The 115,343-nt window shown below is 68.0% G+C and carries 99 protein-coding genes, 1 tRNA gene and 2 pseudogenes (1 of these 102 running past the window's edge); 48 read left to right on the forward strand and 54 right to left on the reverse strand.

Translation table 11 applies throughout. The features are described 5' to 3' along the window. Window positions 1-308 precede the first annotated feature (308 nt). Entirely contained in the window at window positions 309-809 is a 501-nt protein-coding gene (locus tag C8258_RS23975) for a hypothetical protein (RefSeq protein WP_051025239.1), read from the forward strand. 205 nt (window positions 810-1,014) lie between these two features. Beyond that, window positions 1,015-2,058, forward strand: coding sequence for a fused (3R)-hydroxyacyl-ACP dehydratase subunits HadA/HadB (locus tag C8258_RS23980; protein WP_106957115.1), 1,044 nt, complete (start codon window positions 1,015-1,017; stop codon window positions 2,056-2,058). A 16-nt stretch (window positions 2,059-2,074) separates the two neighbouring features. On the opposite strand, the gene C8258_RS23985 is transcribed toward C8258_RS23980, so the two are convergent. The 3 genes from C8258_RS23985 to fbaA all read right to left on the reverse strand — a co-directional run bounded on the left by C8258_RS23985 (window position 2,075) and on the right by fbaA (window position 6,057). Continuing rightward, on the reverse strand, window positions 2,075-3,562 hold the full coding sequence (locus tag C8258_RS23985; protein WP_106957116.1) for a DUF4185 domain-containing protein: 1,488 nt from the start codon (window positions 3,560-3,562) through the stop codon (window positions 2,075-2,077). Window positions 3,563-3,694: 132 nt separating this feature from the next. Beyond that, window positions 3,695-4,852, reverse strand: a complete 1,158-nt coding sequence (locus tag C8258_RS23990) for a BTAD domain-containing putative transcriptional regulator (RefSeq protein WP_233225298.1) — start codon at window positions 4,850-4,852, stop codon at window positions 3,695-3,697. A gap of 167 nt (window positions 4,853-5,019) precedes the next feature. Beyond that, on the reverse strand, window positions 5,020-6,057 hold the full coding sequence (gene fbaA / locus C8258_RS23995) for a class II fructose-bisphosphate aldolase (protein ID WP_106957118.1): 1,038 nt from the start codon (window positions 6,055-6,057) through the stop codon (window positions 5,020-5,022). Window positions 6,058-6,366: 309 nt separating this feature from the next. Here fbaA and C8258_RS24000 point away from each other — a divergent pair, with 309 nt between their 5' ends. After that, the gene (locus C8258_RS24000) at window positions 6,367-7,020 is read left to right on the forward strand and encodes a DedA family protein (RefSeq protein WP_051025246.1); all 654 of its coding nucleotides are present in this window, start codon (window positions 6,367-6,369) and stop codon (window positions 7,018-7,020) included. Beyond that, window positions 7,017-7,688: pseudogene (locus C8258_RS24005) on the forward strand (DedA family protein); the annotation flags it as partial. The gene C8258_RS24000 and the pseudogene C8258_RS24005, both read left to right, overlap by 4 nt. Before the next feature lie 210 nt (window positions 7,689-7,898). Here C8258_RS24005 and C8258_RS24010 read toward each other — a convergent pair. Then, window positions 7,899-9,095, reverse strand: coding sequence for a glycoside hydrolase family 76 protein (locus C8258_RS24010; RefSeq protein ID WP_106957119.1), 1,197 nt, complete (start codon window positions 9,093-9,095; stop codon window positions 7,899-7,901). A gap of 100 nt (window positions 9,096-9,195) precedes the next feature. Continuing rightward, window positions 9,196-10,239 carry a YafY family protein gene (locus tag C8258_RS24015; RefSeq protein ID WP_233225299.1) on the reverse strand — a complete coding sequence of 348 codons (1,044 nt, stop codon included), beginning with the start codon at window positions 10,237-10,239 and terminating at the stop codon, window positions 9,196-9,198. A 60-nt stretch (window positions 10,240-10,299) separates the two neighbouring features. Between C8258_RS24015 and C8258_RS24020 the strand changes: the two genes are divergently transcribed. Then, entirely contained in the window at window positions 10,300-12,528 is a 2,229-nt protein-coding gene (locus tag C8258_RS24020; protein ID WP_106957120.1) for an excinuclease ABC subunit UvrA, read from the forward strand. On the opposite strand, the gene C8258_RS24025 is transcribed toward C8258_RS24020, so the two are convergent. Further along, complete coding sequence (locus tag C8258_RS24025; RefSeq protein ID WP_106957121.1) at window positions 12,529-13,233, reverse strand: TrmH family RNA methyltransferase; 705 nt, start codon at window positions 13,231-13,233, stop codon at window positions 12,529-12,531. Between the two features lie 107 nt (window positions 13,234-13,340). Between C8258_RS24025 and C8258_RS24030 the strand changes: the two genes are divergently transcribed. From C8258_RS24030 to C8258_RS24045, 4 genes are all read left to right on the forward strand, one after another. Further along, window positions 13,341-14,744, forward strand: coding sequence for a sensor histidine kinase (locus C8258_RS24030; RefSeq protein ID WP_233225301.1), 1,404 nt, complete (start codon window positions 13,341-13,343; stop codon window positions 14,742-14,744). After that, window positions 14,741-15,424, forward strand: a complete 684-nt coding sequence (locus tag C8258_RS24035) for a response regulator transcription factor (protein ID WP_233225302.1) — start codon at window positions 14,741-14,743, stop codon at window positions 15,422-15,424. Before C8258_RS24030 ends, C8258_RS24035 begins: the two co-directional genes overlap by 4 nt. Before the next feature lie 140 nt (window positions 15,425-15,564). Beyond that, window positions 15,565-16,101, forward strand: a complete 537-nt coding sequence (locus tag C8258_RS24040) for a Uma2 family endonuclease (protein WP_199195835.1) — start codon at window positions 15,565-15,567, stop codon at window positions 16,099-16,101. A 166-nt stretch (window positions 16,102-16,267) separates the two neighbouring features. Then, complete coding sequence (locus C8258_RS24045; protein WP_036506520.1) at window positions 16,268-16,714, forward strand: hypothetical protein; 447 nt, start codon at window positions 16,268-16,270, stop codon at window positions 16,712-16,714. 36 nt (window positions 16,715-16,750) lie between these two features. Here the strand turns inward: C8258_RS24045 and C8258_RS24050 are convergent, their stop codons facing one another. The 7 genes from C8258_RS24050 to clpB all read right to left on the reverse strand — a co-directional run bounded on the left by C8258_RS24050 (window position 16,751) and on the right by clpB (window position 25,192). Further along, window positions 16,751-17,455, reverse strand: coding sequence for a lysoplasmalogenase (locus C8258_RS24050; protein WP_106957123.1), 705 nt, complete (start codon window positions 17,453-17,455; stop codon window positions 16,751-16,753). A gap of 59 nt (window positions 17,456-17,514) precedes the next feature. Continuing rightward, a complete protein-coding gene (locus tag C8258_RS24055) occupies window positions 17,515-18,573 on the reverse strand; it encodes a beta-ketoacyl-ACP synthase III (protein ID WP_106957124.1) in 1,059 nt (352 codons plus the stop codon). A gap of 69 nt (window positions 18,574-18,642) precedes the next feature. Further along, window positions 18,643-19,188 (reverse strand): orotate phosphoribosyltransferase, encoded by a 546-nt coding sequence (gene pyrE / locus C8258_RS24060; RefSeq protein WP_036506528.1) that lies wholly within the window; start codon window positions 19,186-19,188, stop codon window positions 18,643-18,645. A 6-nt stretch (window positions 19,189-19,194) separates the two neighbouring features. Next, window positions 19,195-20,016: an SDR family oxidoreductase gene (locus tag C8258_RS24065; RefSeq protein ID WP_106957125.1), complete on the reverse strand. Its 822-nt coding sequence runs from the start codon at window positions 20,014-20,016 to the stop codon at window positions 19,195-19,197. 69 nt (window positions 20,017-20,085) lie between these two features. Further along, a complete protein-coding gene (locus C8258_RS33335) occupies window positions 20,086-21,426 on the reverse strand; it encodes a hypothetical protein (protein WP_233225303.1) in 1,341 nt (446 codons plus the stop codon). Between the two features lie 147 nt (window positions 21,427-21,573). Further along, window positions 21,574-22,458, reverse strand: coding sequence for a DUF5666 domain-containing protein (locus tag C8258_RS24075; protein ID WP_106957126.1), 885 nt, complete (start codon window positions 22,456-22,458; stop codon window positions 21,574-21,576). Between the two features lie 166 nt (window positions 22,459-22,624). Beyond that, window positions 22,625-25,192 (reverse strand): ATP-dependent chaperone ClpB, encoded by a 2,568-nt coding sequence (gene clpB / locus C8258_RS24080; protein WP_106957194.1) that lies wholly within the window; start codon window positions 25,190-25,192, stop codon window positions 22,625-22,627. Between the two features lie 278 nt (window positions 25,193-25,470). Between clpB and C8258_RS24085 the strand changes: the two genes are divergently transcribed. Together C8258_RS24085 and C8258_RS24090 are read left to right on the forward strand one after the other, a co-directional pair. After that, complete coding sequence (locus C8258_RS24085; RefSeq protein ID WP_106957127.1) at window positions 25,471-26,628, forward strand: FAD-binding oxidoreductase; 1,158 nt, start codon at window positions 25,471-25,473, stop codon at window positions 26,626-26,628. Between the two features lie 125 nt (window positions 26,629-26,753). After that, window positions 26,754-27,539 (forward strand): FAD-binding oxidoreductase, encoded by a 786-nt coding sequence (locus C8258_RS24090; protein ID WP_083871327.1) that lies wholly within the window; start codon window positions 26,754-26,756, stop codon window positions 27,537-27,539. Between the two features lie 28 nt (window positions 27,540-27,567). Here C8258_RS24090 and C8258_RS24095 read toward each other — a convergent pair whose 3' ends face one another. The 8 genes from C8258_RS24095 to C8258_RS24130 form a co-directional block, all read right to left on the reverse strand. After that, on the reverse strand, window positions 27,568-28,737 hold the full coding sequence (locus C8258_RS24095; RefSeq protein WP_106957128.1) for a globin domain-containing protein: 1,170 nt from the start codon (window positions 28,735-28,737) through the stop codon (window positions 27,568-27,570). 382 nt (window positions 28,738-29,119) lie between these two features. Further along, window positions 29,120-29,515 carry a heat shock protein transcriptional repressor HspR gene (locus C8258_RS24100; RefSeq protein WP_039781458.1) on the reverse strand — a complete coding sequence of 132 codons (396 nt, stop codon included), beginning with the start codon at window positions 29,513-29,515 and terminating at the stop codon, window positions 29,120-29,122. After that, window positions 29,515-30,687: a molecular chaperone DnaJ gene (dnaJ, locus tag C8258_RS24105; protein ID WP_106957129.1), complete on the reverse strand. Its 1,173-nt coding sequence runs from the start codon at window positions 30,685-30,687 to the stop codon at window positions 29,515-29,517. The genes C8258_RS24100 and dnaJ overlap by 1 nt, the downstream gene beginning before the upstream one ends. A 39-nt stretch (window positions 30,688-30,726) precedes the next feature. Further along, window positions 30,727-31,359 (reverse strand): nucleotide exchange factor GrpE, encoded by a 633-nt coding sequence (gene grpE, locus C8258_RS24110; protein ID WP_063013989.1) that lies wholly within the window; start codon window positions 31,357-31,359, stop codon window positions 30,727-30,729. Next, entirely contained in the window at window positions 31,356-33,197 is a 1,842-nt protein-coding gene (gene dnaK, locus C8258_RS24115) for a molecular chaperone DnaK (protein ID WP_036506545.1), read from the reverse strand. Before dnaK ends, grpE begins: the two co-directional genes overlap by 4 nt. Window positions 33,198-33,547: 350 nt before the next feature. Next, the gene (locus tag C8258_RS24120; RefSeq protein ID WP_106957130.1) at window positions 33,548-34,198 is read right to left on the reverse strand and encodes an endonuclease; all 651 of its coding nucleotides are present in this window, start codon (window positions 34,196-34,198) and stop codon (window positions 33,548-33,550) included. Window positions 34,199-34,320: 122 nt separating this feature from the next. After that, window positions 34,321-35,142, reverse strand: a complete 822-nt coding sequence (locus C8258_RS24125) for a DUF1707 domain-containing protein (protein ID WP_146161319.1) — start codon at window positions 35,140-35,142, stop codon at window positions 34,321-34,323. Window positions 35,143-35,151: 9 nt separating this feature from the next. Further along, on the reverse strand, window positions 35,152-36,225 hold the full coding sequence (locus tag C8258_RS24130; protein ID WP_158271305.1) for a DUF1707 domain-containing protein: 1,074 nt from the start codon (window positions 36,223-36,225) through the stop codon (window positions 35,152-35,154). Between the two features lie 136 nt (window positions 36,226-36,361). Here C8258_RS24130 and C8258_RS24135 point away from each other — a divergent pair, with 136 nt between their 5' ends. Continuing rightward, window positions 36,362-37,522, forward strand: a complete 1,161-nt coding sequence (locus C8258_RS24135; RefSeq protein WP_106957195.1) for a zinc-binding dehydrogenase — start codon at window positions 36,362-36,364, stop codon at window positions 37,520-37,522. Window positions 37,523-37,526: 4 nt separating this feature from the next. On the opposite strand, the gene C8258_RS24140 is transcribed toward C8258_RS24135, so the two are convergent. From C8258_RS24140 to C8258_RS24160, 5 genes are all read right to left on the reverse strand, one after another. Continuing rightward, window positions 37,527-38,384 (reverse strand): RNA polymerase sigma factor, encoded by an 858-nt coding sequence (locus tag C8258_RS24140; protein ID WP_106957133.1) that lies wholly within the window; start codon window positions 38,382-38,384, stop codon window positions 37,527-37,529. Window positions 38,385-38,428: 44 nt separating this feature from the next. Then, window positions 38,429-39,316 carry a haloalkane dehalogenase gene (locus C8258_RS24145; protein ID WP_106957134.1) on the reverse strand — a complete coding sequence of 296 codons (888 nt, stop codon included), beginning with the start codon at window positions 39,314-39,316 and terminating at the stop codon, window positions 38,429-38,431. Between the two features lie 121 nt (window positions 39,317-39,437). After that, a complete protein-coding gene (locus C8258_RS24150; protein ID WP_233225304.1) occupies window positions 39,438-41,033 on the reverse strand; it encodes a dynamin family protein in 1,596 nt (531 codons plus the stop codon). A 44-nt stretch (window positions 41,034-41,077) separates the two neighbouring features. Then, on the reverse strand, window positions 41,078-42,946 hold the full coding sequence (locus tag C8258_RS24155; protein ID WP_106957135.1) for a dynamin family protein: 1,869 nt from the start codon (window positions 42,944-42,946) through the stop codon (window positions 41,078-41,080). Between the two features lie 54 nt (window positions 42,947-43,000). Further along, the gene (locus C8258_RS24160; RefSeq protein WP_106957136.1) at window positions 43,001-46,441 is read right to left on the reverse strand and encodes an IniB N-terminal domain-containing protein; all 3,441 of its coding nucleotides are present in this window, start codon (window positions 46,439-46,441) and stop codon (window positions 43,001-43,003) included. Window positions 46,442-46,874: 433 nt separating this feature from the next. On the opposite strand from C8258_RS24160, the gene C8258_RS24165 reads away from it, so the two are divergent. From C8258_RS24165 to C8258_RS24190, 6 genes are all read left to right on the forward strand, one after another. Beyond that, window positions 46,875-48,494, forward strand: coding sequence for an Hsp70 family protein (locus tag C8258_RS24165; RefSeq protein ID WP_158271306.1), 1,620 nt, complete (start codon window positions 46,875-46,877; stop codon window positions 48,492-48,494). A 6-nt stretch (window positions 48,495-48,500) separates the two neighbouring features. Next, window positions 48,501-51,017, forward strand: a complete 2,517-nt coding sequence (locus C8258_RS24170) for a LuxR C-terminal-related transcriptional regulator (protein WP_233225305.1) — start codon at window positions 48,501-48,503, stop codon at window positions 51,015-51,017. 36 nt (window positions 51,018-51,053) lie between these two features. Then, complete coding sequence (locus tag C8258_RS24175) at window positions 51,054-52,172, forward strand: hypothetical protein (protein WP_233225306.1); 1,119 nt, start codon at window positions 51,054-51,056, stop codon at window positions 52,170-52,172. Window positions 52,173-52,355: 183 nt separating this feature from the next. Further along, window positions 52,356-53,747 (forward strand): S1 family peptidase, encoded by a 1,392-nt coding sequence (locus tag C8258_RS24180; protein WP_106957140.1) that lies wholly within the window; start codon window positions 52,356-52,358, stop codon window positions 53,745-53,747. A gap of 165 nt (window positions 53,748-53,912) precedes the next feature. Further along, a complete protein-coding gene (locus C8258_RS24185) occupies window positions 53,913-55,259 on the forward strand; it encodes a S1 family peptidase (RefSeq protein ID WP_106957141.1) in 1,347 nt (448 codons plus the stop codon). 85 nt (window positions 55,260-55,344) lie between these two features. After that, window positions 55,345-56,289 (forward strand): NRDE family protein, encoded by a 945-nt coding sequence (locus C8258_RS24190; protein ID WP_369974809.1) that lies wholly within the window; start codon window positions 55,345-55,347, stop codon window positions 56,287-56,289. Between the two features lie 100 nt (window positions 56,290-56,389). Here the strand turns inward: C8258_RS24190 and C8258_RS24195 are convergent, their stop codons facing one another. Continuing rightward, a complete protein-coding gene (locus C8258_RS24195) occupies window positions 56,390-57,244 on the reverse strand; it encodes a hypothetical protein (RefSeq protein ID WP_233225307.1) in 855 nt (284 codons plus the stop codon). Between the two features lie 463 nt (window positions 57,245-57,707). On the opposite strand from C8258_RS24195, the gene C8258_RS24200 reads away from it, so the two are divergent. Continuing rightward, window positions 57,708-60,995 (forward strand): (Fe-S)-binding protein, encoded by a 3,288-nt coding sequence (locus C8258_RS24200; RefSeq protein ID WP_106957197.1) that lies wholly within the window; start codon window positions 57,708-57,710, stop codon window positions 60,993-60,995. Window positions 60,996-61,176: 181 nt separating this feature from the next. Here the strand turns inward: C8258_RS24200 and C8258_RS24205 are convergent, their stop codons facing one another. From C8258_RS24205 to C8258_RS24215, 3 genes are all read right to left on the reverse strand, one after another. Then, the gene (locus tag C8258_RS24205; protein WP_233225308.1) at window positions 61,177-61,608 is read right to left on the reverse strand and encodes a hypothetical protein; all 432 of its coding nucleotides are present in this window, start codon (window positions 61,606-61,608) and stop codon (window positions 61,177-61,179) included. A gap of 274 nt (window positions 61,609-61,882) precedes the next feature. After that, the gene (locus tag C8258_RS24210) at window positions 61,883-62,551 is read right to left on the reverse strand and encodes a hypothetical protein (RefSeq protein ID WP_106957144.1); all 669 of its coding nucleotides are present in this window, start codon (window positions 62,549-62,551) and stop codon (window positions 61,883-61,885) included. Window positions 62,552-62,707: 156 nt separating this feature from the next. Further along, window positions 62,708-63,157, reverse strand: a complete 450-nt coding sequence (locus C8258_RS24215) for a hypothetical protein (protein WP_039781483.1) — start codon at window positions 63,155-63,157, stop codon at window positions 62,708-62,710. 266 nt (window positions 63,158-63,423) lie between these two features. Here C8258_RS24215 and C8258_RS24220 point away from each other — a divergent pair, with 266 nt between their 5' ends. From C8258_RS24220 to C8258_RS24230, 3 genes and pseudogenes are all read left to right on the forward strand, one after another. Next, complete coding sequence (locus C8258_RS24220; protein WP_083871332.1) at window positions 63,424-64,761, forward strand: hypothetical protein; 1,338 nt, start codon at window positions 63,424-63,426, stop codon at window positions 64,759-64,761. 92 nt (window positions 64,762-64,853) lie between these two features. Beyond that, window positions 64,854-66,113 (forward strand): pyridoxal phosphate-dependent aminotransferase, encoded by a 1,260-nt coding sequence (locus tag C8258_RS24225; RefSeq protein WP_369974811.1) that lies wholly within the window; start codon window positions 64,854-64,856, stop codon window positions 66,111-66,113. A 447-nt stretch (window positions 66,114-66,560) separates the two neighbouring features. Continuing rightward, window positions 66,561-67,784: pseudogene (locus tag C8258_RS24230) on the forward strand (YibE/F family protein); the annotation flags it as partial. Between the two features lie 596 nt (window positions 67,785-68,380). Here C8258_RS24230 and C8258_RS24235 read toward each other — a convergent pair. Beyond that, a complete protein-coding gene (locus tag C8258_RS24235) occupies window positions 68,381-69,577 on the reverse strand; it encodes an MFS transporter (protein ID WP_233225309.1) in 1,197 nt (398 codons plus the stop codon). A gap of 102 nt (window positions 69,578-69,679) precedes the next feature. Next, window positions 69,680-70,270, reverse strand: coding sequence for a TetR/AcrR family transcriptional regulator (locus tag C8258_RS24240; protein ID WP_106957145.1), 591 nt, complete (start codon window positions 70,268-70,270; stop codon window positions 69,680-69,682). A gap of 65 nt (window positions 70,271-70,335) precedes the next feature. Here C8258_RS24240 and C8258_RS24245 point away from each other — a divergent pair, with 65 nt between their 5' ends. Both C8258_RS24245 and C8258_RS24250 read left to right on the forward strand, forming a co-directional pair. Beyond that, on the forward strand, window positions 70,336-71,178 hold the full coding sequence (locus C8258_RS24245) for an SDR family NAD(P)-dependent oxidoreductase (RefSeq protein ID WP_233225310.1): 843 nt from the start codon (window positions 70,336-70,338) through the stop codon (window positions 71,176-71,178). A 124-nt stretch (window positions 71,179-71,302) separates the two neighbouring features. Next, entirely contained in the window at window positions 71,303-71,731 is a 429-nt protein-coding gene (locus C8258_RS24250; RefSeq protein WP_146161320.1) for a hypothetical protein, read from the forward strand. A gap of 12 nt (window positions 71,732-71,743) precedes the next feature. On the opposite strand, the gene C8258_RS24255 is transcribed toward C8258_RS24250, so the two are convergent. The 3 genes from C8258_RS24255 to C8258_RS24270 all read right to left on the reverse strand — a co-directional run bounded on the left by C8258_RS24255 (window position 71,744) and on the right by C8258_RS24270 (window position 73,011). Beyond that, window positions 71,744-72,049, reverse strand: coding sequence for a hypothetical protein (locus C8258_RS24255; RefSeq protein WP_106957147.1), 306 nt, complete (start codon window positions 72,047-72,049; stop codon window positions 71,744-71,746). Further along, a complete protein-coding gene (locus tag C8258_RS24260; RefSeq protein WP_106957148.1) occupies window positions 72,049-72,300 on the reverse strand; it encodes a hypothetical protein in 252 nt (83 codons plus the stop codon). Before C8258_RS24260 ends, C8258_RS24255 begins: the two co-directional genes overlap by 1 nt. A gap of 219 nt (window positions 72,301-72,519) precedes the next feature. Continuing rightward, window positions 72,520-73,011, reverse strand: a complete 492-nt coding sequence (locus C8258_RS24270) for a hypothetical protein (protein ID WP_146161321.1) — start codon at window positions 73,009-73,011, stop codon at window positions 72,520-72,522. Between the two features lie 293 nt (window positions 73,012-73,304). Here C8258_RS24270 and C8258_RS24275 point away from each other — a divergent pair, with 293 nt between their 5' ends. Together C8258_RS24275 and C8258_RS24280 are read left to right on the forward strand one after the other, a co-directional pair. Beyond that, window positions 73,305-74,207, forward strand: a complete 903-nt coding sequence (locus C8258_RS24275) for a helix-turn-helix transcriptional regulator (protein WP_106957151.1) — start codon at window positions 73,305-73,307, stop codon at window positions 74,205-74,207. Next, window positions 74,197-74,403, forward strand: coding sequence for a DUF397 domain-containing protein (locus C8258_RS24280; protein ID WP_063001311.1), 207 nt, complete (start codon window positions 74,197-74,199; stop codon window positions 74,401-74,403). The genes C8258_RS24275 and C8258_RS24280 overlap by 11 nt, the downstream gene beginning before the upstream one ends. A gap of 21 nt (window positions 74,404-74,424) precedes the next feature. Here C8258_RS24280 and C8258_RS24285 read toward each other — a convergent pair whose 3' ends face one another. Further along, complete coding sequence (locus C8258_RS24285) at window positions 74,425-75,447, reverse strand: NADP-dependent oxidoreductase (RefSeq protein WP_199195837.1); 1,023 nt, start codon at window positions 75,445-75,447, stop codon at window positions 74,425-74,427. Between the two features lie 250 nt (window positions 75,448-75,697). Here C8258_RS24285 and C8258_RS24290 point away from each other — a divergent pair, with 250 nt between their 5' ends. Next, window positions 75,698-76,108: a hypothetical protein gene (locus C8258_RS24290; protein WP_106957153.1), complete on the forward strand. Its 411-nt coding sequence runs from the start codon at window positions 75,698-75,700 to the stop codon at window positions 76,106-76,108. Between the two features lie 18 nt (window positions 76,109-76,126). Here the strand turns inward: C8258_RS24290 and C8258_RS24295 are convergent, their stop codons facing one another. After that, window positions 76,127-76,819 (reverse strand): metalloregulator ArsR/SmtB family transcription factor, encoded by a 693-nt coding sequence (locus C8258_RS24295; RefSeq protein WP_106957154.1) that lies wholly within the window; start codon window positions 76,817-76,819, stop codon window positions 76,127-76,129. Between the two features lie 134 nt (window positions 76,820-76,953). On the opposite strand from C8258_RS24295, the gene C8258_RS24300 reads away from it, so the two are divergent. Genes C8258_RS24300 through folE form a run of 3 tightly spaced genes read left to right on the forward strand, consistent with a single transcriptional unit; the run spans window position 76,954 to window position 78,562 of the window. After that, window positions 76,954-77,478, forward strand: coding sequence for a DUF2231 domain-containing protein (locus C8258_RS24300; protein ID WP_199195838.1), 525 nt, complete (start codon window positions 76,954-76,956; stop codon window positions 77,476-77,478). A gap of 27 nt (window positions 77,479-77,505) precedes the next feature. Next, window positions 77,506-77,967, forward strand: coding sequence for a hypothetical protein (locus tag C8258_RS24305; protein ID WP_106957155.1), 462 nt, complete (start codon window positions 77,506-77,508; stop codon window positions 77,965-77,967). Between the two features lies 1 nt (window position 77,968). Beyond that, window positions 77,969-78,562 (forward strand): GTP cyclohydrolase I FolE, encoded by a 594-nt coding sequence (folE, locus tag C8258_RS24310; RefSeq protein ID WP_106957156.1) that lies wholly within the window; start codon window positions 77,969-77,971, stop codon window positions 78,560-78,562. Between the two features lie 8 nt (window positions 78,563-78,570). On the opposite strand, the gene C8258_RS24315 is transcribed toward folE, so the two are convergent. From C8258_RS24315 to C8258_RS24325, 3 genes are all read right to left on the reverse strand, one after another. Beyond that, window positions 78,571-79,059 carry a TIGR00725 family protein gene (locus tag C8258_RS24315; protein WP_106957157.1) on the reverse strand — a complete coding sequence of 163 codons (489 nt, stop codon included), beginning with the start codon at window positions 79,057-79,059 and terminating at the stop codon, window positions 78,571-78,573. A gap of 91 nt (window positions 79,060-79,150) precedes the next feature. Beyond that, entirely contained in the window at window positions 79,151-80,530 is a 1,380-nt protein-coding gene (locus C8258_RS24320; protein ID WP_106957158.1) for an Hsp70 family protein, read from the reverse strand. 154 nt (window positions 80,531-80,684) lie between these two features. Continuing rightward, the gene (locus tag C8258_RS24325; RefSeq protein ID WP_036506686.1) at window positions 80,685-82,007 is read right to left on the reverse strand and encodes a UDP-glucose/GDP-mannose dehydrogenase family protein; all 1,323 of its coding nucleotides are present in this window, start codon (window positions 82,005-82,007) and stop codon (window positions 80,685-80,687) included. A gap of 124 nt (window positions 82,008-82,131) precedes the next feature. Between C8258_RS24325 and C8258_RS24330 the strand changes: the two genes are divergently transcribed. Beyond that, the gene (locus C8258_RS24330) at window positions 82,132-82,668 is read left to right on the forward strand and encodes a YdcF family protein (RefSeq protein WP_233225311.1); all 537 of its coding nucleotides are present in this window, start codon (window positions 82,132-82,134) and stop codon (window positions 82,666-82,668) included. A 67-nt stretch (window positions 82,669-82,735) separates the two neighbouring features. On the opposite strand, the gene C8258_RS24335 is transcribed toward C8258_RS24330, so the two are convergent. Continuing rightward, entirely contained in the window at window positions 82,736-83,788 is a 1,053-nt protein-coding gene (locus tag C8258_RS24335) for a hypothetical protein (protein WP_106957160.1), read from the reverse strand. Window positions 83,789-83,926: 138 nt separating this feature from the next. On the opposite strand from C8258_RS24335, the gene C8258_RS24340 reads away from it, so the two are divergent. Beyond that, window positions 83,927-85,570 carry a cytosine permease gene (locus C8258_RS24340; RefSeq protein WP_233225312.1) on the forward strand — a complete coding sequence of 548 codons (1,644 nt, stop codon included), beginning with the start codon at window positions 83,927-83,929 and terminating at the stop codon, window positions 85,568-85,570. 127 nt (window positions 85,571-85,697) lie between these two features. On the opposite strand, the gene dcd is transcribed toward C8258_RS24340, so the two are convergent. The 8 genes from dcd to C8258_RS32370 form a co-directional block, all read right to left on the reverse strand. Then, the gene (dcd, locus tag C8258_RS24345) at window positions 85,698-86,297 is read right to left on the reverse strand and encodes a dCTP deaminase (protein WP_030514292.1); all 600 of its coding nucleotides are present in this window, start codon (window positions 86,295-86,297) and stop codon (window positions 85,698-85,700) included. Window positions 86,298-86,431: 134 nt separating this feature from the next. Further along, window positions 86,432-90,187, reverse strand: coding sequence for an ABC transporter ATP-binding protein (locus tag C8258_RS24350; RefSeq protein WP_106957162.1), 3,756 nt, complete (start codon window positions 90,185-90,187; stop codon window positions 86,432-86,434). After that, window positions 90,184-91,527, reverse strand: a complete 1,344-nt coding sequence (locus tag C8258_RS24355; RefSeq protein ID WP_106957163.1) for an LLM class flavin-dependent oxidoreductase — start codon at window positions 91,525-91,527, stop codon at window positions 90,184-90,186. Before C8258_RS24355 ends, C8258_RS24350 begins: the two co-directional genes overlap by 4 nt. A 39-nt stretch (window positions 91,528-91,566) precedes the next feature. After that, on the reverse strand, window positions 91,567-92,307 hold the full coding sequence (locus C8258_RS24360; protein ID WP_233225313.1) for an ABC transporter ATP-binding protein: 741 nt from the start codon (window positions 92,305-92,307) through the stop codon (window positions 91,567-91,569). After that, window positions 92,283-93,137 carry an ABC transporter permease gene (locus C8258_RS24365; protein ID WP_106957165.1) on the reverse strand — a complete coding sequence of 285 codons (855 nt, stop codon included), beginning with the start codon at window positions 93,135-93,137 and terminating at the stop codon, window positions 92,283-92,285. Before C8258_RS24365 ends, C8258_RS24360 begins: the two co-directional genes overlap by 25 nt. Before the next feature lie 4 nt (window positions 93,138-93,141). Next, window positions 93,142-94,227: an ABC transporter substrate-binding protein gene (locus C8258_RS24370; protein WP_233225314.1), complete on the reverse strand. Its 1,086-nt coding sequence runs from the start codon at window positions 94,225-94,227 to the stop codon at window positions 93,142-93,144. A gap of 53 nt (window positions 94,228-94,280) precedes the next feature. Then, window positions 94,281-95,492 (reverse strand): ROK family transcriptional regulator, encoded by a 1,212-nt coding sequence (locus C8258_RS24375; RefSeq protein ID WP_106957167.1) that lies wholly within the window; start codon window positions 95,490-95,492, stop codon window positions 94,281-94,283. A 77-nt stretch (window positions 95,493-95,569) separates the two neighbouring features. Beyond that, window positions 95,570-95,755 (reverse strand): hypothetical protein, encoded by a 186-nt coding sequence (locus C8258_RS32370; protein WP_146161322.1) that lies wholly within the window; start codon window positions 95,753-95,755, stop codon window positions 95,570-95,572. 74 nt (window positions 95,756-95,829) lie between these two features. Here C8258_RS32370 and C8258_RS24380 point away from each other — a divergent pair, with 74 nt between their 5' ends. From C8258_RS24380 to C8258_RS24390, 3 genes are all read left to right on the forward strand, one after another. Then, window positions 95,830-96,816 (forward strand): TauD/TfdA family dioxygenase, encoded by a 987-nt coding sequence (locus C8258_RS24380; protein WP_106957202.1) that lies wholly within the window; start codon window positions 95,830-95,832, stop codon window positions 96,814-96,816. 144 nt (window positions 96,817-96,960) lie between these two features. Beyond that, entirely contained in the window at window positions 96,961-98,421 is a 1,461-nt protein-coding gene (locus C8258_RS24385) for an NAD-dependent succinate-semialdehyde dehydrogenase (RefSeq protein WP_106957168.1), read from the forward strand. Window positions 98,422-98,443: 22 nt separating this feature from the next. Continuing rightward, window positions 98,444-99,388 (forward strand): zinc-binding dehydrogenase, encoded by a 945-nt coding sequence (locus C8258_RS24390; RefSeq protein WP_106957203.1) that lies wholly within the window; start codon window positions 98,444-98,446, stop codon window positions 99,386-99,388. 45 nt (window positions 99,389-99,433) lie between these two features. On the opposite strand, the gene C8258_RS24395 is transcribed toward C8258_RS24390, so the two are convergent. Together C8258_RS24395 and C8258_RS24400 are read right to left on the reverse strand one after the other, a co-directional pair. Next, window positions 99,434-100,312, reverse strand: a complete 879-nt coding sequence (locus C8258_RS24395; RefSeq protein WP_106957204.1) for a TIGR03854 family LLM class F420-dependent oxidoreductase — start codon at window positions 100,310-100,312, stop codon at window positions 99,434-99,436. A gap of 259 nt (window positions 100,313-100,571) precedes the next feature. Further along, window positions 100,572-101,024, reverse strand: a complete 453-nt coding sequence (locus tag C8258_RS24400; protein WP_030514283.1) for a DUF6325 family protein — start codon at window positions 101,022-101,024, stop codon at window positions 100,572-100,574. Between the two features lie 334 nt (window positions 101,025-101,358). Between C8258_RS24400 and C8258_RS24405 the strand changes: the two genes are divergently transcribed. From C8258_RS24405 to C8258_RS24445, 9 genes are all read left to right on the forward strand, one after another. Next, a complete protein-coding gene (locus tag C8258_RS24405; protein WP_106957205.1) occupies window positions 101,359-101,883 on the forward strand; it encodes a cysteine dioxygenase family protein in 525 nt (174 codons plus the stop codon). A 45-nt stretch (window positions 101,884-101,928) separates the two neighbouring features. Then, window positions 101,929-102,321, forward strand: a complete 393-nt coding sequence (locus tag C8258_RS24410; RefSeq protein ID WP_106957169.1) for a rhodanese-like domain-containing protein — start codon at window positions 101,929-101,931, stop codon at window positions 102,319-102,321. Window positions 102,322-102,481: 160 nt separating this feature from the next. Continuing rightward, on the forward strand, window positions 102,482-103,546 hold the full coding sequence (locus C8258_RS24415; RefSeq protein WP_106957170.1) for a hypothetical protein: 1,065 nt from the start codon (window positions 102,482-102,484) through the stop codon (window positions 103,544-103,546). A 618-nt stretch (window positions 103,547-104,164) separates the two neighbouring features. Next, a complete protein-coding gene (locus C8258_RS24420) occupies window positions 104,165-105,661 on the forward strand; it encodes an NAD(P)/FAD-dependent oxidoreductase (RefSeq protein WP_106957171.1) in 1,497 nt (498 codons plus the stop codon). Window positions 105,662-105,710: 49 nt separating this feature from the next. Next, window positions 105,711-106,331, forward strand: coding sequence for a hypothetical protein (locus C8258_RS24425; RefSeq protein ID WP_106957172.1), 621 nt, complete (start codon window positions 105,711-105,713; stop codon window positions 106,329-106,331). Continuing rightward, the gene (locus C8258_RS24430) at window positions 106,332-107,609 is read left to right on the forward strand and encodes a cation:proton antiporter (protein ID WP_106957173.1); all 1,278 of its coding nucleotides are present in this window, start codon (window positions 106,332-106,334) and stop codon (window positions 107,607-107,609) included. Window positions 107,610-107,874: 265 nt separating this feature from the next. Further along, on the forward strand, window positions 107,875-109,158 hold the full coding sequence (locus C8258_RS24435) for a cytochrome P450 (RefSeq protein WP_106957174.1): 1,284 nt from the start codon (window positions 107,875-107,877) through the stop codon (window positions 109,156-109,158). Between the two features lie 147 nt (window positions 109,159-109,305). Beyond that, a tRNA-Gly gene (locus C8258_RS24440) sits at window positions 109,306-109,376 on the forward strand. A gap of 388 nt (window positions 109,377-109,764) precedes the next feature. Continuing rightward, on the forward strand, window positions 109,765-110,064 hold the full coding sequence (locus C8258_RS24445) for a hypothetical protein (RefSeq protein WP_036506738.1): 300 nt from the start codon (window positions 109,765-109,767) through the stop codon (window positions 110,062-110,064). A 58-nt stretch (window positions 110,065-110,122) separates the two neighbouring features. Here C8258_RS24445 and C8258_RS24450 read toward each other — a convergent pair whose 3' ends face one another. Both C8258_RS24450 and C8258_RS24455 read right to left on the reverse strand, forming a co-directional pair. Continuing rightward, window positions 110,123-110,902, reverse strand: coding sequence for an enoyl-CoA hydratase-related protein (locus C8258_RS24450; protein ID WP_106957175.1), 780 nt, complete (start codon window positions 110,900-110,902; stop codon window positions 110,123-110,125). Between the two features lie 73 nt (window positions 110,903-110,975). Beyond that, window positions 110,976-111,308, reverse strand: coding sequence for a hypothetical protein (locus C8258_RS24455; RefSeq protein ID WP_106957176.1), 333 nt, complete (start codon window positions 111,306-111,308; stop codon window positions 110,976-110,978). 248 nt (window positions 111,309-111,556) lie between these two features. Here C8258_RS24455 and C8258_RS24460 point away from each other — a divergent pair, with 248 nt between their 5' ends. The 4 genes from C8258_RS24460 (at window position 111,557) to C8258_RS24475 (ending at window position 115,156) form a co-directional block, all read left to right on the forward strand. Next, the gene (locus C8258_RS24460; protein ID WP_106957177.1) at window positions 111,557-112,342 is read left to right on the forward strand and encodes an alpha/beta fold hydrolase; all 786 of its coding nucleotides are present in this window, start codon (window positions 111,557-111,559) and stop codon (window positions 112,340-112,342) included. Window positions 112,343-112,378: 36 nt separating this feature from the next. Next, window positions 112,379-113,122, forward strand: coding sequence for a crotonase/enoyl-CoA hydratase family protein (locus C8258_RS24465; RefSeq protein WP_036506751.1), 744 nt, complete (start codon window positions 112,379-112,381; stop codon window positions 113,120-113,122). Between the two features lie 150 nt (window positions 113,123-113,272). Then, a complete protein-coding gene (locus C8258_RS24470) occupies window positions 113,273-114,379 on the forward strand; it encodes a DUF4185 domain-containing protein (protein WP_106957178.1) in 1,107 nt (368 codons plus the stop codon). 75 nt (window positions 114,380-114,454) lie between these two features. Further along, window positions 114,455-115,156: a class I SAM-dependent methyltransferase gene (locus C8258_RS24475; protein ID WP_106957179.1), complete on the forward strand. Its 702-nt coding sequence runs from the start codon at window positions 114,455-114,457 to the stop codon at window positions 115,154-115,156. Window positions 115,157-115,173: 17 nt separating this feature from the next. On the opposite strand, the gene C8258_RS24480 is transcribed toward C8258_RS24475, so the two are convergent. Further along, window positions 115,174-115,343: the 3' end of a hypothetical protein gene (locus tag C8258_RS24480; protein ID WP_106957180.1), read on the reverse strand. 277 nt of this gene lie beyond the right edge of the window; 170 of the gene's 447 nt are visible here — the last part of the coding sequence; the start codon falls outside the window, past its right edge — the gene reads right to left on this strand; it ends in the stop codon at window positions 115,174-115,176.

The raw sequence follows: 115,343 nt of genomic DNA on the forward strand, positions 1-115,343 counted from the left end.
CGCCGGGGCCTCAGGGGCCGGGTGGGCACGGTCCAGGGGCACCCGGACAGCGTCCGGGTGGGCCGGGGATGTCCGGAGCAGCCGCAGCGCTCGGCGCGCAGGGCCTGAAAGGTCCTGCGGCGCAAGGTGGTCAAACCCCGCGCCCAGGCGGCGCACCGTCACCCGCCGATACCAAGATGACTGCGCCGGCACTGTCCGCACAGCCGAACGGGCCGGGCGCACCGGCTGGGCCGAACCAGCCGGGCGGACCGGGACAATCGGGTACGCCGCACCAGCCGGGCGGACCGCAGTCGGTCACCCCGCGCCCGATGGCACAACCGCAGCGGGTGCCGGCGGCGGAACCGGATGCGGCGCCGGGGCAGGCTGCGCGCAGTAAGCGCTGGTTGTTACTCGCCGGCGGTGCGGTCGTGGTGGTGATCGTCGCGATCGTGGCGGTGGTCGCCCTGGCCACCGGCGGTTCCGACAATTCACCGGAGGCAAAGGTCAAGGGCGCGGTCAACAGCTACACGAACGCATTGGCGTCCGGGAACCTGAGCCAGCTGCAGTCCGCGACGTGCGGCAAACTGCACGACTTCTACCAGAACATCGCACCCGATCAGTACGCCGGCGTGCACAAGCTGGCGGTGGATCAGAAGAAGATCCCGAAGGTCGCGGGCGTGGACGGCGTCCAGATCACCGGGGACAAGGCCGTCGCTCAGGTCGACGTCTACACCGATGCCGATCCGAGCCGCTCGACCGTCCGTACCTTCGATCTGCAGCAGACCGACGGTGGCTGGAAGGTGTGCGATCCCGCCGGCGCCGCGCAGTAGCCGCGCCGGAGTCGATGATGTGCGTCACCTCGGTGTCACATCGCGCCGGTTGCCGGCGATGCACATCACAGACACCTGGTCAGCGGTCCGGTACGCCGATAGCATGGCTCGGATTGTCACGCCGCCGACCCTCCACTGATCCGTTCCGGGGTGGTCGACCGGTGCTGTCGTTTACGCAGTAAGAATCGAGCAGGGAGCAAGGGACATGCCGGAGCTGGCACCCGACGCGCCGGCATCCACGGCACTGGCCGGTCGGCACTACCGGATTCGGGACCGCTACGAGGTGGGCAGGGAGAAGGTCCGCGAATTCGCGCGGGCCGTGCAGAATCATCACCCCGCCCACCACTTCGAGGCCGACGCCGCCAAGCTCGGCTGGGATGCCGTCGTGGCGCCGCCGACCTTCGCCTCGGTGCTCGGCATGGCGACCACGCAGGCCCTGCTCGACAGCGTGCTCAGCGAATACGACCTGTCGCAGATCCTGCAGACCGATCAGGTGTTCCACATCCACCGCCCGATCCTGGCCGGCGACGTCCTGCGCAGCGAGGCGGAGATCGAATCGATCCGCCATTTGCGCGGAAACGATTTCATCACCGTGAAGGCCACCATCCTCGATGCCGAGGACACCGTCGTCCAGGTGGGTATCACCACCATCGTGGCGCGCTTGGGCGCGGAGGTCGACGCCGATATCGTGCGACTGGTCGACGGTGTGGTCATGCATCGCCGGGAGGTCGGCGCTGCCACCCCCGAGGTGCTGATCCCGATCGGCGCCGAGGAGGCCACCCCCGAACCCGCGCGCGCCGACTCGCGCAGGGACGTGACCGTCGACACCCAGCCGAATTTCGACGATCTCGCGGTCGGCGACCGGTTACCCGCGGCGACGATGCGCCTCACCCGCGGCGATCTGGTCAACTACGCCGGTGTGGCGGGTGACCCCAACCCGATCCACTTCAGCGATCGCGCCGCCGAACTGGCCGGCCTGCCCACCGTGGTCGCGCACGGCATGCTCACCATGGGTCTGGGTGCGCACTATCTGACCTCGTGGCTCGGGGATCCGGGAGCGATCGAAAGCTACAGCGTGCGCTTCTCCGGATACGTTCCGGTGGAACGTTTTTCGCCGGCGGCGATCGAATTCTCCGCCAGGATCAAGTCTCTGGATCCGGAGCGGCGGGTCGCGACGATTCTGCTGAGCGCCACCTCCGCGGGCAAGAAGCTGTTCGGCCGCGCGCTGGCCGAGGTCCAGTTGTCCTGACCAGTGATCCCGCCCGTCAGTCCAGCCGGGCGTGCATCAGGTAGACGTTGTAGTCGCTCCACGTGCTGATGGTGAAGTAGAGATCCGACGACGTCGACCACGGATGGATGAATCCGCCGTAGAGTTCGGGATATTCGGCCGAGACGGGCACCAGCGGCGAACTCGGCGACCACACCCCCTGCGGTGCATTCGATTCCCGCACCACGATCGCGGCCTTCGCGGTGTCGAGATAGCTCATCTGCCAGACACCGCGAGCGCTGTCGTAGCGCACCGACAACTCACCGACCGGCCCGTCGACGATCGGCGTGGCGGACGCGGCGCCACCGACCGGGGTCCAGTTTCCGTCGCGCCAGTACTGATAGGCCGAGGTGTCGAGCACCTCATCCTTGGGCACCCGGGCGAGGCCGACCGCGCCGAGCCGCGTATTCGGTGTGCCGAACAGGTAGACGTAGTCGCCCTGCGGCACCATCGCCGACACCTGGAAATTCGCGAGCCCGAAGATGTTGTCCCAGTGCGCGTGCGGATCCTTGGTCCAGGTCTGCCCGTGGTCGTCGGAGTACGCGATGCCGCCGTAGTTGGTGTAGAAGGTGCCCGGCAGGCTGTTCCAGGTCCGAATCGACATGTAGCTCATGAACTGCCGGGTGCCGTCGGCCGAATCCCGGTGCGGCAGCGCGAAACCCGAGGTCGGGATCGTGGTGATCTCGATATTGTCCTGCTTGCGACTGGCGAGCACCTCGGCGGCGTGACAGCGGTCGTCGGCGACCATGCGGTCGATGATCATGCCCTTGTCCAGGTCGCGATTCGTACTGAACGCGAGCAGATTGCTGCGCCAATCCTCACCCATCCCGCCCGGCGGATGGAAGTCGTGACCGACGGTGTCGCCGAAGGCCGTCGCGATCTCCCCGGGCCCGCTCTCCCACATGATGCCCAGGTCGGTCCCGGCGACCTGCCAGCGCTTGTCGGTGCGGTTCACCGAATTCGCGCCGGTCTCCTTGGCCACCTCGCGGACCCGGCTCACCTTCGGCGCCGGCCGCGCGGCCACCACCGGACCCGGTTCGGTCGGCGGCGCGGCTCGCGGCGGCGCGGGCGGCTCGGGTTCGGGCGAGGGCCCCGGCGGCAGCGCGAAATAGAACGGCTTCGGCTTCAATAGCACCTCCGGCACGCCGAGCCGGTTCAGGAAGCCGGGCGGGGGCGGCGGACCGTCGGTGAGGTCCGGGCACGGGCTGACGCACGGATCGGCCGGCAGATCCACGTTCGTGCGCTTCGGAATCGCGGGCGGCGGTGCTTGATCGACGGTCACCACCGGATACGGAACCGGCACCTCGAGCTTCTTCGGCACCACCGGCTCGTGCACGGGGACGGGATCGGTGGCACACGGCCCGGCGCCGGGAACCGTTGCCGCCGAACCGGTCCCGGGCTCGGCGACGGCAGACCCGGGCAGCCCGACCAGCAGTCCGGCGCCCAGCAGCACCACTGCGACCGAAGCCGGTACGCGCACACGCATCCGCAACCCCTCACCGACCGATGATTTCCCCTACCCGCGACCTCGTTCCGCGGACAGCACCCGCGCCGACCCTACCCGGGCGATGCCGCGCCACGGCGGTTATCGCACACCCGCAGGTGTGTCCGGCGCGGCCTATTCGGTCTCGGCCTCGAAACTCAGCACCGTCGAACCGATCCGGATGAGTTCCCCGCCGAACAGCATGGTGCCGCTGTCGACGACCTCGTCGTCGACGTAGATGCCGTTGGCCGAGGCCAGATCCTTGATCAGCATCCCGGCCCGGCTGGGCAGCACATGCGCGTGATAGCGACTGACCTTCGGATCGTCGAGGATCAGATCGTTGTCGGTCATGCGGCCGATCTTCAAGCCGCCCTTGGCGATCGGCACCACCCGGCCGTCCGCCAGCCGCAGCCGTCCGGCGCGGGCGCTGCGCGGGGTTTCGGTGACGGTTTCGGTCATCGCCTTGGCCATCCGCTCGACCTGGGCGATGGCCATCGTGTTGAGCGGTTCCTGGCGCAGGACGCGCTTCTCCAGTTCGGCCAGCGCCGGCCCCGGATCGATGCCGAGTTCGTCGGCGAGTACCGCGCGCACCCGGCGGCAGGCCTCCAGCGCGTCGGCCTGGCGGCCGGACAGGTACAGCGCGGTGATGAGCTGGACCCACAGCGGTTCCCGCATCGGATGCTCGTTCGTCATCGCCACCAGTTCGCCGACCACCGACGAGGCTCGGCCACAAGCGATTTCGGCATCGATGCGGGCGGATGCGACCAGCAGGCGTTCCTCGTCCATCGCGGTGGCGAAGGTGTCGGCGAAGCGGGTGCCGGACAGATCGTCGAGGGCCTTGCCGCTCCACTGTTCCAGTGCCGCACCGTACAACCGCGACGCGCCCTCGTGGTCGCCCGCCGCGGCGGCCTCGATCGCGGCCTTGTGGGTGGCCTCGAATCGGCCCAGATCGCACTCGTCGTCGCTGATTTCGAGTCGATAGCCGGAGGATTCGGTGCGCAGCACCGCGGCCGAGTCGACTCCCGAATTACGCAGCGCCTTACGAATATTGGAGACGAACACCTGCAGGCTCGCCTGATAGGAGTCCGGCGGTTCCTCGTTCCAGACGATATCGGCCAACGCCTGCGACGAGACCGCACGCCGCCGGTTGACCGCCAGGGCGGCCAGCAGCGCCCGCGGTTTGGGTCCGCCCACCGCAACGGCGGTGCCACCGACCGAGAGTTGTACGGGACCGAGTACGCGGACGTCGAGACCGGTGGGCGAAACAGGTTGGGGGCCGGTCGGATCGCTCACCGGTCTCGTTCCTCGCGTCGACCGGATATCCGGCACAGTGCCCATCTGCTCACGGAGATGATCATCCCGTGCCGCTCCGAATGGGACAACCCGTCACCACGGCGGCCGCGAATGCCGAGGGTGCGCCGCCCACCGGGCGACGCACCCTCGTTCCGCTTCCGGAACTACTACTTCGCGCTGACCGACTTACCGGCCGAACGCAGGTCGTTGCAGGCCTCGATGACCCGCTCGGCCATCGAGGTCTCGGCCTTCTTCAGGTAGCTGCGCGGGTCGTAGGTCTTCTTGTTGCCGACCTCACCGTCGATCTTCAGCACACCGTCGTAGTTGCTGAACATGTGCGCCGCGATCGGACGGGTGAAGGCGTACTGGGTGTCGGTGTCGACGTTCATCTTCACCACGCCGTACTGCAGCGAGTCGTCGATCTCCGACTTCAGCGAACCCGAGCCGCCGTGGAAGACGAAGTCGAACGGCTTGGCGCCGTCGCCCAGCCCGAGCTTGGCCGCGGCCACGCGCTGCCCCTCGGCCAGCACCTCGGGCTTGAGCACCACGTTGCCCGGCTTGTAGACGCCGTGCACATTGCCGAAGGTGGCGGCGAGCAGGTACTTGCCGTTCTCACCGGCGCCCAGGGCGTCGATGGTCTTGGCGAAGTCCTCGGACGAGGTGTAGAGCTTCTCGTTGATCTCGGCCTCGACACCATCCTCTTCACCACCGACCACACCGATCTCGACCTCGAGAATGATGTTCGCCGCAGCGGCCTGCTTCAGCAGTTCCTTGGCGATTTCGAGGTTCTCGTCGATCGGGATGGCCGAGCCGTCCCACATGTGGGACTGGAACAGCGGGTTCTGCCCGGCCTTCACCCGCTCCTGCGAGATGGCCAGCAGCGGACGCACGAAACCGTCCAGCTTGTCCTTGGGGCAGTGGTCGGTGTGCAGCGCGATCGTCACGTCGTACTTGGCTGCCACCACATGAGCGAACTCCGCCAGCGCGACCGCACCGGTGACCATGTCCTTCACACCCTGGCCGGAACCGAATTCGGCCCCGCCGGTGGAGAACTGGATGATGCCGTCACTGCCGGCCTCGGCGAACCCGCGGATGGCCGCGTTGATGGTCTCCGAGGAGGTGCAGTTGATCGCGGGGAAGGCGAAGGAGTTCTCTTTGGCCCGACCGAGCATCTCGGCGTAGACCTCCGGAGTCGCGATGGGCACTGAGTGACCTCCGTATGTGTGCTGCGAACAACAATTCTGTCAGCCCATACCCTAAGTTCATGGCCCGTTGTCGCGAAAGGCGGGATGGGGTCGGGCGCGCTTGCGGCGGACTTGCCGGGCCGGGCGCGCACCCGCGTCGACCGCCGGGAGCGGTCCGAAACTCGGTTGACCGAAATTCGCCAACGCCTGAGAGGTTCCCGTGAGGTTCGGTGAGATCGCACGGTGACCGGTACTGTGGGGCCCGTGACCACGCTGGCCATCACGAATACCCTCGCCGACGGATTCTCCGTCCACAAGCTGCTCGACCCCATGTATCTGCTGACCGATACCTGGATGTCGAATGCGGTGCTGCCGGCCATTCTGGTCATCGTCTTCATCGAGACAGGGCTGCTGTTCCCGATCCTGCCGGGCGATTCGCTGCTGTTCACCGGCGGTCTGCTCGCGGCGGTCGAACATCCGCCGGTATCGATCTGGGTGCTCGTCCCGGCCGTGGCGGTGACCGCGATCGCCGGCGACCAGTGCGCCTATTGGATCGGCCGTGCCATCGGGCCCGCGCTGTTCCACAAGGAGGACGGGCGTTTCTTCAAACAGCGCTACATCACCGAGACACACGCGTTCTTCGAGAAGTACGGCCCGAAGACCATCATCCTGGCCCGGTTCGTGCCGATCGTGCGCACCTTCATGCCGGTGCTCGCGGGCGTGTCGAAAATGGATTACCGCAAATTCCTCACGTTCGACATCATCGGTGGCATTCTGTGGGCCGGCGGCATCACGGTCCTCGGGTACTTCCTGGGGAACGTCGGGTTCATTCGCGATCACGTCGAGGCCATCTTCCTGCTGATCGTGTTCGTCTCGATCCTGCCCGCCATCATCTCCGTGGCGAAGAAGCTGCGTAACCACGAGCCGGTGCTCGAGATCGAGGAGCCCACGATGTCCGTACCGACGAACGAACCCACGCACTGACACCATTGCCTGCTACGCCGTTACCCCTTGCACTGGGCGGATTCGATCCGCTGCAGTCCGCCGGGCCGGCACTCGTCTGGACCGTTGTCCTGGTCTTCGTCTTCCTCGAGTGCGCGGTGATCATCGGCCTGTTCCTGCCCGGCGATTCGATGCTGCTGACCGCCGGCATCATCTTCGCCTCCCACGAGACGGGGCATACGCAGGTATGGGCATTGGTGGTGGCGACCATGCTGGCGGCCATCGCCGGTAACCAGGTGGGGTATGTGATCGGCACCCGCACCGGCCATCGCCTGATAGCCCGCAAGAACGGCAAATACGTCAACGCCGATAATCTGGCCCGGGTATCGGATCTGCTGCATCGGCACGGGTTCGCGGCCGTGCTCATCGCGCGCTGGATTCCGTGGGTGCGCACGCTGTGCCCGCTGGTCGCCGGTGCGGCCGGAATGGACCATCGCCGCTACACCGTGGCCAGTTCGATCGGCGCGGTGATCTGGGCGCCGATTCTGCTGCTGCTCGGCTACTACACCGGCGGCTACCTGAACAAGGTGTCCTGGCTGATGCCGACCGTGAGCGGCTCGCTGATCGTGGTGCTGATCATCGGCACGGCGATCGGGCTGCGGCAGTACCGGGCGGAGATGTCGCGGCCGGCCGAGGACTTCGATGTGGATCTCGAGGCTCACGACGGCCAGGCCTTCGACGCCCAGAGCTTCGACGCTTTCGATTCGGATGCCCTGGACACGCTGCCGCTCGAGATCCGGGCCGCCGACTACCCGGACACCGTGCCGCTGCGCACTGTCCGCCCCGAGCGCACGGCCGCCGCAGGGCCCGCGCGCATCGTATGGACCGATCCCCGGCACTGACCGGCCGGTCGGACGACGTCAGAGTCCGGCGGCCGTCACCACCTGCGCGGCCTCCATCAACATCCAGCCCGACAGCTGCACCGACAGATCTCGTTCCGGTGTCCGCGACGAGATGGCCGAACCTCCCGAGGTCGACCGTCCGGCGCCGGCGATGCCGCCCGGCAGCCGTGCCGGTTCGTTCCAGTCGTGGCCGAACAGCGGATCGCCCTCGACCTCGAGCCGGCGGTCCCAGGCCGCGCGGGCCGACGCCTTCACGATCGCGGCCGCCGAGCGACGGACCGATCGTTGCGGCATCTCGTCCCCGGGCAGCATGATCGCCACCAGCGCGAGATACCGGGCGAGAATTCCGTTGAACAGACCGCCGTCGCCCCCACCCCCTCCGGTGACGACATTCCGTTCGGTCATGTGGTCCTCGACCGCGCGGAGCAGTAGCTGGACCCGCTCCAGGTGACGAGCGTCTCCGGTCCGGACGGCCAGTTCGGTTTCCAGTCCGAGGACCACGCCCTGGCAGTAGCTGAACGTCGGCCGTTCGATCCGGCCCGAGGGCAGGTGGATTCCGTCGAGGATCAATCCCGTTTCCGGATCGCGCAGCGTGGCATCGATCCAATCGGCGATCTGCGCGGCACGCTCGTAATGCCCCAGACGCGCGAGGGCGATGGCGGCCGGGCCGTTGGCGGGCGCGTTGAAATAGTCGGCGCCCTTACGCCACGGCACCGCACCGATCTCCGGCTGCCACCCCGCCATGAGCTGCTGCTCCAGCGCGATCAGCCCGCCGCGCACCTCGGTGAGGCCCCGCGTGCGTTCGGCCCGCTCCAAAGCAATTGCGAGCCAAGCCATATCGTCGTAATAGTTGTTGGTCCAGCCGGTGATGTTCCGCAGCCGGAGCGCATGCGCGACGGCGGCGATGCGTCCGGTGCGGGCCGGGGTGGGCTCCCGGTTGGCGGCATCGACCGCACAGTCGATCAGATGGGCCTGCCACCAGTAGTTCCAGCTGAGAAACAGCCGCTCCCCCCGGGTGGCGGGCCAGCCGACCACGCCCAGCTCGGCCCCCGGCAGCAGCCACAGCCGCCGCAGATGTCTCGACACGATCGCCGATTCGGCCGCATCGGCTCGCTGTGCCCAGATCTCGGCGCCCGGCTCGGCAGCGGAATCGACTCGTGCGCGCCCCCGCCGCAGATGCGGACGCGGTTGCACGTCGTCGCTCCGCGAGTTCATGGGTACATCGTGCCAGTCCGAGCCCCGATTTCGCGCCCGATTTGTTACCCGATCGACTCGTGTCCGCGACGTCTCGAGCCGGCCCGGCAGCCGCGGCGCGTCAGCCCGGTTCCGCGGCATCGGCCGCGCGATCCAAACGTGCTGCGAGAGCGCGGGATCGGTCGCGGAACGCGGGCGGCTCCTCGATCACGAAATCGGCGTCGAGGAAGGCGAGATTGAGCACCAGCCATTCGAACGAATCCACCCACGTGGTGACCCGGCAGCGCTGCGGTCCGCGCGACTCGATATCGCAGTCCTGGAATTTCAGGATGTCGGCGACCGCCGCGGCGGGAGCGGCGACGGTCACGACCGCGCGATGCCGGCCGGCGGTGAGCTCGCGCCGCAGATAACCCGCGGCCGTCTCGGCCGGTAGTGGTCGCGGCTCGAAAGTCGTTCCGGTGGCGGCGATATCGGCCATGCGATCCAGGCGGAAGGTGCGCCAATCCCCGCGCTCGCGGTCCCAGGCCAGCAGATACCAGCGCAGATGCTGATACACCTGGCGATACGGTTCGACCCGGCGGCGGGCAACGGCGCCGGTGCGGGTGCGGTAGTCGAAGACGAGCTGTTCGTGGTCGGCCGCGGTCTTGGCCACGAGTGCCAGCACCGCCGCATCGATAGCGGGCGCGGCAACAGCCGCCGTCTCCACCGTCGCCCGCACCGCGTTCGCCCGGCCCCGCAACCGCTTCGGCAGCAATTGGTCGATCTTGCCGAAGGCACGCAGGGCGGCGGCGCCGATATCGGATGGGCGCTGTGGTTCCGGCGGGCGCTGTGGTTCCGGCGGGCTCTGCGCTTCCGACCGGCGGCGCGGTTCCGGCTGAGGCTGTGGTTCCGACGTCGCCGCGAGCATGCCGAGGGCGACTACCGTGGCGATCGCCTCGTCGTCGTCGAAGACCAGCGGCGGGAGAATGCGGCCGGCGGTGAGCTGATAGAAACCGCCCGGGCCGGGCTGGGTGGTGACCGGATAGCCGTATTCGCGCAGCCGCTCGACATCGCGGCGGACCGTGCGCGGACTGGTCTCCAGGCGGGCGGCCAGTTCGGCGCCGGTGTAGCGGCGGCCGGTCTGCAGATAGGCGAGCAGATCGAGCAGGCGGCGAGTGGCGCTCATGACTACATCCTCCGCGAATTGCGGTCACAAGTTGTCCACATCTGTCTTTAGCGTCGAGATATGACTTCGATCCGCATTCGCGCAGCGCGCACCAACAACCTGAAACGCGTGGATATCGACGTGCCGAGGGGCCGGCTGGTGGTGTTCGCCGGGGTGTCCGGCTCGGGCAAATCGTCGCTGGTTTTCGACACCATCGCGGCCGAGGCGGGGTATCAGGTGAACGAGACCTATCCGCCCTTCGTGCGCAATCGGCTGCCACGCTGGACGCGCCCCGAGGTGGACCTGATCGCCGGGCTCTCGCCCGTGGTGGTGATCGATCAGAAGCGGCTCGGCGGCAACGCCCGTTCGACGGTCGGCACCATCACCGACGCGTACACCTATCTGCGCCTGTTGTTTTCGCGTATCGGGCAGCCGTACGTCGGGGAATCCAATCACTTCTCGTTCAACGATCCGGCCGGGATGTGCCCGGCCTGCTCCGGTCTCGGCGAAACCCTCGTTCCCGATATGGAGCAGGTGCTCGACCCGGATCTCTCGCTGGAACAGGGTGCGATCCGATTGCCCGGCTTCGCCGCCGGTCAGTACTGGTACCGCCGCTACGCCGAACTCGGGGCCTTCGATCCGACGGCGCCGCTGCGCGACTGGACGGCCGCCGAACGCGAAGCACTGCTGCACGGCGGGCCGGCCGCCGCTGCCCTGCGACCACGCCCGCCGAAGGACTACGAAGGGGTGATCGAACTGTTCGAGCGGGTGTATCTGCACACCTCCGACAACCTGTCCGAACGCAAACAGGCTGTGCTGCAACGGTTCACCCGCTCCGGCCCGTGTCCGGAATGCGACGGGCAACGGTTGAATCCGGCGGCCCGCTCAGCACGGGTACTCGACCACACCATCGTCGAGATGAGCCGGATGGAGATCGGTGAACTCGCCGACCTGATCACCGAGGTGCGCGCCCCCGAGATGGTGTCGGTGGTATCCGCGCTGCACGAACGGCTCCGGGCCCTCGCGCACATCGGGCTCGGCTATCTGTCGCTGTCACGTCCGACGACGACGCTGTCCGGCGGAGAATCACAGCGCATCAAGACCGTTCGCCATCTCGGCAGCAGCCTCACCGAAATGCTCTACGTCTTCGACGAACCCACGGTCGGATTGCATCCGCACGATGTGCGGCCGATGACCGAACTGCTGAAATCGTTGCGGGACAAGGGCAACAGCGTGCTTGTGGTGGAACACGATCCGGATGTGATGCGAGTGGCCGACCATATCGTCGAGGTCGGTCCCGGAGCCGGAGCGGACGGCGGCCGGATCGTGTTCACCGGCACCTTCGACCGGTTGGCGACCGCGGACACGCCCACCGGGCAGGCGTTGCGGGTCCGGCGCACCGGCCGCACGCCGCGGGTGCCGACCGGAAAGCTGCGCATAGACAACGCGACTCGCAATAATCTGCGCGACCTCTCGGTCGACATCGCGACCGGTGTGCTGACCGTCCTCACCGGCGTCGCGGGTTCGGGTAAGTCGAGTCTGGCCGCGGAACTGGTACAGCGGCATCCGGCGACCGTGGTCGACCAGCGTCCGGTGGGCACCAATCGGAGGTCCACGCCGCTCACCTATGCCGGCATCGCCGGCGCGGTGCGCACCCTGTTCGCGAAGCGCAACGGGGTGAGCGCCGCGCTGTTCAGCGCGAACTCCGAGGGCGGCTGCCCGGTGTGCGAGGGCGCCGGCCTGATCTACACCGATCTGGCGTTCATGGACGGTCAGGAAACGGTGTGCTCGGCGTGCGACGGTCGCCGGTTCACCGATCGGGTGCTCGGTTACACCGTCGACGGCCTGACCATCGCCGATATCGACGATCTGACCGTCGCGCAGGCCATCCGGCGACTGCCCGCGGTCGCGCGCGGCCTGCGGCATCTCGACGAGGTCGGACTCGGCTATCTGCGGCTCGGGCAGTCGCTGACCACGCTGTCCGGCGGGGAATGCCAGCGGCTGAAAATCGCCAAGGAACTCGCGCGCGGTGACCGGCACACCCTCTACGTGCTCGACGAGCCGACGACCGGACTGCATCTGCGCGATATCGATACGCTGATCCAGCTGTTCGACCATCTGATCGACCGGGGCAACACCGTGGTCGTCATCGAACACAACCTCGACGTCGTCCGCGCGGCCGATCGGGTGATCGACCTCGGACCGGGGCCCGGCCGGCACGGCGGCCGGATCGTCTTCCAGGGAACCCCGGACGATCTGCTGCGCTGCCGCGAATCCGCGACGGCCGCGGCACTGCGTGATTCGCGATGATCACCAAGAGCGTTCGAGGTCGGCGTGCTGGGTTATCCACGCGTGCATGGCGATTCCGGCGGCGACACCCGCGTTGATACTGCGGGTCGAGCCGAACTGCGCGATCGATACCGTCATGACCGCGGCCCGTTTGGCGGCCTCGGTCACGCCCGGACCCTCCTGACCGAACAGGAGCAGGCAATCACGCGGCAGCGCAGCCGTTTCCAGCGGCACCGATCCGGGCACATTGTCGACGGCCACCACGGTGAGATGCTCGCGCTCGGCGAACTCCAGCAGTTCGGCGATATCGCTGTGATGCACGATGTGCTGGTATCGATCGGTCACCATCGCGCCGCGGCGATTCCAGCGGCGGCGCCCGACGATGTGGACCGCCGCGGCGGCGAAGGCGTTCGCGGTGCGTACCACCGTGCCGATATTGGCGTCGTGCCCGAAATTCTCGATCGCGATGTGGAACGGATGGCGACGGGTATCGATATCGGCGACGATCGCCTCCCGCGACCAGTACCGGTAGGCGTCGACGACGTTGCGGCGGTCGCCGTGCGCGAGCAGTTCCGGATCGAGGCGCGGATCGCCGGGCGGCTCGGTGCCGAATTCGTCGCGCCACGGGCCGACGCCGTGCGGATGTTCACCCCACTCGGTCGGGCCCGGCACATCGCCGTCCGATGGATCGGGCAGCGGCTGGAGCGGGTGATTCACGCCGGTCATCGTAGCCGCGCCCGGTACCGTCGGATCCGATGGTGGTGCTGTCCACACCGTCGATCCGCCGGTCTGCTCCCTCGTCCCGCGGATCGTTGCCGACCAGCATGGAAGCTATGACCGAGACACTCGCCGAACCGACGCTCGTCCTCGACCGTCCGGACTCGCGCCCGACCGCCGGGTCGGTGCTGCGTGCGATCCTGCGCGCTCCGTTCGAGGCGCGAACCTGGAAAGAGCTGGCCTACCTGGTCGTCGCCGCGATCCTGGGCTGCCTGGTGCTGGCCTATCTGTTCGCCGGCTACGGCGTGGGGCTCTACAGTTCGATCCTGATCATCGGCGTTCCGCTGCTGGCCGGGGTGCTGCTGGGTGGCCGGATCTGGGGGCGGATCTACCGCGCGGTGGGCGCGGCGCTGCTGAGCACCGATCTGCCGGCGCCGCCGGACTTCACCGCCCGGCCCGGACTGGTGGGCTGGTTCCGCAGCGTCTTCACCGATCGCACCGCGTGGCGGGCGCTGGTCTTCCTGGTCGCCGAGGCGATTCTCGGCGTGTTCGTCGGATATGTGGTGCTGACCGTGATCGCGGTGACGGTCTTCACCGCGATCTCCCCCATCCCCTGGGCCGTTTTTCACCCGGTCAATGTGGATCCGCAAGGGCGCGAACATCATTCGCTCGCGCAATTCGGCGACTACTACGTCGACACCTGGCCGCGGGTGCTCGGTCTGGCGGCACTGGGGATCATCGGCTGCTTCCTGCTGCCGTGGCTGGTGCGCGCGGTGTGCTGGGCGCATCGCGGACTGATGCTGACGCTGCTGACACCGACCGCCCGCGATCGTCGGATGGTCGAACTGCAGGAGAGCCGGCGCGTCGCGGTCGAGGATTCCGCGGCGACGCTGCGGCGGCTGGAGCGCGATCTGCACGACGGCACCCAGGCGCGGCTGGTGAGCATCGCGATGACGCTGGGTCGCGCCGAGGAACGGCTCGCCGCCGGCGCCGATCCGGCCGCGCTCATCGCCGATGCCCGCGCGAGCTCGAAGGATGCCATCGCCGAGCTGCGGGAACTGGTGCGCGGCATCCATCCCCCGGCGCTCGAACTGGGGCTGGAACCGGCGCTGGAGACGCTGACCGCGCGGTGCGCTGTACCGGTCGAACTGCGTGTCCACCTGCCGCAGCGACCCAGTCCGGCGATCGAGGCGATCGCGTACTTCTCGGTCGCGGAGCTGCTCACCAATGTGGTGAAACATTCGGGGGCGAGCGCGGCCTGGGTGTCCGTCGCGCCGTCGGGTGCGGCCACGATGATGGTGAGTGTGCGCGACAACGGTCACGGTGGGGTGCGGCAGCCCGGTCCGGTCGCCCGGGAATCCGAGGCCGATGCCGATGCGCCGACCGAGCGGCTGGTCGGCGGCGGCCTGGCCGGTCTCGCCGCGCGGGCGCGGGCCGTCGACGGCAATCTGAGCGTCGACAGCCCGGTCGGTGGCCCCACGAACATCACCGTCACCCTGCCGATCGCGGGGCCGCAATGAGTACGGCCGAGGCCGCGAGTGGACGCGACGCCGAGACGCTGCGCATCGTGATCGCCGAGGACAGCGCGATCCTGCGGGACGGTCTGGCCGGGCTGCTCACCGATCGCGGGCACGAGATCGTGGCCATGGTCGGCGATGCGATGCGGCTGAGCGAGATCGTGGCCGAGACCCGCCCCGACGTCGCCGTGGTCGACGTGCGGATGCCGCCCTCGTTCACCGACGAAGGTCTGCTCGCCGCCATCGAACTGCGCCGCAAATTCCCCGGCACCGGTGTCCTCGTCTTCTCGCAATGGGTCGAAACTCGTTACGCCACCGAACTTCTCGCCGGCGGTGCGGGCGGTGTCGGCTACCTCCTCAAGGACCGGGTGGCCGACGTCCGCGAATTCGTCGACGCCCTGCAGCGCGTCGCCACCGGCGGCACCGCCCTCGACCCCGAGGTGGTGAGCCAGCTGTTCGGCGCTGCCCGGCAACAGGATTCGCTCGCCCGCCTCACCCCTCGCGAACGCGAAGTGCTGGAACTGATGGCCCAGGGCCTCACCAACGCCTCCATCGCCACCACCCTCACCGTGACCGAACGCGCGGTGGAAAAACACATCGGCAACATCTTCCTGAAGTTGGATCTGCCCCCGTCGGACACCCACCACCGCCGGGTGATGGCCGTGCTGCGTCTGCGGGGATAGCGCCTGCGGGATAGCGCATCGGCAGCGGCTCGCCGCTGGACTGCCCGGGGTTGTCGGTCACCTATGGAACACTGAGTGGACCAGGGCATACGAGAGGAGGTGAGCACGTGGTTATGCATTGGCCCGATCGTCTACTGACGATGGCGGACTGGGAGGCACTGCCGGAGGACAACAGCCGTAGCTACGAGCTCATGGAGGGGGTACTCATCGTGTCACCGAGGCCGGTGCTGCGGCATCAGTTCGCAATTTGGCAGTTGGCTGCGCAAATTCAGCCTCAGCTTCCCGGCGATCTAGCCGTCGTGACCGAGGCGGAGATCGCGATCGATGCCGACAACCCGCCCACGGTGCGTGTCCCTGACGTGATGGTTCTGAACCGCTCCACCGTCGCCGACAACCTTCCGCGTGCGCGCCCCGAAGATGTCACGCTGGCGGTCGAAATCTTGTCGCCAGGTTCCCGGCGCACCGATCGCGTCACCAAATTCGCCGAGTACGCCGAGGTCGGAATCGCGCACTACTGGCTCGTCGATCTCGACGCACCGCCTACGCTCACTGCCTACCGATTGGTCGGCGACTATTACGAGCTGGTCGCGGACAATCGCTCGGAGGTCCGGCTCGACCTCTCCGGGACTCCGGTGGCCATTGATTTGCACGCGCTGAACGGATCCCGAGCCGAATAGACAAGATCGGCGAGGGGCCGGCCGGCTGCCGTGTGCCGCGAGCGCGCAAGACTGGGGACCGTCTCGGCCGGTTGGCCGAAACGTGTCTGTCCGTTATGTGCTATCCGGGCCGGGTGGGAGGGGTGGGGCTTATTCTTGAGGTATCCGCGGGGTGGTGGAGGCGGTTATGGACCACGTACGCATTCTTCGGACCGTGCTCGGGGTGACGGTCGGGTATGTGATTGTGCTCGGGCTGTGGCTGGGGTGGGTGCATCAGCACACGCCGCCGGGGACCGAGCCCTATCAGATCATGGCGTTGGTGGGGGCGTTCGGATCATGCGTGGGAATCGGAATGCTGCTGGCGCAGCGGCCGACGCGATCGGATCGGCGGTTGTTGCGGCACGGACTGGAGGGGTGGGCGACCATCGAGCGGGTGCATCCACTGCAGTACACCGATCACCACACGGAACTGACCGAACTCGATCTGGAGCTGACGGTTCCGGGTTCGGAAACCTATCGGGGCACGGTCGTTTTCGACGTCGCGCCGATCGACCGGCCGAGAATGCATGTGGGCGAGACGATTTCGATTCGGGTGGATCCGGCCGACCGCGATCGGATCATGCTCTGCCTGTGAGCCGCCAGCCCGCGCGGCGTGCAATGGCGGTGTGGCTCAGTCGAAGTCGGTCGGCGCGGTCAGCAGATACTGGGCGCCGGCATAGGTCGCGAGGATGACCGCTTCGCTCGCGCGGCGGGAGCGGGACGTGCGCGCGAACAGGCGACGCAGCACGATCAGGCCGTCGGAGAGCGTGAACAACAAGGCGCCCAGGGCGAGGCGGCTGCGCGGATCGCCTCCCGGAACCACAGTTCCGGCAACGACTTTCGCACCGGGAGCCAGTGCCGGGTCAGAGGCGAGGGTCGCCGCCGTGCCCAGCGTCGCACCGTAGGCGGTCAGCGGCGCGGCAATACGTGGCGCACGCGCCCGCAACAGAGTGGCCGCGCCGAGCCACGCGAACACCCGCGGCGCCGCGACCGTCGGATGCGGCCGCGCACCGCGTCGCCACCAGAGCGCCGAATATCCGCACTGCATGACCGCGAAGGCGGATGCGCCCGCGACCAGACGGCGGTCGTCGTCGGGATCGATCAGGAGTATGTCGCCGACGGTGGCCGCCGCCAGGGATCCGAGCAGCAGCGCCCGGTCGGAGTCCGCACCGGCGCTCGTCCCGCTCGCGGCGCGCCCCGCGTGCACCGCATCGGCCGCCAGCAGGGGCATGAGCAGCGGTTTCGTCGCCCACTGCCACCGATCCCGCCCGGTGGCCGCACCGAGAACGGTGATCACCGCGGCACCGACGTAGGCCGCGCGGAACGGTCGTGGCATTCGGAATCCATCCTTCTCACTGGTCCGCGACGACCGGGACCGGGTCGCGACCGGCCTGCTCAGAAACTGGGTTCGATCGGCTTGGGCGGGAGGGTGACCACCTGCCCGGCGTAGCTGAGCCCGGCGCCGAAGCCGAGCAGCAGGGCCAGCTGCCCACCCTTGGCCTTACCGGTCACCAGCATCTCCTCCATGGCGAGGGGGATGGACGCGGCGGAGGTGTTGCCGGTGTTCTCGATGTCGTTGGCCATCGGGATGTCGTCGGCGAGGCCCAGGTTCTTCTTCATCAGCTCGTTGATGCGGGCATTGGCCTGATGCGGCACGAAGACCTCGATATCCTCCTTGGCCACGCCCGACACCTCCAGCGCGGTCGACAGAGCCCGGGGCAGAGTGACGGCGGCCCAACGGAACACCCGCGGCCCCTCCATCCTCAGCGCCATCCGGCCCACCGGCTCCACCTCGGGGTCGGTGCCCTGCAGTCGCTCTGCCCGGTCCATGTAGTCGAAGAAGTTGACGTCCTGGGAGATCGCCTCGGCACTCTCCCCGTCGCTGCCCCACACCGTGGGGGAGATGCCGTTGACGTCGCTGGGGCCGACCACGACGGCGCCGGCACCGTCGCCGAAGATCATGGCGGTGCCGCGGTCGGTCGGGTCGAGGCCGACCGTCATCGTTTCCGCGCCGATGACCAGCACGTATTCGGCGGAACCGGCCCGGATCAGGTCGGCTGCCACACCGAGGGCGTAGCCGAAGCCGCCACAACCGGAGGTGAGGTCGAAGGCCGGGATGCCGTTCATCCCCAGATCGAAGGCCACCGAAGGTGCGCCGTGCGGGGTGAGCTTGAGCCAGCTGGAGGTGGCGAGGATCAGCGCGCTGATCTTGGTGCGGTCGATACCGCTGTTGGTGATCGCCCGCTCACCGGCGGCCGCCGACATGGAGCGCAGGGTCTCGTCACCGCTGATCCAGCGACGATTGCGGATGCCGGTCCGCTCGAAGATCCACTCCGGGGTGGAATCGAGAACCTCGCAGACGTCGGCGTTGCTGACGATACGTTTCGGCCGGTATGCCCCGATGCCGAGCATCGCAACGTCCTTGCGACCCTCGTTCACTGCAATGCTCACCACAGGAGACTCACTCGACCCTTCACACTGTCCGACTTAAGACCAGCGTCCAGGCTAACCCAGGCCCGAATGTCACCCCAGAGCCAGATCCTTGAGGCCCAGAATGGAGCGGTACTCCAGTCCCTCCGCGGCAATCACCTGGTCGGCGCCGGTCTCGCGATCGACCACGGTGGCGACGCCGACCACGGTCGCACCGGCCTCGCGCAGCGCCCGGACCGCCGTCAGCGGTGAATTGCCGGTGGTCGTGGTGTCCTCGACGACCAGCACCCGCTTACCGGAGATCTCCGGCCCCTCGATCTGCCGCTGCATGCCGTGCGTCTTGGCGGCCTTGCGCACCACGAACGCGTTCAGCGGGCGGCCGGGGGCGTGCAGCATCGCCAGCGCCACCGGATCCGCGCCCATGGTGAGACCGCCGACGGCGTCGAATTCCCAGTCCGACACCAACTCTCGCAGCAGGGTGCCGATCAGCGGCGCCGCCTGATGATGCAGGGTCGCCCGGCGCAGATCGACGTAGTAGTCGGCCTCCTTACCGGAGGACAGGGTCACCCGGCCGTACACGACGGCGAGCTCCCGGACCAGCTCGGCCAATCTGTCGCGGTCGGTGGTGGATTCGATCATGTGGGTTTATGTCCTTCCCCGTGCGTTGAACATGCCTCGGTTGAGCCGGCTGACCAGATTCCGTGGGATCAGCCCGGCGACGGTGGTGAGCGCCTTGTACTGCACCCCGGGCACGCTGATCACCCGGTCCTTCTCCAGATCCTGCAGCGAACCGGACACCACCTGCTCGACGTCGAGCCACAGGGGTTTCGGTAGCGACGACATCTCGATTCCGGCGCGCTCGTGAAATTCCGTGTGCACGAATCCCGGGCACAGCGCCTGCACCCGGACCCCGGTCCCGGCCAGTCCGCCGGCCAGGCCCTCGGTCAAGGATATGACGTAGGCCTTGGAGGCCGAATAGGTCGAGCCGCGGCCCGGTACCAGCCCGGCCACACTGGCGACGTTGACCACCGAACCCTTGGCGGCGGCGATCATCGGCGGCAGTGCGGCACGCGTCAATTGCAGCACCGCGGTGACATTGACATCCAGTTGGGCCTGCAATTCCCGCGGTTCCACGGTCCAGAACTCACCCGAGATACCGAAGCCGGCATTGTTGACCAGGAAGTCCACGCCCGCACCGAGCCGGTCGGCCACGGTCTCGCGGTCCTGCGACCGGGCCAGATCCGCGGCCAGGATCTCGCTGCGGGTATCGAAGCGGTGCTGCAGTTCCGCGGCGAAGGCGGTCAGGCGTTGCTCGTCGCGCGCCACCAGCACCAGGTCGTAGCCGAGGGAGGCCAGCCGGGTGGCGTAGCCCTGGCCGATACCCGAGGTCGGTCCGGTCACCAGGGCGACCGGCCGGGTGGCGCCGGGGAGGCGGGCGGCCCCCGAGTCTGCGGAGTTATCGGTCATGGGTCGTCAACCACCTAGTGTCGGGCGGATAATCCCGGCGCCCGGACACCGGTTCGCGAACCGGACCGGTCACCGCGGTGCGGGGCCCTGATAGGGACGGAACCCCGGATGGAACGGTCCGCCCGGACGCTGCGGCAGCTCGTCCTCGGCGTGCGGTTCGTCGAAATCCTCTGCGGCCGAATCGGTTTCCTCGCCCTCGAGGAATTCCTCGGCGGGCGGCCAGTTGCGCCGGACCCGGTTGCGGGGATCCGGCACGACCGCGAGCGCCGGGCGGCGCGGCGGCTGCTGCTCGGCCTCGTCCGCGGGATCGCCGACCGGCGGGGCGATCACGCCGCCCTCGCGGTCCACCGCATCGGATGCCTGACGCTCGCCGGCGTCGCGCGTGTCGCCGGGCCGAGGACCGGCCGGTGCGTCGGTGCCGCCGCGCCGGGTGTCCGCGCGGTCGATGCCGTCCACGTCGTCGTGCGCGACCCGGCCCTGGCCGCCGCGTGCTTCGCCATCCCGGGGCCGGGGTGCGCGCTCGTCTCGGAAATCCCGATCGTCACCGAACCGGTCGTCACCGAACCGGTCTCCTCGGCCCTGCTCGTCCTCGAACCGGTCCTCGAATTCGTCGTCGTCGAAGCGCTCGAACCGGTCACCGCGGCGATCGTCGTAGTCGTCGCCGCGGGCCGGGACGATCGCCTCGTCGCGGTAGCGGTCGCCGTAACCCCGATCGGCTTCGCCCGGTTCGTCGGCGGCGTTCGGACGCGGACGACCGGGATCGTGCTGATCGGATTCCAGGCGGCCGCGGTCGCCACCGGCCACCGGCGGCAGCACGTGCAGCAGACCCGAGAGCCGCAGCACGGAGTCGATCGCGGCTTCCCAATCCTTGGCCACGGTGCCGACCGGCAGCATGCCCAGCGTCCAGTTGCCCTCACTCCACAACTGCTGCACGGTCGACGGCAGCGTTTCGATGAAGTGGACCATCCGCTGGTCGACGGCGTGGCGAGCGACGTCCGGATTGGTCGCGAAGACCACACGGTCGCCGATCGCGCCGAGCAGTTCCAGGTCGGCGTCCTTGGGCGGGGAGGCGGTTTTGAGGCGCAGGTCGATATCGATGTCCGAGCCGATCTGGCGGCGCACAGCGACCAGCGTCGCGGCATCCTCCAGATCGAACAGAACGAACTTCTCGCCCTTGCGATTACCGGAAACCACATCGATCGCGGACAGATACCCCAGTTTGGCCATCGCGCCCCGCCGCCATGTCGATGCCAGCGAAGGTTCGACCGAAACGTAGGTGTATCCCTGGGATTTGGCCCAGACCTGGCGTACGTGTCCGGTTCGCTGCCGCTGCACGCGATCGAAATACAGCAATACGATCGCACCCACCAGTGCGATCGCCGCGAGGCCGAACCAGATTGCTGCTGTCATCGCCCCAGAGTCTAGTGGGTACGGGCTCTAACATGGCCTCCGCTTCGCTCCGGCGGGTTCTCGGCCCCTGGGCCGAGAACGAGCCGGTGCGTATCTCGCAGCTGCACCCACTCGCGGACGAGTCGGCCCTACGATCGCGGGCTTTATCTACCTCGGCAATTGGGTGCCGATGATGATCTTCGCCTTGATGGACCCGTCGGGGTTCTTGTCCCCCTGCACGACCACCATGTCACCCTGTTTCAGATCGGACACCTTCCCGGTGCCCATCGAGATGACCTGGGTGTCCGCATCGGTGTGCACGGTGACCGAGTTGCCCAGCAGCGACTGCAGCATGATGGTCGTCCCATCGTTGCTGTTCACGGTGCCCATGGTCGCGCCGAGGCCGTCGATATCGCCGAGGCCCGGGAGCTGCGGGAGGCTGGGTTTCGCGCCGCCGGAGGGGTTGGGCGGCACCACGGGGACGCGCGTCGGCGCGGGCCGGCCGGTGGCGGCCGCGTCGGAGGACGAGGAGTCGTTGCCGGCGAGCAGCAGTCCGGCGGCGATCCCGCCCAGGACCACCAGGACGAAGACGGCCGCGGTCAGCGCGATCCACAGGCCGGTGCGGCTGCGGCGCGGCGGTTCGACGGGCAGCCCGGTCGGCCCGACCGCTCCCTGCGGGGCGGTGGTGCCGGGACCGCCGGAACCGTAAGGGGGGTATTCACCGGGTTCGCTGTACCCGGATTCGTACGCGCCCCATTGGCCGTCGTAGGGCGGAAGTTCGCGGGTCGCGTTCGGCCCGGGTGATTGTTCGAAGTACTGGCCCTGATATTCCGGGTGGGACGGGAATTCGTAGGGCGCGGTGTGTTCGTAGGGCCCGGGATGTCCGTAGGGGCGAGTGCTCTCGTACGGCTCGGGGCTCTGACCGTACGCTTCCGAGTATTCCGTCGTGTGTGACGCGCCGTCGTCCGGATGCCGGCCCGATGTGCCGAGCTTCTCGGTCGGCGTATCGGGTGAATCCGGACGCTGCGCCCACGGGTCGCTCGGATTCGTCATGCAAACCAGGGTAGGTGCAGATCGGCGTTGCTTCAGCGAAGTGCGCCAACCGGTGGATGGGGGCGGCGGATTCGGGCTGATACGCCGAGGGCGCGGTGTGCGATCCACTCACACACCGCGCCCCGGCATCGAGCCTCCGAATCGAGTCCGGCATCGAGCCCGGTCGTCACCGTCCGACGATCAGCCCGTCGCCGTCGGGTGCGACGTTGACCTTCACCAGATCGCCGTCGGTGACCTCACCGGCCAGCAGTTCCTTGGCCAGCGAATCGCCGATGGCCTGCTGGATCAGCCGGCGCAGCGGCCGGGCACCGTAGACCGGGTCGTAACCGCGCACGGCCAGCCAGAACCGCGCCGAATCGCTCACGTCCAGCTTCAGCCGCCGCTGCGCGAGCCGCTTCTGCAGTTGTGCCAGCTGGATGTCGACGATGTTCTCGAGCTGTTCCTCGTTGAGCGCGGAGAACATCACGACGTCGTCGAGGCGGTTGAGGAATTCCGGCTTGAACGCCGAGCGCACGGCGTTCATGACGAACTCCTTGTCGCCACCGGCACCCAGGTTGGAGGTGAGGATGAGGATGGTGTTGCGGAAGTCCACCGTGCGGCCCTGGCCGTCGGTGAGCCGCCCCTCGTCCAAAACCTGCAGCAGGATGTCGAAGACGTCGGGGTGCGCCTTCTCGATCTCGTCGAACAGCACCACCGTGTACGGCCGTCGCCGGACCGCCTCGGTGAGCTGGCCGCCCTGGTCGTAGCCGACGTATCCGGGCGGGGCGCCGACGAGGCGAGCCACCGAGTGCTTCTCGGAGTACTCGCTCATATCGATGCGGGTCATCGCCCGTTCGTCGTCGAACAGGAAGTCGGCCAGCGCCTTGGCCAGCTCGGTTTTACCGACACCGGTCGGTCCGATGAACATGAACGAACCCGTCGGCCGGTTGGGATCGGCGACCCCGGCCCGGGCGCGGCGCACCGCATCGGAGACGGCGGTGACGGCCTCGGCCTGTCCGACGACCCGATGTCCGAGCTCCTCCTCCATCCGCAGCAGCTTCTGGGTTTCACCCTCGAGCATGCGGCCGACCGGGATGCCGGTCCACGAGGAGACCACTTCGGCGATGTCGTCCGGCCCGACCTCCTCCTTGAGCATCACCTCGTCCTCGAGGCTGCCGCTGCCCGCCTTGCCCGCGTTCTTCTCGGCTTCGGCGAGCTGCTTCTCGAGCTGCGGGATGCGGCCATAACGCAGTTCGGCGGCCTTGCCGAGATCGCCGTCGCGTTCGGCGCGCTCGGATTCACCGCGCAGCGCCTCCAACTGCTCCTTGATCGTGCGGACCGAGTCGATGGCCTGCTTCTCGTTCTGCCACCGCGCCATCAGCTGGTTCAGCTTCTCGCGGTCGTCGGCCAGTTCCTGGCGCAACTTGTCGAGTCGCTGCTTGGACGCCTCGTCGGTTTCCTTGGCGAGGGCGACCTCCTCGATCTCGAGGCGGCGCACCGCCCGCTCGACCTCGTCGATCTCGACGGGCCGCGAGTCGATCTCCATGCGCAGCCGGGAGGCCGACTCGTCGACCAGGTCGATGGCCTTGTCGGGCAGGAAGCGCGAGGTGATGTAGCGATCGCTGAGGGTCGCGGCGGCCACCAGCGCGGAGTCGGTGATCCGCACACCGTGGTGCACCTCGTAGCGTTCCTTGAGTCCGCGCAGGATGCCGATGGTGTCCTCTACCGACGGCTCGCCGACCAGCACCTGCTGGAACCGCCGCTCCAGGGCGGCGTCCTTCTCGATGTGCTGACGGTATTCGTCGAGCGTGGTCGCACCGACCAGACGCAGTTCACCGCGCGCCAGCATGGGCTTGATCATGTTGCCGGCGTCCATCGCCGATTCGCCGGTCGCGCCGGCGCCGACGATGGTGTGCAGTTCGTCGATGAACGTAACGATCTGTCCGGCACTGGATTTGATCTCCTCCAGCACCGCCTTGAGCCGTTCTTCGAACTCACCGCGATACTTCGCGCCGGCCACCATCGCGCCGAGGTCGAGCGAGACCAGTGTCTTCCCGCGCAGCGACTCCGGGACGTCACCGGCGACGATGCGCTGGGCCAGCCCCTCGACGATGGCGGTCTTACCGACACCGGGTTCGCCGATGAGCACCGGGTTGTTCTTGGTGCGCCGGCTCAGCACCTGCACCACGCGCCGGATCTCGGTGTCGCGGCCGATGACCGGATCGAGTTTGCCCTCGCGCGCGGCGGCGGTCAGATCGGTGGAGTACTTCTCCAGCGCCTGATAGGTGCCCTCGGGGTCCGCACTGGTCACGCGGGTGTTGCCGCGGACCGCGGTGAACGCCTCGCGCAGCGCGTCGGCGGTGGCGCCGTACTTCAGCAGCAGCTGCGAGACGTCGGAATCGCCCTCGGCCAGCCCCACCACGACGTGCTCGGTGGAGACGTACTCGTCACCGAGTTCGGTGGCGAGGCGCTGACCGGCGGTGAGCGCGGCGAGCGCTTCCCGGCCGAGCTGCGGCTGGGTGGTCGCGCCGGTCGCGCGGGGCAGCCGGTCGACGATGTCCTGCGCCTCGCGCCGCACCGTTGCCGGGTCGACCGCGACAGCCTTCAGCAGGGGGGCGGCGATGCCGTCGGTTTGATCCAGCAGCGCCACCAGCAAGTGAGCCGGACGAATCTCCGGATTTCCGGCGGCCGAGGCCGCCTGCAGGGCTGCCGTCAGGGCAGCCTGAGTCTTGGTGGTGGGGTTGAACGAGTCCACGATCACCTTCCTACGGTCGTCTCGCGTGGTTGTCGGTCAGGTCCGCGCGGGCCGCACGAACTCTTCTGGACAGTTCAACGCGGTAGGAGTTGAGTCTGTTCCGCTCAAGTTTGACATATTTTCCGAACCTGTGGCCAATCGTTTCACCCTCGGCGGATCTGGGTAAAGTGATCCGCTCATCACCGTACGACCACGGTTTTTTCGGGGATACTGGTCCGCGGAGGCCGACGACGCGGCAGCGGTGGTCGGACACATCGACGGAAAGGAAGCTCGACGTCGTGGATGCGCGTTCGGCAGCGCTGGTCCGCGCCAACTTCCGATCGATCGTCGAGGCGCCGCAAGGGCCCGAACGACTGATCGGCGCGTTTTACAGGCATCTGTTCGCGGAGGCTCCCGGCCTGCGCGACTTGTTCCCGCACACGATGGATATGCAGCCCAAGCGGGTGTGCACCGCCATCCAGTTCGTGCTGGATCATCTGGAGAACTGGGATCGCGCCCAGGGGTTCCTGGAACAGTTGGCTCTCGACCACCGCAAATACGGTGTCGAGGCGGCACATTACGATGCCGCCGGACGCGCGTTGCTCGCCGCCTTCGTCACCTACAACGGCCCCCTCTGGACGCACGATCTGGAGGACGGCTGGCGCGATATCGCGATCCTCATCTCGGCCTCGATGGCCATCGGCGCCAATTCCGACACCTCGCGACCGTATTGGGAAGCGACGGTGGTCGGCCATCGGCGCGTACTCGACGACCTGGCGATCGTGCGCCTGCAGTCCGATGAGCCGATCCCCTATCAGGCGGGGCAGTACGTACCGGTCTCGATCCCGCAGCGGCCGAAGATGTGGCGGTATCTGTCCCCGGCCATTCCCACGAACCCGTACGGCGAGATCGAATTCCATGTCCGCAAGATCCGCACCGGGTGGGTCAGTCCCGCGATCGTCGGCGAAACCGAGGTGGGCGACACCTGGTTGATCGCCGGGCCGCTGGGCGGCCTGCACATCGACACCGAATCACAGCGCGATGTGCTGATGATCGGCTCCGGCACCGGAATCGCGCCGCTGCGTGCCCAGCTGATCGAGATGGGCCGGCGCGGCGTCAACCCGCGCGTGCACTTCTTCATCGGCGGCCGCTATCCGTGCGATCTCTACGACGTGGAGAATATGTGGCAGCTGTCGCTGAGCAATCCGTGGCTGACGGTGGTTCCGGTCTGCGAGAGCGATACGAATCCGTGGTGGCATCCGCATCCTCCCGCCGATCCGCCGTACGGCATGCATCGGCGGCTGATCGGGAATTTGGGCGCGGTCGTTGCCAGCTTCGGCTCATGGTCGGATCGGCAGATCCAGATCGCCGGATCAGCGCGGATGATCGCCGACACCAAGCGGGCGCTGCTGGCGGTCGGCACCCCCGAACACATCATCGCCGCCGATCCGGTGTGAGCGGCAATCGGTAGGCAACCGGGCGTCCACGGCGTACCTTGGTGGGCGGGCCCGAACGCACGGGACCGGGCCCGGCACAAGACTTTTCGGACGCGGCAGATATCCCGCGGATCACAGGAGGAACGGTGACGTTGGGGCCGGATGAGACCGGGGAGATTCGGCTGGACGCGCCGACGGAATGGTCGTCGACCGTCGTCGGACATCATCGGCTGCGCCACGATCTCGCGGTGGTCCGGTTGATCGGCGAATTCGTCCCGTTCGAACCGGGTCAGTCGGTCGAGGTCCAAATTCCGCAGCATCCGGGTATGCGACGCCGGCTGTCGCCCGCACTGCCGCCCTCCCTGGACGGCAAACTGGAATTCCACGTCCGCACCGTCCCGGGCGGATGGTGCAGCGGGTCGATCGTCACCGAAACGGCCCCCGGCGACGAGTGGCGGATCAGTGCCCCGGCAGGGTGGCTGAGCGTCGACCCCGGCACCACCGACCTCGTGATGATCGCCGGCGGAACGGGTTTGGCGCCGATGCGCTCACTGCTGCTGGATCTGTCCCGTCGCCCGCAGCCGCCGCGCACCCATCTGTTCATCGGCGGGCGCAGCCCGCGCGACCTCTACGCCTCCGACATGCTCTACCTGCTCGCAGGCGAGATGCCCTGGCTGACGGTGATCCCGGTGGTCGAGAGGGCCGAGGATCCGAACTGGGTCGACCAGTGGTACGAGAGTTGCCGCGTGGATGTCGGATTCGATGTCGACGAGATGCTCGAGGGCACGCTGGCCGATGTGGTGGGCGATATGGGCCCGCTGCTGCACCACCAGGTCCTGGTGTGCGGCTCGCCCGGAATGACCCAGGCCACGCTGGAAGTGCTGGTCAATACGGGCACGCCGGCGGAGGCGATTCGCTTCGACGGGCTCTGACCCGCCCCGGACCCGCTTCGGCGGGCGTCTAGAGCAGCGGATCGTGGCGGATGTTCTCGGTGGGCGTGCCCGCCGCCATCAACCGGAATTTGGTGGTCTGCACCGTGCTCGGTGATCCGACGATCTGGACATCGCAGTCCGACCAATCGCCGCCGCGAGCCACCACGGCTCCGATCTGTCCCGTTTCCCGCGGCGCTATGCCCGGAAGATCGGGTTCGACACGCTCGGGGTGGTAGTACCACCAGGGGTTGTCGTCGCTTTCGGTGACCGGAACGACGGTGAGCCACTTGTTCGCGACGGCCAGTTCGCTCAGCGTCGGCAGATCGTAGAGATCGCATGGATGATGTCCGCCGACGAACAGGTGGACCTTCGGATTGGATCTACGTCGGGACATCGCCAGCAATTGCGCACGCAGCGGCGCGATTCCGGTGCCGCAGCCCACCATCAGCATCTTCCGGCGCGTGTTGCGCGGCACCCCGAGCCCGCCCAGCGGCGCCCCGAGCAGCCACTGGTCACCGATCGCGGTGTGGCCGACCATCGCCGGACTCACCCAGCCGCCGCTGACGCTGCGAATATGGAATTCGATCTCGCCCTGGGGATTCGCCGGAATCGCCGGGGACAGGTATCGCCACATCCGCGGGCGGGCCGGGATCTGCACGCTCACATATTGTCCGGCCGCATAGGACATGGGCTGGTCGAGCCGCAGCCGGACGACGACCAGATTGCACAGCACCTCGCGATGTTCGACGACGGTTCCGGTCCAGACCGGCGGTGTCGTCTCCAGTTCGGCGGCGCCGATCATCGTCTCCGTGATCAGCCCGAGGCCGGCATCCCAGGCCTGCTCCACCTCGTCGGTCCACAATTCGGTTCCGGCGTGGGCTCGCAAGGCGCTTTTGAGCGAATTGCCCACGGCGGCATAATGTTCGGCTACGACGCCGTATTTGCGATGGTCGCGACCGAGCTGGGCCAGGAAGGGTAGTAGCTGCTCGGGCTCCTCCAGCCGGTCCACGGCATAGCCGATGGCCTTGACCAGCCGGTCGCGCTGCACCTCCAGTGCCGCGGGGAAGAAGTCCCGGAGCTGCGGATATTCGGTGAAGAGCAGGGCGTAGAAGGAGCGGGCGAGCTGTTCGGGGCCGCCGTCCTCCGCGGCCACCGCCTTGAACGTCGTTCTGATCAACGCGACGGTCCGCGAATCCATCTGTCCACAACCCCATTTCGCACGTCGAACACGGGCCGGTCCGGTGAGCGCGGTGCCGCCGGACACGCGGCGCAGCCGATGGAGACCGAGTGTAGGCGAGGTTTGCCAGGCGCGGGACGCACTGATGGAACAACAGGGAGGTAATTCGGCCGAACCGAGGTCCGCGGGTGTGTAGGCCCCTGGAAACCGACCCAAAGACCGTGACACGCCATGTATTTCGGCGTGTTCGGGAGTAGTCGTGCATGGCTCGATACGCGATTTTCAGATTTGCCGGTCGCATGCTGGGCAACCGTCTGGCATCCGCAGACGCGAACAGCGCCCCCGATCGGGGGCGCTGTCGCACAGTGTGTTCGGTCGCGGAACGGCGCCGCGCCGAACCCGCTTACCGCCGTTTGTTGCGCGGCTGCCACACCACCAGTGCGGTACTGCGTTGCGGCGGAGTCAGATCGGGCCGGTGCCCGGCGCGCAGGCGGTCGACCTCGGCGGTCAATTCACCCACCCGCTGCTGCAGCGCCTCGACCTGATTGGTGAGTTCGATGATCCGCTTGATCCCGGCCAGGTTGACGCCCTCGTCCTGCGACAGGCGCTGCACCTCGCGGAGCAGTTCCACATCCCGTGACGAATAACGCCGGCCGCCGCCGGAAGTGCGTTGCGGCGTAACCAATCCCAGCCTGTCGTAGGTCCGCAACGTCTGCGCGTGCATTCCCGCCAGCTGAGCCGCCACCGAGATCATGAAGTACTCGGTGCCGGTTGCCCGATTCTTCGGATCACCGTTCATTACGCACCTGCCCAACCTGCGCGCGGGTCGAACCCGCCGGCCTTCTCCGCCTCCGCGTAACGCCGTAGCGCCTCGGAGGCTTCGTCGTCCAGCTTCTGCGGTACCGCGACCTTCACCGTGACCAGCAGGTCACCGGCGCCGCCGCCGCGCTTGGGCACACCGCGCCCGCGCACCCGCAGCGTCCGGCCGTCGGCGGTGCCGGGTGGCACCTTCACTCCGACTCTGCCTTCCAGTGTAGGCACGGAAACCGTTGTACCCAACACCAATTCGCTGTAGCTGACCGGCAGCACCAGGGTCAGGTCGTCGCCGTTGCGGCCGAAGACCTTGTCCTGGCTGACGTGCACGGTGACGAACAGGTCACCTGCCGGCGCGCCGCGCAGGCCCGCCTCGCCCTGACCGGCCAGCCGGATCCGCTGCCCGTCGCGCACCCCGGGCGGGATGCGCACGGTGATGGTGCGGGTCCGGTTCTGGATACCGGTGCCGTGACAGTCGGTGCAGGGATCGTCGATGATCGAGCCCGTTCCACGGCAGTCGTCGCAGGGTTCACTGAACCCGAACGCGCCCTGGTTGCGGCTGATCACGCCGGACCCGTTGCAGTGCGGGCACACTCGCGGGCTGGTGCCCGGCTTGGCGCCGCTGCCGTGACAGGTAGTACACGGCGACGGACTGGTCATCCGCAGCGGAACGGTCACGCCCTGGGCCGCTTCACGGAACCCGAGAGTCGTCTCCGTCTCCACATCGCTGCCCCGTCGCGGGCGCGACGTGGTCCGTGTGCCACCGCGGTTGAACAGGCCGCCGAGGATATCCCCCAGACCGCCGTCACCCGCGCCGGCGGCCGCACCGCCGAAGATGTCACCCAGGTTGAATTCGTTGGAGAAGCCGCCACCGCCGGTGTAGCCGCCACCCGGTGCGTAGCCGCCGCGGCCGAAACCGCCGCTGGCGAACAACCGCCGGGCCTCGTCGTACTCCTTGCGCTTCTCCGGATCGGCCAGCACGGCGTGCGCCTCGCTGACCGCCTTGAAGCGCTCCTCGGCCTTGGTATCTCCCGGATTCTTGTCCGGATGCAGATCCCGGGCCAGTTTCCGGTAGGCCTTCTTGATCTCGTCCTGGGTCGCGCCGGAGGAAATACCCAGCTCTTTGTAGAAGTCCTTTTCCAGCCACTCCCGATTCACCGGGCATCTCCTCCTTCCGTCACGTTGCGCGACTGTGTGTTACTCGGCACCGTCGGCATCTCGGCCGGCATTCGCAGTGTCCGACGAGTCGGACAGATCCGCTACCCCATCGGTGACTCCGACCAGCGCATGGCGCAGGACGCGGTCGCCGAAGCGGTAACCCTTACGCATGACCACCCCGATCACCGGGTTGTGTCCCTCGCCCTCGTGCTGCACGGCCTCGTGCAGGGTCGGGTCGAAAGGTTCACCCTCGGCACCGAATTCCTCGAGGCCCTGCTTCTGCAGCGCGTCGGCGAGCTTGTCCGCGACCGACTTCAGCGGTCCGGACTCGAGATCGCCGTGGGCACGGGCACGATCCAGATCGTCGAGCACACCGAGCAATTCGGTGACCACCGCGGCCTTGGCCGAATCGATGGCGGCCTTGCGGTCGCGATCGACACGGCGGCGATAGTTCGCATACTCCGCGGTCAGCCGCTGCAGATCGGCAGTGCGCTCCGACAATTCGGCGCTGATGCTGTCGGCGAGGGCGTCACCCTCGGCGGCGGGGGCCGCGGCGGAATTCGCCGCGGCCTCGCTCACATCACCCTGCGGAGCGGACGGTTTCCCGTCCTGGTCGATCTTCCGGTTGTCGACGATGGTGACCGGCTCCTCTTTCGGGTTCTGTTCCGTCACTTCTTCTCCGGCTCTTCCACGACCTCTGCGTCGACCACGGTGTCGTCACCGGCGGACGCGTTGCCCGCACCGTCGGCGGCGGCGCCACCCTCGGCGGCCGAAGCCTCGTAGATCGCCTGGCCCAGGGCCTGCGATTCGGTGGCCAGCTTCTCCACCGCGGACTTCACCGCGGCGATGTCGCTGCCCTGCAAGGCCTGCTTGGCCTCGGCGATGGCCGCTTCGACCTTCTCCTTGGTCTCGGCCGGCACCTTGTCGGAGTTGTCCGCGATGAACTTCTCGGTCTGGTGGACGAGCGACTCCGCCTGGTTGCGGGTCTCCGCCTCCTCGCGACGCGACTTGTCCTCGGCCGCGTGCGCCTCGGCGTCCTTGATCATCCGGTCGATCTCCTCCTTGGACAGGCCGGAGCCGTCCTGGATCTTGATCGTGTTCTCCTTGCCGGTGCCCTTGTCCTTCGCGGTGACGTGGACGATGCCGTTGGCGTCGATGTCGAAGGTGACCTCGATCTGCGGCACGCCGCGCGGGGCCGGCGGGATGCCGGTCAGCTCGAAGGAGCCGAGCAGCTTGTTGTGCGAGGCGATTTCGCGCTCACCCTGGAAGACCTGAATCTGCACGGACGGCTGATTGTCGTCGGCCGTGGTGAAGGTCTCCGACCGCTTGGTCGGGATGGTGGTGTTGCGCTCGATGAGCTTGGTCATCACGCCACCCTTGGTCTCGATACCCAGCGACAGCGGGGTCACATCGAGCAGCAGGACGTCCTTGACCTCACCCTTGAGCACACCGGCCTGGAGGGCGGCGCCGACGGCGACGACCTCGTCCGGGTTCACGCCCTTGTTGGGCTCCTTGCCGCCGGTCAGTTCCTTGACCAGCTCGGAGACCGCGGGCATACGGGTGGAGCCACCGACGAGCACGACGTGGTCGATGTCCTTGACCGAGATACCGGCGTCCTTGATCACCGACTGGAACGGCGCGCGGGTGCGGTCCAGCAGATCGGAGGTGATCTTCTGGAACTCGGCGCGAGTCAGCTGTTCGTCGAGGAACAGCGGGTTCTTCTCCGCGTCCACGGTGATGTAGGGCAGGTTGATCGAGGTGCTCTGCGAGGAGCTCAGCTCGATCTTGGCCTTCTCCGCGGCCTCACGCAGACGCTGCAGGGCCATCTTGTCCTTGGTCAGGTCGATGCCCGAGCTGGCCTTGAACTTGTCGACCAGCCAGGTGACGATCCGGTTGTCCCAGTCGTCGCCACCGAGGTGGTTGTCACCGGAGGTGGCACGAACCTCGACGACGCCCTCGCCGATTTCCAGCAGCGAGACGTCGAAGGTGCCGCCACCGAGGTCGAAGACCAGGATGGTCTGCTCTTTGTCACCCTTGTCCAGGCCGTACGCCAGCGCGGCGGCGGTCGGCTCGTTGACGATGCGCAGGACGTTCAGACCCGCGATCTGGCCGGCCTCCTTGGTGGCCTGGCGCTGTGCGTCCTCGAAGTAGGCGGGCACGGTGATCACCGCGTCGGTGATCTCCTCGCCCAGGTAGGACTCGGCGTCGCGCTTGAGCTTCATGAGGGTACGGGCGCTGATCTCCTGCGCCGTGTACTTCTTGTCGTCGATCTCCACGGTCCAGTCCTCGCCCATGTGGCGCTTGACGGACTTGATGGTGCGATCGACGTTGGTCACCGCCTGGTTCTTGGCCGGCTGCCCGACCAGAACCTCTCCGTTCTTGGCGAACGCGACGACCGACGGGGTGGTGCGCGAACCTTCCGAGTTGGCGACGACGACCGGCTCACCGCCTTCGAGAACAGCGATGACCGAGTTCGTGGTCCCGAGGTCGATACCGACCGCACGAGCCATAGTGGTTCCTCCTAGGTGATGTAACTGTGTGTGGTGCAGGGGGCGACCCTGCGCGCGGCACTTGTTCGTGCCGGTCGGACCTTTCCCGTATGTGTAGAGGTGGCCCCTGACACCGCACGGAGCACGGTCCTCAGCAACACTGAGCGTGGTCGGCTCAATCCTGCACCCCGATCCCGTCGGAGTCAACCAGAGACTTGAGCCACTTACACTCAACCTTGCGTCGAACAGCTCAACGAGCGGGGCGGACGGTTCATTCCCGCCGGGGCGAAAAATTTTCCCGCCCCCGGCGGCGAACACCCGGCCGGATACCGCGATACGCGGATGACCAGGCGTTTCGATCGCTTGCGAGCTCAGCCGACGGCCGCGAGCACCTGATCGGCGAGATCCTTGTCGAGACTCACCCGGACCAGGGCGGCGGCCAGTTCCGCGTCGTGGCCGGAACGGCCCAGGCGATCGAGCCGCTGCGGATCGGTCGACAGATGCAGGAGATCGGCACCCTTGCGGGCCCGGTCGTCGAAATGCGGGCGCACCCAGGTCCACACGTCCTGCACCTCACGCAGGAAGATCTCGGCGCCGGTCGGCCCGATGCCCTTGAACTGCTGCAGTAGTTCGGCCAGCCGATCCGGGTCGCGATCCGCTTCGCCGGCCAGTTTCCGCAGATCGCCCTGATAGCGGTCGAGCAGGATCGTGGCGTTCTCACCGAGCCGGGTGGCGGTCGATTCGTCGTAGCGGCGGTAGTGGCCGCGCCCCAGCGCGTCGACGAGGTCCTGCCATTCGGCCTCGGCGACGCGCTGCGGGGTGCGGTAGCCGCTCGATCTCAGTTCGCGCGCGGCGGCGACGGCGATATCGGCGGTGATCCGGGCGCTCATCAGTTGAGCCAGCACCAGGAGCTGGAACAGCGGAGCCGGTTTGTCGGCGAGGGAGATTCCCGCCTCGGCCGCATAGGTGGTCCCCGCTCGGTCGAGCAGTTCCCGGGCGATCCGATCCTCGTTCCCGCTCATCTGCGACACCCCACTTTCGTCGACCCGGCGATTCACTTCCCGGCTAACCCGCGACGCGCAGGTGAAACCTGCTGTGAGGACGGGTCCGGCGTTCACTGGCTCACAGCTGGACGTTCACCGCCTCACTGCTGGGACTTGAAGACCACCAGGGGTTCGCCGGACGGCGCGACCACCAGGTGCCCGCTGCGGGCGCCTTCGGTGAAGATCGTGACCGTCGGCGGGTGGTCGGGTGCCGAGCTGTCGCGACCGATGATCAGATGGCTGACCTTCGTCTGCGGTGAGCCGACGGTTCGCGGGGCTCCGGCCAGCAGGGCCGCCAACTTCGGCACATCGATCGTGGCGAGGTCGATCGGCGCGAGTTTCGGATCGCGGCTGCTGGTCGTCCAGGTATCGAATTCGCCCTTGTAGGAGGCTCTTTCGGTGGTCGACGGATCCCCGGGGCGGGGTCGCTCGATCGAGGCGTGGTCCGGCATCAGGGTCACGTCGTCGGCAAGCAGATCGCCGTAGTGCTGACGGTAATCGGAGAGGAACACTTCGATGCCGGCGGCGGTCGTCATATCGGGCGGCGTGTGATCGGCGAGCGGACCGTTGTCACTGCTCACCCAGCCGCAGAACATTCCGATCAGCGCCGCGGCCGCCACGGCCCCACCGGCCACCATCCAACGCCTGGACCGTCGTCGCCGCGCCGGGCGCACGACCGGGGCGTCGACCAGATTGGCCGGAATCTGCAGATCGCCGATCACCTTCTCCACATCGGCGAAGGTGCGCGCGCTCATCGCCGCGGCGGTGCGCCGCTGGTGATCGCCATCGGAGAGCTGGCCGTCGTCGCGGGCGGCGTCCAGCAGTGCGCAGGCATCGACGCGATCCGAATCACGCACGCGCAGAGCACTGTTCGCGGCGCCGGAGGACGCGCCGGTACGGCGGGATGTGTCGAAGGTTCCCATCGGCGGCACCTATGTGTGGAATGGATAGACGCGAATCGGATCGCCCGCGGGCGTGGCCTCCAGGTACGCGTTCTCGTTGAACGAATTGCCGACGTAGATGCTGATCGTCGGCACCTTGGTGATGGTGTCGATGCCCATGCCGATATGACTCACCGCGCCGCCGGGGACCTTCAGCAGCGGTACCGCCCGCGCGATCAGCTCGCCCAGCGCGGACGTGTTCACCGCCGCGAGGTCGAAGATCGGCTTGTCGGCCGAACGGGTGGTGACGGCCGTCGACGGCATGAAACCGCCGCGATAGGAGTAGTCGGCCACTCGATTCGGCTGGCCCGCCGAGGTGCGGTCGACCGAAGCATGATCCGGGAAGAGCGACAGATCATCGACGGTGGTGTCGCCGAATTTCGCGCGATAATCGGCGCGGAACTTCTCGAAGCCGGCCACCGTGGTGAGGTCGGGCGTCTCGATCACCATGGGCCGCACCACCTGTGGCGCCGCGGCCACCACCGGTTCGGGCGCGGGGGCGACCCGATGCGTCAGCAGATATCCACCCACCGCCGCGGCCGTCACGGCCACCGCCACCGCGCCCGCGAACCACGCCGTCCGGCTCCGCATCCCCGCCCGCGGATCGATCGGCGCCTCGGCGGGACGTTGCAGGTCCGCGGTCAATTCGGCTAGGTCGCCGAGGGTTTCGGCGGCCGCGGTCAAATCGGTGAGGGTCTGATGTTCTTCCGCCGAGAGCTGGCCGTCGGCCAGGGCGGTGTCGAGGGCTCGGCAGGTTTCGGCCCGGTCGACGTCGCGAGCACGGATGTGCGCCGGATAGCGGCCTGCCCGCCGGGGCGGACCCGGCGGCTGCTTCCATTGCGCACCGCCTGCGGGCGGTTGCAGGTCGTCGACCAGATTCCGCAGTTCGCCGACGGTCTTGGCGGTGGCCGCGCGGTCGGACCGGTCGTGATATTCGTCGGCGCCCAGTTGGCCCTCGTCGAAGGCGGCATCGAGCAGGGTGCGCGCTTGAACTCTGTCCATATCGCGGGCCCGCATACTGCCGGGTGCGGGCATACCCGACATTCCGGACCCAGAAGAGCTCACCCCTGGATGGTAGCGACTCGACCTCCGCATCTCGGCGTGTCGCAGCGACCCCCCGACCTCTGGGGTCTTTCCGGTCCCTGGGGTGTTCCTCCGCAATCCCGCTGAATCGGCACATCCCGCGCGGTACCGTGCGGATATGAAGGCCGTGGTGTGTTCGGAAGGCAAGCTGGACGTCGCGGATATCCCGGCGCCGAAACCCGGGCCCGGTCAGCTGGTGATCGCGGTGTCGCGATGCGGGATCTGCGGATCCGATCTGCACGCCCGCCTGCACTGTGACGAATTGGCCGAGCTCGCGGCCGTCACCGGTTATCCGAATTTCATGCGCTCCCATCAGCGTGTGGTGCTCGGGCACGAATTCGTCGGGGAGATCGTCGAATACGGCCCCGGCTGCCGCAAACGCTGGCAGCCGGGCACCCGTGTGGTGGCACTGCCGATCGTGCGCAACGGGCGCACACCCGAACTCACCGGGCTGTCGGAGCAGGCGCCCGGCGGCTACGCCGAACAGGTCGTGGTGCAGGAATCCATGACGTTTCCGGTACCCAACGGCCTGGCCACCGACCATGCGGCGCTGACCGAGCCGATGGCCGTCGCCTGGCATGCGGTGCGCAAGGGGCGGGTCGGTCGCAACCAGCCGGCGTTCGTGGTCGGGTGCGGGCCGATCGGCCTCGCGGTCATCAGCATGCTGCGCGCCGCCGGCGTGAAAAACATTGTCGCCAGCGACTTCTCACCGCGCCGCCGCGAACTGGCGCGCCGGTGTGGCGCGAATGTGGTGGTGGATCCGAATCTGGAATCGCCGTGGACGGCCAACCCCGCGAAGGGCCGCATCTCCGGCGTCACCGATATCCTCAATCTGGGTTTCGACACCATGACGCGACTGCGCAGCATCCCGAAACTGCCCTGGTGGTACCTGTTCCGCCTCGCGCACAGCCTGGACGCGGCGCCGGGCGGGCCGGTGGTGTTCGAATGTGTGGGCGTACCCGGCATCATCGACCAATTGCTCACCGACGCACCGCCTTTGACCCGCATCGTGGTCGTCGGGGTGTGCATGGAGACCGACCGTTTCCGGCCCGCGATGGCGATCAACAAGGAGATCGAACTGCGCTTCGCCTTCGGCTACGACCCGGGCGAATTTCGCGACACCCTGCACATGATCGCCGACGGTAAGGTCGACCCGGCCCCGCTGATCACCGGAACGGTGGGATTGGCGGGTGTCGACAATGCCTTCACCGCTCTGGGCAGTCCCGAACAGCACGCGAAAATCCTTGTGGACCCGTCGAGTTCACTGATCGACGTGTGATCGTTCAGCGGTCGAGCAAGGGGAAGCGTCCGGAGTCCAGCAGGGTCGCGATCGCCTCCAGCCGGGCCGGCGGCAGCGCGTAATCCGGATGGGCCCGCAGGATCGACGCGGCATCGTGCAGGCCGGCCATCTGCGCTTCGGCATCGGCAGCGCTGCGACCGCCGGGCGTCACCGGGTGACCGGCGAGGCCGGGCCTGCCGGGCCGCACCCGGCCCTGATCGACGGCGGTCCGCACGCGGCGCGAACATCGGCACGGCGCGGCCGGATTCGCCACCCCGCAGGTGGAGTCGAGGAAGTTGCCGAGCCGAGTGCGCGCCCGTTCCAATCGTTTCCGATAGGCAGCCGCGCCGATGCCGAGAATCCACGCGGCCTCGGCCGAGGACAGTTCGAAGACATCGGCGAGGACGAACGCGACCCGCTCGTCACGAGCGAGACATTGCAGCATCGCCTGGCTGCAGACGAGCCGGACCTCCCGGGTGAGCACCGTCGCCTCGGGGCCCCGGTACTCCTGTTCGGCCAGTCCCTCCAGCAGATTGGCGCCGAAGCCGTCCAGATCCAGAAGTGCCGATTCCTGCGGACTGCGGCGGCGCTGATTCAGCAGGTGGTTGACCCCGATGCGATAGGCCCAGGTCGTCAGCTTCGCCTCGCCGCGCCAGCTCGCGAGATTGCCGACGGCGCGCAGCAGGATCTCCTGCACCGCGTCCTCGGCGTCGGACGGATTGCCGGTCATCCGTAAGGCCAAGCGGTACAGCGGATCCTGCAGCAGTCGCACCACCTCGGTGACGGCGCTGCGGTCACCGGCCACGGCGCGATCGACCAGGGCGGTCTCGGCCACCCGCTCGTCGGCGTCGTCAACGCTCATCGACCTATCGTGCGGTGCCGCGGACGGCACCGCAACGGCGCAGGTCATTGCCGCGTTGTCCGGACCTCGGTCCGGGGTGCCGTGAGCCGCGAGCCGCGCAGCCAGGTCGCGACGGCCGCTCCGATCGCGTCGGGACGGTCCTCGGGTGCGTGGTGTCCGGCCGCACCGATTCCGACGACCTCGACCGCGGCGAAGGTCTGCCGCGCCCATTCCACCGCGTCCGACGATCCGAGGCCGACGCCGGCATCCACAGCCATCACCAGCTTGGGGATATCCGGTGTGGAGGCCATCCAGCGGCCGTAGTTCTCCATGACGGCGGCGACGTCGGCGGGCTCCCCGTCGAACGGAATCTCCCTCGGCCACACCAACATCGGCCGCCGCGACTCCGGCGTCGGATAGGGCGCGCGATACACGTCGAGGTCGGCCGGAGTCAGGCTGCGGGCGCCGAACGGGAGATTGAACTCGATGAACATATTGTCGCGCAGGATCATCTGTTCGCCCTCCGGTGACCGGAACCGCCGGAACAGCTCCGCGCCCTGTTCGGGCATCTCGGACCAGCGCAGCGGGCGCAGGAACGTCTCGAGCACCGCGACGCCGCGCACCCGGTCGGCATGGCGTGCGGCCCAGTCCATTCCCAGCGCACCACCCCAGTCGTGGCCCACCAGCACGACCTCCTCCAGTTCCAGGGCATCGAACCAGGCGTCGAGGTAGCGGGCGTGATCGGCGAATCGGTAGGCGATATCGGGCTTGCCCGACTCACCCATCCCGATCAGATCCGGCGCCAGCACCCGGGTCAGCGGGTCGACGTGCGGAATCACGTTGCGCCACAGATAGGACGAGGTCGGGTTGCCGTGGAGGAAGACCACCGGAACCGGTCCGGTGCCGCTCTCGCGGTAGTTGACGAAGGAATCGAGAGTCACGACGATCGGCATGATGTGTCCTCGGATCGGTGCCCGGCCGATTTTTCGGCCCTTACATCCGGTTTCGACACAGGCCGGACGAGGTTGTGACAGGCATCCACTGTGATGCGGGACACATCGCAGCGCCGAGGGATCAGCGGGCGCGCGGCGGGCGCACCCGGCTCATCGGCGTGGTTTCCGGTTCCCGCAACTGGTCGACGATTCCCTCCGCGCTCCGTGCCGCGGTCAGACAGGCCTCGGTGGTGAATCGGTCGGCCAGCGGATGGCGTGCCCGGCCACGCCACTTCCGCACCGCCGCCACCGCGTGCGCCTGCACTTCGCCGCCCGGAGCGTCCGACGGCAGCCCCAGGCGCAGGTGCGGTGCCACCCCGGAACCGCCGATCAACCGGTACAACTCGGTGACATCGTCCGCGGGCAACGGCAATTCGTCGGTGCGCAACCGCCCGAGCAGACGCAGCTCGGCGAATCCGTGCACATCCGCCAACAGGCTGTTGATATGCGGCAGCAGGTCGTCGGCGCGCGTACCCGGATGGGCGGCCACGATGCGCGCCACCGCCGTCAACGCCGAATGCGCCTTCAGCTGGTCGGCTCGCTGGGCGAACTGCACTTCCAGCACCGTGCGCAGTTCCTCCACACCGCTGCGCTCGGCGAGTTCCCGTGCCAGCGTGGCGGAATCGCGCACACCCAAGCGGATCAGCGTCACCGCCATGCGGATGCCGAACAGGCCGAACCGGGCCGCGAGGTGCGCCCGCAGATCCGCCGGCACGGGCAGCGGCAACTCCGGATGGGCGAATCGGTCCGCGGACAGCAGCGCGATGCTCAGATCGTCCACCGAGATCCGCGCCAGCGCTTCGAAGGCGTCGAATTCGCGCTGCCGCAGCGTCGCGCCGGCGAAGGCGAGCAGACCGGCGACCGGAATGACCGCCTGGCACAACCCGGTTCGCTCCAGTTCGGTGGCGAACCTGGCCGAGACCTCGCGCGCCGAATGCAGGGCATCGATGCGGCCGGCTCCGATCTCGTCGGCCCGGGAGACCACCCCGATCACGCCGAGCGGACCCGAAACACCCTGCCGGGCAGCACCTCCGGCGCCGATGCGCTCCAGGAATCCGATATCGGAGGCGTCCAGCCGGCGCAGCAGATAGACAACCGCGTCGGCCTCGGGCACGGTCACCGCCGCATCCTCGTCGGGCGTCAGCAGGCGCGAGGTGCGCAGCGACACCTCCCGCGACAGCGACGAGGTCCCCGGGGTGTCGATGATGGTGGTGCGGGCCAGGGTGGCGGCCGGCCACTGCACATCCAGATGGTCGACCTCGTGCTCACCGGCGGCATTCCAGCGAAGCGCCGACAGATCGAAACTCAACCCGTGCGCCCCGGGCAGACCGTCGGCGCCGGGGGTGCGCCGCACCACCACATCGGCGCTCGCGCCGTCGGTGGCCAGGGCGCTCACCCGCGGCGCCGGGCCGTGGCGGTACCAGGTCACCATCCGGGTGCATTCGGTGGCATCGGTCGGCGCGATGTCCTGTCCGACGAGCGCATTGAGCAATGTCGATTTACCCGCCTTGAGCTGCCCGGCCAGCGCGACCCGCAGCGGTTGGTCGAGACGGCGCGCACAGTCACCGAGCATCGCGGCGGGGCGCGAACGCGGCGCGTAGGCCTGGCGGGCGGCCGAAACCAACCGGCGCGCCTCCCCCACGATGCCCGGCGTCTGGTCGCTGACCTGGTAACTCACGCGTCGACCGTACCCGAGCAGTCTGGGAATCCCGGTGCCGTGGGTTACGACTGCGCCCCGCGCGCATGACGTCCGGACGCACCCGCAGGCGGCAGCATCACATCGGCATGACGTCGCAGTTCGGCTACCACGCGCAATTGCCGCTCGAGTTCCGCGCACCGCTCGGCGCGCTGGGCGTTGGCCACTCCGGCGGCGTCCTGCGCGGCCTGCAGCGAATCGTTGATCGAACGCAGGCTCCGGTCGGCGATTCCGGTGAAATGATCGCGCAGAATGCGATGAATGCGATGCAGCCGGTCGCGCGACTCCTTACCCGCCTCGAAACTCACATCGTCGAGGTAGCGGCGCACCGCCATCTTCGCCTCGCTGCGTTTGCGGGCCAGCCGCTCCCGCTTGTCGTCACGAAACGCCTTGCCGCCCAACAGCACGCCCGCGCCCAGTGAGACCGGATTGATCAGGGCCAGGCCGGCGACCGTACTGGCCAGGCCGATCATCACCATGCCGCCGTAGGAACCACGCATACCGACGAGCAGTTTGTGGCCGATGCCGAGATCCGGCTCGAGATCGGCCAGCGTCACCCCCGCCACGCGCGATTCCTCCAGCTCCGAACCCGACCGCACCGCGGGCAGATCCACCGCGCCGAACTCCAGGAAGTGCTCGGCCACCCGCTCGGCCAAGTGGATGGCGCGATGATGCGTCCACAGCAGATTGTCGCCGATGGCGGTGTCGGTCGTCTGCATCAGCCACTGTTCCAGTTGATCCCACAGCCTCCCGGGGTCGTTCTCGTCGACCCACTCCTCGGCGGTTCTGCCGATGGCGCGCAACCGATCTCGCAGATCGTGGTCGATATCGCCGGCCAGATCGGTGATGCCGTCGCCCAGTGTCTGCTGCCAGGCGGCGGTCCGGCGATGCAGCTCCTCGGCCTGCGCCTTGGCGGTGCGCAGTTCACGGATGGCCGCCGCACCGCGTTCGGGGTCACGCAGGGCGACCAGCTCGCTGCTCAGCGCCAGCGCGAGATGCTCTGCGGCAGAGGAGATATCGAGCGCCACCGCGCGCTGCGCGGCCGCCTGATCCCGGGCGACCACCTGTTCCCGCAGGAAGTCGAACAGCACACCGAAGCCGGATTCCCGGCCCAGCTGCTGGTCCTGCAGCCGCATGGCGTGACTGCGCAGCAGCGCCGATACCGGAATGATCGGCAGGGCCAGGCGATTACGTTCCAGGTGCGCCTGATCGGCCTGCAAGACCTGACGCCAATGCGGATACAGGTCGATCTTGCTGAGTATCAGGGCAACGGCCGGGCACAATTCGCGCACCTGCCGCAGGAAGTCGACCTCCGGTTCGGTCAGTTCGGTGGAGGCGTCCGAGAGCACCAGCACCGCGTCGGCGGCCGGGGCCAGGGCGAGAACCGCCGCGGCCGTGGCTGTCGCGTGACCGCCGACCGGCGGGGTGTCGATGACGACGATCCCGTCGGCCAGTAGCGGATTCGGCAGTTCGATCTCCACCCGCGCCACCCGGCCGTGCGGTGACCGCGGCGTGACGGCGTGAATATCGCTGAGCGGCACCGATATCCGCCGATCGTCACGATCGTCACCGGACGGCGTGGCGATGACGATCTCGGCCCGGGCCTGCGGGCCGTGGGCGAGCACGATCGGCACCCCGGTCGTCGCATCGTCACCGACCGGGCTGATGTCGAGATTCAGCAGCGCGTTGACGAACTGACTCTTGCCCTGGTTGCCCAGGCCCACCACCACGATGCGGCGGCGGGGGTCGCGGATCCGGCCGGCCAGCACCTCCAGCCGGCCGACCAGATCGTCGCGATCGGCGGTGCGCGCGGCGGTGATGGTTTCGGCGAGAATCCGCGACAGCGGTGAGGCAGGCGCCTCCGGGGCGGTGTTCGCCGCGACCACACTGCTCATTTTCGTTGCACCCCAACCTGTTTCGTTACCGAATTCAGTACTTCGCCGCTACCCTCAGTGCAGCAGTCCGCCGGTGATGTCACCGGAGGCATGCGTATCGGTGACGGTCGAGGCATGGCCGGACGCGTCGCCGAACAGGCTCGAATCGGTGTGACCGCCGGTGTCGAGCCCGCCGGACAGCGAGCCGTTACCGCCCGCCGCCAGGGTGCTGTCGATACCGCTGTGCGCGGTTCCGCCGAGGGCGCTGTCCACGCCGCCGCCGATACCCGAGGTGCCGACGCCGGAGATATCGGTCCCGACGCCAGTGCCGAACGCGTGCGACACATCGACACCGGACCAGGTGCCCGCGGCCGTACCCGAGAGCGCCGACGAAGCATCCGTACCGGCGTGCAGCCCCGAGTCGACCGAGCCCGCCAGACCCGAACTCGCATCGGCACCCGCGTGCAATCCCGAATCCGCCGCGCCCGACAGCGAGCTCGACAGACCGCCCGCACCGTGCAGACCGGACTCCGCCGTACCGGACAACGAGGTGCCCAGGTCCCCGGCAGTGTGCACACCCGACGCGGCGGTACCGGACAACGATGTCCCCAGGTCACCGGCACTGTGGACGGCTCCGGCACCGGCACCGGACACCGACGCGCCCAGATCGCCCGCACTGTGGACAGCCCCCGCGCCCGCGCCGGACAGCGAGGTTCCCAGGTCGCCCGCACCGTGCACGGCCGATGCGCCGGCTCCGGAGAGCGAGGTCGCCAAGTCGCCGGCCGTGTGCACTCCCGCATCGGCCGATCCGGACAGCGAAGTTCCCAGGCCGGTCGCGCCGTTCACACCGGACGTCGCCGCACCCGACAGCGAGGACGACAGATCCCCCGCCGCATGCGCACCCGAAGCCGCGGCCCCGGACAGATCGGCGCCGCTGTGCAGCGCGCCGCCGAGACCACCCGACAACCCGGTCTCCAGCCCGGTAGCGCCCTGCGCCCCCGAGGCCACCGCCCCACCGAGCCCAGCTCCGATACTCGTGGCACCCCCGAGCCCCGCGGCAGCGTTCGCCGCTCCACCGAGCGCACCGCCGAGGCCTGCACCGGCATTCGCCGCACCACCCAAGGCACCACCCAAGCCTTCACCGGCATTCGCAGCACCACCCAGAGCACCACCCAGTCCGGCACCGGCATTCGCGGCACCGTTGACGGCACCACCCAGTCCGGCACCGGCATTCGCAGCACCGTTCAAAGCACCGCCGAGACCTGCACCGGCATTCGCCGCGCCGCCCAGGGACTCACCCAGTCCCCCAGCCACATTCGCCGCTCCACCGAGCGCACCCCCGAGTCCCGCGCCCGCATCCGCGGCACCCCCGAGTTCTCCACCGAGTCCCGCACCCGCCTCGGTCGCACCCCCGAGAGCTCCACCGAGGTCTGCTCCGGCCTGCGTCACACCACCGAAAGCACCACCCAGATCACCACCCAGGTGAGCCGCGTCCCCGAGCGAACCCTCCAGTCCCGCACCGGCATTCGCGACCCCGCCCAGCGCACCACCGAGACCCGCACCCGCGTTGGCCGCACCACCCAGCGCGCCACCGAGTTCCGACCCCGCCCCGATTGCCGCACCAGCAGCACCGGACAGCCCCGCACCCAAATCGCCAGCCGCATTCAGCGCACCACCGAGGCCCGCCCCTGCGTTGGCCGCACCACCCAGCGCGCCACCGAGTTCCGAGCCCGCCCCGGTCGCCGCACCCGCAGCACCGGACAAGCCCGCACCCAGGTCGCCCGCCGTGTTCAGCGCACCACCGAGACCCGCCCCTGCATTGGCCGCACCACCCAGTCCGGCGTCCGCCGCACCACTCAGTGCACCGCCCAGTCCGGCACCCACGTGGGCGGCACCTCCCAGCGCCCCACCGAGTTCAGAACCCACTCCGGTCGCCGCACCCGCAGCACCCGACAACCCCGCACCCAAATCGCCCGCTGTGTTCAGCGCACCACCGAGTCCCGCCCCTGCGTTGGCGGCACCACCCAAGGCACCACCGAGGCCCGTGCCCGCCTCAGCCACGCCGCCCAGGGCACCACCGGCCTCCGCCGCACCGCCCAGCGCTCCTCCGAGACCGGCACCCGCGTTGGCGGCACCACCCAGCGCACCACCGAGATCAGCTCCAGCGTTGGCCGCACCACCCAGAGCACCTCCGAGTTCCGAGCCCACCCCGGTCGCCGCACCCGCAGCACCGGACAAGCCCGCACCCAAATCGCCCGCTGTGTTCAGCGCACCACCGAGTCCGGCGCCCACGTTGGTGGCACCACCCAGTCCGGCGTCCGCCGCACCACTCAGTGCACCGCCGAGTCCGGCACCCACGTTGGTGGCACCTCCCAGCGCACCACCGAGACCAGCACCCGCCTCCGCCGCACCGCCCAGCGCTCCTCCGAGATCAGCCCCGGCGTTGGCGGCACCACCCAGCGCACCACCGAGACCCGCACCCGCGTTGGCCGCACCACCCAGCGCACCGCCCAGTTCCGAACCCACGCCGGTCGCCGCGCCTGCAACGCCGGACAGGCCCGCACCCAGGTCACCGGCCGCGTTCAAGGCCCCACCGAGGGCACCGCCGAGGCCCGCGCCGGCTTCCGCCGCGCCGCCCAGCGCACCGCCGAGGCCCGCGCCCAGTCCGGTTTCGAGTCCGGTGCCGAGTTCCCCGCCGGCGTTCAGTGCGCCGCCGAGGGCTGCGCCCAAGCCGGCGCCGGCTTCGGCTGCGCCGCCGAGTGCTCCGTTGAGTTCGGTGCCCAGGCCCGCGCCGGCCTCGGCCGCGCCGCTCAGCGCTCCCCCGAGCCCGGCGCCGAGTCCCGCGGTGGCTTCGGTCAAACCTGTTGTGGCGGAAGAGATTCCGGCCTGGATGCCGGTTCCGATCTGGCTGGAGAGGTCGGCGCCGACCTGCGCGACGGTGTCGGCGGCGCCTTCGATTCCGGCGGAGAGGCCGAGATCGGTGCCGGCGGTGCCGGAGACCGCGCCACCGAGGCCGACCGCGACCCCGGTCAAGGCGCCCAGTCCGGCGGTGAGCCCGGCCGCGGCGCCCGCACCGAGCGATGCGGCCGCGCCCAGACCGGCGGACAGCCCCGCCCCCAGGTCGGCGCCGAGCCCCGCGCCGAGGCCGAGGCCCGCACCGGCCTCGATTCCGGTTTCTCCGCCGAGCGCGGCCCCGGCTCCCAGGTTGGCTTCACTGATCGCCCCCGCTTCGCCGGCCACGCCGCCCGCGAGCCCGCCGCTACCACCGGCCGCCGCGCCGAGTCCACCGTCGGCGGCCGCCCCGCCCCCGGCCGCCACGATGGCGGCGAGCTGCGAGCCACCGGTGACCAGGGCGGATTCGGCGACCATCGGCGCCACGGCGGCGATATCTTCCGGCGTCACCGCCTCCAGCCCGGCCGCGCACAGCGACTCGGTCGGGTTGGTGCAGTAACCGACGGCGGCCTCGTGGTCGCGCAACAGGTTGAGGATGAATTCGAGAATGGCGTTCGGGGTCATCGCAGATCGTCTCCTGGATCGGCGGACCATCGTGTCGATCCGCAGCAGTCGAATTGCCTTTCACGCTAAGAAGCTCCGGCGTTACGCGAAACGGGGCGAATCCCCTGATTTCCGTATCGGTGCCGATAGGGGATTCGGGAGCATTAGGGGACTTTCCCCGAACCTTCCGGATCTGCGGTAACGACGGCCCCCCGGCAACCGACAGTGGGATAGATCGTGACGACCGTAAATATTCGTGACGACCGCAAATACCAACGACAGGGGTTCTCGAATGACACAGGGCCTGACGCTCGGCATCACGGTCGGGTCGTCGCGCACGGTTGCCGCGACCGGCTCCACTTCCGCGAGCGCCGACCCGGAAAATGTCTCTGTTCACATTCGTCGCCACCGTTTCGGATCGGCGCCCGAATTGTCGGAGAATCTATTGTCCCGCGTGGGCGATCCGGTCGATATTCTCCTGCCCGACGGCTCCTCGGTCGCTGCCGCCGATCTGGTCGCCGAAACGATCTCCCAGGTCGTCGCCGATTTCGATCCGGATTCCACGGTCGCGACGGTGCCGGCGTGGTGGCCGGCACACATCGTCGAGGCCCAGCGCCGCGCGCTCGACCGCGCCGGCGCCGAGGCGGTGGTCCTGGTCTCCGAACCGCTCGCCGCGCTCCGCCGGCTCGAGGCGAGCACTCCCTTCCCGGCCGATACCCCGGTTGTGGTCTACGACTCCGGCGCCACCGGTACCACGGTCTCGGTGGTCGGTTCCGGTCCGCACTCGGGACTACTGGGCGAACCGGTTCGCTCCACCGAGGTCTCCGGCGCCGAATTCGATCTGCTGACGATGCGCTACGTGCTGGCAAATGCATTGGGAGAAACGGATTTCGATCCGTTCGACCCGGTTGTCGAACGCGAATTGTCGATACTGCGAAACCGTTGCGCCGATGCGAAACACCGGCTTTCGACCGACACCGCCACGGTGGTGCCGGTCCGCCTGGCCGGTATCGCGCGCGATGTACGCCTGGTCCGGGACGACGTGGAGGATCTGTTCCGCGGTCCGCTCGCGGATTCGCTGAGCCTCGTGCACGAGGCGGTGCGGCGCGCGGGGGTGGGCATCGACCAGGTGGGCCGGATTCTGCTCACCGGCGCCGGCGCTTCGATCGGCCTGCTCACCGAACTGATCTCCGGCGAGTTCGCGATCCCGATCGCGCCCGTCGCCGATCCTGGTTCGCTCAGCGCGCGCGGAGCGACCTTGCTCGCCGCGGACCTGTACACCGAATCTCGACGTCATGCCGCGGCCCTGGCGGTACCCGATTTCCAGCCCGATTTCCAGCCCGAATTCGCTGAGGCGCAACCGGTTTCCGACGACGCCACGACCACCGCCCTGCCGGCGCTCGGCGACCGGGCCACCATCGAACCGCCGCCGGCCGATACCGCGCCGTCCGGAACCAGCCGGTGGCGTCGCGTCGCCTTCATCGCCGGCGCCGCGATCGCCGTGGGCGCGGTCGCCACCGGCACCCTGGCTCTGGGCACCGCGGGAAGTCCCTCGAACTCGTCGCCCTCCCCCGCGGCGGCGACATCCGCGGCTCATGCGGCGTCGACCTCGGCCGGAGCCGCCCCGGCCGGCGCCACCGACCCCGCGCATCCGACGGCGGGCAACCCGGTGACGGCCGCGAACCACACCGGCACGAACCACACCGGCACGGCCGCCGACAACTCCGCGGGGTCCCCGGCCGCGGGCACGGCAGCGGCGAACTCGCCCGCTCCGAATTCCGCGGCGGCGAATGCGCCCGCACCCGAATCCGCCGCGGCGCCCGCGCCCAACGCTCCCGCACCGAATTCCCCGGCGCCCGATTCCCCCGCGCCCAACAGCCCCGCACCGCAGGCGCCGCCACAGGTGCCGGTGCAGACTCCCTCGGCGCCGTCGGCTCCCTCCCAGCCCACCGTGCCGAGCTCTCCCGGCGGTTCACTGGGCAACGTCTTGAACAACGGGCTCGATCAGGCGGGTAACGCAGTCGACACGGCCGTGCAGCTCCCAGGCCAAGTGCTGCCCCACAAAGGCAACTGAGGATCGGTGACAGTGGTCGGCAACCTCGCGGTCGCATTCGGCGCCATTCCGGGCGCGCGGGAGATTCTCCGGGAACTGGATTCGGGCTCGCCGGATCCGCTCGTCTACCTGATTCGGGGACGGTGCGGCACCGGGAAGTCCACGCTGCTCGCGGCCGTCCGAAACAGATTGCGGCGCAGCGGTATCGGCTGTTTCGACGATGTGAGCGCGACGACCACGCCGCCGGATACCCGCGCCGCCGTGGTCGTCGACGACGCGCACACCCTGGACCAGTTGCAACTGGAAAAGCTCTGTGCCGCCGTGGAATCGGATTCGCGCACGATCATCGTCGCGACCCGGCCGCAACCGCACGACACCGCCCTGCGCGCCCTGGCGGACGCGGTGTCGCGGCGCGGCCGGGTGGTCGACCTCCGCCCGCTGGGGACCGCCGATATCGCTCCGTTCGCCCGCGAATTGGGGATGACCGTGCCGCGCGCGGTCGCCGACCATATCCACCGGCACACCGGCGGCATCCCCGGTGGTGTGGTGGCGGCGCTCACGGCGGCGTGCGCCACCCGGCTCGAGGGCGGAATCGAGGCGGTCGATCAGGCCGTGACCTCGTGGGCGCGAACGCTTCTCGACGACACCGAACCGCAACTGCTCGAGGTCCTGACGGTCGCCACCACCGGCGCCGGCCTCGATCCGAGCGAGTTGGCGGAGGTGCTCGGCACCGACGAGGCGACGGCGGTCGGACTCGTCGACCGGGCCCGCGCCGGAGCCCTGATCACCGACGCCGACCTGTTGCTGAGTCCCGCCATCGAACCGCTGCGCACCCTGGTCGGCGAACGCCGGTTCGTCTCGATTCAGCGCCGCCTGCTCACCGCCCGTCTCGAGGCCGGGCTCCTGCGCGACCACACGGCCCTGCAGCTCGCCGAATCCGGGGTTCGCGACGAGCGACTTGCCGAATTCCTCCGCGCCGCGGCCGACACCGCGGGCAGTGAGGCGAGTCGCTACTACACCGCCGCCGTGGCCAGCGGGTACGAGGCGCAGCGAATCGCCGTCCCGCGCGCCACCGCGGCCGTATTCGGCGGCGACGACGAATCCGCCTTGCGCTTGGCCGAACCCGTGCTCGCGCGCACCGACGCCGAACCCGCGGAACTGGCCGCCGCCGTGCGGATCTGCGCGAGCGTCCAGGCTCGCCGCGGGCTGATCGGCCGGGCCGTACAGCTGTATTCCTGGCTCGGCACGTCCCGTACCGGCGCCGACTGGGCGACCGCCGCGGCGGTGTTCCACCTCGCCGGCGCGGTCGGCGACGCGCGGGCGGTGTCGGGTTCGGCGGCACAGTGGCCGCCCACGGAAACCAACGCCCGCACCGGTCGGTTCGCGACCGCGCTGGCGCAGAGCATCACCGGCGAATCCCGCAGTGCCGCAACCTCGGCCGCGGCCGCCCTGATCCAACTGGCCCGCACCGCGGCGCCGGAGGACCGCATGCTGCCGTGCGCTCCGGTCGCGCTGGCGACGCTGCTGTGCCTGAGTATGGGCGAGCCCCGCCGCGCCGCCGACGCTCTGCGCGGCACCGATCCGCACGATCCGCAGATCCGGGTGCTGACGGCCTGGACGGCGATGCTCGGTGGCGACGAACAGACCGCGGCGAAGACGGTCGCGGCCGTCGACACCACCGCCCTGCCGCCGCGCGATCGCCTGCTCGCACACGGCGTGCTGGTCGGACTGGCCCGCCGCGCGGGTGATCACGGCGTCCTGCTGCGCGCCTGGGAGGCCGCCTACCCGACCTTCGACGAGGTCGACGCCGACCTGCCCGCCCTGCTGCCCATCGGTGAACTGTGGCTGGCCGCCATCCGCCTCGGTGAACAGGAGCGGATAATCCGGCTGGTGGAGGCGGCGCGAGATGTGTTGCGCAGCGCGGGAAATCCCCCGGCGTGGGCGAATGTGTTCCACTGGTACGAGATTCAGGCCGCCATCGCGCACGAGCGCCCGGACGAACTGATGCCGCCCGCTCGACTGCTGAAAACCGCTGCGCAGGCGGGTGATCCGCATGCCGCGATCCTCGCAGACGCGGGACGCACCTGGGTGCTGGTACTGCGTGGTGAGGTCGCCGAGGATCGGGTGACGGCGGCGGTGCGACGCCTGGCCGCGATCGGCATGGTCTGGGATGCCGCCCGGCTGGCCAGTGAGGCGGCGTTGAGCGCCGGCGATCCGGCCACCGCGACGGCCCTGCTGAAACTGGCCCGCACGGTGCGCACCGGCTCCCGGCCCTCGGCCGCGCCCGAGCGGACCCCGGCCGCCCCGCGCGCCGCGACGGCCCCCGAACCGGCGGCCGCCTCGGTCCTCAGTGAACGCGAGCGCGAAGTGGCCGAACTGGTACTGCTGGGCCTGACCTACCGTGAAATCGGCGCTCGGCTGTACATCTCCGCGAAGACGGTGGAGCATCATGTCGCGCGGATCCGGCGTCGAATCGGGGCCGGATCGCGCTCGGAGTTATTGTCGATGCTCCGCGCAATGGGACACGGTTCGTTACTCGTGTGATCGGCGCGCTCGAGACACCGAAGCGAGGTATTGAGGATGGCCACAGGGGTGGGCCTGCGGATCGCCGAGGACGAATGCGTCGCGGCGATCGTCACCAGCGGTGGCGAGACCGACGAGACGCCCGAACCCCTGTACATCGCGCGCGAGTCGGTGCTGCACATGTCCGACGACGGCGACACCGCACTCGGCGGTGAGGCGCCGCCCGGACATACCCACTCGATCACCGGATTCGTTCGCGCGGTCGGCGATCCCGCCGGTATCACCGTGGACGACGGGGAGGCCTACCGCGCCGAGGATCTGGTGGCGACCGCGATGTTCTGCCTGATCAACCTGGCCGCCGAACATCTGAACGGCCCGGCCGAGTTCTACGCCACCCACCCGGGTGACTGGCCCGCCGAACATGTGCGCGGTTTGCGCGAGGCCCTCGACTACCTGGGTTTGCGTTCGGTGGTTCTGGTCAGCGAGGCCGACCTGCCCGCGGCCGGCGACAGCCGCGGACCCGCGCGCGACGCCGCCCGGGCGGCCCTGGCCGCTGTGCTCGCCACCCCGGCCGGAACCACTCCGCCCGATCCGGCCGGTGCCGAGAACGCGCTGGTGGTCACCGATGTGCTGCCCGCGGTGCAGGCCTCCGACGCCACCATGCAGGCCTATTCGGCGGCCGTGCCGGCTATCGAACCCCTGCCCGCCCCCGTCACCCCGACCGTAGCCGTTCCGGCGGCAGAGGTGGTCCCACCGCCCGAACCGGTGAAGAAGCGTCGTGTACCCCTGCTGATCGCCTCGGCGGCGGCCGTCGTGGGCCTGGTCGTCGGCGGGATCGCCGTAGCACTGATGTATCGCGACAGCAGCCCGACGCAGGTGCCCGCCTCCGATGTCTCCGGACAGGCCGACGCCCGCACCCAGCCGGTGACGACCACGATCCAGCCCCCGCCACCGCCGCCACCGGCCACCACGGTCGAGCAGCAGCCGCAGGAGTATCCCGAAACCACCACGGAGACCACACCTGCGCCTCCGCCGCCGCCGGCCGTCACCCCGACCACTGCGCCGCCCAGCCTGCCCACGACCACGTCCAGGCGGCCGACGACCACACCCCGGACCACCACGACCGCCCCCGGCGGCCTGCCGGAGTTACCGCTGCCGGGCTTCCAGGTGCAGTAGTCCGCCAACTCCGTGATGATTTCGTAGCGAAACTCACGCCGTTGTGCCCTAAAGTGATGCGCTGACCGGTCGTACCGGGCTTTGCACCGGGCGGACGGTCTGCTTGATGGTCGAGGGCTGTTGCCACCCAATGGTTTACCGCCCACGGGTGGCCGGCACGTATGTGCCTGACGAAGGGACTCCATGCGCAAGTTGGCGGCGCGTCGCGCCACGATCGGACGCGCCTCGGTGGCACGCGCGTCGATGAAAACCGCTGCTGTCGCCCTCGCTTCGACCCTTCTGCTCGGCCCGTGGATCGCCACATCGCCCGCGCTCGCCGATCCCGCGCCCGCCCAGTCGGCAGCCGACCAGCTACCGCCGGAACTGGTGCAGGCCATCGGCCGCGATCTGAAGATGTCGCCCGCGGAGTATCTGGACCGCGCCGCCCGCGCTCAGCAGTTGCGCGACTACGCCCGCGACTTCCGGTCCTCACACCCGCAGGCCTTCGCCGGTGCCTGGCTCGGCGCCGACGGTAAGCCGGTGATGGCGGTGACCTCGCTCGACGCCGCGCGCATCGCCAACTCCGCCGGATATCAGACTCGCCTGGCACCGATTTCGGCCGACAACTTGGAGAGCTCACTCGACCAGCTCGTCAAGTGGATCGGCGGGCTGCCGCGGGAACTGTCGGCCGGAATCAATTCGGTCGCCGTCGATTTCCTGAACAGCCAGCTGGTGCTGAGCGTCGCGAACACCCCGGCCGGTCACCTGCTGAACCTTCCGACGCTGATCGCCAACGTCAAGGTCGTGCTCTCGCCCGACGGCGGCGGCCCGGTCGAGCATCGCCCGATGGCCGGTGACACCTACATCAGCGCACCCACCTCCCTCGACGATTCCGCGCTGAAGTCGGTGGACGTCTGCTCCTTCGGCTTCAACAGCATCGACGCCGCCGGGAACGCGCTGAACATCAGTGCCGGACACTGCGATCCGAATGTGGGCAAGGGCGACTCCGAGGCCGGGGTCTACCTGCCGAACCTGCGCAACCTGAAGGCCAGCCCGCAATTCGGCACCTTCGTGAAGGCGCAGCTGGGCGGCAGCACCGGACTGGACTACTCGGTGATCAAGCTCAACGAGCGCGCGATCACCGCCGGGATGGACCAGCCCTCGGTGCGCGGTGCCAACGGCACCACCCTCACCCTGACCGGAATCGCCGAGCCCATCACCGGCGCCCCGATCTGCAAGTCGGGCCAATCGTCCACCTTCACCTGCGGATTCGTGGTCGCCGACCGGGTCGAGACGGCACTGTTCACCGCCGAGGGCGAATCCAAGACGGTGCGCGGCTTCGCCAGCTCGGCGTGCACCCTCGGTGGCGACAGCGGCGGCGCGATCGTCTCGGGCACCCTCGCCCTGGGCATCACCAGCGGTTCCAACGCCGCCGACGCACCCGATTGCAAGGCCGCCAACATGGATCTGGCGCAGTACGGCGGCACCGCCACGCTGGGCATCCCGATCCGGCAGATCCTCAGCGATATCGACGCCAATTCCGGTGGCGGACTGGGCGCCGGCATCACGGTGCGTACTCGCCCGAACGTGGGCTGACGATCCTTCCATCGCGCCGAGGGGCACGTTCGCAGGCCGAACGTGCCCCTCGGCGCGATCCGGGCCGGGTGAACAGCGGGTATCGATTTCCGGTATGGCCGGTGTGAGTTCGGCCAAAGTCCGCGACAAGTAGGCATAGCCGCGCAAACCCCATATAGTCGCCTCATGCTCCTGCCACGCATCCGACTTTCGTCCGCCGCGGGACGTGCCCCGCGCACCCGCCTCCGCAGCGCGGCCGTCGCCGCCTCGGCGGCGGTTCTGGTTCTCGGGCCGCTCGCGGCGACCTCTTCCGCGGACCCCGCGCCCGCCCCGGCGCCCGCCCTGCCCGCCGAGTTGGCTGCGGCGGTACAGCGCGACCTGAAGATCTCGCCGGAGGAGTATCTGCACCGCGCCGATGTGGCGCAGCACGTGGCGGCGTTCGCGGCGACCGCGCAGCGTCAGTTCCCGCAGGCGTTCGCGGGCGCGTGGCTCGACGACGCCGGTAAGGCCGTGGTGGCGCTGGCTCCGGGTCAAGGCCTCGACGACGCGAAGAAGGCCGCTCAGGACGCCGGATTCGGCGTGAAGGACGTGGCCAAGAGCCAGACCGTGCTGCGCAGCGAGAAGAACGCCTTCCAGCAGTGGCTGTCGGGGCAGCCCGAGGCTGTCGCTCAGGCCGTGCGCGGTGTCGTGATCGACACCGTCAACAACAGCATCGCGGTGCGCGTGGACAAGGCCGGCGTGCCGATGCCGGGCTTCGTCGACCCGGCGCACGTGATCGTGATGGCCGCTCCCCCGGTCGGCCCGCCGGAGTCGGACCCGCAGGTGAAGCCGATTGCCGGTGAGCAGCCCAACGCGCCCCGCGCGGGCGGCGACTCCTATGCGTCGGTGGCCGGCAAGATGCAGCTGGTCTGCTCCACCGGATTCAACGGCGAGGACCGCAACGGCAACCCGGTGAACATCACTGCCGGACACTGCGATCCGAACATCCCGGCCGCCGGTACCGCGAACGCGCCGGGCATGTTCGAGCTGCTGCCGGGCAATCACGTCGGCGCCCAGCTGGGCTCGTTCCAGAAGTCGATCCTGGGCAACCAGGACTACTCGATCGTCTCGATCGACGCCGGCAGCCGGGATCGCTTCGCCAACAACCTCGTTCGGGTTCCGGGCGCCGCGCCGATCGCGATCACCGGTGTGGCCGACCCCGTCGTCGGCGCCCCCGTCTGCAAGTCGGGTTCGCGCACCGGCTTCAGCTGTGGCGTGGTGAACGCGGTGGATCAGACCGTCCAGGTCGGTGACCGCGATCTGACTCAGTCGTTCTCGGCGAACATCTGTGCGCTGCCGGGTGATTCGGGCGGCCCGATCGTCACCGGCACCCTGGCCCTGGGCATCTCCAGCGCCTCTTCGGTGGCCGACTACCCGATCTGCGAGATCCCGAACCTGATCGGCGCCCTGACCGGTGATGCGCCGCAGCTGTTCGCGCAGCCGGTGAACCAGGTGCTCTCCGACAACCCGGGTCTGCGGATTCGCACCAACTGAGCGCTTCGAGCATCGTCGAGGGCCCGGCAGAAATGCCGGGCCTTCGTCGTCTCCGCGGGAGCTGTCGTCTCCGCGGGAGCTTGCGATGGCCCCACCTGCCGGCTGCCGTCCCGATATCGTGTTCACCCGGCTGGTGCATGCTGGAGTTATGTGTCTGGTGTTGATCGGGTGGCGCGCGCATCCGGAGTATCGGCTGATTGTGGCGGCCAATCGGGACGAGTTCTACACGCGCCCAACCGAATCGATGCGGTGGTGGCCGGAGCGGCCCAATCTGCTGGCCGGACGTGATCTGGGAGCCCCGAACGGCGTGCCGGGCACCTGGCTGGGACTCGTCCCCGAGGCCGGTCGTTTCGCGACCGTCACCAATGTGCGTGGCCCGGCCGAGAAGCGCATCGATGCCCGCTCCCGCGGCGCTCTGCTGATGGATTACCTCACCGGCTCCGCGGCACCGGAGAAGTTCGTTCGCACCGCTGCGGCCGATCTGGACGACTACAACGGTTACAACCTGGTCGTCTCCGATCTGGAGACGCTGTGGTGGCACAGCAATCGCAGCGAGGCCACTCCGCTGGCCCTCCCGCCCGGAGTGCACGGGCTGTCCAATGCCGCCCTGCTCGGCTCGGCCGCACCCGGCTCCGAACGGCCGACGGGCATCGCGGATCGTCACACCGCCGAAAGCGTGGGCGGCGTGCACACCGACACCGGTGCCACGGCGTGGCCGAAGGTGCGCGACGGCGTGCGCGCGCTGGGCGCGGTGATCGGTTCCCCGGCGGTGGAGGACTACTTCGACGTCTTGGCCGACCGCACCATCGCACCCGATGCCGAACTACCGCGCACCGGATTGTCGCCGGAGCAGGAACGCTCGGTATCGGCCCGCTTCGTCGCCAACGACTGGCACGGAACTCGCTGCAGCACAGTACTTTTGGTGCGCGAGGACGGGCGGTTCGAGATCGCCGAACGGTCCTTCGCGGAATTCGGGAAACCGCTCGGCGAGGTGAGTTACACGGGTCGGCTGCGGATGCGCACGGCCTGACCGCCGCAACGACAAGCCCGACGACAACGGCCCGCCTTCCGCGAGGAAGACGGGCCGTACACGTCCCGGAGCCGGCTGATCACCGGCTCCGTGCCGCGAATTACCTGGGCTGGTTGGCCTGCTGCGGCTGACCGCTGGCCGCCGCCATGGCCGCATCCGACCACTGGGTGCTGCCGTCGGCAGCCTGCATGGTGTTGACCAGCTCGACGCCCGCGGCGACGAGAGCAGGGCCGCCCACGGCGACGGTGCCCACGATGCCGCCGACGCCCGCGCCGGTGACCAGACCCGGGATGCAGCCCGCGACGATCGTGACGACACAGCCGATCACGGCGCCGATGGCGGTGCCGACGAAGCCACCGATCGCGGTCGCCAGACCGAACTTGGTGGCGAAGTCGCTCATCGCGCGCTGGTTCTCGATCGGCGAGGCGACGTCCTTGGCGACCAGAACCGGCTTATCGGCCTGGATCGGCGTCTGCTGGTCGGCCTTGGTCTCCGCGACCGCGGCCACGGGGGCGGCGGCAACCGGCTTGGTCAGGTCGACATTGCCCGGCTTGTCCGGGGTCAGCTCGAGCACCGTGCCGTTGTCCTTGAGCACGGGCTTGATCGGAATCTGAACGCCCGCGATCCGGTAGTCGATCGGCATCTCCAGGGCGACATTGCCGGCCTGATCCTTGATGTCGACGACCTGCTGCTTCTGATCAGGAGTCGCGCCGTGCTTCTCCACAAGCTCGAACGTGCCGTTCTTGAGCTTGGTGACGACCGTCTTGTCGACCAGTTTGGTGGAGTAATCGATCCCCGGCTTGGCGTCGGCGGCCGGAGCCGGGGCTGGTGCAGGGTCGGCGTTGGCAGTTCCCAACGCCACGGTCATTGCGCCGATGACCATAGCGGCGACCGCAGTACCTCTGCGGAGCTTCATTCGGTTTTCCAATCCGTCATCAGGGTTTGCCGCACGCAACTTCTCCGCGAGAGCCCACGCATCCGTCAGGCCATCAACCCCGACTTCAAACCTGACGGACCTCCCCGAGCAGTGTGAAGGTGCACACAGCAAGCAGGACGAGGTGAGCTTAGTCGAATACCCCGACCGAAAGCGAGAATTGTTATGTGCCCTAACAATTAAGGACCGATTCGCCAACTGTTCGTCTTTGCGGCGAGTAAGCCTGACCTGGCTCGAACACCGGATTTGCCGGGATTTACCGTGTCAGACGACCGCGACCACGGCAAAACCGCAGGCCAACACGTGAGAACGGTCACACCCTGAGTACGGTTGGACCCCACAACCTGGGATAGACCACTCGTGCATCATACGATGGACAGATAAGTTACCGGCGGGTAACTTACTGCCCGTTACGATACGAGCAACCGACGGCGACCCCAGCCCGGTCGCCGGAATGCTCGTGGAACCGAAGGAAGGTCGCGACATGAATGCCCTGACAGTGACGCTGGGCACGATTGGAGCGGTGCTCAGCCTGGTGTGCTGGGCGTCGTTCATCGGCGGCGCGTGGAAGATCTTCAGCGCGATCAGGGTCGGGCAGCCGGCGCCGGATCGTTGGCGACCGTTCTTCCCACGCCTCAAGACGATGCTGGTCGAGTTCATCGCGCATACCCGCATGAACAAATTCCGCACCGTCGGCTGGGCGCACTGGCTGGTGATGGTCGGCTTCATCACCGGCGCCATCCTGTGGTTCGAGGCGTACGGGCAGACGTTCGACCCCGAATTCCATTGGCCGATCATCGGCAACTGGGGTGTGTACCACTTCTGGGACGAGCTGATGGGCATCGGCACCGTGGTCGGCATCCTGACGCTGATCACCATTCGCCAGCTCAATCACCCGCGGGTACCGCAGCGCCTGTCGCGATTCAGCGGTTCGAAGTTCGGACCCGCCTACGTGATCGAAGCGATCGTGCTGATGGAAGGCCTCGGCATGATCTTCGTCAAGGCCGGCAAGATCGCGCTGAACGGCGAGGGCAATCCGGCGACGGACTTCTTCACCATGCGGGTCGCCGAATTGCTGCCCGCCAACGCGACCATGGTGTCGATCTTCGCGTTCATCAAGCTGATGTCGGGCATGGCGTTCCTCTATTACGTCGGTCGCAACATCACCTGGGGCGTGGCCTGGCACCGGTTCTCCGCCTTCTTCAACATCTACTTCAAGCGCGAGGACGACGGCGGCGTCGCCCTGGGTGCGGCCAAGCCGATGATGTCCAAGGGTCGCGCCCTGGATATGGAGAACGTCGACCCCGATACCGACACCCTGGGCGCCGGCCGGATCGAGGACTTCTCCTGGAAGGGCTGGCTGGACTTCACCACCTGCACCGAATGTGGTCGCTGCCAGAGCCAGTGCCCGGCCTGGAACACCGGTAAGCCGCTCTCGCCGAAGCTGCTGATCATGTCCCTGCGGGACCACGGTGCGGCCAAGGCTCCGTACCTGCTCGCCGGTGGCCGCAAGGATATGGGCGGCGACGAGGTCGGCCTGGTCGACGCCGAGGGCAAACCGAACGAGGCCGCGCTGGCGAAGATCTCGGAGGCGGCCAAGGCCGAGGCCGAGCGTCCGCTGGTCGGCGGCGAGGATGTCAACGGCATCATCGATCCCGAGGTGCTGTGGTCCTGCACCACCTGTGGCGCCTGTGTCGAGCAGTGCCCGGTGGATATCGAGCACGTCGACCACATCATCGATATGCGTCGCTACCAGGTTCTGATCGAATCGGAATTCCCCTCCGAGCTGGCCGGCCTGTTCAAGAACCTGGAGAACAAGGGCAACCCCTGGGGTCAGAACGCCAAGGACCGGCTGAACTGGATGTCGGAGCTGGACTTCGATATTCCGGTATTCGGTCAGGACGCCGAAAGTTTCGACGGGTACGAGTATCTGTTCTGGGTCGGCTGTGCCGGCGCCTACGAGGATCGCGCCAAGAAGACCACCAAGGCCGTCGCGGAACTGCTCGCCACCGCCGGCGTGAAATTCATGGTGCTGGGTGCGGAGGAAACCTGCACCGGTGACTCGGCTCGCCGCGCGGGTAACGAATTCCTGTTCCAGCAGTTGGCGATGCAGAACATCGAAGCGCTGAATTCCGTCTTCGAGGGTGTGGAGCCGTCGAAGAAGAAGATCGTCGTCACCTGTGCGCACTGCTTCAACGCGCTCAACAACGAGTACCCGCAGGTGGGCGGTACGTACGAGGTCGTGCACCACACCCAGCTGCTCAACCGGCTGGTACGGCAGCGCAAGCTCGTGCAGGTGAAGCCGGTGTCGGAGAAGGTCACCTACCACGACCCCTGCTACCTGGGCCGGCACAACAAGATCTACAACGCGCCGCGTGAGCTGATGGCCGCCTCGGGCGCGAACGTCACCGAGATGCCGCGCCACGGCGAGCGGTCCATGTGCTGTGGCGCCGGTGGTGCCCGCATGTGGATGGAGGAACAGCTCGGTAAGCGAGTCAACCTCGACCGGACCGACGAGGCCCTGGCCACCCTGGACGGCGGCAACTCGCCGTCGCTGATCGCCACCGGCTGCCCCTTCTGCCGTGTGATGCTCACCGACGGTGTGACCGCGCGCAAGGATTCCGGCGAGGTCGGCCAGGGCGTCGAGGTCGTGGACGTCGCGCAGCTGATGCTGCAGTCGATCGACCGGGTCGAGCCGGCGGCACTGTCGGAGAACCTGAAGGTGATCCAGCAGCCCAAGGCTCCCGAACCGGTCGCCGAGACCGCGGCACCGGCCGCCGAAGCGGCAGCCGCACCGACGGCCGAGCCCGAGCCCGAGGCCCCCGCCGAGCAGTCCGCCCCGGCCGCCGGTAAGGGTCTGGCGATGAAGGGCGGCGGCAAGGCGCCCGGCGGTGGCGGTCTGGCCATGAAGGGTGGCGGTAAGGCACCCGGCGGCAAGGGTCTCGCCATGAAGGGTGCCGCGAAAGCACCGGGCGCCAAGGCGACTCCGGAGCCGGAGGCCGCCGAGGCGAGCGCGGAAGCACCCGCGGAGGCTCCGGCCGCCAAGCCGGGCGGTCTGGCCATGAAGGGCGCCGCCAAGGCACCCGGCGGCAAGGGCCTGGCGATGAAGGGCGCGGCGAAAGCACCGGGCGCCAAGGCGACCCCGAAGCCCGCCGAAGCCCCGGCGGCCGAGGCGTCCGCTGCCGAAGCGCCAGCGGCCGAGAGCACCGAGGCGCCGACCGCCAAGCCCGGCGGCCTGGCCATGAAGGGCGCCGCCAAGGCACCCGGCGGCAAGGGTCTCGCCATGAAGGGCAAGGCCAAAGCTCCGGGCGCCAAGCCCGCGAGCGAAGCCCCGGCCGAAGCCGAAGCCGAGGCTGCCGAGGCGCCCGCCGCCGAGACCGCGCCTGCAGAGGCTCCTGCGGAAACCGCCACGTCCACCGGCCCCACCGAGACCAAACCGACGGTGGCGCCGAAGGGTCTGGCGATGAAGTCCGGCTTCAAGCGCCCCGGCCCCAAGGCCCCGGGCGCCGCGAAGCCCGCCGCTGCCGAATCCGCCCCGGCGGCAACGGAATCCGGCAACGGTGCGGCACCGGCCGATACGGCTGCCGGCGAAGCAGCCGAGGCCGAGGCCCCCGCGACCGAGCCGGCGTCCGCATCGGAGGCACCGGAGTCGACGGCGACCGCCACCGGCTCCGCCGACAGCGGCAACGGTGAGGTCCAGCCCCCGACCGCAAAGCCGGGTGGCCTGGGCTTCAAGTCCGGAGCGAAGGCTCCGGGCAGCCGCAAGAAGTAAATTCGCCACACCGCGTAGGGGCGCTGCCGACACCGGCGGCGCCCCTTCGTCGTATCCCCTTTTCCCTGCCGACGACGGCAATCGGCTCGAGGTGTCGTCGGTGTGCGGTGGGTTCACCGATAACGCCGAAGGCCGGCCGCTGCTCGAGCGACCGGCCTTCGATGGTGCGTGGCGTAACTCCCTAGTTGCCCGCGGTGTCCTTGGCCCACTTGCTGGTTCCGGGGGCGGCCTGCAGGGTGTTGATCAGATCCAGTCCCGCGATGCCGAGGGCCGGTCCACTGACGGCGATGGTGCCGAGGATGCCGCCGACGGCCGTGGCGATTCCGAATTGCGTGGAGAAATCGTTCATCGCGCGCTGGTTCTCGAGCGGCGAGGCGATCGGCTGGACGGCGACCGGATGGTCGGTGGTCATCGTCTTCTGCGGCGTCAGTTCGAGGACGGTGCCGTCGTTCTTCACCGCCGGCTTCACCGGAACGGCGACGTCGTCGACCCGCACATCGGTGGGCAGCGAGACCACGGTGGCACCGTGGGAATCGGTGACGGAGTAGGACTTTTCGTCCTGCGCGAGCCGGAAGGTCCCCCCTTGCAAGGTCGTGACGACCGTCTTGTCCACGAGTTCGACCGAGTACCTGATCCCGGTCTGCTCCGGCGTGGGAGCCGGGTCGGCTCCGTCATCGAATCTCGGCGCTCGCCCCCTCGACGAGCGCCGTCACACCTGCGGGTTGGCGGTGAATTCGCTTGGAGCTCAGCGCTTTCGGCCACACAGGCGGGTCGATGCTACGCGCACGCCCACCAGGGAAGGAGCCCCCAGTTCTGGGGGCTCTCACAATGCACGGTGTGGCGAATCGGGTTGCGGCACAGCCGGACCGCGATCCGCCGGAGCGGACCTACTTGTCGTCGGCCCATTTCGTCGTGCCGGGCGCGGCCGACAGCGTGCCGATCATGTCGAATCCGGTGATCGCCAGCGCTGGTCCGCCGATCGCGATGGTGCCGAGGATACCGCCGATGCCGGCCCCCGCGACCGCGGCCGGAATGCAGCCGACACCCAGCAGCGGCAAGCCCAGAATGCAGCCGGTGACACCGCCGACGATGGCGCCGACCGCGGTGCCGAGGAAGGTGCCGACGGCGGTCGCGACACCGAAGTTGGTTTCGAATTCGTTCATCGCGCGATGGTTTTCCATCGGCGACGCGATCGGCTGGACGGTCACCGGCTTGTCGACGGTGACGGTGCGCTGCGGCGTCAACTCGAGGACGGTCCCGTCGTTGCGGACCACCGGTTTCACCGGCACCTCGGTCCCGGCGACGCGCACTTCGGTCGGGAGTGAGACGACGGTGGCGCCGTGGGGATCGGTGATCGCGTAGGACTTGCCGTCCGCGGCGATCCGGAAGGTGCCGCCCTGCAGGGTGGTCACCACGGTCTTGTCGACGAGTCTCATGGAGTACTTGATCGCGGCCGGTTGGGGCGCGGCGGCCGGTTCGGCGTGCGCGGCAACGGTTCCGGCGGTGACGGCGCCGACGACCAGTGCGGATATCGCGGTAAGGCGCTGGAGCTTCATCCGGCAATCTTAAACGTCTTCATGTCACAAAAGGGTCAAATCTGAAGAAGGTACGTTCCGGATCTGATTTTCGCACCCGTGTTCCGAATCCGGGTCCGCCCCCGACAGGTAACGAGGCGGACCCGGATCGGCAGCGGCGAGGACCGGTCTGCGGGTTCAGTCCTCGCCGCCTCTTCCCACCGCCAGCGCCGTCGTGACGACTATCGAAAGGGGTGGAAGTTCCAGGCCGGACCCCGGCGCCACGATCCAGTGGCAGCCCTCGCGGGTCCATCGGCCCAGGCTGGTGGGCATCATGATCTCGCCGCCGACGGCCGGGATGCCGATATCGAGACGCTGCAGAATGTCCGCGACCTGCCCACCGGGCCGGCTGTCGGGGAACACGAGGAAGCTCCACCGCACGCGCCGGGCCAGTACGGGCCCGCATCCGCCGTGCTCGGTGAGGGATCGGCACACCGCTTCGGCGCGGTCGGCCGGCAGATGCACGACACCGACGGTGCCGGTCACCGGCAGCGTGACGAATCCACCACGCTGGATACATGTCAGACCGGCGTGATGCCGATAGAACATCACCCAGTCGTCGGCGGTTCTGAGCTTCTCGACGTTCACAGTTTCCCGACCTTCACGGCGACTCCCTCGATATCTTCAAGGCTCCCGCCACTGCGACGTCTCCGAAACGCCCCCACGCGCGCTCTGCACTGCCCTTTCACTGCCCAAACCGCCGGGACCAGCCAATTCCCGTGTACCAGCTCGGTTTCGGATGTGGCCGTGCTCACCGTCCCCTCGTACTCTGGAGACGAGTTCGCGCGGAAGGGGACATCGTGGTCCGGCAGTGGTCAGGTAAGGAAGCCCGTGCCCTCCGCGATGCCAAACGCATGAGCATCAGGGAGTTCGCGGCCCATCTGGGAGTTCACGAACGCCTGGTGTCGAAATGGGAGGCGGGCGGCGCCCGGGTGCATCCGCGCCCGGTCAACCAGGCCGCGCTGGACACATCACTCGCCAGGTCCGACGAAGTCGTGCGGGCGCGGTTCGCGGCCATGATCGATCAGCCCGTCATCGATCGGCCGGGACCGGAATTCGAGGTGCGTCAAGGTCATTCGGCGCACAGCAAGTATTCGAGCGACGCGGAACTTTTGGCACTCGTAGACGCCGGTGCGATGAGAGGTGATGCGTTAGCCGAGATTTCGGAGAGGGATCTGATCATGGCGGCTGCCCACGAAGCCAGCGAGCACGCCGGTCGCGCCGAGGCGAGTAATGTCGGCGCCTCCGCGCTGGAACAACTCGACGCCGATGCCACCCGCATCGCCAGGGAGTACGTCCACGTGCCGCCGGTTCCGATGATGGTGGAGATGCTGCGGGTGCGCCGGCGGGTGTACCGGTTGCTCGAGGGCCACCAGAAGCCCGCGGACACAAGCCATTTGTATCTGCTGGCCGGCACGCTGTCGGGTCTGCTGGCCAACGCCAGTACCGATCTCGGACATCTCGACGCCGCCGGGGAACAGGCCCGCGCGGCCTGGGCGTACGCGGAACTGTGCGGCCACAACGGATTACGCGCGTGGACGCGCGGCATGCAGGCGCTGATCGAATACTGGTCCGAACGGCCGCGCCGGGCGGTGGCACTGGCGCAGAACGGTCAGCAGTACGCGGATTCGGTGACCGCGAAGGTCCGGCTGCACAACATCGAGGCGCGGATCTGGTCCAAACTGGGTAGCGCCGCCGACGCCGAACGCTGCATCCGCGCCGCCGAGGCCGCGCGCACGGGTACCGGGACCGACGAACTGCACGACGAAACCGGCGGCGTCTTCGGCTTCCCGGAGGCCAAGAGCCATTACTACGCGGGCGCCACGTACATCCACCTCGGCCAGGCCGAGCCGGCACTGGCCGAAACCCTGCGCACCATCGAGTTGTACAGCGGCGGCCCGCGCGAACAGCGGTCCTACGGGGCCGAGGCGCTGGCGCGGGTGGACAACGCGGCGGCCCAGTTGATCAACGGCAGTCTCGACGGCGCCGGGGACGCCCTCAGTCCGGTACTCGAACTCTCCGAGGACCGCCGCATCGCGCAACTCGAGGAACGGCTCACCGGATTGCGCCGCCGCATCGCGACCCCGCGCTTCCGCGACGCGGTCGAGGCGCGGCGCCTGGACGAACGGATCGAGGAGTTCTGCGGCACCACGGTCGCCACGGGGATGCTGCCGGCCAATCCGCCCACCTGAACGGCGGCCCCACGGCGCCCGATGTGACCGGCACAACGCCGATGTGGCGCGGTGGCGATGCCTCGGATATGGAGTTGCGGGGCGGTGGCACCATTGAACAGGTGAGCCCTACCAGTCAGTCACCGCATCAGCCGCCCCGGGTTCTGGAGCAGTCCCTGAAGCTCCAGAACGTTCTCTACGAAATCCGTGGGCCGGTGCACGCACATGCGGCGCGACTGGAGGCCGAGGGCCATCGCATCCTGAAGCTGAACATCGGCAATCCGGCGCCGTTCGGTTTCGACGCGCCCGATGTGATCATGCGCGACATGATCGCCGCGCTGCCGTACGCGCAGGGCTACTCCGAATCCAAGGGCATCCTGCCCGCGCGCCGCGCGATCGTGACCCGGTACGAGCTGGTCCCCGGCTTTCCCGAGTTCGATGTGGACGACGTCTATCTGGGCAACGGCGTCTCCGAGCTGATCACGATGACGATGCAGGCCCTGCTGAACAGCGGCGACGAGGTGCTCATCCCCGCCCCGGACTATCCGCTGTGGACCGCGATGACCAGCCTGGCCGGCGGCACAGCCGTGCACTACCTGTGCGACGAATCCAACGGCTGGCAGCCGGACGTGGCCGATATCGAATCCAAGATCACCGACAAGACCAAGGCGCTGCTGGTGATCAACCCGAACAATCCGACCGGCGCGGTGTACTCGTCGGAGGTGTTGCAGCAGCTGGTCGACCTCGCTCGCAAGCATCAGCTACTCCTGCTCGCCGACGAGATCTACGACAAGATCCTCTACGACGACACCAAGCACATCTCGCTCGCGAGCCTGGCTCCCGACCTGCTGTGCCTCACCTTCAACGGCCTGTCCAAGGCCTATCGCGTGGCCGGATACCGGTCGGGCTGGCTGGTCATCACCGGTCCGAAGGAACACGCGGCCGGATTCCTCGAGGGCATCGACCTGCTCGCCTCCACCCGGCTGTGCCCGAACGTGCCCGCTCAGCACGCGATTCAAGTGGCGCTGGGCGGCTACCAGAGCATCGAGGATCTGATCCTGCCCGGCGGGCGGCTGCTCGAGCAGCGCGATGTGGCCTGGGAGAAGCTCAATATGATCCCCGGCGTCTCGTGCGTGAAGCCGAAGGGCGCGCTGTACGCGTTCCCGCGGCTGGATCCCGAGGTCCACGAGATCCACGACGACGGCAAACTGGTGCTCGACCTGCTGCTTCAGGAGAAGATCCTGATGGTGCAGGGCACCGGTTTCAACTGGCCGCAGCACGATCATCTACGCATCGTGACGCTGCCGTGGGCCCGGGACCTCGCCGTGGCGATCGAGCGCTTCGGCAACTTCCTCTCCAACTATCGCCAGTAGTCGGGGCCGGGACGAGCCAAAACAAACCGGGAGTTTGGAAAAGTAGGTTTTTGAAGACTTCACTGGCGCAAACTTCGAACTTTTGTGTACAGTAGTCCTCGGCACTCACAGTGCCCGGCCGAGCCGCCTACCCCCCTGGGTCGCTCGGCCCTGGATTCGACCGCCTACCCCCCTGGGCCGTCGGATCCCTTTCGGGCGGCGGAGACATCCCCCTGCTCTCCGCCGCCCGCTCCCCCGCTGTCCCGCCCCTCCGCATATTCAGGCCTGGTTCAGGTGCGGGGTTCTTTGCTTCGGCGACCGGCGGAGGGTCGATTTGGTTCTGTTAGCCCGTGCCCGGTGAGTTACCCATGTTCTTGCGTGATCAGGTGTGCGGTTTGAATACGGCCAAAGCACCCAGAGACGTGGTACAGGCTGCTGTTGAAAATACTTTCCTTTAAGCTCGCTGCGGTGAGCGAGCATCATCATCACCATCATGACCATTCCGGGCCTATTGCTATCGGGGCTACGGCGGCTCGGGTGGTGGTGGGGATGCTCACCGCGGTCGGGGTGATCGTCGTGATCGCCATGATCTGGCTGTGGCCCAGCCGGCAGCATGTGGATATTCCGTTGCCGATGCAGAACGGCGGCGGTGGGGCGGTGCAGACCGAGGCCGGCACCGTGGCGATGCAGGATATGGGGCCGTGCGGTAGTCCGTCGAACGGGCGCGCCTTTCCCGATACTCCGCAACCGCCGCCGACGAAATCCTATACCTGCCAGCGCAGTCTGGTCTCGATCGATTCGGGGCCGAACAAAGGCAGCCGGACGCTGCTCGAAATCGCGCCGGGGCCGGGACAGCCGGATTTGCATGCGGGAGACCACATTCGGCTGGTTCGGCAGGACGATCCGAGCGGCACCACCATCTATTCCTTCGACGACTTTTCGCGCGGAATGCCGCTGTTGCTGATCACGCTCGTCTTCGTGGCGGTCATCGTGGTGGTGGCGCGGTGGCGCGGATTGCGCGCGGTGCTCGGCCTGGTGTTCGCGTTCGGGGTGCTGGTCGTATTCCTGCTGCCCGCCCTGCTCGACGGGAAGCCGGCGATACCGGTCGCCCTCGTATCGGGAGCGCTGATTCTCTACGCGGTCCTGTATCTGGCGCACGGCGTCAATCTGCGGACCAGTTCGGCGTTGCTGGGCACGCTCAGCGCGATGGTGCTCGCGGCGGTGCTGTCCTGGGTCGCGCTGGAGGTGACTCATCTGACCGGACTGTCGGAGGAGCAGAACACCAACGTCGCGACCTATATCCAGCACGTCAGCATTACCGGCCTTCTGCTCGCGGGCTTCATCATCGGCTCGCTCGGTGTGCTCAACGACGTGACCATCACCCAGGCCTCGGCCGCCTTCGAACTAGCCGCCCTCGACGAAGAGGCGACGCGGCGTGAGATTTTCGCGGCCGCCATGCGCGTCGGCCGCGACCACATCGCCAGTACGGTCTACACGCTGGTCCTCGCCTACGCCGGCGGTGCGCTGCCGCTGCTGCTGATGTTCTCCGTCGCCGGTCGCTCCATTCGCGACGTGCTGACCGGTGACGCGGTGGCCATCGAGATCACCCGTTCCGCGGTCGGCGGCATCTGCCTGGCGCTGTCGGTTCCCTTGACCACCGCCATCGCGGTCCTGCTGGCCCGCCCGTTCGGCCGGAGCGCCGACTTCGACGACTACGAGCCCGAACCCGTGCCCCGCCGTGCCTCCGTGCCCGCGGGCCGCCGCCGGGCGGAGAGCGCCGCGGAAACCACCGGCAGCCACCGCCGAGTCGCCGCGCGCGGCGAGACCGCGGGAAGCCGCCGGCGCGTGGACGGCCCGGAGAACAGGGCCGGCCACGACCACGCCGACCACCGCGGCGGACCCAACACGGGTAGTCATCGCCGCGTCGAAGGACGTCCAGCCGAGCCGCCTGCCCGTCGACGCACCGCCCCCTCGTCCGATGCGACCGGGGGCCGACGCCGCGCCGACGACCGCCGCGCCGACACCGGCGGCCACCGGCGCACCGATGATCGCCGGACCGATACGGGCAGTCACCGGCGTATCGATGATCGCCGAACCGATACCGGCAGTCACCGGCGTATCGACGCCCGAACCGGAGAGCCGACCGGCGGCCACCGGCGCGTCCCGTCCGGCCGCCCCCACGACGACCCCCGGCCGAGCTGGCCCACCCGTCCGCCGCGACCGGACGCGGACCGCCAACCCCGGAACGACCCGCAACCGCGCAACCGATCGGCTTGGCCCACAACAGGTTACGAGGAATGAGCGAGTGATCTGCCGGCGGTCATCACTGCCGCGACCACGATCGCGAAGGCCGCGATCACCGCGGTGGTAGCCCAGCCGAGCCGGCTCACCGCGGCCGCACCGAAGGCGGTGCCGGCGCTGCCCCCGACGAAGTACACGGCCATGTAGGCGCTGTTGAACCGGGCGGGTGAGCCCGGGGCGATGGCCAGCACCGTGCTCTGATTGGCGACCTGCGCCGCGAACAGGCCCGCGTCGAACAGACCGAGGCAGACGAGGGCGAGCACCGTATTCGACAGGGCCACAGCGAGTGTCACGGCGGCGGCACCGGCGACGACGAGACCCACCAGGATGACGCGACGCGACCCGACCCGATCCGTCCACGCCCCCGCGATGCGGGTCGCGGCGACACCGGCCAGTCCGGCGAACGCGTACAAGCCGATTCGCTCGGACGAATAGGAGAACGGCGGCTGCGACAGGGCCGCCGCGAGCCCGGCCCACACCGTACAGAAGGCGAAGAACCACAACGCGCCGCGACCGGCCGCCGACCGCAGCAACGGATAGCGGGTGAACAGTCCCGGCAGCTCGCGCAGCATCGTCAGGTACCCGGAGGCCACCGTGGCCGTCGCGGCGGGCAGCACGAAACGGGTGGCCACCGCGAGTGCCACGCAGGCCGCCGCGAAGACGAGCAGCATGCCCCGCCAGCCGATGAGGTCGGTGAGCCAGCCGCCGACGATGCGGCCGGCCAGTACTCCGGCCGAGATCCCGGCCGTCACCGTCCCCAGCACCGTCGCGCGCCGGTTCGGTTCCGCGAAACGCCCTGCGACGGAGCTCATCTGGGCACCCACCGAGGACGCCGCACCGACCAGCCCGATCACCGGGCCGAGCAACCACACCACCCCCACCGCGGCGCCGATCGCCGATGCCGCGGCGAGCGCGGCGAACTGCAGCGAAACCACCGTCCGAGGTGGATGTCGGTCCACCAGCGGAACCAGGAGCGCCAGCCCGAGCAGATAGCCGACCGGCCCGCACGCCAGTGCGATCCCCATTTCCGCGACCGATGCGTGCAGTGAGCCTGCCACTGCCGCCATCCCCGGCTGCAGCACATACATGGTGGCGGTGCCGAGTCCCGCCCCCACCGCCATGAGTCCGACGACGGATGTGCGCAGCACCGGGTCACGGGTATCGGTCAGCAGGTCGTTTTTCATGACCACGACGCTAGGAACCGCTCCCGGCGGGTGCTGGCGCTAATCGGACGCGACCGTAGGCGCTCACGGCGAGAGCGTGAAAGGCGCACTCGTCCAAGTTGTTCAGTCCGGAAGCAGGCCCATCGCCGTGAGGATTCGGTCCGCGTAGCCGGAATCGATGGTCTCTCCACTGATCAGCAACCGGTAGTAGAGCGCGCCGTAGATCAGATCGATGGCAGTGTCCGGGTCGAAGCCGGCGGGAAGGCTACCGGCGGATCGGGCCTCGCCGAGGAGTTCGCCCACCTCGGCCCGCCGCCCCGCGATGAACCGATCCCGCAGCGCCGCAGCCAATTCCGGGTCGTGTTGCGCCGCGGCCACCAAGGCCACGAAGGGGCGCCGGGCGTCGGGATCGCTCATCAGCGTCGCCACCCGGCGGACCGTCGTGCGCAGACGGACCAGGGCATCGCCTTCGGCGGGGACGCTCATCCGGTCCGCGAAGGCGTCGGTGAACGCATCCATCAGGACGGCCGCCTTGGTGGGCCACCAGCGGTAGATGGTGTTCTTGCTGACTCCCGCGTGGGTGGCTATCTCGTCCACACTCAGCCCCGGCAGTCCGCGGTCGGTCAGCAGGTCGCGGGCCGCCGCGAGCACCGCGCGCCTCGAACGCTCACTGCGCGGCCGTCCAGGACCACGCGACTGTGTCATCTCGACCATGGCGCAAGTCTAGCGTTTTGGATACGATACGAGCAGTATCCTAATTAACCGCAGATGAGAGGCATATGATGGCGACAGACAAGGTGTGGCTGATCACGGGAGCCTCCTCCGGATTCGGATTCGCGCTGACTCGCGCGGTCGCGTCCGCCGGCGGCCAGGTCGCTGCGACGGCCCGCGATCCCGAGCGCGCGCGGGCCCTGCGGGAGTTGGCGGCCGAGCATCCCGAACGAATCCTGGTCGCCCCGCTGGACGTCACCGACGCCGAGCAGTCCCGGCAGGCGATCGCGGAGGCGAAGCAGGCCTTCGGACGGATCGATGTCGTGGTGAACAACGCCGGCTACGGGGTTTTCGGTGCGCTGGAGGAGATTCCGGACAGTGACGTGCGCGCCGTATTCGAGACCAATGTCTTCGGATCGCTCAACGTCGTGCGCGCCGCGCTGCCGGTATTGCGCGAGCAGCGGAGCGGTCACCTCGTACAGATCTCGTCGGTGGCCGGTGTCGCCGCGCCGTCACCGGGGCTGGGCCTTTATGCCGCAACCAAATTCGCGGTCGAAGGCATGAACGAAGGATTGCTCCGGGAGGTCGCCCATCTCGGCATCGGTGTGACCATCGTCGAGCCCGGCATGTTCGGCACCGGTTTCGTTGCGTCACTGGGGATTACACCCACCGCCCATCCGGACTACGGCGACAGCGTCCGGGCGGCCTACGACCGTTTGTCCACGCTGGATCCCAGCGTGTACGGCGATCCGGACGACGCCGCGCGGCAGATCATCGCCGCGGTCGAATCCCCCACGCCTCCGCTGCGACTGCCGATCGGCCGGGACGCGATCGCCGCGATTCGCGCCAAACTGACGGGGGAACTCGCCGCCCTGGACGCAGTGGACAGCGCCACGGCGAGTGTCGGGTAGTTGCCGGATCGCGGTACGTCGCATCGGCTCGAAATCCGGGGTGGCAGGTGCGCGAGAATGCCGCTAAGGTCGTTGCGTTCCATCGGCACGGTGCCGGTGGAGTTCTTCAACGGGGGTGGGCCACATGGCATTCCGTAAATCGACGATTCAGAAACAGCTGGCCGAGAAGCTGACGGAATTCGCTCCTCCGGGTGAGCAGATGCAGCTGGCCTTCCAGGCGATCACCGGCCCCAGCCCGTGGGTGGACGATCTGCCCTACGTGCGGTTCGCGATGCTGTTCGTGCGCAAGTACTACTTCGTGGTGCTGACCAACACGTCGGTCGTCATCGTCGAGGCGAACAAATGGTCGGGCCGGCCCGCGAGCCTGGTCTGCGCCGAGCATTTCAGCACGGCCATGTTCACGGAGATGAAGATCAACCCGCTCTGGTCGAGGGTGTACTACCGCATGCCGCACACCGGAGCGCCCGAACGCCTCAACGTGCATCGCCGCTGGCGCGAAGAGCTCGACGCGCTGGTGTCGCGACTCCCGCAGTTGGCGAATCTGGCTGCCTGAGAGCAGGCGGGTTCATCGCCGCCACTTCCGCGAATCCGATTGCAGGGAAATGATCTTCGCGTCCTCGCTGTCGGTCGTGTTTGCGCCCGAATCCGTCGCGGTACGTCCGGAGTCCCCGGGCCCCATTTCGCGCGTCCAGAACGGAACGACGTGCGGGTTGTGACTCGGGGCGATGGTCGTGACCACGTACTCCGCTTCACGCAGCGGATATGGTCCCCACACACCGCTCGGACACGCCCCTGCATGGACGCCGCAGGAGGCAGCGGTGGTGACGATCGCCCAGTGCGAGAACAACTCTCGATTGTCACGCTCCGCCATCACCTACTCCGCTCAGGTTCGTCGCGTACCACGCGGGCGGCGAGGTAGTGATCCCAGAATTCACGGCGAACCACATCCCACAGATCCGCCAGATCCGGACGCAGCTCCCGCGCGGCGGCGAGATCAGTGCCCGGCGGAAAGGAGTCCTCGGTGTTGCTGACTATGTCGTGCACATCGAGAATTTCGATGCCACCGCGTCCGTGCCGCCACGTCGCGCGCAGCCCGCGCACTTCGGTGATGCGGGTCGTCATCCGGCACCGCACCGATCCCGGCACCACCGCAACCCGAGTTCTTCGAGATCCAGACGCTCCCTGATGTCGCGAACATCCACCGGCAAGGGAATGGTGTCGGATTGCCCGGCCGGCAACGGCATCCGGCGCGGACATGCTTCCGGAAGTCGCACGCCGACCGCAACCCGAACCAGGCATAGGATGCCGAAGCACAACCCGACCATCAGTATCAGGTTCATGTCACCGCATTCCCTGTGCTGCAACGCATTCCCGGACAGCCGTAAGTACGTCGCCCGCCAGGGGACGGTAGTCACCGACGGGGGCATCGGTCCACAATCGGTACACATCCGACTGCAGAAATCCCGGAGAGGGCAGCGCGATCTCGGCATTCACACCGGCGATGTCGACGTAGTGCCGAAACATCTCGGCGTGCAGCAGCGGATCGGTCAGATCGGCATCGGCGGGAAGAGTGAGAAAGGTCCACCGCATCGAGCGCGGATGAGCGATGATCGGCCCGGCCGATCCGGACATGTCGACCAACCGCCCCCGCACCCGCGCCCCGAGCACACTCGGCATCGTCAAGGCGGCCAACGCCTTTCCCGCGCGCACGACCAGCCGCCCCGACCCCGGATGCACCTCGGCATCCAACCCGAACGCGCGCCGGTAGATCATCGCCCAGTTCTGCGGAGCACTCTCCGCACCTGCAGGTACATCGTTGAGCACATCAGTCATCGCTCCCTCGATTCGAATAGGCAAATGGACGGCCGTTTCGTTGCTGAACACGCTGTGAGGCAAGTCGATTCGTAGTTGCCCGGCCCGCACTTCAGCTCCGCGGACAGTTGACTGGTGACTCGCCGGTGAGATCCGGCCGCGTGGAACCCCTCTATGACACACCGGAAATCGCATCCGGTCACTCCGAATCGGAGTCTCCGTTTGAAGTTCTCCGAAAGCCCTGCAGACTCTCCACACCAGATGAGAGCATTTCACCGAAGCGGAGAATTCATCGTCCCCGAAACGGAGATTCCATGTCAGACCCGCAGCGCGCTACCGGATCAACTCTTCCGCGGCGGCAACTGGGCCGTTATCTGGTCGAGTGGCGCACACGCGCCGGGTACACCCAGGTGCGCGCGGCTCAACTGCTGGAGATGGGTGCGACAAGCCTGAACCGCCTGGAGAAGGGCGAGGTCGGTCGAATCAAATCGATTGTCATCCAGGCTATCTGCGATCTCTACGGCATACCGTCGGACCTCACGGTTGCTCTGAAAGGACTTGCCCAGCAAGCCAACGTGAAGTCTTGGTGGCACCAGTACGGCGACCTGATCCCGAACAATTTCGATGTCTACGTGGGTCTCGAAACCGCTGCCGGCCGAATCATCACCTACCAGCCCGACTTGATTCCAGGCCTACTTCAGACAGCCGACTACAACCGCTCTCTGGTTCGGTCGATCTGGCCTGACGAGGAACCTGAACAGTGGGAACAACGAGTCCAGATAAAAACTCAACGGCAGACTGCCGTCACCAGAAAGACGCAGCCGGTACTTCTCGACGTTGTGATCGGCGAGGCGGCCCTGCGTCGCGTCGCGGGCAGTCACTCGATCATGGCCGCTCAACTGCGCTACCTTGCCGACATCGGCACACGAGACAACGTCTCCGTACGCATACTCGGGTACGACGCCGGTTTCCCGGACGGGATATCAATGCCCCCGTTCGTAGTTCTTACGTTCGGAGAAACCCCGACCGGTGAACAGCTCGAGCCCCCCGTGGTCTTTCTCGAGGGCGCTGTTGGCGACATGTACCTTGAGAAGGAAGACGACGTGCGGCTTTACCATCGGCGGTACGACAGCATCAGGGCTGCGGCCTTGGATGAGACGGTGAGCAGGAACCTGCTTCGGCGGGTGGCAAGGGAGCATGAGCAGCGTGAACGTTGACCTATCTGGCGCGAAGTGGTTCAAGAGCAGTCGCAGCCAGGGCGGCAAGGAGTGCGTCGAGGTCGCCTTCCTCGACCACGGCATGGTCGGCGTCCGTGACAGCAAGAACCCCTCCGGTCCCGCATTGATCTTCACCCCCGGCGAATGGAATGCCTTCGTCGGCGGCGCGAAAAGCGGCGTGTTCGATCGAGCGTGAGCGTCCGGCACCCACCATGTGTCAGGACTCTGCGACCTCGACCAGCTGCTTGCCCAGATTGCGGCCCTCGAAGACGGCGCGCAATGCGCTCGGCGCGGATTCCAGTCCCCTGCTGACGGTTTCGGCAATGGTGATCGCTCCCTGGGCCTGCCAGTCGCGCAATGCCGTGAAGGCTTCCGGAAAACGGTCGAGGTAATCGAGGAAGATGAACCCTTCCATGCGCGCCCGGTCCAGTGCCAGCCTCATATAGTTCCGCGGCCCGCACGGCGGATCGGCACCCTCATAACCGGACGAGATCGCCCCGGCCAGGACGACACGTGCGCGGGGGGCCAGGTGCGCCAGACCGTATTCGAGAATACGGCCGCCGACACCGTCGAAGAAGACGTCGACACCGTTGGGGGCGAGATCGGTCAGACGGGCATCGATATCGTCGTGCTTGTAGTCGAGGGCGGCATCCAGACCCGCGTGGTCGATGATCCAGGAGCACTTCTCCGGGCCGCCGGCGATTCCGATGACCTTGCAGCCCAATGCCTTCGCTATTTGCCCCGCGATGGACCCGGTGATACCGGCCGCCGCCGAAACCAGCACCGTCTGACCGGGCTCGGGACGGCCGACATCCGTCATACCGAAGTACGCGGTCAGACCCGGCGGTCCGAACAAACTCAGCATCGACGTAGGCGGCACACCGTCGGGCACAAGGTTCAACCCGAACAACCCGCCCGCAGACCGAACGACGTAGTCCTGCCATCCCACCATTCCCGCGACCCAGCTACCCACCGGAAAATCCGGGTCGTTCGAGCGAACCACCTGGCCGACACCACTGCCACGCATCACCGCGCCGATCGGCACGGCGTCGATATAGTTGTCGGACTCGTTGAGCCAGCCCCGCTGGGTGGGATCTATTCCCAGCCAATGCACGCGAATCAGGGCCTCACCGGGCCCCGGAACCGGCACCGGCACATTCCTCAACTCGAAATCTTCGTCCCGCAGTGCCCCGACCGGCCGTCGTCGCAACATCCACTGCCTGTTCACCGCGTCCACCACCGGGCGATAGTAGATCGCCCGGCACCCGCCACTCGACTCCTTTTCCGCCCGCGCGACAGCGCACGACATTCGATTGCTGCTCGAGCGGTCGAAGTCGAGCTCGCCCGTCGCGGCTTGGCCTTCATCGACAGACGTGCTACTGAAAACTGTTCGTGTACAACTCGTTTCGTGGCTTTGCGCGTGACGCCAATTGGGCGCATGGTCTACAGCTGAACCCCTCCGGCTGTCGTAGCCTCGAGGTAGCTTCGCGTTGATCGACGATCTGCGCGCGCTACTGTCCGGCCCGGACGGAAAAGTCGAGTTCCAGGCCGCGATGACGTACGTGATGACAGTCGGCGACACCGCCGAAGCCGATCTGGTGCCCGTGATCGACCAACTCGGACCACCAGCGAAGGAGATATTCGTGACCACAGCAGAACGGCTCCGCGCAGAGGGCGAAGCACGCGGCGAGGCACGCGGCGAGGCACGCGGCGAGGCACGCGGCGAGGCACGCGGCGAGGCACGCGGCCGCGCAGAAGCACTGATCGAACTGCTCACCCTCAAATTCGCTCCACTACCCACGCACATCACCGAGACCGTCCACTCGGGCACCACCGAGCAAGTACACACCTGGACAGCACGCATCCTCACCGCGACCACACTGGACGAAATCTTCACCTGAGCCCGCCGCCGCTCATCCCTACTGCGCGGGGCGGAGTTCCACGCAGCATTCGCCGGCGGTCGGCGCCAGCACCGCTTCGAGTGTCTCGGCTTTCAGGCCGGACAGCACTCCGCGTAGATAGGCGTGGTTGAGGCCGCAGACCAGGCCGGGGGCCTGGGTGGAGAGGGGGTGGAAGGGGCAGTTGCGCAGGCGTAGGCAGTTGAGCGGGTCGCGGCTGGGTTCGAAGCCCTGGTCGGACAGGATCGCCTGCACCACGGTGAGGGCGCGCTCGACGCCGAGGCGACCGGGGCGTAAACGCTCGCGGGCGGTGTGGCCCAGGGTGTTTCCGCGTTCGGCCGCGACTCGTTCGGCGGCGTCGCGGGCCGTTTCGCCGGTGCTCTCGGCCAGCACCGCATCCATCAGGATCTCGGCCAGCACTTCGTGGCGGCGTTCGGGGATGTTCACCCGCACCTCGGCGTCGGTGGGCTCGTACACCTTGGGGGCGCGGCCGACGCGGCGCAGGCCGCTGGTCTGTTCGTAGCGCGCCTGGAGGAGTCCGGCGGCGACGAGTTTGTCCAGATGGAAGGCGGCCAGCTTCCGCGAGATACCGACCTGTTCGGCCGCTTCGTCACGAGTCACCGGCCGCCGGGCGGCGCGGATGAATCTGTACATGCCGCGCCGTAGTTCGTCGTCGAGTACCGCGACCGCACCGATCGCCGAATCGCTGGTCATCCGACCACAATAACGCCTAATCACATAGGTCGAAAGATCGATCACATCGATTCACGGGCGTTGTATTGACCACAGATACAGTTTCGCCAATACTTATTGGCGAAACTGAACCTCGACCGAGGGAGGGTGGAGTCATGGCGGATGGTGTCGTGGCCGGAGATATGGAGCAGGCCAAACAACCCGTCAGTGCCGCACTGGCCGGGCCGTACGGGCATCCGTTCCACCCGATCCTGGTGACGGTGCCGATCGGGGCGTGGGTCGCGAGCCTCGTCTTCGACATCGGCTCCCACATCGTCGACGACCCGCAGTTCCTCGCCCGCGGGGCCGAATGGCTGGTGGCGATCGGTGTCCTTGGAGCGTTGGCCGCGGCCACGGTCGGCTTCCTGGACCTGTTCGCCATCCCGTCCGGCACGCCCGCGTTCCGCACCGGGCTGACGCATATGAGCCTGAATCTGGTCATCACCGTCGCCTATGCACTGAACTTCTGGTGGCGGACCGCGGCCGGCACCGATCGCGCGACACCTGTCGGGCCCCTGGTCTTGTCGATCGCATCCCTGCTCGTACTGGGCATATCCGGATATCTCGGCGGCAAACTCGCCTACCGCTACGGCGTGCGAGTCGCCGGCGAAACCACCCAGGCCACCGGCTACCGCCGCTGACCTTCCTTCTCACATTCGGGAGTCATCATGGGCATCGCAGCTCTGATCCTCTGGCTGCTCACCGCCGGCGGAGGCTTCTTCCTGCTGGCCACCTGGATCGCCAAAGGCGGTGCACGACAACCAAGTTCGAGTCATCTGCCGCCACCGGTGGTCTTCGGGCACTTCCTGCTCGCCGCCGCCGGTCTCGTGGTGTGGATCATCTACCTGATCGTCGACAACGACGCCCTCGCGTGGGTCGGATTCGCCCTGCTCGTGCCCGTCGCGCTGCTCGGATTCGTCATGTTCTTCCGCTGGCTACCGGTATTCCGAGCCCGCACCGCGAACCAGGCCACCCCCGACCACGCGGCGACAAACGTTGCCGGGGCAGACGAGACCGCGGAACCCGCCGAGCGGCATTTCCCGGTGGCAATCGTGGGCGGACACGGCGTCCTGGCCGTCGCGACGCTCGTGCTCGTGCTGCTCACCGCTCTCGGCGTCGGTGGGAGCTAGCGTGTCCGTCCCCGCGTTACACGTCGTCCACGACACCGGCGCCATCGACCTCTCGGTCGCCGAGGATGCCGCTCGCACCTTCCTCACCGCGCTGGGCGTCAGCCTCGACAGCGAACATCTGCAGGCCACGCCGCGCCGGATGGCGCGCGCCTACGCCGAACTGTTCACCCCGCGCTCGTTCGACCTGACCACCTTCCCCAACGAGGAGGGCTACGACGAACTGGTGCTGGCTCGCCGCATCCCGTTGCGCTCGGTCTGCGAACACCATCTGCTGCCGTTCGTGGGTGTGGCCCACGTCGGGTATCTGCCCGGCGACCGCATTCTCGGACTGTCGAAGCTGGCCCGCATCGTCGAACATTTCTCCCGCCGACCGCAGGTCCAGGAACGCCTGACCAAGCAGATCGCCGACTGGCTCACCGAACACCTCGAGCCCAAGGGCGTCGGCGTGGTCATCGAGGCCGAACACACCTGCATGACCCTGCGCGGAGTCCAGGCCGCGGGCACGACCACGGTCACCTCGACCCTGTTGGGCACGCTGCGCGAAGACGCCCGCTCCCGTCAGGAGTTCTTCTCCCTCACCGGAATCGCGCCCTGAGGCGAGCGTCAGCCGCCGGGTCGAGCACCTGCCACGGCGAATGCCACCGCCTCGGCCGCATTCGCCGCCCGGTGACTCCCCTCGATCGTTCGGCCCTCGCCATCGAGGATCTGCCAGCCACCGATCGACACCACCGGCACGTCCCCACGTCGATTGGCGAGTGCCAGCTCCGACAGCGTTCCCCAGGAACCGCCCACCACGATCACCGCGTCCGCCGACCGGACCAGAATCGCGTTTCGCGCCTCACCCATACCCGTGTACACGACGGCGGACAGGCCGTCACACACACCCGCGCGGTCGGTGTCCGGCCGGACTCCGATCACCAGGCCGCCTTCGGCCGACGCACCCTCGGCGACCGCCGCCATCACCCCGGTCCCGCCGCCGCACAACACGATCGCGCCGGCCCGGGCCAGCAGCCGCCCGACCTCCCGCGCGGTATCGGCCTCGGCGTCCGTGCAGTCGCGCGGCCCGCAGACCGCGACCTGAACAGGGGGCATCTCGCACACTCCTCGGGCGTGGCCGATAGGTGAGGATCAGGCTAATCCGATGCGCGGAACCGCCCGCCTACTGCGGCAGCGGCGAAACCACCTACTGCCGCGGCGGGAACGGCGGCAGCAGCGGCGGAATGGTCGGCACCACGATCGGCGGCAGGCCCGGGACGACGATGGTCGGCGGCCCCGGCGTCGGGGATGTGGTCGTGGTGGTCGGCGCCTGCCAGTTCGGAGTGGGCGCGGCCACGGAGGCATTGGTGGCATCGGTGGTCGGCGCGACCGAGGGGTCCGCGGAGGCACGGGGCGGCGCGACGGGCACCGAAGTGGAGGCGGAGGTGTTGCTCTGGGAATCGCCCCGCAGAACCGATTGGCCCCAGCCGAGCCCGATCCCCAGCGCGGCGACCACGACCAGGGCACCGACCGCCACCCCGGCCACACTCAACTCCCGGCGACGACCGGCACCCACCTTGCCGCCGAGTGTGCTCGTGGCGCGCGCCTTGTTCCGCTTGCGCGCGCGTCGCAGCGCATCCTCGGACAACCACACCGGCGCCAATTGCACGGTGTCGTCGGCGGATCCGGGCCCGGGAGCCTGTGGAACCGGCGCGGGCGTGGCCACCTGGGCGGGGCGGGCGAGCAGTGCCGCGCCGCGCACGATCACCGTCTCCGGATCGGCGGGCACCAGCACCGGCATCCCCATCCACCGCTCCAGAATGCGCGCGATCAGAGGAATCCGGGCGCAACCGCCGATCACGAAGACCGCCTGCACGGCCTGTTCGGAGCGCATCATCACATCGCGGGTCATGCGAGCCGAGGATTCGACGGCGAGCATGATCAGCGCTTCGAAGTTCTCCTGCGACAACAACACCAGGCCGTGCTCGGACGGCACCGCGACCGCCGTGGTACTCGACAGCTGCTCCTTGGCCTGCCGGCATACGCCGTCCAGGGCCGCCAAACCCTGTGCGGTGGGGGGATGTTCGATCCGGCCGGAGGCGATCTGCTGTTCGCGGATCAGCGAATCCAGATAGTCGCCGCTGATGTCGCTGGTGCGCTCGCTGTGGCTCACCTGTCCGGACTCGACGTCGATCACGCTGACCGAGAGGCCGGAACTGCCGAGGTCGTAGAGCGCGACCGTGCGATACCCCTGCAGTTCACCAGTGGCGCGCAGGAATTCCCGCGCCGCCGCGACCTCGGGCACGAGTTCGTAATTGGTGAGCTGGCGGCGCGCGAGGGCGCCCCGCAGCGTGCGCGCATGCTGTTCGTTGCGATAGGCCAGCGCGGTCGCGGCGATCTCGGGCGCGGAACCGAAGACGGCGCCGACGGTTTCGGCGGCCACATCGTCCATGGAGTGCTGCTCGCCGACCGGCATCGCCTGCACGTCGAAGGCGGTGGCGACGAATCGTTCGGCGGAGTTACCGGGATGGGGGATCGCGACGCGAATGGCGCCGGCCCCCACCGAAACTCCCAGTACCGAACTCATCTGCCGCCCATCTCGTTTCACGCTTCGCGACCGGTACGCCCCGGCCACCGCCCCCGTCGGCCTGTGCTGGGCCGTGCGAGCGTCCCCAGGCCGCCGTGAACGGGCCCGATGCGCATGCCGCAGGGCGCCGCCACTCTACCTGGCTCCCGCCACACTACGACGTGCCGAGTCCCGCGTACACCCATCCCGCGGCGGTCCACGCGGCGCGCTCGAGACAGTTGCGTCCGTCGATAATGGAACGCCCGCGCACCACCGGCTCGAGGTCGCGCGGCGAGAGTGCGGTGAACTCGTCCCATTCCGTGAGAACCAGCACCACATCCGCCCGATCGCACGCCTCCGCCACCGAGGTCGCGTAGTTCAGCGTCGGAAAGACGCGACGGGAGTTCTCCAGCGCTTTCGGGTCGTAGACCGTGACCACCGCGCCGTGCAGCTGGATCATTCCGGCCACATTCAGCGCGGGCGAATCGCGCACATCGTCGGATTCCGGTTTGAAGGCCGCGCCCAGCACCGCCACGTTGGCGCCCAGCAGCGAACCGCCGCACGCCTTGGCCGCCATATCGACCACCTTGGTGCGCCGGCGCATATTGATGTTGTCGACCTCACGCAGGAACGCGACCGCGTGATCGGCGCCGAGCTCACCCGCGCGGGCCATGAACGCCCGGATGTCCTTGGGCAGACAGCCACCGCCGAAACCCAGCCCGGCGTTGAGGAATCGGCGGCCGATGCGGGCGTCGTGGCCCAGCGCGTCGGCCAGCATCGTGACATCGGCCCCGGTCGCCTCGCAGACCTCGGAGACGGCGTTGATGAACGAGATCTTCGTGGCCAGAAACGCGTTGGCCGACACCTTCACCAGTTCCGCGGTGGCCAGATCGGTGAGCAGGAACGGCACCTGCGCCGCGATCAGGTCGGCGTAGATCTCGCGCACCTGCGCTCGCACCCAGTCGGCGCGCTCACGTTCGCCGTCGACCCCGAGCACCAGCCGGTCGGGCCGCAGCGTGTCGCGCACCGCGAACCCCTCCCGCAGGAATTCCGGATTCCAGGCGACCTCGACGTCGGTGCGGGCGCGAGATCGCATCCGGCGGCCCAGTTCCGCGGCCGTGCCGACGGGCACCGTCGACTTGCCGATCAGCACCGACGGCCGCTCCAGCAGCGGCGCCAGCGAATCGGCCACGGCGTGGACATATTTCAGGTCCGCGCCGTATTCGCCCTTCTTCTGCGGGGTGCCGACGCCGAGGAAGTGGGCGTCGGCGTGCGCGGCCGCCTCCTCGTAGGAGGTGGTGAAGCGCAGTCGCCCGGCATCGAGGTTGCGGCGCAGCACCGCTTCCAGGCCGGGTTCGTAGAACGGCACGACGCCGTCGGACAATTTGGCCACCTTGCCGGGGTCGATGTCCACTCCGAGCACCTCGTGACCGAGCTCGGCCATGCAGGCGGCATGGGTGGCTCCCAGATATCCCGTCCCGAATACCGTCAGACGCATAGTCGATTGATACGCGGCGGGTATGGCCGGTCCGCGTCCACGAGGCGAGGGCGCAGGCAACAGTGGGTGTACAGGGAGAAACCGCCGCCGATCAGCGCATTCGCCGACCACCTACCATCGCAGAGTGCGAAAACGGTGGTGGGTGCGCGGTGCGGTGGGGGTGGTGCTCGTGCTCGCCGTCGCGGTGGCGGCGCTGTGGCCGGTGTACGTGCGCCCGCATACCGACGCGCCGCGCCCGGCCGATGCCATCCTGGTCCTCGGCGGCGCCCACGACGGCCGCGAGGAGCTGGCGCTGCGCCTGGCACACGACGGTTACGCCCCGCAGGTGGTGTTCTCCGATCCCTACGACCACTCCCCGCTGATCAATCGAATCTGTCACGGCGGATACAGCTTCCGGGTGAGCTGCTTCGATCCCGAGCCGCGCACCACACGCGGCGAGGGACGCGAACTGGCCGCCCGCGCGGCACGGGAGAACTGGCGACGCGTGATCGTGGTGACCTTCACTCCGCACATCTCCCGCGCCCGGTATGTGCTCGGAAAGTGCTGGGGCGGTGAGGTTCTGCTCGTCGACGCGCAGCCGCACATCGGTGTGGCGCGGTGGGCCTACCAGTACCTGTATCAGTCCTCGGGATATGTCAAAGCCGCCTTCGAGGACTGCTGAACCGGCGGCCGTCGAGCCGGGCATCGGCTCCACGGCGTCCGGCTCGCTCACCGGCCGATCCGACACCTCACCGATCGGATCCCGGAAACCCTTGTGCCGCACCACCTTCCGGAAGCACCGGCCCGGAATATCCGGCGATGCGCACCCGCTCGTCCATGCGGTCGCGGATGTGGCGAACGCGTTCGCCGACCGCGGTGCGCGGCGCGTACGCGGACACCGAGAGTGCGTACAGCGCCGCCGCGTCGCCGGACTCCGCCCGCCGTTCCTGCAGCGCCACACCGAGGTCCGTACCGTAACCCAGGTCGACGGCCGCCCGGTCGGCCCGGTAGTCGATGCGACGCACGACCGGAACGAGAGCGCAGGCCGCCACCTCCGGAGCGATACGCAGCAGCAGCGCGGCCGGAAGCCCCACGATCACGGTGGTGGCCGCGATCGCCGGGCAGGCGACCAGCACCCGGCTGACCGCACTCCAGCCGATACCGAAGATCCGGGCCGCCGGCGGAGTCATCCGCCGCGTCAGCCACGCTCCGACCGCCGCGGGGCCGGAGAGCAACACCCGCTCCAGCCACACCAGCGGCAGATTGAAGTACCGGAACACGAACTGGCACAACGACACCCGCCCCTCGGACCGATACCCGAGCTCCCGGGCGAGCACCGCCTCGAGTTCCCGCGGGGGCGCACCGAGTACGGCCGAAGGGACTGCGATCATCCGCCGGGGCAGTAGCAGTTCACGCTCGCTCTCCCGGATCCACAGCGAATGCGAGGAGGAGGCGATGCCGGATCGGCGGGCCACCCGCTCCCACGCCGTCGTCAGCGCATGCCGCTCGCCGGAAGTGGGCGCGCGCACCCCGAAACGCGCCGACAACCACCGCCGCTCGGCGCCCAGGAAGCACACCACCGCGACGAGAACACACACCACCAACCACGCGATGGCGAGAATGCCGAGGGTGCCGAAACCCATCGCCAAACCGAGCCCGTAGAGCACCACCGTGAGGATCGCCGCGGTGGGTGCGGCGGCCAGTACCAGCGCCGTCCAGGAGCGGATCCGGTCGGTCGCGGAGGGCCGGATGGCCGCGCCCGCACCGGGGTCGTTCGCCTTCGCTGTCGAGTCAAAGGTCATGCACCACGGTAAAGGGAGGGCGCAAAGCCGCACGTCGCGGGGCGTTACACGGCGGTAACCGAGCGGCAAACCGGACACCACATCGGGCCTGCACCCTCGAAAGGCCGCGCCGAGCGCGGGAACGATGAGGAGTAGATCGTGGTTGATGTGCAAACCCGTCCGGCGACCGCTGCCGCCGCGACGAAGGAAACCCTCGAGGACTACACGCTGCGCTTCGCGCCCCGCAGCTATCGCAAATGGAGTCCGGCCGTGGTGGGCGTCTCCGCGCTGGGCGGCATCGCCTACCTCGCGGATTTCTCCATCGGCGCCAACATCGGCATCGCGAACGGCACCGGAAATGCGTTGCTGGGCATCGGCATCTTCGCGATCATCATCATGATCACCGGATTTCCGCTGGCCTACTATGCCGCTCGCTACAACATCGATCTGGATCTGATCACCCGCGGCAGTGGATTCGGTTACTACGGTTCGGTGATCACCAACCTGGTGTTCGCCTCGTTCACCTTCATCTTCTTCGCCACCGAGGGTTCGATCATGGCGCAAGGCCTGAATCTGGGCCTGCACATCCCACTGTGGCTGGGTTATCTGCTCTCCACGGTGCTGATCTTCCCGCTGGTCGTCTACGGCATGAATACGCTGGCGAAACTGCAGGTCTGGACGACGCCGCTGTGGCTGCTGCTGATGGTGTTGCCGTTCGCGTTCCTGCTGATCCGCCACCCCGAATCGATCGACTCGTTCTTCGCCTACGGCGGTAAGGACGGTGCGGGCGTGAGCCTTTCCGGTGCGCTGCTGGCCGCGGGTGTGTGTCTGTCACTGATCGCACAGATCGCCGAGCAGATCGACTATCTGCGGTTCATGCCGCCGAAAACTCCGGAGAACGCGCGCAAGTGGTGGGGCTGGATGCTGCTCGCCGGGCCGGGCTGGGTGATCTTCGGCGCCGTCAAACAGGTCGTCGGCCTGTTCCTCGCGGTCTATCTGATCGCGAATCTGCCGGGAGCACAGGACATCGCGAATCAGCCGGTACATCAGTTCCTGGAGATCTACCGCGATATGGTTCCGTCCTGGCTGGCGATGACGCTCGCGGTGGTGCTGGTGGTCATCTCACAGATCAAAATCAATGTGACCAACGCCTATTCGGGTTCGCTGGCGTGGACCAACTCGTTCACCCGCGTCACCAAGACCTATCCGGGCCGGCTGGTATTCCTCGGAGTGAATCTGGCGATCGCGCTGATCCTGATGGAAGCTAATATGTTCGACTTCCTCAACGACATCCTCGGCTTCTACGCCAACTGCGGTATCGCCTGGATCGTCACCGTCGCAACGGATATCGCGGTCAACAAGTATCTGCTGAAGCTCTCGCCCAAACAGCCCGAATTCCGGCGCGGGATGCTCTACAGCTTCAATCCCGTGGGCCTGGTCGGCTTCGGATTGTCGGCGGTGCTGTCGATCATGACCTTCTTCGGCGTGTTCGGCGCCGCGTTGAAACCGTATTCGCCGATCGTCGCCGTCGTGATCGCCTTCGTCGCGACCCCGCTCACCGCGGTTCTCACCCGGGGTAAGTACTACCTGCGCCGCGGCGACGACGGAATCGAGCTGGATATGTTCGACGAACATGGCAACCCCTCCGGCGAGACCCTCACCTGCCACGTCACCGGAATGGACTTCGAACGGCCCGACATGATCGCCTCCGCGGTCCCCGGGCCGGAGGGCGAAATCCAATACATCAGCTCACTGGCCCTGTCGACGGACAAATCGGGCGCGCACGTGCTGCCGCCGAGCTAACCGGATGCCGACGTAGTGAACGTATCGTGCAAACCTCGGCGGTTTTTGCGGTTTTCTCGCATTGACGTCGAGGTTTGCACGAAAAGTTCAGGTCCCACTCCAACCACGCTTCCCGCAAAGGTGCTGTTCAGGACTCCGCAGGCTGCGGAATCGAATCCTGCGGCAGCGGAAAGTTCATATACGCGCGCGAGGGCGTGGGCCCCCGCTGGCCCTGATATTTCGAACCGGCCGCCGCACTACCGTACGGGTGTTCCGAGGGGCTGCTCAGGCGGAACAGGCACAGCTGGCCGATCTTCATACCCGGCCACAGTGTGATCGGCAGATTCGCCACATTCGACAACTCCAGCGTGATGTGACCGCTGAAACCCGGGTCGATGAATCCCGCCGTGGAATGGGTGAGCAGACCGAGCCGCCCGAGGCTCGATTTACCCTCCAGGCGGCCGGCCAGATCATCGGGCAGGGTGCAGACCTCGAGCGTCGAACCGAGGACGAATTCGCCCGGATGCAGGACGAACGGCTCACCCTGGTCGGGTTCGACCAGGGTGGTCAGTTCGTCCTGGCGTTGCGCGGGATCGATATGGGTGTAGCGAGTGTTGTTGAACACCCGGAACATTCGATCCAGCCGCACATCGATACTCGACGGCTGAACCAATTTCTCGTCGAACGGTTCCAGCCCGAGCCGCCCGGCGGCCAGCTCGGCACGAATGTCGCGATCGGAAAGCAGCACGGCGGTCAGCCTAGTAACCCGTGTTCGCGGGCTCGCAGCCGCACAGCGAGCCGGCGCCAAATCCGTCCCCGATCCGCGATGGCGGACGGCGCCGATTCCGTCCACCGCCGAGCCGTGCGCCCGCCGGCCGCCCCCTACAACCGCGCCGATTCGCGGTCGTCCTCGCTTCGCGACGCCCCCACATACGCCCGCCACAGCGCCGCGTAGGTCCCGTCCGCCCGCAGCAGTTCCGCGTGCGGGCCGACCTCCGCCAACCGGCCGCCCACCATCACCGCGACGATGTCGGAGTCCGCCGCGGTCGCCAGCCGATGGGCCACCACGATCGTGGTGCGGCCCGCGGTGAGCACGTCGATGGCCGCGCGCACCCGGGCCTCGGTGGCGAGGTCGAGGGATGCGGTGGCCTCGTCGAGGATGAGGATGTCGGGTTCGACGAGTTGAGCTCGGGCGAGGGCGAGCAGTTGCCGCTGCCCGGAGGACAACAGCCTGCCCTGCGGTCCGATCGGGTGGTGGTAGCCGTGGTCGAGTCCGGCGATCATCTCGTGGGCTCCGACCGCCCGGGCCGCCCATTCGATCTCGGCCGGATCGGCGTCCGGTTTCCCGTAGGCGATGGCGTCGCGCACGGTATCGCCGAACAGGTACGGCTCCTGCGGCACCACGCCGAGCCGTGTGCGGTAGTCCTCGAGCCGGAACTCGCGAATATCGGTGCCATCCACCAGAATTCGCCCGTCGGTCGGGTCGTAGTAGCGGGCCAGGAGTTTGACCAGCGTGGACTTTCCGGCCCCGGTCTCGCCCACCAGCGCGACCCGCTGCCCGGGTTCGATACGCAGTGTCACGTCGTGCAGGACGGCGGCGTCCTCGGGCCGGTACCGGAAGCTCACATCCCGGACCTCGATCGCACCGTCGACGCGGTGCACCGCCTGTGGCCGCGCCGCCTGCGGGGTGGCGACCTCGACCGCGAACAACCGGCCGAGCCGATCGACACCGACCACCGCCTGTTGATAACTGTCGAACACCTGCGACAGCTGCTGAATCGGGGCGAACAGCAGATCGATGTAGAGCAGGAACGCGATGAGCGTCCCGGCGCTCAGCGCCGCGCCGCGCACCTGATGCACACCCACGGTGAGGACGGCGGCCGTCGCCACCACCGACAGGAATTCGATGAACGGGAAGAACACCGCCATCAGGGTCTGGCTGCGCAGCCGGGCGTCGCGGTACTCCCACGACAGCCGGTCGAACCTGGCCTGGTTCCGCGCCTCCCGGCGGTAGGCCTGCGTGACCTTGATGTTGTCGACGTTCTCCTGCAGATAGGCGTTGACCGCGCTGACCTTGTCCCGCGCCGTGTTGTAGGCGGGCACCGACAGCCGCCGGAACCACACCGTGGCGGCGAGGAGGATCGGCATCAGCGCCAGCACCACCACGGCCAGCCGGGCGTCGATCACCAGCAGTGCGATCACCACGCCGCCGATGGTCAGGGAGGAGGTCAGCGCCGTCGACAGTCCGGTCTGCAGGAAGGTGGACAGACCGTCGACATCGGTGGTCATGCGGGTCATGATCCGGCCGCCGAGTTCGCGTTCGTAGTACTGCAGGCCGAGCCGTTGCAGCTGGGCGAACGTCTTCACGCGAAGGCCGAACAGCAACCGTTCCCCGGCTCGCCCGGTCACCCGCACCTGCGCGACGCTGATCGCCCAGTCGATGAGTACCACCGCGGCCGCGAGCGCCGCCGCGCCGAGCAGGACGTCCCGCGCGCCGACCAGAACTCCCCCGTCGATGCCGTAGCGCACCAGGACCGGGATCAGAATCTGCGCGATCGCGTCCAGGGCGACCAGGCCCAGGCCGGCCAGCAGCGGACCGGCGAACGGCCGCAGCAACCGGCGCAACCCGAACTCGGGATCGGCTGTGCGAGTGAAGGTGTCGGACACCTCCGGTTCACCGGTCACCGGTGGCAGCGCGTCGATGAGGGTCTGCACGTCACCGCTGGGCGGTGCGGAGGTCATCATGCCGCCGCCGCGCCCGAAACCGCCCGCCCCGGCCGCATGGTGGGAGAATGCCCGGGCCATCTGCTCCAGGGTGCGGCTCTCGTCGCCGTACTCGGCGGGTTCGGCCCACAGGATCGCGGTCGGCACACCGTCGGTCGTACCGCGAAGTGCCGCACCGATTTCCGCGACATCCGGCGGCGTGAACAGCCTCGCGAACAGGGCTCCGGATTCCTGGAGCTCGGCCAGGGTGCCCGATTCCGCGACCCGGCCGCCGTCCAGGATCACCACCCGGTCCGCCAGGGCAAGCGTTGAAACACGGTGCGCTACGACAACTGTCGTGCGCCGCTGCACCTCGGCGGCGATGCGTTCGAAGATGGTCTGCTCCACCTTCGCATCGATGGCCGACGTCGCATCGTCGAGCACCAGCACGGGGGCGTCGGTGATCAGCGCTCGCGCCAGCGCGAGCCGTTGTCGTTGGCCGCCGGAAAGCCGTTGTCCTCGTTCGCCGATCGGCGTGTCGAGCTGTTCGGGCAGCCGCCGGACGAAGTCGTCGGCCGCGGCCAGATACAGGGCGTGCCAGACCTGATTGTCGGTGGCCTCCGGACGGCCGTAGGCCACATTCGCCCGGATGGTGTCGGCCATCAGGTGCGTGTCCTCGAAGACGATGGCCACCCGGCCGCGGAGATCCGGCACCTCGCGCACATCCACGCCGTCGATCCGCACCACCCCGGCATCCGGATCGATCAGCCGCGGCAGCAGTGCGGTCAGAGTCGACTTCCCGGATCCGGCGCCGCCCGCCAACGCCACCGTCGACCCGGCGGGGATGGTCAGGTCCAAGTGGTCGAGAACCGCGGTGTCGCCGATCCGCACGCTCACGCCGGACAGGTCGATCCGCGGCGGCGCGACGGCCGCGGCGAGCGGGTGAACCGCGGCTGCCTCGCGGACCGGGCCCGCATCGATGACCTCGCGCACCCGATCCAGCGACGCCTTGCCCTGCTGGCTCACCGTGAGCAGTGTCGAGAACTGCCGTACCGGACTCACGAACGACCCCAGATACGTCATGAACGCCAGAAACGTGCCCAGGCTGATGCTCTGGTGGAGGGCGAGCAGACCACCCACCACCAGGATGAACACCTGGCCCAGGGCCGGCAGGGCCGCCATCGCGGGGGTGAACCGGCTGGTGATCCGCACCACGCGCAGCCGTGACCGGAACAGGTCACGGGCGCGCTGCTCCAGTTCACCGGTCTCCCGGCGCTCCTGCCCGAACCCCTTGACGACGCGGACACCGGCGACCGCGGACTCCACCCGCATCGCCACCTCCGCCGCCTGGGCCTGTGCATCCCAGTTGGCGGGGAACAGTTCTCGCTGCGAGCGCCGGGTGACGAACCACAGTGCCGGCAGCAGCACCAGCGCGATGCCCGCCAGCGGCCACGACATCGTCGCCATCAACACCAGTGCCGCCACCAGCAGCGCCGCATTGCCGGTGACGATCGGAATCAGTTGCAGGAACATCTGAATCAGCGTGATGTCGCTGATCGCGCGGCTCACCACCTGTCCGGTGGACACCGCCATCTGCTCGCGGCCGGGCATCTGCACCAGCGCGGCGAACAGATCCGACCGCAGATCGAACTGGACGCCCAGCGACAGTGTGGACGAGCACACCCTGCGCAGCATCGACAGCCCGAACCGGAGCACACCGATGACGATCAGGACGGTGACGGCGGCGGCCGGCGGCACCCGGGAATCGCCCAGTGTATCGACGACATGGCGCACCACCAGGGGTAGTGCCGCGGTCAGCGCGGCACTACCGAGGGCGCCTGCGGCCGCACCCGCGACGGCACGCGGATGCGACAGACATCGATGCAGCAGATATCGCACCCAGCCCTGATCGGCAGCCGAATCCGTCCGGCTCACTGCGCGATCGCCGCATCGGCGGCCGCGCTGAACCGGTTCTCCGGACGCGCCAATCCGTAGTGCCCGCGCAAGGTGGTCGCCTCGTATTCGGTCCGGAACAGGCCGCGCTCCTGCAGGATCGGCACCACCTCGTCCACGAACCTCTCCAGCCCGGAGGGCAGGGCGGCCGGCATCACGTTGAATCCGTCGGCGGCGCCGTCGGTGAACCATTCTTGGATGGTGTCGGCGACCTGTTCCGCGGTGCCCGCGAAGGTCCGGTGCCCGCGACCACCGCCGAGGCGCGCGATCAGTTGGCGCACCGTGAGTCGTTCGCGGCGAGCGAGGTTGACGATCAGCGTGAACCGGCTCTTCGCCCCCTGGATCTCGTCCTCGGTGGGGAGATCCGCCGGCAGTTCGCTGTCCAGATCCAGCGCGTCCACCGGCAGCTTGAACCGCTCGGCGAGGGTGCGGCGCTGGTATTCCGGTTGGATGAGGCGGGTCAGTTCGTCGTCGAGTTCCCGCGCGTGCGCTTCGGTGTCGCCGATCACCGGGACGATGCCCGGCAGGATCTTGACGGTGTCGGGGTCACGTCCGAGCCGGCGCGCCCGCTCCTTCAGATCGGCATAGAACTGCTTGCCGTCCTCGAGGGTCTGCTGCGCGGTGAAGACCGCCTCGGCGTAGCGGGCGGCGAACCCCTTACCGTCCTCCGACGAACCCGCCTGCACCAGAACGGGATACCCCTGCGGCGACCGCGGCACATTGAGCGGCCCCGCCACCCGGAAGAACTCGCCCATATGGTGGATCTCGCGCACCTTGTCCGGGTCGGAGTGGATGCCGAGTTCCTTGTCGCCGATGAAGGCGTCGTCGTCCCAGCTGTCCCAGAGTTTGGTCGCCACGTCGACGAATTCGGCGGCCTTCTCGTAGCGCAGCCGGTGATCGGGAACGTCATCGAGGCCGAAGTTGCGGGCCGCGTCGGCACCGGCGGTGGTGACGATATTCCAGCCGACCCGGCCCCCGGACACCCAGTCCACCGAGGCGAATCGCCGCGCCAGATTGTAGGGGTCGTTGTAGCTGGTAGACGCCGTGGCGATGAGACCGATGCGGCGGGTGCGCAAAGCGATCGCGGTCAGCAGAATCGTCGGCTCCAGCTTGCCGACCGGTCGGCGGCCGGGATCGCCCTGCAGCACCGGCGAATCCGCGAAGAAGATCGAGTCGAAGAGGCCGCGCTCGGCGGTTTCCGCCAGATGGATGTAGTGCTCGATATTCAGGTGCGCCAACGGGTCCGATTCCGGCAGCCGCCACGACGCCTCGTGGTGGCCGGTCGACATCAGGAATGCGTTCAGATGCAGGGTTCTGCTCATCGGTAGTCGAAAGTCTTTCCGGTAGTGGATTATCGGCGCTCAAGCCGCGATCGGATCGGCGCCCAGCGCGCTCAGCAGCGAGCGGCGGATCCGCTGGAACTGCGGTTGCGCCGGATCGCGCGGGCCGTCGATGTCGATATCGATATCGACGTCGATGCGCCCGCGGTCCAGAATCAGCACCCGCTGCGCGAGCGTGATGGCCTCGTCGACGTCGTGGGTCACCAGCAGCACGGTCGGGCGATGAGCCGCGACGAGGCGGCGCAGCAGGGCATGCATGCGGATGCGGGTCAGCGCGTCCAAGGCGCCGAAGGGCTCGTCGGCCAGCAACAGTTCCGGCTCGCCCACCAGGGCGCGGGCCAGCGCGGCACGCTGCTGCTCGCCGCCGGAAAGTTCTCCCGGCCAAGCCTTTTCGCGCCCGGCGAGACCGACCTCGCCGAGCAGCGTGGAGGCCGCGGCCCGGCGGGAACGGGGCTGACCGTAGAGGACGTTGGGCAGCACCCGCTTCCACGGCAGCAGCCGGGAGTCCTGGAACACCATGGACGTCCGGTCCGGCACCCGTAACAGGCCTTCGCCCGCCACACCGTGGTCGATGCCGGCCAGTGCCCGCAGCAGCGTGGACTTGCCGGATCCGCTCTTGCCCAGCAGTGCCACGAACTGGCCCTCGGGGATGGTCAGATCGACGTTGTCGAGTACGGCTCGACCGCCGAATCTGCGGGTCAGCCCGTCCAGTTGCACACCCGCACCGGGGTCGGGGGTCAGTCCGCCAGTGTTTGCCGCCACGACAGCACCTTTCGCTCCAGGATCCGGATTCCGGAATCGCATGCCAGGCCGAAAATTCCGTAGACGGCGAGCGCGCCGAGGATGACGTCGGCCTGGCCGTAGTTCTGGGCGTCCTGCATCATCTTTCCCAGACCGTCGGTCGCGTTGACCGACTCGACCACCACCAGCACCAGCCACGACGTATTCACCGCGAGCCGCAATCCGAGGAAGAAGCCCGGCAGCGATCCGGGAATCACCACCTGCCGGATGAAGTCGAAGCGGGAAACGCCCTGGATCTCCGACAGTTCGACGAGCCGCCGGTCGATACCGGTCAGTGCGGAATGCGCGGGCACGTAGAGGGTCACCGCGGCGGCGAGCATGATCAGCACGATCTTGAAGCCGTTGCCGATACCGAGCCAGAGAATCATCAGCGGAACCAGGCCCAATGTGGGAATCGAGCGTTTGAGCTGAACCACGCCGTCCACCAACGAATCTCCGACCCGGGACAGACCGGCGATCAGCGCGAGGGTGGTGCCGATCAGAATGCCCAGGAACACCCCGGTGGCCACGCGCTGCATGGACACCGCGATGTCGGTGAGCAGTCGACCGTCGGTGAGCAAGTCCCACCCGGTCGTCACCACCGTCCACGGGGCGGACAATTTGCGCGGATCGAGTAGGCCGAGATAGGCCCCCGCCGACCAGGCGGCGAGCAGCAGAACCACACCGAGTAGCCGCGCGAACGGGAGCTGCCGGCGCAGGCCGAGGCGGCGGCGCGCGGGCCGGGCGGTGAAGCCCGTGGCGACGGCGGGACGCGCGCCGAGAGCGGGAAGATGTGCGGAGACGACGGTCATCGGGTCACCCCTGTGCCTTGGTGCGATATTGCGGAGCCACCGCGTCGGCGGCGATCTTCTCGAATCGCCGATCGAACAACTGATGGGCGTCGAAGGATTTCCCGAAGGCACCCGAGGAGGTGATCAAGTCGATCGTCTGCTGTTCCCAGTCGATCGACCTGTCCCAGTTATCCGGGAAATACGGCCGTTCGGTCGTGGCCATGATGCGGCGCCCGTCGGCCTCGCTCACGCCCTGATTCTCGACGTAGTAGTCGGCGATCCACCGGTCCTGGTTCTCCCATTCCCAGACCTTCGCCCGCGCCCAGAATTTGACGAATTCCGTGACGGCCGCCAGCTTTCCGTCGTCGGCCAGCACCGAGGTCGGCGCCCACAGAATGCTCAAGGCGTCGACCGCGTCGGATTGCACGGTGCCGGCTCCCTCGGATCGATACTGAGCGAGGTATTTCGTCAGCGACGGCTCGGCCAGCGGCGCCACATCGACCTGTTTGCCCTGCAGCGCGGTGAGGAATTGCGGGCTGTTGAGCTGAACGAGGATGACGTCGGAGGTTGTGAGCCCGGCCTGCTGCAAGGTCCGCAGCACCACACCACCTTGCGCTTGCCCGGGCGAGAAGGCGATCTTCTTACCGCGCAGGTCCTGCAGGCTGTGGATACCGCTGCCCGGGGCGGTGGCCAGGCCGTAGTTCGGGGTGCTGCGCCACAGCACGGCGACGATGCGGGTGTCGAGGCCCTGTGCGTGGGCTTGGATGGACGGGATTCCGGCATTACTGGCCAACTCCACCGCGCCGCCCTTGAAGGCCTGGATCACATCCGGGCCGGCGGAGACATTCGGCCAGTCGGGCACGGTGAAGGGCAACTTGTCGATCTGGCCGCTACTGGTCAGGGCGACCTTCATATCGGTCGCCGAGATCTTCAGCGAGGTGCCCGGCGGCACGCTGGCCGGTAGCGGTTTGCTGAAGTCGGCGGACCCTCCGGAGGCCGCACAGGCCGACGAGGCACAGGCGGCGACCAGCACCACGAACGACGCCGCGCCGACCCTGCGGGTGAGGCGCATCCTACGCGTGGACGGTCGCGCTTCGATGAGCTTTCTCATCTATCGATCGTCGCGAATTATGTTGCGGCCCACAATATTCGGTCTACTTAAAATTAACGAGACTCGAACTGCGGTGATTCGGACCGCGGCGCGGGCTCCTCCTTCCGGTGGGCGCCGAAGCCCTCCGCCGCGACGGCGAGCGGATCGGCGTAGAGGCGATGCAGCAACACCGCCGCGGCGGCGGTCTCCAGCGAGCGGTTGGGAAACGAGGTGCCGATGATGCGGTGCCGCGCGGAATGCACCTGCGCTCGCGCGGCGATCGCGTCGAAGTAGGTGGCGCGCACCGCCGGCAGGCCGGTGAAGGCCCGGTCGGTGATGATCAACGTCTCGGGATTCAGCACATCGAGCAGCGCGGCGGCCACTGCGGCCAGTCCACGCGCCCGGTCCTCGAACAGGGCATGAGCCCGCGGATCGGTTTCGGCGGCGGCGATGAGCGCCGGAATCGTGGGCTGCGCCATGATCCCCGAACCGGCCGCGCGCCGTTCGAGCGAACGATCGGAATAGGTGTCGAGCGGGCCCGGGCCACCCGGACCGAGGTCGGCCGGCACCAGCGTGGCCAGTGAACCGGCCGAGGAACCGGGGCCGTAGTGGACCCGGCCGTCCACGGCGAAGGCCGCATCGATGACATTGCCGACGAACAGCACGGCGGCCGAGGCGTCGAAATCCAATGCGCCGAACAGTTGTTCTGCGTGCACCATCGCGCGGGCGTGGCTGTCGAGTTCCACCGGCAGGCCGGTGAGCTGCACCAGCACGTCCCGGACGAGCATGTCCTCGAGGCGCAGCAGCGGGTGCGAGAGCACCACGCCGGCTTCCGGATCGACCCAGCCGCCGGTCGCGACACCGACCCCGGACAGGCGGGTGCCCTCCGGGAGATCGCGGCGCAGCGCGGCGAGTGCGTCGGCCGCGTCGGCGACCAGGTCCGCACCCTCGAGGGTGCGATGCGGAACCAGCGCACCAGCCACGATCGTGCCGGCGATGTCGACCACCGCCACCCGGGTCTGGGTGGCCGCGAAATGGATGGCCGCCACCGCATTCCGGCGATCGAGCTCCAGCGGCGAATGCGGCCGGCCCGCCCGCTGCGAGCGGTCCACCGGCGGCGATTCGCGCAGCAGACCGGCCTCGAGCAGCGCGCGGGTCTGACTCGTCACCGTCGCCGGGGACAGTCCCGCGTGGGCGGCGACCGCCGAACGCGATGCGCCACCCAAAGCCAAGATCGCGCGAAGTACCGCGCCCGCGGCCGTCGGCCACCCTCTCGCCGGTCTCATAGGCCTCGGTCCCGTCTGGTCCCCATACGTCTCCGGCCGACCCTACGAGACCGGGCGAGGTTCGGCACCGTTCCGCATCAGCGTGATCCGAACTCGGGCAAATCGGCCGGGCGGCGCGCCGGGATGCCATTGTAGAACCGTCCGGAATTTCTTTGCCGGGAAAAATAAATAACGCGGATATTTGAAATCACGGCGACGGCAACAAGTGCGGCGGAAGAGGTTCCGAAATTATCATCGGAACCGTCGTGGGGATCGGAAATCATTGCACCCCACGGTATCTCCCGCACCAATGGCGATTCTCGGCCGGGTGCATTCGAATGCGATGGAGTGTAGTGAGATGACACTGGCTGTCGAAAAGAACGAAACGACCGAAGGTAATGACGGCGCCTTCACCGTGCATCGGGTGGCCGGGCATATCGGTGCGGAAATCGGTGGACTCGATCTGAGCAAGCCCCTCGACGACGAGACCGTCGCGCGGCTGCGCCGCAAGCTGCTGAAGTACAAGGTGCTGTTCTTCCGCGACCAGCACCTCGGCCACCCCGAGCAGATCGAGTTCGGCCGCCGCTTCGGCGAACTCACCCACGCCCACCCGCACGAGGACGCGCCGCCCAGCGATGCCCCGCAGATCCTGACCATCGACCCCCAGGTCTACGAGCGGCGCTACGGCTCGGCACGCCCGGACTCCCAGGAGCGCCAGTACAGCTACTACAGCGGCTGGCACACCGATGTGACGGCCTCGGTGAACCCGCCGGCCATCTCCATCCTCCGCTCGGAGGTGGTTCCGGAATTCGGCGGCGACACCACCTGGACGAATCTCGTTGCGGCATACGAGGGGCTGTCGGAGCCGCTGCGGGCGTTCGCCGACGGACTCACCGCGGTGCACCGGTTCTCGGCCGGCCGCAAGTTCGACGACAACGAGGCCTACGCGCGCCGGATCAACGACAATCTGCTGATCTCGGAACATCCGGTGGTGCGGGTGCATCCCGAGACGGGTGAGCGGGCACTGTTCGTCAACCCCGGCTTCACCGACCACATCTCCGGCGTCTCTCCCGTCGAGAGCGCCAAGATCCTCGAGCTGTTCTTCGGCCACCTCAGCAGCCCCCGGTACACGGTCCGGTTCCGCTGGGACGCCAACAGCGTCGCCGTCTGGGACAACCGCTCGACCGCCCACCTCGGCCCCCAGGACCTCGGCCACCTCGACGTGACCCGGACCCTGCACCGGGTGACGGTGGTCGGCGACCGCCCGGTGGGCCCGGACGGCTTCGTCTCGCAGATCATCGCGGGCGAGGAGTTCAAGACCGAGGCCCACGTCAAGGTCTCCTGAGGAATCGGCGGCCCACCGGCGACCGGTGGGCCGCCGCAGCCCCGCGTCGCGGCGGATGTTTCGTGCGCCGTGGGCGGGTAGCCACCCCTCGAGACCGGCCGACACCGGCCGGGTCGGATTCCGTCGTACGAGGAGTGGTGACCGATGACATCGACCAACGTCCAGCCGATGAGCGCCTCGGGTCCCGACGCCGAACCGTTCGAGGTGATCGACGCCTATACCGGCGAAACCCTCGCCGAACTGCCCTATCTGGCGACCGAGCAACTCGATGCCCTGCTCGAACGCGCGGACGACGCCTACCGGTCGTGGCGCGCGACACCGGTCGAGCAGCGTGCTCGGGTGGTGTCCGCGGCGGCCGATCTGATGCGCGAACGCAAGGACGACCTCGCCCGGCTGATCACCCGCGAGATGGGCAAACGCATTTCCGAGAGTGAGTTCGAGGTCGACCTCGCGGCGAGCATCCTGCAGTACTACGGCGAGAACGGACCGCGCATCCTGCAGCCCACCGCGCTGCCGGTGGACGAGGGCGAAGCCCAGATCGTCAACGCACCGCTGGGAGTGCTGCTCGGTATCGAGCCGTGGAACTTCCCGCTCTATCAGGTGGTGCGGTTCGCGGCGCCGAATCTGGTACTGGGCAACACGATTCTGCTCAAACACGCGAAGATCTGCGCCCTCACCGCGATCGAACTGCAGAAGATCTTCACCGACGCCGGCGCACCCGAAGGGGTCTACACCAACGTCTTCCTGCGGATCTCGGATGTCGAGCGTGTTCTCGCCCACCCCGCTGTCCAGGGTGTATCCCTCACCGGCAGCGACGCCGCCGGTGCGTCGGTGGCCGAGATCGCCGGGCGGCACGTCAAGAAGTGCGTGCTCGAACTCGGCGGCAGCGACCCGTTCATCGTGCTCGACGCCGACGATCTGGACGACACGCTCGATGCGGCGACCACCGGACGAATGGCGAATACCGGTCAAAGTTGCGTCGCTGCAAAGCGTTTCATCGTTCCGGACGAACTCTGCGACCGCTTCGTGGCCGGTCTGGCCGAGCGCTTCGGCGCACTGCGCCCCGGCGACCCGTCGGATCCGGAAACCACCCTCGGCCCGCTGTCCTCGACGAAGGCCGCCGACGACCTGCTGGAACAGGTCCAGGATGCGCGTGAGAAGGGTGCCACGGTGGTGACCGGCGGCGGCCGGCCGGACGTACCCGCGCCGGGGCGGCGCGACGCCTTCGTCGACGCGACGGTGCTGACCGATGTCACCCCCGAGATGCGCGCCTATTCCGAGGAACTGTTCGGCCCGGTCGCGGTGGTGTACCGCGTCGGTGACGAACGCCAGGCGATCGAGCTGGCGAACACCTCGAAGTTCGGTCTCGGCGCCACCGTGTACAGCAGTGACCCGGACCGTGCGCGAGCGGTGGCCGAGCAGATCGACAGCGGCATGGTGTGGATCAACCATCCGACCTCCTCGCAGGCCGATCTGCCCTTCGGCGGCGTGAAGCAGTCCGGTTTCGGCCGCGAACTGTCGGAGCTGGGCATGTTCGGCTTCGCCAATCGCAAACTGATCCGCTCCCTGCCCCGTAAGACCGCATCCGCCGGTGTCGCGGGCTGACCGTTCGAAGGAGGAGATGCGCATGCGTGCAGCGGTGCTGCGGGAATTCGGTGGTCCGGACGCACTGGTCGTTCGAGACGTCGATACGCCGCGTCCGGGACCGGGTGAGGTGCTGGTGCGAGTCCGGGCGTCGAGCGCGAACCCGGTGGACGGAATCATCCGCCGCGGACTGGCGAATCCGAACTTGCCACTGCCTGCCGTGATCGGCAGCGATGTCGCCGGCGAGGTGGAACAGGTCGGCGACGGCGTCACCGACGTGTCGGTCGGCGATGCCGTGTACTACACGTCGGAACTGGCCTCGGGCGGCGGCGCCTATGCCCAGTACCACGTGGCGGCCGCCGCGATCGTGGCGCCCAAACCCACCACCCTGTCGTTCGCGGAGGCCGCCGCGATTCCGCTGGCCGGCGGCACCGCGTGGGAGGCGATCGTGCGCCGGCTCGCCGTGCGCCCGGGACAGACGGTGCTGGTACACGGCGGATCCGGCGGTGTCGGCACGTTCGCGGTGCAGTTCGCCCGCGCGGCCGGCGCCACCGTGCTTGCCACCGCGGGGGCCGATCATCAGGGGCTGTTGCGGGATCTCGGCGCGACCCCGATCGACTACAAGAGCGAGGACTTCGTCGAGGTCGCCCGTGCGCACACCGGCGGCGCCGGCGTCGACGCGGTACTCGACACCGTGGGCGGTGAGAATGTCGGCCGCAGTTGCGCCGCCACCCGCGACGGCGGACGCATCGCCACCATTCTGGGGCCCGACGGCCGGCTCGACGATCTCTACCAGCGCAACCAGACGCTCTACGGCATCTTCCTCAGCCGCGAACGCCGTCGGCTCACCGAGATGACCCCACTGTTCGAGCGCGGCCTGGTCCACCCGCGCATCGCGAAGACCATGCCGCTCGACGACATCGTCGCGGTCCACGAACAGCTGGACGAGGGCCACAACGCCGGCAAGCTCGTCATCGACGTACCGTGACGCCCTCGGCGCACGGCCTCGGCCGCCGCCGGTAGCCGTGCGTCCTCAGTTCTGACGCGGCAGCAGTTCGGTGACGAACCGGTCCACGAACTGCGCCGATATCGTGCCGTCGGCCGGCACCACCACGAATTTGCTCAGTCCGGCCGCGAGATACCCGTCCACGAGCCGGTGCAGGTCCGCCCAGCTCCCGGCGATCACATCGTCCGGATCGGCACCCGGTCGCTGCGCGCCGATCCGTGCCGCCAGTTCGGCCGGAATGCCGTTCTCCGCGAGCAGCAGCGTGATGCCGAAGTGGTCGGCCTCGATCTCCCGGCCCGCCGCGGCCGCCGCCGCAGTGATCGCCGTGACTCCGGCCGCCGCCTCGTCAGGGGCCACGAAGCTGCCCAGCCAGCCGTCGCCGTAGCGGCCGATGCGGCGGAAGGCGCCCGGCGCCCGGCCACCCAGCCAGATGTCGAGCGGGCGGGCCGGCCGCTTTCCGACCGTCGCCGCGCGAACGGTGAAGTAGTCACCGTCGAAGTCGACATCGTCGGCGCGCAACACCGCTCGCAGCAGGCGCAGCGATTCGTCGAAGACGGCGCCGCGCGGCCCCGGCACCGGGAACAGTTCCTTCTCCCCGGGCCCCGCAGGCTGTAATCCGAACACCGGCAGCACCCGCTTCGGAGCCAGGGCGGCCAGGGACGCCAACTGCTTGGCGACGAGCACGGGATGGCGCCCGGGCAGAATCGCGACCGAGGTACCGACCTTCAGACGGCTCGTGCGGGCCAGCGCGAACGCCATCCCGACCGTCGGATCGACGGCCGGCGCGAAGACCAGTTCGGAGAACCACAGCGAATCGACCCGCGCCGCCTCGAGCCGATCCACCAGGGCCGCCAGATCGTCCGGATCGGCGGCCGAACCCGTACCCACCCCGAACCGGATCTTCACCTCGCCATTGCTCACAACCCTGCACAACAGCCGCTGCCGGAACGATATTTCGCCCGGCAGCGGTCAACGATCGACGCGGGCAGAAGCGCCGCCGACCGCGGGCCGTTCGCGCCACCCAGCGGTAGCCGGTTCCGGACTGTCCCCAACCACCATGCGGAAATGACTGTGGCACTGCATGTTCGATATGGCGCTCTGGTTGATCGGGGACGCCCGCGACCACCCCGCGCATCCACGTCCTCGGCAGCTGAATTTCCGGGTGTCAGTTCTTGTCGTCGAGACTGTCCAGGGTCGTCAGGATCGCCTCGACCGGAATGCGGCCCGCCGCGACCGTTTCGGCGCCGTTGCGCCGCAGGGCCACCGACAGCGGTGCCGCCCAGGTGTTTTCGTAGATCAGCACGGCGGCCGAACGCCCGGGGTGCAACGCGGCGCCGGCCTCCCGCAGATCGCCGTCGTCGAGTACACCCGTCGTCTCCTCGGCGAACAAGGCCACGCTCGCTTCGCACTCGAGCCCGATATCGGCGATATCGATGCCGGTCAGCGACCCGTCGCCCTCCTTCCGGAGAAACGCCAGATTCAGCACCCGGATGATGCCCCGGCCGACCAGATCGCGCAGCACCGGCAATGCCGAACCGTCCGGCGGGCGGCCCGCGGGGAACTCGATGACGAGATAGTCGATCGGTCCCATCTCATCGATTCCGGCAGCACTGGTCATCCGAGCACCTCATCCGTGGCCGGATCACCGCGGTGATTCGGCGAGACAGCAGCTGATGTGACGCCGTCGGCGACGAGGACCTCGGCCACCGGCGTAACACCTAATGATTCGAAGCCACGCCGCTCGCGGATAAAGCGGGAATCGATTCTCGGGACGCGGACCGTCGGACACCGTGTCTCATCCCCCTGCCGTCCCGCCACTCGTTCATCCCGTGCGGCGGCCCGTCGATGAGTTCGAACGGCACTCCCGAGTTTCGCTCACGGTGAGTCTGGATGGTGGCAAACCGCGTGCGGCGGCGAAGAATTCGCGTGACCGCGGTGTGGAAGGGGTAGTGGTGACGACGTCCGTGCCTGTGCGACTGGAGCACGCGAAAGATATTCATCCGGGCGTCGACGGGCCGCTACTCCGCGAGGCCGTGGTGGCCGAACGCACGCTGTGGACACCGGCCGAACTGCACGAGCTCACCGCGGTGGTGGCGAGCGAACTGGCGACACCGCTGCTGGATATCGTGCGGTTCGACACCACGCGGCGCTGGTGGACCCGGCTCGCCCTGACGATGGGCGTGGAACTGTGGCTGCTGTCGTGGGCGCCCGGACAAGGCACCGAACCGCACGACCACGGCGGTGCGTCGGGTTCGTTCACCGTCTCGATCGGCGAACTCGACGAGGACTATCGCTACCCCACCGGCCCCGTACGCTCGGCCGGTCGCCGCGCCGGCGACACGATCGCGTTCGGCCCCGAACGCGCCCACCAGCTGCACAACCGCAGCGCCCGGCCGGCCACCACGGTGCACGCCTACTCGCCCCCACTGCGACCGGTCCGCGAATACCGGTCGCTGCGGGATTTCACCGGTGTGTGACCATGCCGGTGGCCCCCCATCGCACGATCGCCGAGGAGTGACGGTATGAGCGCCGAGGACCTGCTCGCCCGGGCACGCGCCGGACTGAACCGCGTCGAGCCCGTCACCGCCGCGCACCGGTTGGCCGAGGGCGCCCTCGTGGTCGATATCCGCCCGCACGCCGACCGCCTCGCCGAGGGCGAGATCCCCGGCGCGGTCGTCGTCGAGCGCATCGTGCTGGAATGGCGGCTCGACCCCGGCGGTGCGCATCGGCTCCCGGACCTGACGTCCGACACCGAGGTCATCATCGTCTGCAACGAGGGCTACGCATCCAGCCTGGCCGCCGCCGACGCACAGCGTCTCGGGCTGGCGCGCGCCACCGATCTGGTCGGCGGGTTCCGGGCCTGGAAGGCGGCCGGCCTGCCGGTAGCTCCCGGCGGCACCCCCGCCGTTCCGTAGTACTGCCGGCACCTCACTCGCGGCACCGCGTCTACCTCCCGGTTCCCGGAATTCTTTCACCTGCAAACGATCTGGCTGAGAATGTAGACGGGCAAACGGAATTACGAGGAGTGCGATGACCAGGTGTGCGCATTATGTCGGAAGTGTTCCAGCCGAGTTGATGACCGGGGATGCTGCGGTGCTGCAGTGGTTCGCCGATCGCAGTGCGGGCCATCCGGTGACCGGATTGCCCTGTGATCTGGATCCGGACTGGATTCTCGACTACCTCCGCCGGCGCAGAGAGCACGAGGACGTCTTCGAGGTCGTCCGCACCGGCGATTACTCCGACTACAGCGATTTCCCGAGCTACGGCTTGCGCCCGGGTGCGAAGCTGGAACCACGGCACGTGGCGATGGACCGGCTCGACCGCATCGGCGCCGTGGTAGCCGCGTTCGACGAGGTGCGCGCCGGGCGGCCCGAACTGGACGGGACCAGATTGCAACTGAGCCAACCCAATCCGCTGGATCTGGCGATGTTCGTCTTCGCCGGTGCGGCGGTGTCGAACGGTTTCCCGCTCGGTCCGGCACTGCGCCGCTCCGATCTCATCGCGGCCGCGCTGCGGCATCTGCCGGTGTTCACCGAGGCCGCACTGCACGAGATCGCGGAGGTGAACACGCGCTACGGCGATCGCGTGGTCTGGCAGGTCGAATCACCGTTCGCGCTGCTGGGCATGGTCAAGGCCGACCAACTGGGCGCGAAATGGGCGGCGGGGCCGCTGCTGGCTCGCCAGCTGGCCGGGGTACTCACCGGCATACACGAGATCGGGGCACAGGCGGTGGTCCACCTGTGCTACGGCGATTACCAGCACAAGGCGCTGCTCAACCCGCGTTCGCTGGCGCCCGCGGTCACCCTGCTGAAGCACACCGCGCGCCGGCTGCGCGCAGACGGCACTCCCTTTCCGGCGGTGCACATTCCGTGTGCGTTCGGTGCCGAACCCGCGCCGCAGGACGCCGCGTTCTATGCGCCCCTGCGCCGGCTGGACCCGGATTGGAACGTCATCGCGGGGGTGGTGTCACCCGATTCCGCCGACGACAGCGCTCACGCCCTGCAACTGTTCGAACAGGCGGCCGGGCGTACCGCATTCGGCGTCGCGACCGCGTGCGGCCTCGGCCGCTGCAGTGTTGCGGACGCGCAGCGCGCTGCGGAGACGACCGCGGCACTGACCGCCGAGACGACCACCGGTTAGCACCACGGCACGGGTCGCCGGGCCGTGCGTCAGCGTCCTGACGCACGGCGCCGCGGCCCGGCCCCGGGTGCCCGTCACCTCGCTCGCATACCGCAATCTCGTTCGGCCCCAATGATTCTGCGTCGCGCACCTCGCGACCAGGGCATACACCCGAGGGGACCGCCGGAATCAGACGGATGCCACGCGAGAACCGGACAAAGGCCTTACTCTGGATGAGTTGGTGGAAGTGGGGTGATGCCGGATGTGACCAACCGGGACCGCAACCCCGTGTCGGGCAGTCGTCAACGTCTCTTCCGCTTTGCTCGCCGAAAACGGCACTCACGTAACGCAACGTCGCGTCCCCTGTCGTGACCCCTAGCCGCGCATCACAGACAGCGGCATTCTCATACCTTCAGCAGCTATCATCCGGCTACTCATAGACGGTATGTACTTGCATCGAAACTTGCTGATTCCCTTGATGATTCAAGTACTACTGATAAACTGATTTCCCGTGTGCCGAGTTCGAGTTAACAAGCGGCTACGGAGGTTTCGGGTTTTGTCGTAGGACATGCCATCCGGACCAGGTCCGGTAGCCGATCCGGCGCACCGTCCGTTCGTACGCAGTTCCAGGGAGTTGCTATGGGGAACAACGAAATTCCGCGCGTTCTGGTGGTAGGCGGCGGCCCGGCGGGGTCCACCGCCGCCGCACTGCTCGCACGGTCCGGAGTACAGGTGACCCTCCTGGAGCGGGATACGTTCCCGCGCTACCACATCGGAGAATCACTGCTGGCCTCGTGCCTGTCCACGCTGCGGATATCCGGCGCCTACGACAAGGTCGCCGCGCACGGCTTCCAGATCAAACGCGGCGGCTACTTCCAGTGGCAGAACGACACCTGGTTGCTGGACTGGTCCAAGCTCGTCGATGCCGAGGCATGGTCCTGGCAGGTCGACCGAGCCACCTTCGACGACCTCCTGCTGCGCAACGCAGCCGACCAGGGCGCGCAGGTCATCGAACAGGCGACCGTCAAGAACATCCTGTTCGACGGTGAGCGTCCGACCGCCGCGGAATGGGTCAAGGCCGGCGACGACACCGTCCACACCGCCGAGTTCGACTTCCTCGTCGACGCCACCGGCCGAGACGGGTTGCTGGCCAAGCACTTCGGCATGCGTCGCCAACATCCCGCCTTCCGCAACGTCGCGGTCTGGTCGTACTGGAAGGGCGCACATCTGCACCCGGACAGCCCGGAGGGCGCGATCAACGTGGTGTCGACCCCGGAGGGCGGCTGGTTCTGGAACATTCCGCTCGCCGACGGTCGTACCAGCGTCGGCTATGTGATTTCGGCGCGAGTGGCGGCGGAAAAGCTGCGCGGGCACGATTCGCGCCAGTCGTACTACCTGGAGACCATCCGGGAGAGCAAGCCGATGTGCGAAATGCTCGAGGGTGCGGAGCAGATCGCCGACGTGCGGGCCGAACAGGACTACTCCTATGTCGCCGACCGGTTCTGCGGCCCCGGCTACGTCCTCGTCGGCGACGCGGCATGCTTCCTGGACCCGTTGCTGTCCACCGGAGTCCACCTCGCCACCTATTCCGGGCTCGTGTCCGCGGCGGCGATCGCGACCACACTGCGCGGTGAGATGTCCGAGACCGATGCGCTGGCGTACTACGAATACACCTACCGCCGCGGCTACACCCGGTTCCTCTCCCTGGTCTCCCGGATGTACGAGCACTACATCGGTTCCGAGGAATACTTCGCGCACGCGCACAAGCTCACCGACGTCCACGACGGCGATTCACCCGAACAGTCGTTCACCCGGATCATGGCCGGTCTGACCGACGTCGGCGAGACCACGGGCGATCAGGACCGTACCGGCACCGAGGTCATCGTCTCGGAGGCGGAGCGCCTGCACACCGCCCCGGACACCGACGGGGTCAACATCAAGTACATGGGCGGACTGGATATGTCGCCGGTCTGGGACCACTGGCGTGATCCGCTGTCCGACACCGAGATGGGCGAGATCCGCATCACCACCGAACCGGTGTTCGGCCTGACCAGCCGCCCGCGCTCCGACGCCGAGCGCGAGGCCGTGGCGCTGCCGGTCCAACCGCCCCGCAAGGGCGCCGGCGCCGCACTCTAGCGGTGACGTCACCAGGACTCCCGGTGCGCACCGAGACGTGGAGTCGACAGTGACCGTCACAGGATCCGTCCCCGGCCCGCTGAGCGAACCGACGCCCAGCGGGCCGGGATTCCGGACGAACCCGGCCACGCAGATCGAGCGATTCCACCACCCCACAACCCGATCCCTGCTGTCGGGCGAAGGCTTCACGACGACGGCGCTCGAACACATCCTCGAGACGACGTTGAGCGTGCACGTCCTGCGCCAGCACCAGGTTCCGCCCCGCACACTGCCCACCTTCATCGTCGACGAACTCCGGCTGCAGGATGCCGAGGGCGCGCTGGTCCGGCGCTCCCGTCTGGTCACCCCCGCGCTGGCGACCGTCTCGATCAATTACGTTGTGGCCGTGCCACAGTCGGCCGCCGCCAGTGGCATCGATGATGTCCGGATGCCGATCGGCCACGGCTTGCTCACCCGCAGCCTGCCGCAGCGCCGCCGCCTGCTCTGGGCGGGCATCCGCCCCTGGCCGGACGGCCGGCCCAGTGCGTCCAGGGCATACATCATGACGCTCGGCCGCCATCCCGTGTGCTATATCCGCGAAGTTTTTCATCCCGCGGTCGTCCCACCCGGACACACGACCGGTCCGCTGCCGGAACCGGCTCTGCGAGATGATGTCTCCGAGGAGAATTGAGTGCCTGCTCCCACCATCACGGTCCTACTCGACCTGGTTCTCATCATGGCGGCCGCACACCTGCTCGGTTGGCTCGCCGAAAAGATCGGGCAGCCACCGGTCATCGGCGAGATCGCGGCCGGAATCCTCGCCGGTCCGACCGTCATCGGACATCACCTGTCCGCCACCCTGTTTCCCGAAGCCGGACGCTCGTATCTGGCGCTGCTCGCCAATATCGGAGTGGCAGTGTTCATGTTCGTCGCCGGTCTGGAACTCGATCGGGAGATCTTCCGCGGTGCCCGCCGTTCGATACCCGCGGTGTCGGCGGCGGCCTACGCGATCCCCTTCGCGCTGGGAAGCGCGGTCGCGATCACCGTCCTGGCACGCCACACCACCGGCAACCGGCTGCACTTCGCCCTGTTCGTCGGCTGCGCGATGGCGGTGACCGCCTTCCCGGTGCTGGCGCGAATCCTGCACGACCGCAATCTGGTTCGCACCGAGATCGGACAGCTCAGCCTGGCCTGCGCGGCGCTGGTCGACGTCGTGGCATGGTCGGTCCTCGCCGTCGTGCTCGCACTCGCGCACCCGGGTGGCGTGCAGTGGCGGCTCGTCCTGCTCCTCCCGCTGGTCGGACTGCTGTGGTGGTTCGTGCGACCGCTGCTGGCCCGGATCTCGGAATCGGGCACCCAGCAGACGATGATCGTGCTCGGCGTGGGTGGTGCACTCGGCCTCGCCGCAATCACCGAATGGATCGGCTTGCACCTGATCTTCGGCGCTTTCGCCTTCGGTGTCATATTCCCGCGCGAACGCCGCCGGACGGTCGAGTCCGGTGTGCGAATTCTGTGCCTGCTGCTGATGCCCGGCTTCTTCGTGATCGCCGGGCTGGCCGTCGATCTCGGCTCGGTCGACGCGACCTCGATCGGCGAATTGATCGCGGTCATCGGTGTGGCGGTGGTGGGAAAGGTCGGCAGCGTCTACGTCGCAGGCCGGCTGACCGGGATGCGGTCGCGGGCGGCCGCCGCCGTGGCAGCGCTGCTCAACACCCGAGGTCTGACCGAACTGGTGATTCTGAACGTGGGCTTGACGAGCGGCCTCATCGGCACCCAGTTGTATTCACTGCTGGTGATAATGGCCCTGGTGACGACCGCCTCGACGGCGCCGATGCTCCGTCTGCTCGGCATATCGCGCGGCGGCGACCTGTCGTCGCGTCCGCCGCACGCACCGGACTCGGAGCACGACCTGGATCCGGACGCCGTGACCGCGGCGGTGCAGACGCCGGATATGAGCGGAAAGCACTGAACCGCAAGTACATCCGATCGACTCCGGGCGCCGGCGGCGGCAGCCCTACTCCCACGTTCGCAGACACCGTCCCCGCGTCGCTGCTATGTTGCTTGCGTGGGCGAACCGCCAGGCACCGCACGACAGGTCATCGAAGTCTGCAGATCTGTGGGCGTCGAGACGGTCCGGCATACAGTCTTCCTCGCACCGCCCATGTGAGTGCGACACGTGCCGCACCCGCCGAGCTCTCGTCGAATTTCTGTTCCATCCGTCTGGAGTCCCGTCTTTGACCACACCACAGTCACCCCTCCCCGAGCCCTACACCACGGCGACCGGAATATGCCCCGTCCAGCACGGCTCGCCCTTCGATGCCGACGACGACCGATTCCCGATGTACACAACCGAATTCGTCGCCGATCCCCACGCCGCCTATCGCGAGATGCGAGGGCAGTACCCCTCCCTCGTTCCCGTCGAGCTCGCCCCCGGTGTGCCTGCCACCCTGGTCATCGACTACGCCGTCGCGGTTCGCATCCTCAACGACCCGGACCACTTTCCCTCCGATCCGCGCACCTGGCAGAAAACCATTCCGCAGGATTCACCCGTGCGCCCGATGATGGAGTGGTATCCGGCGGCCCGGTACAACACCGGTGCGCCCCATGCCCGCTACCGCGCTCCGTCGGTCGCCGCGATCGACCACATCGACCTCCACAGCGTGCCCGCGATCGTGGAAAGGGTTGCCGTTCCGCTGGTCAACTCCTTCTGTGAGCAGGGATCCGCCGATCTCGTCATGCAGTACTCGTTCCCGCTCGTCCTCGAGGTCCTCAACCGGATGGTCGGCTGCCCCGCCGACATCGGGACCCGAGTCGCCAACGGCATGGCCGCCCGGTTCGACACCGTCAGGGGTCAACAGGGTATGGACATGCTCAAGGAAGCGCTCATGGAACTCATCGCGTACCGGCGCGAGCAGCCCGGCGACGACGTCACCTCACAGCTGGCCCATCATCCGAACGGCCTCAACGATATCGAGGTGTTCGCCCAGCTGATGTCCTTCTACGGCGCCGGCTTCGAGGCCCAGCGCAACCTCATCAACAATGCGCTGATGCTCATCCTCACCGATGAGCGATTCCGGTTCGGCGACATCCTCGGCCGCAACCTGTCCACCACCGACGCCCTCGACGAAATCCTGTTCAACGACCCGCCGATGGCCAACTTCTGCACCACCTATCCCCGGCAGCCGATCATGATCGACGGCGTGTGGCTGCCCGCCAACCAGCCGGTCCTGATCAGCCTCGCGGCATGCAACAACGATCCGAAGATCCGCGGCGAAGCGGCGAGCAGTATCGGCAACCGTTCGCATCTGGCCTGGAGCACCGGACCGCACGCCTGCCCCGCCAAATCGGTGGCCTATCTGACGGTCCAGAACGCCATCGACCAGCTCTTCGACGCGCTGCCGGAGATCCAGTTGGCCGTCCCGGCCGCACAACTGGAATGGCGGCCCGGTCCGTTCCACCGGGCACTGACCTCGTTGCCGGTCGTCTTCCCGAAATCGCCGCCGCTGCCCGTGATGTAGCAACCGCATCGCCCGGCCCGGGCGACCGCCGTGACGGTCGCCTGGCCGGGTGGCAACTCGCCCCGTCGGGGCCAGGACCGTTCTAGGTGGGAAGTTGTGACCCGGGGGAGGGCCTCTGCTATCTTCTCTGCAGTGCCTCACGCACCGGCCGGTGTAGTTTAGTGGTAGAACATCAGCTTCCCAAGCTGAGAGTGCGGGTTCGATTCCCGTCACCGGCTCTCTCTTCTTCCCGGCGACAGCGCCCATCGGTTACGCGATACGTCCATCCGGTCGAATTCCCTTGTCTCTCTTTCACTTCGGCTGCCGGTGAGCTACCGACAGCCGATGTCTTCGGCCGGAGTCTTCATCAGCCGGCGCCGAGGTCGATGCCGAACGTCACCTCGATCCGCCGCACGGCGAGATCCCTGCAACCGCGGCGACCGAAACGCCCGAGCCCCGCGTACGGCGCTGATTCCGGCCGAAAGGTTAGGCGGGGCGATTCGTGGCTACCCCTCCCGAGGTGCTGGGTGCCGTGGACGTCGAGCGGCCGGGTCGGAGGGCCGGTCCGCGGCACGGATGTACAGCACCGACCGTGACCTGTGACGACGGCGGAAGGAAACCGGACAGATGCTCATGCTCACGCCCACTGCCATCGAGGCCGTTCGCACCATCACCTCCGCGGACGGGATGCCCGACGATGCCGGACTGCGCATCTCCACCAACGACGGGGCCGAGACCCTGCAGCTCGCAGTAGCCGCGGGGCCGTCGGACCAGGATCAGGTGCTCAATGCGGAAGGCCCGCGGGTCTTCCTCGACGAGCACGTCGTCGACTTCCTGGACGACAAGATTCTCGACACCGGACTGGGTCCGGACGGGCAGGGCACCTTCGTGCTCGCCCAGCAGGACCCGAACACCGCGGGACACTAGACCGACGCCGATTCGGCTCGATTTCGGCCGAATCGGCGCCCTCCCGCCGACGGCCGGCCTAGTCCGGCCAGATCGGCGTGCGCTTGTTCAGAAAGGCATCCATACCCTCGCGCGCACCGGGCAGCTGGGACGCGGCGGCCATGACCTCGAGCGCGATCGCGTAGGCGTCGTCCTCGGGGCGGTCGAGCTGGGCGTACAGCGTCCGCTTGCCCAGCGCCTTACTCGCCCGGCTACCCCGGGTGGCCCTGGTGAGCAGGTCGGTGACCGCTCGATCGAGATCGGCATCGGGAACGGCGCGATTGATCAGTCCCCAGTCGGCGGCGGTGCGGGCATCGATCGGATCGCCGGTGAGGGCGAGTTCCATCAGGCGTTTGCGGCCGATCGCCCGGGCCACGGGAACGGCCGGAGTGTGGCAGAACCAGCCGCCCTTACCGCCCGGGAGAGCGAAGCCGGCCGATTCGGCGGCCACGGCGAGATCGCAGGAGGCCACCAGCTGGCATCCGGCGGCGGTGGCCAGGCCGTGCACACGCGCGACCACGACCTGGGGCACGGATTCGACGGTCGACATGACCTCGGTGCACAGGGTCAGCAGATCGCGGACGCCGAGCAGATCACGGGCGGCGACATCGGCGAAATCGTGCCCGGCGGAGAAGATGGGACCGTTCGCGGCCAGAACGATCCCGCTGGCATCACTGCCGCCCGCCCAGCGAAATGCCGACAACAACTCCCTCAGATGCTCGGCCGAGAGCGCATTGCGCCGGTCCGGCCGATTCATCGTGATGCGAACGGTCTCACCGTTGCGCTCGACGAGCAGGTGCTGGTACTCCGCTGTGGCCATACCCCACGGTAGATCGGTCCGGAGGCGTTCGGGCGGGCGAACTCGTCGAGCGATCGGTGATCGTCGCGCGGTGCTACTGCGGCGCCCCGACGCAGGTGGTCGCGATCTTCTGGGTCGCCGCGCGCGCCTTGTCGGAGTCCTCCTTGCTCAGGCCGCCCATCGAACCGTCGGCCACCTGGGCAGTGCTGCCGGGCTTGGTCATCTTGCGCAGGCCGTCCTGCGAAATGCCTTCGTCCACATAGAGTTTGGCGGCGCAATCGGCGAGTTTCGCATCCTTGAGGCCGCTGGACTGCAGGGATTTCGACAGGTCGGCCTGGGTGACGGTCGGCTCCGAATCCTTGTCGGAGCCGCACGCACCCAGCAGCGGCAGGGCGATGCAGACGGCGGCGATCAGCGAAATCCTCAACTGTTCCTCAATTCTCAGGCGTATCAGCTATGGCGCGCTCCGGCGGACCGGACACGAACCGCGCAGGTGATACTGCCGCATCACGCGGCCGGACAACAGTCCGAGTGTCGCGAACACGGAGCCTTCACAACGGCGGCGCGCACGGATCCGTCGTCCGCGGGGCCGCGACCTCTGTTGGCATTACGTCAATGATTGCTAGGGTGTCCCCGTTCCTCGTCGGCGTCCGAGTCTCGGTGCGGGAGTTTCGAATGATGTTGAACCATCACCGGGTCGGCACCGGTGAACCACTGGTCCTGATCCACGGCGTCGGCAGTCGCTGGCAGGTGTGGGAACCGGTCATCGACACGCTGGCGGCCCATTTCGACGTGATCGCGGTCGACCTTCCCGGTTTCGGCGGGTCCGACCCGCTACCGCACACCACGGTCGACACCCTCACCGACGCCCTGCACGCATTCCTCACCGAACAGGGCCTGGAACGTCCCCACCTCGCCGGCAACTCCATGGGCGGCCTGATCGCGCTGAACCTCGGGGCCCGCGGGGTGGCAAGTTCGGTGACGGCGTATTCACCGATCGGCTTCTGGTCCGACGCCGGGCGCATCTGGTGTCAGCAGGCGCTCGCCCGCGCGGCCACCCTGGGCCGGGGGCTGCGCAAGCAACTGCCGGCCATCCTCGGCACGCCGGCCGGGCGGACCGCCTTCCTGAGCATCGTGTTCGGCCGGCCGTGGGCGCTGGACACCCGGACCGCGGTGGCGACCGTGGACGGCGTCCTCGGCGCCCCCGGATTCCGTTCGGCCCTGGCCTCTTTCGATCACGCGCGGCTGCGCGACGGTGGGCGCCTCGCCCGCGTTCCGGTCACGATCGCCTGGGGCAACCGCGACATTCTGCTCACCTATCGGACGCAGAGCCGGCGGGCGCGGCAGTGGCTTCCCCAGGCCCGGCACGTCACCCTGCCGGGCAGCGGCCACACCCCGTTCTACGACGACCCGGCCGGTTGCGCGAAGATAATCCTCGAGCAGATGCCTACCCACGGGTAACCACGGGAGGCCGACCCGATCAGCACGGAGTGAGCGATGAGCGACGTATCCCTGACCTTCGACGGTGATCGTGCCTACGTCGAACTCGACCGGCCCGACAAACACAACGGGCTCACCATCGACATGTTGAACGATCTCGTGCGGGTGGCGCGGGTGATCGGAAAACGCGACGAGATTCGCTCCGTCATCCTCGCCGGCAACGGGCCCAGTTTCTCCAGTGGTCTGGATATCGCGAAGGCGACCGGCGACCCGCTGAGTATCGTGCGCAATTTCCTGCCGCTACCGTGGCTGGGCACCAATGCCTTTCAGGAGGCGTGCTGGGCGTGGCGGCGACTGCCGCAGCCGGTGATCGCGGCGGTGCACGGCCATTGTTTCGGCGGTGGACTGCAATTGGCGTTGGCCGCCGATATCCGTTTCGCCACACCGGATTCCGATTTCGCCGTGATGGAAGTCGCCCACGGCCTGATCCCGGATATGTCGGGCGCGGTCACGTTGTCGCGCCTGATCGGCGTGGACAAGGCGCTGCTGCTGACCATGACCGCCGACCCCGTCGACGCCGCCTATGCCGCCCGCATCGGATTGATCACCGAGGTCAGCGAGGATCCGCGCGCCGATGCCGAGAAATTGGCCGATCGCATCGCGGCGCGCCCGGCACCCGCCGTCGCCGCCGCCAAACAATTGTTCGAGCGCACCTGGCATGCGGGCACCCGCCGCACCCTCGGAATCGAACGGGCGACCCAGATACCACTTCTGGTCCGGCAGGCGCTCGGCCGTCGGTAGATCCGACAAAGGGACACACCGCCGACACGGGAATTACCCGAAAGTGCGAGCGGGAAACCCATTTACCTGCGATTCGCTGTTAGCATTTTCACACTTTGCCAGCGAAGCCGGTGAACGGGGGCGCATCGGCGAGAACGGGAAGGGCTGCATTTGTCCAAGACCGTATCCGTCCTGCTGTCCGCGATAGCGGGCGCCTCGGCCGTACTTCTGACCGTGACCGCGCCCGCGGCCGCCAACCCCAATGCCATCAATCCGATTCCTGTTCTCAACGGCACCACCGGATTACCGAACCTGGTCGGCCGTTCGCGAGCGATATTCCAGGTCACCGGAATGGCCAGCCCGAACGCCACCGAGAACTACAACGTCCTCGGCACCGACCTGGGAATCATGTGGGACAACGGCCGCGGCGAGATGCTCACCGCCTTCGGCGATACCGCCGGCGTGGGGCTGCCGAATCTGCTGGCGGGCAGTTTCTGGGCGTGGCGCAGCAATATCCTGGTGCGCAGTCACACCCAGGACCCCTCGGGCGGCATCTATTTCGACAGCGCCGTGCGCGACGTGTTCGGCCAGGCGCGGGATCTCATTCCCAGCCCCAAGATTCCGTTCATCGAGATCAGCCGCATCCCGACCGCGGGTATCTCGGTGAACGGGGTGCAGTACATGAGCCTGATGTCAGTGAAGAGCTGGGACGACGTCGGCCAGTGGACCACCAACTACTCGGGCCTGGCGGCTTCCGCCGACAACGGGGAAACCTGGGCCGACCTCGATTTCACCCGCCGGCCCAACGAGGGCGGCAATGCCAACTTCCAGATGAACGCCTTCGTGAAGAGCGGCGGCTGGGTGTACGAATACGGCACGCCCTCGGGCCGCAATCACTTCGCCTACGTCGCGCGCGTACGGGAGAACGACATCCAGAATCTCGCCGAATACGAGTACTGGGACGGCGGCGCCTGGCGCAAGAACGATGTGAACGCCGCCCGCCCGATCACCGGCGGGGTAGCCGAGATGTCGGTGATGTGGAACGACTACCTCGGGCAATTCGTCATGCTGACCACCGATCCGTGGAATTCGGTGGTGATGAGCCGGGCGTCTTCCCCGGAGGGGCCGTGGAGTCCACCCGAGGTGCTGATCGATACGCGCGAATTGCCGACCGCGTACGCCCCCTCGATCTTCCCGTACCAGACCGGGCGGGAGCTGTATTTCCTCACCACGGTGCACAGCCAGTACAACGTCGTCCTGATGCGCACGACGCTGTAGTTCGCCTCGAACAGCCCACGCCCGGCCGGGTTCCGCTCGGCCGGGCGTCGCGCTGTCGCTGGCTAGACTCGCCCCATGGACGCCGCCGAGTGGGACGAGCGCTATGCGCAGAGCGAGTTGGTGTGGGGCGCACCGCCGAACGCGACGGTCGTCGAGCACATCTTCGGATTGGAGCGCCGCGTCCACCTGGTGCCCGACGCGCCCGGGGAAGAGCCACCGGAATTGCCGCGTGCCCTGGATCTGGCGTGCGGCGAGGGGCGGCACGCGCTGTGGCTGGCCACGCACGGCTGGCAGGTGCGGGCGGTCGATTTCTCCCAGGTCGGCATCGACAAGGGGCGCACGGTCGCCTCGCGGCTGTCGCGGTCGGTGCGCAGCCGGATCGACTGGGAATGCGCGGACGTCACCGATCTGGCCGGAGCCGGGATCGACGGCCCGTTCGAACTGATTCTCGCCGTCTACATCCACCTGCCGGCCGAACAGCGGCGCACCCTGCTGCTCTCGGCGGCCGAGCGGCTGAGCCCGGGTGGCACCCTTCTCGTTCTCGGCCACGACACCACCAATATCGCCGACGGTTACGGCGGACCGCAGGATCCGGCGATCCTGTTCACTCCCGACGATGTGGTGGCGGATCTCGCTGCGGCAGAACATATCCGGGTCGACACCGCGCAGCGGATGATCCGCGAGACCGAGGGGCGCGACGCCATCGACGCCCTCGTGGTCGCCACCGCGACCGTGCCCGATCTGGAGGAGCAAGCGACGGCCACCCCGGACGCGTGATCCGGGGTGGCGACGCCTCACAGTCCGGCGCTGCCGGTGGGTAGCGGCGCCGGTCCGTGGGACTGTGCGGGCGGATCCGCCCGGGGGTGATCGAATCGGTCCCGGCCGAATTGGTCGTATCCGTACCGGTCATAGCCGTTACGGTCGTAACCGAACCGGTCGTAGCCGAACGAGTCGTAGCCGGAGC

Origin of the sequence: Nocardia sp. MDA0666, from assembly GCF_003023875.1 — a bacterium.
GTDB lineage: Bacteria > Actinomycetota > Actinomycetes > Mycobacteriales > Mycobacteriaceae > Nocardia > Nocardia aobensis.

Excerpts from the sequence above, each read along its gene's own strand:
- C8258_RS24300 (WP_199195838.1), top strand. The coding sequence starts at position 76,954 with ATGGCGGATGGTGTCGTGGCCGGAGATATGGAGCAGGCCAAACAACCC.
- C8258_RS24135 (WP_106957195.1), top strand. The coding sequence starts at position 36,362 with ATGAAGGCCGTGGTGTGTTCGGAAGGCAAGCTGGACGTCGCGGATATC.
- C8258_RS24125 (WP_146161319.1), bottom strand. The coding sequence starts at position 35,142 with ATGGGAACCTTCGACACATCCCGCCGTACCGGCGCGTCCTCCGGCGCC.
- C8258_RS24120 (WP_106957130.1), bottom strand. The coding sequence starts at position 34,198 with ATGAGCGGGAACGAGGATCGGATCGCCCGGGAACTGCTCGACCGAGCG.
- C8258_RS24030 (WP_233225301.1), top strand. The coding sequence starts at position 13,341 with ATGACCGAGACACTCGCCGAACCGACGCTCGTCCTCGACCGTCCGGAC.
- C8258_RS24065 (WP_106957125.1), bottom strand. The coding sequence starts at position 20,016 with ATGACCGATAACTCCGCAGACTCGGGGGCCGCCCGCCTCCCCGGCGCC.
- C8258_RS24260 (WP_106957148.1), bottom strand. The coding sequence starts at position 72,300 with ATGACGACCCGCATCACCGAAGTGCGCGGGCTGCGCGCGACGTGGCGG.
- C8258_RS24045 (WP_036506520.1), top strand. The coding sequence starts at position 16,268 with ATGGACCACGTACGCATTCTTCGGACCGTGCTCGGGGTGACGGTCGGG.
- C8258_RS24095 (WP_106957128.1), bottom strand. The coding sequence starts at position 28,737 with ATGGATTCGCGGACCGTCGCGTTGATCAGAACGACGTTCAAGGCGGTG.
- C8258_RS24270 (WP_146161321.1), bottom strand. The coding sequence starts at position 73,011 with ATGACTGATGTGCTCAACGATGTACCTGCAGGTGCGGAGAGTGCTCCG.
- C8258_RS24000 (WP_051025246.1), top strand. The coding sequence starts at position 6,367 with ATGTATCTGCTGACCGATACCTGGATGTCGAATGCGGTGCTGCCGGCC.
- C8258_RS24185 (WP_106957141.1), top strand. The coding sequence starts at position 53,913 with ATGCTCCTGCCACGCATCCGACTTTCGTCCGCCGCGGGACGTGCCCCG.
- C8258_RS24295 (WP_106957154.1), bottom strand. The coding sequence starts at position 76,819 with ATGACCAGCGATTCGGCGATCGGTGCGGTCGCGGTACTCGACGACGAA.
- C8258_RS24400 (WP_030514283.1), bottom strand. The coding sequence starts at position 101,024 with ATGACCAGTGCTGCCGGAATCGATGAGATGGGACCGATCGACTATCTC.
- C8258_RS24015 (WP_233225299.1), bottom strand. The coding sequence starts at position 10,239 with ATGAGCGCCACTCGCCGCCTGCTCGATCTGCTCGCCTATCTGCAGACC.
- C8258_RS24415 (WP_106957170.1), top strand. The coding sequence starts at position 102,482 with ATGACCGGGGATGCTGCGGTGCTGCAGTGGTTCGCCGATCGCAGTGCG.
- C8258_RS24155 (WP_106957135.1), bottom strand. The coding sequence starts at position 42,946 with ATGAGCAGTGTGGTCGCGGCGAACACCGCCCCGGAGGCGCCTGCCTCA.
- C8258_RS24315 (WP_106957157.1), bottom strand. The coding sequence starts at position 79,059 with ATGCCCCCTGTTCAGGTCGCGGTCTGCGGGCCGCGCGACTGCACGGAC.
- C8258_RS24445 (WP_036506738.1), top strand. The coding sequence starts at position 109,765 with ATGCTCATGCTCACGCCCACTGCCATCGAGGCCGTTCGCACCATCACC.
- C8258_RS24335 (WP_106957160.1), bottom strand. The coding sequence starts at position 83,788 with ATGACCTTTGACTCGACAGCGAAGGCGAACGACCCCGGTGCGGGCGCG.
- dnaK (WP_036506545.1), bottom strand. The coding sequence starts at position 33,197 with ATGGCTCGTGCGGTCGGTATCGACCTCGGGACCACGAACTCGGTCATC.
- C8258_RS23980 (WP_106957115.1), top strand. The coding sequence starts at position 1,015 with ATGCCGGAGCTGGCACCCGACGCGCCGGCATCCACGGCACTGGCCGGT.
- C8258_RS24320 (WP_106957158.1), bottom strand. The coding sequence starts at position 80,530 with ATGAGTTCGGTACTGGGAGTTTCGGTGGGGGCCGGCGCCATTCGCGTC.
- C8258_RS24180 (WP_106957140.1), top strand. The coding sequence starts at position 52,356 with ATGCGCAAGTTGGCGGCGCGTCGCGCCACGATCGGACGCGCCTCGGTG.
- C8258_RS24240 (WP_106957145.1), bottom strand. The coding sequence starts at position 70,270 with ATGGTCGAGATGACACAGTCGCGTGGTCCTGGACGGCCGCGCAGTGAG.
- C8258_RS24325 (WP_036506686.1), bottom strand. The coding sequence starts at position 82,007 with ATGCGTCTGACGGTATTCGGGACGGGATATCTGGGAGCCACCCATGCC.
- C8258_RS24475 (WP_106957179.1), top strand. The coding sequence starts at position 114,455 with ATGGACGCCGCCGAGTGGGACGAGCGCTATGCGCAGAGCGAGTTGGTG.
- C8258_RS24210 (WP_106957144.1), bottom strand. The coding sequence starts at position 62,551 with ATGAAGCTCCAGCGCCTTACCGCGATATCCGCACTGGTCGTCGGCGCC.
- C8258_RS24035 (WP_233225302.1), top strand. The coding sequence starts at position 14,741 with ATGAGTACGGCCGAGGCCGCGAGTGGACGCGACGCCGAGACGCTGCGC.
- C8258_RS33335 (WP_233225303.1), bottom strand. The coding sequence starts at position 21,426 with ATGACAGCAGCAATCTGGTTCGGCCTCGCGGCGATCGCACTGGTGGGT.
- C8258_RS32370 (WP_146161322.1), bottom strand. The coding sequence starts at position 95,755 with ATGATTTCCGATCCCCACGACGGTTCCGATGATAATTTCGGAACCTCT.
- C8258_RS23985 (WP_106957116.1), bottom strand. The coding sequence starts at position 3,562 with ATGCGTGTGCGCGTACCGGCTTCGGTCGCAGTGGTGCTGCTGGGCGCC.
- C8258_RS24145 (WP_106957134.1), bottom strand. The coding sequence starts at position 39,316 with ATGCCGATCGTCGTGACTCTCGATTCCTTCGTCAACTACCGCGAGAGC.
- C8258_RS24175 (WP_233225306.1), top strand. The coding sequence starts at position 51,054 with ATGGCCACAGGGGTGGGCCTGCGGATCGCCGAGGACGAATGCGTCGCG.
- C8258_RS24255 (WP_106957147.1), bottom strand. The coding sequence starts at position 72,049 with ATGGCGGAGCGTGACAATCGAGAGTTGTTCTCGCACTGGGCGATCGTC.
- C8258_RS24275 (WP_106957151.1), top strand. The coding sequence starts at position 73,305 with ATGTCAGACCCGCAGCGCGCTACCGGATCAACTCTTCCGCGGCGGCAA.
- C8258_RS24235 (WP_233225309.1), bottom strand. The coding sequence starts at position 69,577 with ATGAAAAACGACCTGCTGACCGATACCCGTGACCCGGTGCTGCGCACA.
- C8258_RS24160 (WP_106957136.1), bottom strand. The coding sequence starts at position 46,441 with ATGACCCCGAACGCCATTCTCGAATTCATCCTCAACCTGTTGCGCGAC.
- C8258_RS24140 (WP_106957133.1), bottom strand. The coding sequence starts at position 38,384 with ATGAGCGTTGACGACGCCGACGAGCGGGTGGCCGAGACCGCCCTGGTC.
- C8258_RS24375 (WP_106957167.1), bottom strand. The coding sequence starts at position 95,492 with ATGAGACCGGCGAGAGGGTGGCCGACGGCCGCGGGCGCGGTACTTCGC.
- C8258_RS23975 (WP_051025239.1), top strand. The coding sequence starts at position 309 with ATGGCACAACCGCAGCGGGTGCCGGCGGCGGAACCGGATGCGGCGCCG.
- C8258_RS24075 (WP_106957126.1), bottom strand. The coding sequence starts at position 22,458 with ATGACGAATCCGAGCGACCCGTGGGCGCAGCGTCCGGATTCACCCGAT.
- C8258_RS24460 (WP_106957177.1), top strand. The coding sequence starts at position 111,557 with ATGATGTTGAACCATCACCGGGTCGGCACCGGTGAACCACTGGTCCTG.
- C8258_RS24220 (WP_083871332.1), top strand. The coding sequence starts at position 63,424 with ATGAGCATCAGGGAGTTCGCGGCCCATCTGGGAGTTCACGAACGCCTG.
- C8258_RS24450 (WP_106957175.1), bottom strand. The coding sequence starts at position 110,902 with ATGGCCACAGCGGAGTACCAGCACCTGCTCGTCGAGCGCAACGGTGAG.
- C8258_RS24420 (WP_106957171.1), top strand. The coding sequence starts at position 104,165 with ATGGGGAACAACGAAATTCCGCGCGTTCTGGTGGTAGGCGGCGGCCCG.
- C8258_RS24010 (WP_106957119.1), bottom strand. The coding sequence starts at position 9,095 with ATGAACTCGCGGAGCGACGACGTGCAACCGCGTCCGCATCTGCGGCGG.
- C8258_RS24025 (WP_106957121.1), bottom strand. The coding sequence starts at position 13,233 with ATGACCGGCGTGAATCACCCGCTCCAGCCGCTGCCCGATCCATCGGAC.
- C8258_RS24380 (WP_106957202.1), top strand. The coding sequence starts at position 95,830 with ATGACACTGGCTGTCGAAAAGAACGAAACGACCGAAGGTAATGACGGC.
- C8258_RS24040 (WP_199195835.1), top strand. The coding sequence starts at position 15,565 with ATGGCGGACTGGGAGGCACTGCCGGAGGACAACAGCCGTAGCTACGAG.
- C8258_RS24410 (WP_106957169.1), top strand. The coding sequence starts at position 101,929 with ATGAGCGCCGAGGACCTGCTCGCCCGGGCACGCGCCGGACTGAACCGC.
- C8258_RS24370 (WP_233225314.1), bottom strand. The coding sequence starts at position 94,227 with ATGAGAAAGCTCATCGAAGCGCGACCGTCCACGCGTAGGATGCGCCTC.
- C8258_RS24050 (WP_106957123.1), bottom strand. The coding sequence starts at position 17,455 with ATGCCACGACCGTTCCGCGCGGCCTACGTCGGTGCCGCGGTGATCACC.
- C8258_RS24100 (WP_039781458.1), bottom strand. The coding sequence starts at position 29,515 with ATGAACGGTGATCCGAAGAATCGGGCAACCGGCACCGAGTACTTCATG.
- C8258_RS24305 (WP_106957155.1), top strand. The coding sequence starts at position 77,506 with ATGGGCATCGCAGCTCTGATCCTCTGGCTGCTCACCGCCGGCGGAGGC.
- C8258_RS24355 (WP_106957163.1), bottom strand. The coding sequence starts at position 91,527 with ATGAGCAGAACCCTGCATCTGAACGCATTCCTGATGTCGACCGGCCAC.
- C8258_RS24385 (WP_106957168.1), top strand. The coding sequence starts at position 96,961 with ATGACATCGACCAACGTCCAGCCGATGAGCGCCTCGGGTCCCGACGCC.
- C8258_RS24245 (WP_233225310.1), top strand. The coding sequence starts at position 70,336 with ATGATGGCGACAGACAAGGTGTGGCTGATCACGGGAGCCTCCTCCGGA.
- C8258_RS24390 (WP_106957203.1), top strand. The coding sequence starts at position 98,444 with ATGCGTGCAGCGGTGCTGCGGGAATTCGGTGGTCCGGACGCACTGGTC.
- C8258_RS24190 (WP_369974809.1), top strand. The coding sequence starts at position 55,345 with ATGGCCCCACCTGCCGGCTGCCGTCCCGATATCGTGTTCACCCGGCTG.
- C8258_RS24365 (WP_106957165.1), bottom strand. The coding sequence starts at position 93,137 with ATGACCGTCGTCTCCGCACATCTTCCCGCTCTCGGCGCGCGTCCCGCC.
- C8258_RS24250 (WP_146161320.1), top strand. The coding sequence starts at position 71,303 with ATGGCATTCCGTAAATCGACGATTCAGAAACAGCTGGCCGAGAAGCTG.
- C8258_RS24465 (WP_036506751.1), top strand. The coding sequence starts at position 112,379 with ATGAGCGACGTATCCCTGACCTTCGACGGTGATCGTGCCTACGTCGAA.
- C8258_RS24020 (WP_106957120.1), top strand. The coding sequence starts at position 10,300 with ATGACTTCGATCCGCATTCGCGCAGCGCGCACCAACAACCTGAAACGC.
- pyrE (WP_036506528.1), bottom strand. The coding sequence starts at position 19,188 with ATGATCGAATCCACCACCGACCGCGACAGATTGGCCGAGCTGGTCCGG.
- C8258_RS24200 (WP_106957197.1), top strand. The coding sequence starts at position 57,708 with ATGAATGCCCTGACAGTGACGCTGGGCACGATTGGAGCGGTGCTCAGC.